Source organism: Candidatus Cardinium hertigii, assembly GCF_003788695.1.
In genome coordinates this window covers 80,471-168,173 of the sequence record NZ_RARA01000027.1, presented here as the reverse complement: position 1 = coordinate 168,173, position 87,703 = coordinate 80,471, and the positions used below count along the sequence as shown (strand labels likewise).

At 36.0% G+C, this 87,703-nt stretch carries 64 protein-coding genes, 1 other RNA gene and 3 pseudogenes; 37 read left to right on the top strand and 31 right to left on the bottom strand.

Annotated features, from left to right (window positions below):
• Nucleotides 1–2: 2 nt before the first annotated feature.
• Both EDM02_RS05235 and EDM02_RS05230 read right to left on the bottom strand, forming a co-directional pair.
• Nucleotides 3–281: pseudogene (locus EDM02_RS05235) on the bottom strand (transposase); the annotation flags it as partial.
• Nucleotides 282–769: 488 nt separating this feature from the next.
• Nucleotides 770–2,170 carry a leucine-rich repeat domain-containing protein gene (locus tag EDM02_RS05230; RefSeq protein WP_123663662.1) on the bottom strand — a complete coding sequence of 467 codons (1,401 nt, stop codon included), beginning with the start codon at nucleotides 2,168–2,170 and terminating at the stop codon, nucleotides 770–772.
• Between the two features lie 629 nt (nucleotides 2,171–2,799).
• On the opposite strand from EDM02_RS05230, the gene EDM02_RS05225 reads away from it, so the two are divergent.
• From EDM02_RS05225 to rbfA, 10 genes and pseudogenes are all read left to right on the top strand, one after another.
• Entirely contained in the window at nucleotides 2,800–3,558 is a 759-nt protein-coding gene (locus tag EDM02_RS05225; RefSeq protein WP_123663660.1) for a hypothetical protein, read from the top strand.
• Between the two features lie 67 nt (nucleotides 3,559–3,625).
• Entirely contained in the window at nucleotides 3,626–5,143 is a 1,518-nt protein-coding gene (locus EDM02_RS05220; RefSeq protein WP_123663658.1) for an Npt1/Npt2 family nucleotide transporter, read from the top strand.
• 616 nt (nucleotides 5,144–5,759) lie between these two features.
• Entirely contained in the window at nucleotides 5,760–6,941 is a 1,182-nt protein-coding gene (locus EDM02_RS05215) for an FtsW/RodA/SpoVE family cell cycle protein (protein WP_123662381.1), read from the top strand.
• 680 nt (nucleotides 6,942–7,621) lie between these two features.
• Nucleotides 7,622–7,942 (top strand): MATE family efflux transporter, encoded by a 321-nt coding sequence (locus EDM02_RS05210; protein ID WP_123663656.1) that lies wholly within the window; start codon nucleotides 7,622–7,624, stop codon nucleotides 7,940–7,942.
• A 742-nt stretch (nucleotides 7,943–8,684) separates the two neighbouring features.
• On the top strand, nucleotides 8,685–9,926 hold the full coding sequence (gene nusA, locus EDM02_RS05205) for a transcription termination factor NusA (protein WP_123663654.1): 1,242 nt from the start codon (nucleotides 8,685–8,687) through the stop codon (nucleotides 9,924–9,926).
• A 34-nt stretch (nucleotides 9,927–9,960) separates the two neighbouring features.
• Nucleotides 9,961–12,602: pseudogene (infB, locus tag EDM02_RS05200) on the top strand (translation initiation factor IF-2).
• A 388-nt stretch (nucleotides 12,603–12,990) separates the two neighbouring features.
• Nucleotides 12,991–14,067 carry an RluA family pseudouridine synthase gene (locus EDM02_RS05195; protein ID WP_123663652.1) on the top strand — a complete coding sequence of 359 codons (1,077 nt, stop codon included), beginning with the start codon at nucleotides 12,991–12,993 and terminating at the stop codon, nucleotides 14,065–14,067.
• On the top strand, nucleotides 14,039–14,659 hold the full coding sequence (locus EDM02_RS05190; protein ID WP_123663650.1) for a ComEA family DNA-binding protein: 621 nt from the start codon (nucleotides 14,039–14,041) through the stop codon (nucleotides 14,657–14,659). The genes EDM02_RS05195 and EDM02_RS05190 overlap by 29 nt, the downstream gene beginning before the upstream one ends.
• A 410-nt stretch (nucleotides 14,660–15,069) precedes the next feature.
• On the top strand, nucleotides 15,070–15,936 hold the full coding sequence (gene cdaA, locus EDM02_RS05185) for a diadenylate cyclase CdaA (RefSeq protein ID WP_123663648.1): 867 nt from the start codon (nucleotides 15,070–15,072) through the stop codon (nucleotides 15,934–15,936).
• Nucleotides 15,937–16,301: 365 nt separating this feature from the next.
• Nucleotides 16,302–16,706: a 30S ribosome-binding factor RbfA gene (rbfA, locus tag EDM02_RS05180; RefSeq protein ID WP_123663646.1), complete on the top strand. Its 405-nt coding sequence runs from the start codon at nucleotides 16,302–16,304 to the stop codon at nucleotides 16,704–16,706.
• Nucleotides 16,707–17,490: 784 nt separating this feature from the next.
• Here the strand turns inward: rbfA and EDM02_RS05175 are convergent.
• The 4 genes from EDM02_RS05175 to tgt all read right to left on the bottom strand — a co-directional run bounded on the left by EDM02_RS05175 (nucleotide 17,491) and on the right by tgt (nucleotide 24,417).
• Nucleotides 17,491–21,024, bottom strand: coding sequence for a sodium:solute symporter family transporter (locus tag EDM02_RS05175; RefSeq protein WP_123663644.1), 3,534 nt, complete (start codon nucleotides 21,022–21,024; stop codon nucleotides 17,491–17,493).
• A 275-nt stretch (nucleotides 21,025–21,299) separates the two neighbouring features.
• Nucleotides 21,300–21,839, bottom strand: a complete 540-nt coding sequence (locus EDM02_RS05170) for a hypothetical protein (protein ID WP_123663642.1) — start codon at nucleotides 21,837–21,839, stop codon at nucleotides 21,300–21,302.
• A gap of 365 nt (nucleotides 21,840–22,204) precedes the next feature.
• On the bottom strand, nucleotides 22,205–23,284 hold the full coding sequence (locus EDM02_RS05165; protein ID WP_184891158.1) for an LptF/LptG family permease: 1,080 nt from the start codon (nucleotides 23,282–23,284) through the stop codon (nucleotides 22,205–22,207).
• A 5-nt stretch (nucleotides 23,285–23,289) separates the two neighbouring features.
• Nucleotides 23,290–24,417: a tRNA guanosine(34) transglycosylase Tgt gene (gene tgt, locus EDM02_RS05160; protein ID WP_123663638.1), complete on the bottom strand. Its 1,128-nt coding sequence runs from the start codon at nucleotides 24,415–24,417 to the stop codon at nucleotides 23,290–23,292.
• A 231-nt stretch (nucleotides 24,418–24,648) separates the two neighbouring features.
• Between tgt and lptB the strand changes: the two genes are divergently transcribed.
• The 3 genes from lptB to argS all read left to right on the top strand — a co-directional run bounded on the left by lptB (nucleotide 24,649) and on the right by argS (nucleotide 28,773).
• The gene (lptB, locus tag EDM02_RS05155; protein ID WP_123663636.1) at nucleotides 24,649–25,380 is read left to right on the top strand and encodes an LPS export ABC transporter ATP-binding protein; all 732 of its coding nucleotides are present in this window, start codon (nucleotides 24,649–24,651) and stop codon (nucleotides 25,378–25,380) included.
• On the top strand, nucleotides 25,373–26,839 hold the full coding sequence (gene gatB, locus EDM02_RS05150) for an Asp-tRNA(Asn)/Glu-tRNA(Gln) amidotransferase subunit GatB (protein WP_123663634.1): 1,467 nt from the start codon (nucleotides 25,373–25,375) through the stop codon (nucleotides 26,837–26,839). Before lptB ends, gatB begins: the two co-directional genes overlap by 8 nt.
• A 158-nt stretch (nucleotides 26,840–26,997) precedes the next feature.
• Nucleotides 26,998–28,773 carry an arginine--tRNA ligase gene (gene argS, locus EDM02_RS05145; protein ID WP_123663632.1) on the top strand — a complete coding sequence of 592 codons (1,776 nt, stop codon included), beginning with the start codon at nucleotides 26,998–27,000 and terminating at the stop codon, nucleotides 28,771–28,773.
• Nucleotides 28,774–29,172: 399 nt separating this feature from the next.
• Here the strand turns inward: argS and EDM02_RS05140 are convergent, their stop codons facing one another.
• The 4 genes and pseudogenes from EDM02_RS05140 to EDM02_RS05130 all read right to left on the bottom strand — a co-directional run bounded on the left by EDM02_RS05140 (nucleotide 29,173) and on the right by EDM02_RS05130 (nucleotide 33,452).
• Nucleotides 29,173–30,192 carry a hypothetical protein gene (locus EDM02_RS05140; protein ID WP_123663630.1) on the bottom strand — a complete coding sequence of 340 codons (1,020 nt, stop codon included), beginning with the start codon at nucleotides 30,190–30,192 and terminating at the stop codon, nucleotides 29,173–29,175.
• Between the two features lie 310 nt (nucleotides 30,193–30,502).
• Nucleotides 30,503–31,135: a hypothetical protein gene (locus EDM02_RS05720; protein WP_184891157.1), complete on the bottom strand. Its 633-nt coding sequence runs from the start codon at nucleotides 31,133–31,135 to the stop codon at nucleotides 30,503–30,505.
• A gap of 98 nt (nucleotides 31,136–31,233) precedes the next feature.
• Nucleotides 31,234–32,237, bottom strand: a pseudogene (locus EDM02_RS05135) (transposase).
• 165 nt (nucleotides 32,238–32,402) lie between these two features.
• Nucleotides 32,403–33,452, bottom strand: coding sequence for an Rpn family recombination-promoting nuclease/putative transposase (locus EDM02_RS05130; protein WP_123663628.1), 1,050 nt, complete (start codon nucleotides 33,450–33,452; stop codon nucleotides 32,403–32,405).
• Nucleotides 33,453–34,058: 606 nt separating this feature from the next.
• Between EDM02_RS05130 and EDM02_RS05125 the strand changes: the two genes are divergently transcribed.
• The gene (locus EDM02_RS05125) at nucleotides 34,059–35,624 is read left to right on the top strand and encodes a hypothetical protein (protein WP_148053571.1); all 1,566 of its coding nucleotides are present in this window, start codon (nucleotides 34,059–34,061) and stop codon (nucleotides 35,622–35,624) included.
• Nucleotides 35,625–36,422: 798 nt separating this feature from the next.
• Here EDM02_RS05125 and EDM02_RS05840 read toward each other — a convergent pair.
• The 6 genes from EDM02_RS05840 to EDM02_RS05105 all read right to left on the bottom strand — a co-directional run bounded on the left by EDM02_RS05840 (nucleotide 36,423) and on the right by EDM02_RS05105 (nucleotide 42,006).
• A complete protein-coding gene (locus EDM02_RS05840; protein WP_221179616.1) occupies nucleotides 36,423–36,821 on the bottom strand; it encodes an RpnC/YadD family protein in 399 nt (132 codons plus the stop codon).
• A gap of 17 nt (nucleotides 36,822–36,838) precedes the next feature.
• Nucleotides 36,839–37,204, bottom strand: a complete 366-nt coding sequence (locus tag EDM02_RS05835) for an Rpn family recombination-promoting nuclease/putative transposase (RefSeq protein ID WP_221179615.1) — start codon at nucleotides 37,202–37,204, stop codon at nucleotides 36,839–36,841.
• A 576-nt stretch (nucleotides 37,205–37,780) separates the two neighbouring features.
• Complete coding sequence (murA, locus tag EDM02_RS05115) at nucleotides 37,781–39,085, bottom strand: UDP-N-acetylglucosamine 1-carboxyvinyltransferase (protein ID WP_123662130.1); 1,305 nt, start codon at nucleotides 39,083–39,085, stop codon at nucleotides 37,781–37,783.
• 55 nt (nucleotides 39,086–39,140) lie between these two features.
• On the bottom strand, nucleotides 39,141–39,287 hold the full coding sequence (locus EDM02_RS05715) for a hypothetical protein (RefSeq protein ID WP_184891156.1): 147 nt from the start codon (nucleotides 39,285–39,287) through the stop codon (nucleotides 39,141–39,143).
• 10 nt (nucleotides 39,288–39,297) lie between these two features.
• Nucleotides 39,298–39,717, bottom strand: a complete 420-nt coding sequence (locus tag EDM02_RS05110; protein WP_123663624.1) for a DUF4290 domain-containing protein — start codon at nucleotides 39,715–39,717, stop codon at nucleotides 39,298–39,300.
• Between the two features lie 33 nt (nucleotides 39,718–39,750).
• A complete protein-coding gene (locus EDM02_RS05105) occupies nucleotides 39,751–42,006 on the bottom strand; it encodes an ATP-dependent helicase (protein WP_123663622.1) in 2,256 nt (751 codons plus the stop codon).
• Between the two features lie 392 nt (nucleotides 42,007–42,398).
• On the opposite strand from EDM02_RS05105, the gene EDM02_RS05100 reads away from it, so the two are divergent.
• Entirely contained in the window at nucleotides 42,399–43,709 is a 1,311-nt protein-coding gene (locus EDM02_RS05100) for an esterase/lipase family protein (protein ID WP_123663620.1), read from the top strand.
• A gap of 121 nt (nucleotides 43,710–43,830) precedes the next feature.
• The gene (locus EDM02_RS05095) at nucleotides 43,831–45,264 is read left to right on the top strand and encodes a CCA tRNA nucleotidyltransferase (RefSeq protein ID WP_123662126.1); all 1,434 of its coding nucleotides are present in this window, start codon (nucleotides 43,831–43,833) and stop codon (nucleotides 45,262–45,264) included.
• 34 nt (nucleotides 45,265–45,298) lie between these two features.
• Here EDM02_RS05095 and EDM02_RS05090 read toward each other — a convergent pair whose 3' ends face one another.
• The 8 genes from EDM02_RS05090 to cysS form a co-directional block, all read right to left on the bottom strand.
• Nucleotides 45,299–46,009, bottom strand: a complete 711-nt coding sequence (locus EDM02_RS05090; protein WP_123663617.1) for a glycoside hydrolase family 25 protein — start codon at nucleotides 46,007–46,009, stop codon at nucleotides 45,299–45,301.
• 441 nt (nucleotides 46,010–46,450) lie between these two features.
• A complete protein-coding gene (locus EDM02_RS05085; protein ID WP_123663615.1) occupies nucleotides 46,451–46,834 on the bottom strand; it encodes a hypothetical protein in 384 nt (127 codons plus the stop codon).
• A gap of 57 nt (nucleotides 46,835–46,891) precedes the next feature.
• Complete coding sequence (locus tag EDM02_RS05080; RefSeq protein WP_123663613.1) at nucleotides 46,892–47,530, bottom strand: hypothetical protein; 639 nt, start codon at nucleotides 47,528–47,530, stop codon at nucleotides 46,892–46,894.
• 590 nt (nucleotides 47,531–48,120) lie between these two features.
• Nucleotides 48,121–48,852, bottom strand: a complete 732-nt coding sequence (locus EDM02_RS05075) for a hypothetical protein (protein WP_123663611.1) — start codon at nucleotides 48,850–48,852, stop codon at nucleotides 48,121–48,123.
• Nucleotides 48,849–49,241: an ExbD/TolR family protein gene (locus EDM02_RS05070; protein WP_123663609.1), complete on the bottom strand. Its 393-nt coding sequence runs from the start codon at nucleotides 49,239–49,241 to the stop codon at nucleotides 48,849–48,851. Before EDM02_RS05070 ends, EDM02_RS05075 begins: the two co-directional genes overlap by 4 nt.
• Nucleotides 49,242–49,297: 56 nt before the next feature.
• Nucleotides 49,298–49,915 (bottom strand): MotA/TolQ/ExbB proton channel family protein, encoded by a 618-nt coding sequence (locus tag EDM02_RS05065; protein WP_184891155.1) that lies wholly within the window; start codon nucleotides 49,913–49,915, stop codon nucleotides 49,298–49,300.
• A gap of 69 nt (nucleotides 49,916–49,984) precedes the next feature.
• Nucleotides 49,985–50,674, bottom strand: coding sequence for an SPOR domain-containing protein (locus tag EDM02_RS05060; protein ID WP_123663604.1), 690 nt, complete (start codon nucleotides 50,672–50,674; stop codon nucleotides 49,985–49,987).
• Nucleotides 50,675–50,849: 175 nt separating this feature from the next.
• The gene (cysS, locus tag EDM02_RS05055; protein WP_123663602.1) at nucleotides 50,850–52,337 is read right to left on the bottom strand and encodes a cysteine--tRNA ligase; all 1,488 of its coding nucleotides are present in this window, start codon (nucleotides 52,335–52,337) and stop codon (nucleotides 50,850–50,852) included.
• Nucleotides 52,338–52,512: 175 nt separating this feature from the next.
• Between cysS and EDM02_RS05050 the strand changes: the two genes are divergently transcribed.
• From EDM02_RS05050 to EDM02_RS05025, 6 genes are all read left to right on the top strand, one after another.
• A complete protein-coding gene (locus tag EDM02_RS05050) occupies nucleotides 52,513–54,129 on the top strand; it encodes a Do family serine endopeptidase (protein WP_123663600.1) in 1,617 nt (538 codons plus the stop codon).
• Between the two features lie 23 nt (nucleotides 54,130–54,152).
• Nucleotides 54,153–54,713, top strand: coding sequence for an LPS export ABC transporter periplasmic protein LptC (gene lptC / locus EDM02_RS05045; protein WP_123663598.1), 561 nt, complete (start codon nucleotides 54,153–54,155; stop codon nucleotides 54,711–54,713).
• 9 nt (nucleotides 54,714–54,722) lie between these two features.
• Entirely contained in the window at nucleotides 54,723–55,865 is a 1,143-nt protein-coding gene (murG, locus tag EDM02_RS05040) for an undecaprenyldiphospho-muramoylpentapeptide beta-N-acetylglucosaminyltransferase (protein WP_123663596.1), read from the top strand.
• A gap of 429 nt (nucleotides 55,866–56,294) precedes the next feature.
• Nucleotides 56,295–56,765 carry an SsrA-binding protein SmpB gene (gene smpB / locus EDM02_RS05035; RefSeq protein ID WP_123663594.1) on the top strand — a complete coding sequence of 157 codons (471 nt, stop codon included), beginning with the start codon at nucleotides 56,295–56,297 and terminating at the stop codon, nucleotides 56,763–56,765.
• A gap of 545 nt (nucleotides 56,766–57,310) precedes the next feature.
• Nucleotides 57,311–57,738: a transfer-messenger RNA gene (gene ssrA / locus EDM02_RS05030) on the top strand.
• A gap of 9 nt (nucleotides 57,739–57,747) precedes the next feature.
• Nucleotides 57,748–58,320 (top strand): ribosome maturation factor RimM, encoded by a 573-nt coding sequence (locus EDM02_RS05025; protein ID WP_184891154.1) that lies wholly within the window; start codon nucleotides 57,748–57,750, stop codon nucleotides 58,318–58,320.
• A 146-nt stretch (nucleotides 58,321–58,466) separates the two neighbouring features.
• Here the strand turns inward: EDM02_RS05025 and EDM02_RS05020 are convergent, their stop codons facing one another.
• The 6 genes from EDM02_RS05020 to der form a co-directional block, all read right to left on the bottom strand.
• Nucleotides 58,467–58,991 (bottom strand): hypothetical protein, encoded by a 525-nt coding sequence (locus EDM02_RS05020; protein WP_123663590.1) that lies wholly within the window; start codon nucleotides 58,989–58,991, stop codon nucleotides 58,467–58,469.
• Between the two features lie 714 nt (nucleotides 58,992–59,705).
• On the bottom strand, nucleotides 59,706–61,118 hold the full coding sequence (locus EDM02_RS05015) for a hypothetical protein (RefSeq protein WP_123663588.1): 1,413 nt from the start codon (nucleotides 61,116–61,118) through the stop codon (nucleotides 59,706–59,708).
• Nucleotides 61,119–61,465: 347 nt separating this feature from the next.
• Nucleotides 61,466–62,860 (bottom strand): chromosomal replication initiator protein DnaA, encoded by a 1,395-nt coding sequence (gene dnaA, locus EDM02_RS05010; protein WP_123663586.1) that lies wholly within the window; start codon nucleotides 62,858–62,860, stop codon nucleotides 61,466–61,468.
• Between the two features lie 409 nt (nucleotides 62,861–63,269).
• Nucleotides 63,270–64,007 carry a Bax inhibitor-1/YccA family protein gene (locus EDM02_RS05005; protein WP_123663584.1) on the bottom strand — a complete coding sequence of 246 codons (738 nt, stop codon included), beginning with the start codon at nucleotides 64,005–64,007 and terminating at the stop codon, nucleotides 63,270–63,272.
• A 110-nt stretch (nucleotides 64,008–64,117) separates the two neighbouring features.
• On the bottom strand, nucleotides 64,118–65,062 hold the full coding sequence (locus EDM02_RS05000) for an MlaD family protein (protein WP_123663582.1): 945 nt from the start codon (nucleotides 65,060–65,062) through the stop codon (nucleotides 64,118–64,120).
• Between the two features lie 316 nt (nucleotides 65,063–65,378).
• Nucleotides 65,379–66,695, bottom strand: a complete 1,317-nt coding sequence (gene der / locus EDM02_RS04995) for a ribosome biogenesis GTPase Der (protein ID WP_123663580.1) — start codon at nucleotides 66,693–66,695, stop codon at nucleotides 65,379–65,381.
• Nucleotides 66,696–67,157: 462 nt separating this feature from the next.
• On the opposite strand from der, the gene EDM02_RS04990 reads away from it, so the two are divergent.
• From EDM02_RS04990 to EDM02_RS04925, 13 genes are all read left to right on the top strand, one after another.
• On the top strand, nucleotides 67,158–68,420 hold the full coding sequence (locus EDM02_RS04990; protein ID WP_123663578.1) for an MFS transporter: 1,263 nt from the start codon (nucleotides 67,158–67,160) through the stop codon (nucleotides 68,418–68,420).
• Nucleotides 68,421–69,144: 724 nt separating this feature from the next.
• On the top strand, nucleotides 69,145–71,232 hold the full coding sequence (locus EDM02_RS04980) for an ankyrin repeat domain-containing protein (protein ID WP_184891153.1): 2,088 nt from the start codon (nucleotides 69,145–69,147) through the stop codon (nucleotides 71,230–71,232).
• Between the two features lie 21 nt (nucleotides 71,233–71,253).
• Complete coding sequence (locus EDM02_RS04975; protein WP_123663574.1) at nucleotides 71,254–73,464, top strand: hypothetical protein; 2,211 nt, start codon at nucleotides 71,254–71,256, stop codon at nucleotides 73,462–73,464.
• A 268-nt stretch (nucleotides 73,465–73,732) separates the two neighbouring features.
• On the top strand, nucleotides 73,733–76,438 hold the full coding sequence (locus EDM02_RS04970) for a UvrD-helicase domain-containing protein (RefSeq protein ID WP_148053570.1): 2,706 nt from the start codon (nucleotides 73,733–73,735) through the stop codon (nucleotides 76,436–76,438).
• 186 nt (nucleotides 76,439–76,624) lie between these two features.
• Nucleotides 76,625–78,706 (top strand): ankyrin repeat domain-containing protein, encoded by a 2,082-nt coding sequence (locus EDM02_RS04965; RefSeq protein ID WP_123663570.1) that lies wholly within the window; start codon nucleotides 76,625–76,627, stop codon nucleotides 78,704–78,706.
• A 273-nt stretch (nucleotides 78,707–78,979) separates the two neighbouring features.
• Nucleotides 78,980–79,222: a FoF1 ATP synthase subunit delta/epsilon gene (locus EDM02_RS04960; RefSeq protein ID WP_123663568.1), complete on the top strand. Its 243-nt coding sequence runs from the start codon at nucleotides 78,980–78,982 to the stop codon at nucleotides 79,220–79,222.
• 123 nt (nucleotides 79,223–79,345) lie between these two features.
• Nucleotides 79,346–79,909: a Pvc16 family protein gene (locus tag EDM02_RS04955; protein ID WP_123663566.1), complete on the top strand. Its 564-nt coding sequence runs from the start codon at nucleotides 79,346–79,348 to the stop codon at nucleotides 79,907–79,909.
• A gap of 15 nt (nucleotides 79,910–79,924) precedes the next feature.
• A complete protein-coding gene (locus tag EDM02_RS04950) occupies nucleotides 79,925–80,794 on the top strand; it encodes a hypothetical protein (RefSeq protein WP_123663564.1) in 870 nt (289 codons plus the stop codon).
• A gap of 105 nt (nucleotides 80,795–80,899) precedes the next feature.
• Nucleotides 80,900–82,324, top strand: coding sequence for a phage tail sheath family protein (locus EDM02_RS04945; RefSeq protein ID WP_260215058.1), 1,425 nt, complete (start codon nucleotides 80,900–80,902; stop codon nucleotides 82,322–82,324).
• Nucleotides 82,325–82,442: 118 nt separating this feature from the next.
• Nucleotides 82,443–82,907 carry a hypothetical protein gene (locus tag EDM02_RS04940; protein WP_123663560.1) on the top strand — a complete coding sequence of 155 codons (465 nt, stop codon included), beginning with the start codon at nucleotides 82,443–82,445 and terminating at the stop codon, nucleotides 82,905–82,907.
• Between the two features lie 78 nt (nucleotides 82,908–82,985).
• On the top strand, nucleotides 82,986–83,441 hold the full coding sequence (locus tag EDM02_RS04935; RefSeq protein WP_123663556.1) for a hypothetical protein: 456 nt from the start codon (nucleotides 82,986–82,988) through the stop codon (nucleotides 83,439–83,441).
• Between the two features lie 27 nt (nucleotides 83,442–83,468).
• Nucleotides 83,469–83,918, top strand: coding sequence for a phage tail protein (locus EDM02_RS04930; RefSeq protein ID WP_123663555.1), 450 nt, complete (start codon nucleotides 83,469–83,471; stop codon nucleotides 83,916–83,918).
• A 175-nt stretch (nucleotides 83,919–84,093) separates the two neighbouring features.
• On the top strand, nucleotides 84,094–85,302 hold the full coding sequence (locus EDM02_RS04925) for a CIS tube protein (RefSeq protein WP_123663550.1): 1,209 nt from the start codon (nucleotides 84,094–84,096) through the stop codon (nucleotides 85,300–85,302).
• 78 nt (nucleotides 85,303–85,380) lie between these two features.
• Here EDM02_RS04925 and EDM02_RS04920 read toward each other — a convergent pair whose 3' ends face one another.
• Entirely contained in the window at nucleotides 85,381–86,694 is a 1,314-nt protein-coding gene (locus tag EDM02_RS04920; RefSeq protein WP_123663558.1) for an HD domain-containing protein, read from the bottom strand.
• 49 nt (nucleotides 86,695–86,743) lie between these two features.
• Between EDM02_RS04920 and EDM02_RS04915 the strand changes: the two genes are divergently transcribed.
• Both EDM02_RS04915 and EDM02_RS04910 read left to right on the top strand, forming a co-directional pair.
• Nucleotides 86,744–87,199 carry a hypothetical protein gene (locus EDM02_RS04915; protein ID WP_123663556.1) on the top strand — a complete coding sequence of 152 codons (456 nt, stop codon included), beginning with the start codon at nucleotides 86,744–86,746 and terminating at the stop codon, nucleotides 87,197–87,199.
• 27 nt (nucleotides 87,200–87,226) lie between these two features.
• Complete coding sequence (locus EDM02_RS04910) at nucleotides 87,227–87,676, top strand: phage tail protein (RefSeq protein ID WP_123663555.1); 450 nt, start codon at nucleotides 87,227–87,229, stop codon at nucleotides 87,674–87,676.
• Nucleotides 87,677–87,703 lie beyond the last annotated feature (27 nt).

Genomic DNA, 87,703 nt, shown 5'->3' with positions numbered 1-87,703 from the left:
CAAAATAGGCTAAAAGTTATACGGTCGTTTACTTCTTCTTCTACTTGATAGTCACTCAGTCCATACCATGTCTGAAGTAAAAGCATTTTAAATAAAAGTAGGGGACTATAGGCAGGTTTGCCAGATAAGCGTAGGCCTTTAGCATAATAAATGCGAAGTTCTTTTTCAATTGTTGACCAATCAATTATTTTAGTGATTTGATCAAAAAAGGTATGTTTACATTTACGTTTACTTGCTGAAATATCTGCTAAACTTAATTGACCACTTGATTGGATTGCCATAACTATACACTAATAATAATGCTAATAAAAAATAAACTAAAAACTCATCTTAAGTTAACCATTTTCTCAATGATGGGAAAGTGGACTATTGATGAATATGTTTAATTGTCTATTGCAACGGCCTCAAAGCTGTTGAAAAGTTCAGGCTGCAAGCTGAAAATCAAAACTCGCCCTTCTTACGGTTACTCAATGGATTTGGGAAGCTGGCAAGGCGCGCGAGGGTGAAGCGCACGCAGCATAGTACCCACTATGCGAGTACGCTGAATCCCGAAGCGGAACATAGCCAGCTTTTCAAAGACGAAGAGTAAGCTCAAACAGGCTGATTTTCTATTACCTTTCAGCCTGAAATTTTCTAGTCACAGCTTTGTTCAAGGCGCATTTTTTACGATCTAGTATTATTGCGCTATTTCTAATTGGTGTGAACGCAGATATGTGTAGGCCATACCGCTGAACGGATACATGACACAGACATAACACAAACCCCAATATCATTTATCGTAATACGTAAGCATCCGTTTAGGACGGTAGTAGTGGTAAAAAATTTCATAATCATCTTCCTCAGATAAATCATCAGGGTCATAATCATGGTCATGCTCCGTATCAACGATTTCTGTATTCGGAAGTGCAGTCCTTAAAGATTGCATTGTATTAGAGTCCAAATAATTACATGAGTCATCTAACCACAAATATTCCAGATTTCTAAGTTTCGCTAACTTCATAAGTGGAAGTTTATCGTCATAATTAACCATGTCATCAACACATAGTCTAAGCTTCTTAAGATTGGTTAATGTAACTAAATCATCTAAAGCAGAATTACTTACCTGATATCCTGGAGGATTACACGTTATATATAGCGACTGTAAATTAGGCAGCTGAGCTAATATTTTTATAGTAGAATCATCTATTTGACCTTGATCTCCAATTTCTATTCTCCGATCATGCTCATCAAAATAATAAGCCATAGGCGTATCACTATCTTCAGAAAATACACGATACGCACTATAATCATGTACTTGACTATTTATTTTGAGCCTTTTAAGCTTATACAGTTGAGCCAATGCTGCTTTTGCTTCTTCTGAAGCTGAAAAGCGAAATCCATTATCAGCTAGATTAAGCATTTCAAGGCCTTGATACTTTTTTAACAACTCGGCTATTACGTTCGCATCTCTAATACCATTATCTTCGATATTAAGTTGACGCAAGTCATTAAAATTACTTTTTATTAATTTGTTTACGCCATACCGTCCAATCCCGCAACCAGATAGATTTAATCCCTGTAAATGAGCAACCTTAGACAACAAGGACATTTCACCATAGTACTCTCTTTTACCAGCCAGATCTATTTTCGTAATATACCCCCCATCTTTATTAACTAATTCAATTTGTTCCAATAAAGGAAGTAGATGCTTAGCTAGGGTATGCAATAGGTCATATATCTTTTCTTTATCTTCAAGCCCTATATAACGAATATGCGTTATACCAACCTTTTTTATCAAATCCATATCTTCTTTTGAAATCGTTTCCTGGATTAGGTAAGGCTGTTTCTTGTAATAGGCTTTTTGGATAACAGCAGCAAATCTAGGCAGTAGTTTTTCTAATAAAACTTTTGCAGGCAGTTTTCTGATTATTTGTTGTTGTGTAGGCTCTGGGAATGCTGCAAATTTATTTAAGTCAAAACCTTTCTCTGTATTTAAGTCAAAACCTTCCTCTTGTTCCTGCATTTTACTTGTTGATGCATCCGAATCCAAATTAAGCTTGGGCTTTTTAGACAAAGCGGCTTCAGAGCTACTTGTACTAGGCCCGACCTGCTGTTTGTTGGACTGACAAGAGGCCAGTAAAATGGCTACTAGTAACCATTTCGTTAAATGGGTATATGTATAATTATTCATGATAGCATCACTTTAAAAAATGTTTTATAAAAAATTGTAAAAAAATTGTACGAGTTCCATTTGCTGTAACATTACCGTACCCCAATGATCCCAATTATTGGCAAATATTAGGAAGCAAATATAAGGAATTAATCACATCCATACTATTTTTCCAAAACCTTACCCACCCAACCAATACGCAAAACTTTGGATAGCATGTGTGTTCAACCCCTATTTAGAGGGAAACCATATAGCTGTAATTACTGCTGAGTATCCATTGATAACTGCACAATAAAGCCGTTTTTTATCCTTGTAAAGGGAACATGATTTGAAAAATAACTTTAAAAATTGTATCTTAATCTTTTGTTGGGGCTGTTGCGGAGCCATCGTCAAATGAAAATCAGAATCCCCCAGCGCAGACGATTTGACATAAAAGAGAAGCGTCAAAAGAGCTAAAAGCACTATTAGATAATATAACAACTAACGATTAGGTTAAGCTATTAGATCTGGATCTATAGTATATACTTAACATAACATGAATCGAACCGGAATAGGTTAATTGCCTATTGTAACGCTTATATGTTATTACTTATCACATGTAATGTGAGATGCGCTTACGTAATTTACTTTTAAACGTACTTATTCATACTATGCAGCATAGCAGTCTTCTCTATCGCTTATTGCTTGATCCATTTACACATGGCATAGCTTGTACTATAGTAGCCTATTTGGTAGCACCTACCCAATTTGTAAAAGTAGTGTATCAAGAAACAGGAGCATCCTACACCTCTATTATTACAAAGTATGTGCGCGCTCGAAATTTTAGAAGTTTTTATGCTGGAGCACATGTTTATGCCCTTCGGCAGTTTATAGCTGCTTTTGCATTTGGTATTTCTCAATGGCTTTTCCTTTTTTCTATTAGATATCTTGTATTTATCAATAATACGCTATCGATTATCTGGCAGTGCTTCTTAGCTGGAATAGTAGAAACGGTTATAACGGCATATAGTGAAACAAAAGAAATTGCTGCTAATAAGGGGAATTTAATGAAGTGCAAGGAAACGGTTAGCGATATTTTTATGCCCATTCTTTTAAGGAATATACTGGCTGCCTCAGCAGCTATATTAGCTTATGAACTTACCAAAAATATGGATGGCCTTTTTATGAATATGGTCGTTAGTACTTTTTTGGGTATAGTAGCATCTGTTTTAACTATGCCATTTGATCTAATAGCTACTCAAAATTGTGGATCAGAGGTACGTATGACTTGGATAGGTAGATTAAAGCAGAATATTTTAGTAGAAAAGAAATTTCATCGTGTAATCTTCAGTGGCTTAACCATGCGTATACTCCAGATTGTTCCCTATTCTATTGCCCATAGCCTTGTAATGCTTTTTTTAGTGAAGTAATAAATAGACTTTCTATAGACCAATTGTATAGCAATTGTGGTCTGTCAAGTGCTCTTGAATGAAACATATGAAGCAAAAAATTGATAGGCAACAAACTGGAAGCCTCCTACAAAAATGTTATGCCATCCTCTGGCCAATTAAGAGAAATGAGTTGCGAAAATTTTTCTCTATGGCCGCTCTCATGTTTCTTATTTTGCTTAATCAAAATTTAATTCGAAGCATAAAAGATAGCCTAGTGGTTAACCTCATAGGGGTAGAAGTCTTAAGCTTTATTAAGCCATTTATTGAAATGCCAGCGGGCATATTGTTTGTGGTTATCTATACCATTTTATGTAATAAGATGTCAACAGAAAATATTTTTAGGATTATTGTTCTTTTTTTTCTCTTTTTTTTTATCCTATTCGGTTTTTTTTTATTTCCTAACCAAGAGCTATTACATCCCAATCCATCTATTGTACATAATTATATTAGGATTTATCCCTATTTAAAATGGTTTTTTGTTATGTGGGGCAAGTGGACATTAATACTTTTCTACATGATGGGGGAACTTTGGCCTATGATTATTTTTACCCTGTTATATTGGCAGTTGGCAAATAAAATAACTAAAACAGAGGACGCTGGTCGGTTTTACTTCTTTTCCAATCTATTTGGACAAACCAATCTACTTATTTCTGGTAGTATAATGATCTATTTTTCCCGTAGTGCACATTTTCTATTACCTTGGCTGGGTATACATAAAAGGGGGGTAGAGCTGACAATAGCTGCTTTTACGATAGTAGTGGTAGGGCTTGGCCTTTTAATCCTATTCTTACATAGATATATTGAAAAATATATTATGCATCGTCAAATGATACAAACAGAGACAGTTGGGCGAGCAAAATTGTCATTAGGCCTGCAGGAAAGTTTTAAGATGATCGTTCGGTCCAAATACTTAGGATTAATTTGCTTATTGATGATTTCTTACTCCATGGTCATTAACTTAACAGAAGCACTTTGGTTTCACTATACAAGCCTTTTTTATCAGCAAGACCTTTCTTGCTTTATTACTTTTCAAGGAAAAATCTTATTTTGGATAGGTATTTTTACCCTTATCTGCTCATTTTTGGGTACTACCGTTATGCGTAAATTGGGCTGGCTAGGCGCAGCACTTGTAACACCTATTATGACATTTGTAATAGGGGTAAGCTTCTTTATTTTTGTAGTAGCCAAACATTTCAATTTTTTATTAGAGACTATATATGGAATGCCTACTATAGGAATTATTGTAGCCGTCGGCGGCTTGCAAAATATATTGGCTAAAGGAGCCAAATACTGTTTTTTTGATGCAACCAAAGAGATGGTTTATATACCGTTAGATAACGAAAGGCAAACAAAAGGAAAAGCAGCGGTTGATATAGTAGGTGGAAAAATAGGAAAATTTTCTGGCTCTATTTTGCAAGTTATTTGTTATACTATTTTTTCTGGTTATACACCCGATCAGCTTTCTCCATTTTTAATGGGTATGTTTTTTTTAATTTGTATAATTTGGATTACCGCAACTTGTATGCTCTCAAAAGAATATCATAAGCTATTAATAAAATCGTAACCAGAACCATCCGCACAAAAAATAATTTTTTGTAAAATAATTTGTAACTTCAGGCGTATATAAATATATTGGTTACAACTGCTAATAAAAAGATTTCTAAAAGATAAAGATATAGTATCCGTTCAATGGAGTAGCCTATGTGTATCCGTGTTCGTACCAATTAAAAATAGTACAATAGCAAGATTATAAAAAACGTGCCTTGAACAAAGGGTATCCGTTCAGTGATGTGGCCTATGCGTATCCGTGTTCGTACCAGTTAAAAATAGTACAATAATACAAGATCATAAAAAACGCGCCTTAAAAACGCGCCTTGAACAAAGCTGTGAATAGAAAATTTCAGTCTGAAAGATAATAGAAAATCAGCCTGTTTGAGCCCAAGGCTGCAAGCCTGGGCGAGTTCTGATTTTCAGCTTTTAGACTGAAATTTTAACAGCTTTGTTCACCAGCGCTTGATTTTTTTTGGCTACTTTTTTTGATCAAGCAAAAAAAGTAGCTTTAAAAGAAATAGTTTTTTAAAAAATGGATAAAATCATCAATTATTAAATAGCCATTTACTGTAATCTATAAAATATGGCTGCCACGCAGGTAAACGGATACAAAAATATTATCTGTTTGTATGAAGCATTTGATTAAAGAAAAGCTAAAAGGAGATCCCATTATATGGGGAGTCGTTTTTGTATTATCTAGTCTAAGTATTCTAAGCGTTTATAGTGCTTCAAGTTCTTTAGCTTATAGGCAAATGCAGCATAATACCGAATATTATTTGCTTAGGCAGGTTATCCTGATAGGGGCAGGTTTATTTGCTATGTGGCTGGCACACCGTATTGATTACCGCTACTATGCCGTTATGGCTAATGCAGCGCTCTGGATGTCCATTCCATTGTTACTGATAACTTGGAAATATGGTCTAAAGTTAAATGCAGCTTCTCGTTGGCTTACCATTCCTTTCATCAACAAATCTTTTCAACCATCTGATTTAGCACAACTTGCTTTAATTATACGGCTTGCCCATATGCTCGCTAAACAACAAAAAAAAATTACTTGCTTTACTTTTGCCTGCTTGCCTATGCTGGCTTGGTCTGGCGTTATTAGTGGTTTAATTGCTTTAAGTAATTTTTCCGGCGCTATTCTATTATTTGGTACTTGTTTGGTATTAATGTACATCGGCAGAATCCCTATTAAATATTTGCTCTTTATCGTATGTTCTGGTACCCTAGTGGTAGGAAGCGCATTGATCTGGGGTCAACGGGGTGGGACAGCAGCTAAACGAATGGAAAGCTTTTTAAAAGGTAATCTCTCCTTCCAAGCGGAACAGTCCTATATTGCTATAGCAACGGGCGGGCTTATGGGTAAAGGACCTGGTAATAGTACCCAACGCAATTTCTTGCCCCATCCTTACTCTGACTTTATTTATGCCATCTTAATCGAAGAATATGGCCTTATAGGGGGTATATTGGTCCTAGCGCTTTATTTGATTTTGTTATATAGGGCTATGGCTTTACTGCCTACTGCCACTAACTACTATGAGGGGCTTTTAGCTATAGGAGTAAGTCTTTTGCTTGTATTTCAGTCTTTAATGAACATGGCTGTCGCGGTAGGGCTTGGTCCAGTTACAGGATTGCCACTGCCATTTGTAAGTATGGGTGGCACGTCGATTGTGTTTACAGGGATTGCCTTAGGTATACTATTAAGCATTAGTCAGGGCATAATCGACAAAGAGCTACTGGCTTTAAAGAAGGAAATTGCTGGTATTCGCTATAATAAGTATAAGAAAAATGCTACAAACAGTCAACTATAAGCATTACACTTAAAAGGTTACTTATCTTTTGAAGGTAAACTGTATCCGTTCAGTGGAGTGGCCTATCCGTATTCGTATTCGTAAACCATTAGCAATAGGTACGTATCCGTTCAGTGGTGTGACCTATACGTATCTGTGTTCACACCCATTAGAAATAGCGCAATAATACTAAATCGTAAAAAAGTATCCGTTCAGTGGAATGGCCTATGCCTATTTAGAAATAGCGCAATAATGTAAGTTTATAAAAAATGCGCCTTGAAAAAACTGTGGAAAGAAAAGAAAGGAAAAAATAAAAGAAAATCAGCTTGTCTGAGCCTACTCTTCGTCTTTGAAAAGCTGGCTGTGTTCCGCTTCGGGATTCAGCGTACTCACATAGTGAGTACTATGCTGCGTGCGCTTCACCCTCGCGCGCCTTGCCAGCTTTCCAAATCCATTGAGTAACCGTAGGAGCGAGATTTGATTTTCGGTTTTTTTCCTTTCTTTTCAGCAGTTTTTTCACCAGCGCTTGATTTTTTTTGGCTACTTTTTTTGATCAAGCAAAAAAAAGTAGCGTTAATTTCTGTAATCTATAAAATATGGTTGCCATGCAAGTGAACGGATACCCTGAGTTGCTTGGTTGTTTAGTATATAAATTGTATAAGAATTTATATAGGGTCAACATTTTTAAGTAAATTTTTAATATGTCACCGCGTTTTCCATCTATTGATAGAACTCTGGTTGTAGAGTATATTATGCGTAGCTATCCCATCGTCTTTAGTACATTAAATGTCCTTGCACTTGAAGCGGTTAATACGATTATGATAAGTAGAATGGGTATGCCTCATGTTGCTTCTGCTGTGTTTGCAAACACATTATTTAACATTTTTAAAAAAATTAATTCAGGCATTTCCGTTAGCGTCTCTCTATTGGTTGCCCGTGCAGATCGTGAAAAAAACTATAGACGGGTTACANGTGTGACCTATACGTATCTGTGTTCACACCCATTAGAAATAGCGCAATAATACTAAATCGTAAAAAAGTATCCGTTCAGTGGAATGGCCTATGCCTATTTAGAAATAGCGCAATAATGTAAGTTTATAAAAAATGCGCCTTGAAAAAACTGTGGAAAGAAAAGAAAGGAAAAAATAAAAGAAAATCAGCTTGTCTGAGCCTACTCTTCGTCTTTGAAAAGCTGGCTGTGTTCCGCTTCGGGATTCAGCGTACTCACATAGTGAGTACTATGCTGCGTGCGCTTCACCCTCGCGCGCCTTGCCAGCTTTCCAAATCCATTGAGTAACCGTAGGAGCGAGATTTGATTTTCGGTTTTTTTCCTTTCTTTTCAGCAGTTTTTTCACCAGCGCTTGATTTTTTTTGGCTACTTTTTTTGATCAAGCAAAAAAAGTAGTTTTAATTGTTATAATCTATAAAATATGGCTGTCACGCAAGTGAATGGATACACGTCTATTTCTTTACCACTATTATTATAAGCTAAATGGTGTAGAAATATTTTGTATATTGCAGAGATTCCAATGCTTGCGTTGTAAATAATTAAACAGCTCTAAACAAGTTTGAGCTGTGCGCTAAGGTGTTATGGTATAGCTTCAATTAAAATAGGTAAATAGTTGATACTGTTCAAAATAAATCTACTATTTCCCATTTGGGTAAATGAAGTAATGTATCTTCAGCAGTAGGCCCTGTGCGTTTTACCTTAGCAGAAGGAATAGGTATTTGCCTTTATAATTAGCACTTGTCTTTTAGTAATCAATGGATGATAATAAGTTAGTAGAGTCATTTTCGGAATTTGCAAAATCTAAAAATATCGATAGACCTACGGTCATACGTATTTTAGAAGATGTGTTTCGTGCTGTTATTCTCAATAAATTTGGACATAGTGATAATGTTGATATCATTATCAATCTCGATAAAGGAGATTTACAGATATGGCGTTTTCGAGAAATTGTAGATGATCATGCGCCAGAGGTAAATGCGCCTACAAAGGTGTCCCTTACAGAAGCAAGAAAAATAGAGGCTGATTTTGAAGTAGGAGAAGAACTCTCTGAGGAAATTAAAGTACCTGATTTTGGCAGAAGAGCAATCCTTTCTGCCAAGCAAATCTTTATGCAAAAGGTACGAGAACTGGAGAAAGCAGCGCTTTATAATAAATATGAACAGTTGGTAGGTGGTTTGATAGTAGCTGAAGTGGGTCAGATTTTAAGTAGGGAAATTATTGTATTGGATGATGAAAACAATGAGCTTTTTTTGCCAAAATCGGAACAAATATTTAAGGATCATTTCAAAAAAGGGGAACGTATTGGCGCGGTAATCCATAAAGTAGAATTTAACAATGCGATTCCTCGCGTAATACTTTCTAGAACGTCACCTCTTTTCTTAGAAAGATTATTGGAAAATGAAATTCCTGAAATCCAGGATGGGCTTATTGCCATAAGGAAAATTGTAAGGGAGCCAGGGGCACGTGCTAAAGTAGCAGTTGAGTCTTTCGATGATAGAATTGACCCAGTTGGGACTTGTATAGGTATTAAAGGATCTCGTATACACGGAATTACCAAAGAGCTGCAATATGAAAATATCGATATTATTAATTATACCGATAATTTAGAATTGTATATTGCACGTGCCTTAAGTCCTGCATGTATTAATCGAGTTGAGCAGAGAACTGAAAGAGTATGTGTCTATTTGGATGCTGATCAGGTAGCATTGGCTATTGGTAAAGGAGGTCAGAATATTAAATTAGCAGGTAGGCTCATTGGTAAAGAAATAGACGTTTATAGAGATATACCCAACCATTTGGAGGGAAATGACATCCCTCTATCTGAGTTTAGTGGTACAATTGAGCCTTGGATTTTAGAAGAATTGTATAAAATTGGGTTAGAAACAGCCAGAAGTGTTTTGGCTTTGTCTAAAGAAATGCTCGATCAACGTGTTGATTTAGAGCAGGAAACTATTGACGAAATTTATGCCATATTAAACCACGCACTTAATGGTTAAGGTAAATCCAAACTAGGTAGGGATAAAGTAACCTATGAACGAAGAAAAAAACATGCGACTCAGCCAAGTGGCTAGAAAATTAAATGTAGGGACTGATACGATTGCCTCTTTTTTAGCTAAAAAAGGGTTTGTTATTGACAATAAGCCTAATTCCAAAATAACTGCTGAACAATTCGATGTGCTCGCTGTTGAATTTGTATCAGCTGGTATGGATAAAAAAGAGGCTGCTCAGGTAAGCATTGGTCAAACATATGTGAGCCTTGTTGCACCGGTTAGTGGACATGATATTATAAAGGGTAGCCTTGGGAAGAGAAAGGATCAACTGCCTACTAAAGAGAAACCAATCAAAAAAGAGCAAGGGGTAGGATCGCCTTATTATGAGGCTGATGTTCCTATTTTGCCTGGTTTAAAGACTATTGGGAAAGTTCATTTGACTTCTAAAAAAAATAAGTATCAAAATATTCCTGAGCGTGTTGCACCCATTACCCATAATACAGAGGAGCCAGCTTCTACCACATTACAAAATGCATGGTCTGCCCCTGGGTTACCTTTAGATACGTTAGCGCCTAATTTGCATCAAGCGCATAAACAAGGAGCGATATCAAACGATAAAATAACTTTTGCTAATTCAGATGATTTTAAAAGACCTACTGTAGTAGGTAAAATGCATTTACCTGAACGTATTTCTAGAAAATATCAGAAAAGTGAAGCGACGGAGGTACAGGTCAAACCTAGTATTTTATTTAGCTCTTCCAAGTCGACGGTTCCTTCCACAACATCGGTCCAGCATCCTCGTCGCCCTATAGGTAAACCCCTTAAAAAGGGAAGCACGTTTAAATCAGCAACTTCTCCTTTACGTAAAGAAAAAGGTAATAAATTACTATTAGGTACAAAAGAGAAAGAAGGCGTTTCTTCCCAAGAAATAGAAAGCCAGATCAAAAAAACCTTAGCAAAGTTGCACCAGGGTTCTGGAGATAGTACCCGTTCTAAGTATAGAAAAGATAGGCGAACTGCCCATGTAGAAGCGGAAGATAAGCGTCATCGTCAGGAAAAAGAAGAAGCAAAAGTTTTAAAAATTACAGAATTTATTTCTGCTAATGAATTGGCTTCTTTCATGGGCGTTTCAGTTAATGAAGTGCTTTCTACTTGTATGTCTTTGGGTATGATTATATCTATTAACCAGCGTTTAGATGCAGAAACTATTACGGTTGTAGCCGATGAGTTTGGCTATGATGTAGAATTTACTGATGTCCATGAAGAGGTTAGTAAATATTTGGAAGAGGTAGAAGGTGAACGTATAGAACGTCCCCCTATTGTAACCATTATGGGACATGTGGATCACGGAAAAACTTCATTATTGGATTATATTCGTACTGCCAAGGTAACGGCTAATGAAGTAGGCGGTATTACGCAGCACATTGGGGCCTATGATATTATTACGGATAATAATAAAAGAATTGTGTTTTTAGATACACCTGGTCATGAGGCTTTCACAGCTATGCGCACCAGAGGTGCTAAGATAACCGATATTATTGTAATTGTAGTAGCAGCAGATGATAGCATTATGACACAAACCAAGGAGTCTATTAGCCACGCCCAAGTAGCGGGGTGTCCTATTATTATTGCTATCAATAAAATTGATAAACCGCAGGCCAATCCAGAAAAGGTTAAAGAGGATCTTGCTAATCTTAATATCTTGGTTGAAGATTGGGGTGGTAAATACCAATGCCAGGAGATTTCAGCAAAAACAGGCCAAGGGGTTAATGCACTTTTGGAAAAAATACTTTTAGAAGCGTCTCTACTAGCATTACAAGCAACGCCCTCTAGAAAAGCAAAAGGTACGATTATTGAATCATTCTTAGATCCTGGTAGGGGGTATGTATCCACTGGAATAGTGCAAGATGGTACGCTACATATAGGCGATATTGTGCTGGCCGGTGTCCACTATGGTAAGGTCAAGGCTATGGTAAACTGCCAAGGTCTTTCATGTAAAGAAGCTCCTCCCGTAAGCCCTGTACAGATATTGGGATTAAATGGTGCTCCCAAGGCTGGTGATACTTTTCGTGTGATGGATAGTATGAAAGAGGTAGGAGAAGTGGCTCAAAAGAAACAGCAATTATTGCGTGAGCAGACATTGCGTACCAAAGCACACCTTACACTCGATGAAATTGGTCNNTAGGTGCTGTTTCCGAATCTGATGTGCTCCTTGCTGCTGCTACTGGCGCTATTATTATTGCTTTCCATATTAAACCTTCTGCACAAGTAAAAAAATTAGCTGAAAAGGAAGGAGTAGAAATCAAACAACACGCTATTATTTATAGTGCCATAGATAATATTCGCAATAGTATACAGGACCTTTTGGCCCCTATAATAGAAGAAACACCTACTGGACGAGCAGAAGTTAAAAAGATTTTTATTATTTCAAAAATTGGAAATATTGCAGGATGTCAAGTACAAACAGGCTTTATTAAACAATCGAATCCCATACGTGTCATCAGGAAAAATGAGGTTATATTCACAGGTTCTATTCATACTATAAAGCATGGATTAGAAGAGATTAAACTTGCAAAATCTGTTTCTGAATGTGGTATAGATATTAAAAATTTTAATGAGATTGAAGTGGGTGATATACTAGAAGGTTTTGAACGAAAGGAAATAAAACGTTACTTAGAATAGTAGGCTTATTGCTTTGTACTTGTACTTGTATCCGTTTACCTGCGTAGCAGCCATATTTTATAGATTACAGCAAATGGCTAAATATTTAATAATTAAAGCTACTTTTTTTGCTTGATCAAAAAAAGTAGCCAAAAAAAATCAAGCGCTGGTGAACAAAGCTGTTAAAAGTTCAATCTGAAAGCTGAAAATCAGAACTCGCCCAGGCCTACAGCCTTGGGCTCAAACAGGCTGATTTTCTACTACCTCTCAGACTGAACTTTTTTAGTCACAGCTTTGTTCAAGGCGCGTTTTTTATAATCTTGCATTATTATGCTATTTCTAATGGGTACGAACACGGATATGTATAAGCCATATGACTGAACGGATACACTAAACTAGGATTAGAAAAATGAACCACTACAAGCGATCTATAGCGCCACCTGATCATTCTCTTAACGAAATTCTTCCATCTAACAAATATAGTATTTCCGTTTCAGAAACATTTTGTAATCTTCGCATAGACAAGTTTTTATCAGATTTTTTGCACATTAGTCGAAATAAAATTCAAGAAGCCATTGCTAGCCAATTGGTTTTCGTAAATGGCCATATCATAAAATCCAATTATATTGTTGATTTTCAGGACAAAATAATAGCTCATCTACCAGTACCCATTGATTTAGAAACATTAATTCCAGAAAATATATTATTAGATATAGTATATGAAGATGATCAGGTAGCTGTTATCAATAAACCCGCCCAGATGGTTGTACATCCTGATGCAACGTATCGGCACGGAACATTGGCCAATGCATTGTGTTATCGCTATAAAGATTTACCATTAAAAGATAATATGCCCACTAGGCCAGGATTGGTTCATCGTATTGATAAAGATACCTCAGGGCTCTTGGTAATCGCTAAAACAGCGGAAAGTTTGGCATCTTTAGCAAGTCAGTTTTATAACCATACTGTAGAACGAACCTATTCCGTATTGGTTTGGGGCAATCCCCAACATAACACAGGTGTTATTGAGGTTAATGTAGGAAAAGATAGCCATAACCGTCAACGCATTGCAGCTTTTCCTGATCATAAACAGGGTAAACCAGCCATTACCCATTATCAGGTTATCAAACGATTACAGCACGTTGCGCTGTTAGCTTGTAAGCTAGAAACGGGACGTACCCATCAAATTCGTGTTCATATGAAACATATAGGGCATACGGTATTTGGCGATATGCTATATGGAGGCCAGACCATTGCAAGTGGTCAACGCTATGCTGCTTATAAAGCCTTTGTGCATAATTGCTTTAAACTTATGCCTTATCAGGCATTACATGCCACTTCTCTTGGATTTAAACATCCTAGCACACAAGAATTTATACGGTTTGAATCCCCTATGCCAGAAAAATTTGTTAAACTCGTAGAGAAATGGGAAAAATATGTAGCACAACGTATGCAGCATGTTCAACAAGATAAAATATCGGATTAAGGAACTTTTTTATTTTTCTAATTCTGAAAGTAATGGCCTATTAGCCATTATAGTGTTAATATTTCTTTTAATAATTGCACCTAAGGCATGTATGTTATACTATAGCTATTCTAATAAACCATTAGATCACAGCTCTGATATGGTGCTGTTGGAAAAAAAATGGCTTTTATTGCAAGAAAATGTCAGTAAGACAGCGCTAATAAATATTAACACTACGACTGTTCAACAGTTAGCAAATATGGATGGCATAACGCAAAAACTTGCTACTAGAATTATAAAATATAGGGATAAGTTGGGTGGATTTATTTCCTTGGATCAATATAAAGAAGTATATGGTCTATCTAACCGCCTTCAGGAAAGGTTAATGAACCAGACCACTATATTAGCAAAATATAGGCCTAAACAGCTGTCTCTTAACCATACAACCTTCCAGGAACTAGTGGCCCATCCCTATATTTCACCTTCTATCGCAAAAGCCATTATAGATTATAGAAAAAAGAAAGGGAAATTTACAACCTTATATACTATTCAAGAATTACCTGGTTATCATACAGATTGGGCTAATAAAATAAGACCGTATCTCTCTCTTTAGCTCAATCATTTATCTTACGCATAGAACCCGATTGATTTTCTCGTACGTTTTGATCAAACGAAAAATGTACATGCAAAAAATCAAGCATTAATGCAAAAAGCTATACAAATTTGTATATTTAAAGCTGGGAAGCAGAAATCGCTTTTAAGTTCAAACAAAATATATCCCTTGATAGCTACATATCCATCTTTTTTAGTATCACTTTTTACAAGGACGCATTGTTCCGTATCATCAATCCAATTTAACCATTTAGATAGCTATTTGGAAAAAATGTAATAGTTACATACGTAAAATCAATTCATAAAATCAAAGAGCCACTATGCTTTGCAATTTGTTTGGCTGATAACAAAATTATTTGCCTGCCAGGAAATTAGGCAAAATGTTTTGTATGGCATATTACTCTGTAGATTATGCTATTTCTTTTTTATAATAAAAATTATTCTGATTATAAACAAAAAAACTATACGATGTTATTTAATTTGCTATATTTCGATAATCAGGGGCTTAATTTTATTCGTGTGGTTGATATGGTGCTCGTTGGTTGTTTGATCTATTGGGTTTATAGATTAATTAAGGGTAGCACAACTGTAAAAATGGCTTCAGGTTTTTTTATTATATATCTTTTTTATTTGACATTTAAAGCATTTAAACTCAAGCTGCTTGAAACTATTTTGGGGAAATTTATAGATATAGGCCCTATTATTACCATTGTTATCTTTCAACGAGAAATTCGCTACTTTTTGTCTAGTATGGGTAAAGGACTTGTTTTTGGCAAGGGAATCATTACGAAAATGATTCCCGGGTTGGCTCGTCAAAAAGTTGAAATTGATGTAACGCCAGTGGTGAAAGCTGTTCAGGCATTAGGGGGAAGTAATACGGGTGCGCTTATTGTTTTTACAAAAGATGTCGATTTGAGGCATTATGAAAAATCTGGTGATGTGATCAATGCCCAAGTTTCCGCTCGATTACTTATTGCCATATTCAATAAATATAGCCCATTGCATGATGGTGCCGTTATTATTCATAGCAATAAGATTGTGGCTGCAAGGTGTATTTTACCTGTTACGGAAAATCCAAATATTGCTGCGCATTTTGGATTGCGTCACAAAGCTGCGGTTGGCCTTACGGAAATAACAGATACTTTAGTGGTAATTGTTTCAGAAGAATCTGGTCAAATATCGATAGCTAGAAATGGAAGCATGGAAAATAATCTATCTGCACAAGAAATTAGAAGTGCTATAAAGGAATATCTTAGCAATGATTGGCATGCAGCATAAACGTATCTGTTCACTCAATGGCGTCAACTTAAGGCAATTCATGATTAGCCTACCCTCCTATTCTACTTGGTTATCAATAACAGCTAAACCTTAAGTTGACGCCATTGTCTGTTCACTTGCGTGGTAGCCAATGATTTTATCCATTTTTTTAAAAACTACTTATTTTAAAGCTAGTATTATTGCGCTATTGCTAATTGGTACGAACACGAACACGAATACGCATAGGCTACATGACTGAACAGATACCTTTATTTGCCTTACTTTTCTTTGCACAGTTTTGCAAGCCACGTTCCTGTTTGGAATAATATCCTTGTCAAGGGTGTAAAAGAACACGTTTATTTATTTTTATTTATTTATTTTTATTTATGCATAAAAAATTTAATGCATTATGTAAGCAAAAGATGGCACAAAACATATATACGTTTAGACAAGAACAAATGGCTAAGATGATACAAAAAGAGTTAGGTGCACTCTTTTTAACAGAAAAAGCCATCTTATTTAGTAATGCTTTTATTTCTGTTACAGCTGTTTATTTAGGCAGGGATTTGAGTATGGCCAAGGTTTATTTGAGCCTTTCCTTAAATAGGGATAAAGAAAAAATTTTAAAAATTATTAATTATCAGAAAAATACTATCAAGAGATTACTAGGCCAAAGAATAGCTAATAAAATACGTAAGGTACCAGATTTAAAATTTTGTATGGATGAGACGGTTATGCAAGGAGCCCGTGTTACTGCTCTAATTGATCAATTAAACATTATTGAATCATAATTGCATCCGTTCACAAATATGACTAATCTATTGATTATTTGTATCCGTTCACTTTGCGTGGCAGAAATATGTATATTTTAAATTGTCTATGGCAACGGTCTCTAAGTATCCGTTCAGTCATGTGGCTTATATATATATCCATGTTCGTACCCATTAGGAATAGCATAATAATGCAAGATTATAAAAAACGCGCCTTGAACAAAGCTGTGATTAGAAAATTTTAGTCTGAAAGCTGGTAGAAAATCAGCCTGTTTGAGCTTACTCTTCGTCTTTGAAAAGCTGGCTGCGTTCCGTTTCGGGATTCAGCGTACTCGCATAGTTCGTACTATGCTGCGTGCGCTTCACCCTTGCGCGCCTTGCCAGCTTCCCAAATCCATTGAGTAACCGTAGAGGGCGAGTTTTGATTTTTAGATTTTAGGCTGAAATTTTAAACAGCTTTGTTCACCAGCGCTTGATTTTTTTTGGCTACTTTTTTTGATCAAGCAAAAAAAGTAGCTTTAAAAGAAGTAGTTTTTTTAAAATGGATAAAATCATTAATTATTAATAATTTTAAAACATGGCTGCCACGCAAGTGAACGGACAATGGCGTCAACTTAAGGCAATTCATGATTAGCCTACCCTCCTATTCTACTTGGTTATCAATAACAGCTAAACCTTAAGTTGACGCCATTGAGTGAACGGATACTACGAATGACTTATGTACATTTCGTACATAGCTACTATTATCTATTTTCTATAAATGCCCTGTGCAAAAAATATGTAATGATATAGTATATGGATAGAACTATATTTGCCCTTTACAGATCTCCAATGCATGTTGTGCAGCCGTTTCCAATGCGGTTGCTATTTCAGGTTCTAAATAATTCCTTGCTAATTCAATATCTACTGTAAGGGTCTCTTTGACCATATACTTAACCTCTTCTAATTTGGTATAGCCTTCAGCATGGCGTAGATCATAAAGGCGTTCTGCCAATTTGATATAAAGTACAGAAAGGTGATCTTGGTTGATGGCTTCTTTAAAGCGATTGCTTATGTAGAACAAAGATTCGGCTAGCTCTTGGTGTTTATCTATGCTGAGCACATTTTCTACAAAACAAAAAATACCTATATTATAATTGCTCTTAATATAAGAAAGCGGCAAGCGGGTGTATCGTATTAAGTCATAGAGTAAGGCAGCGTAAATGGGCTTAGGAGAATGAAAAATCCATGTAGCTACTAATTGGGCAATACCTACCGCGCGAACATAGAATAACTGGCCTGATGCGTGTCGCTTAACACCATAACAACGCCTTAGTAATAAAAGTATCTCAGCAATTACGCCTGGATCCACCTCAGATATTTGACAAACATAATCATGGAAATGCATTAGCACCATCATAGCATCTCCCTGTTCCTTTTCGGTTATAGGTGCTTCTGATGTTAACGATTCCATAGGTAATTTAGAGATCATCTCCTCTCGAATATTGGTAACATTCCAAGGCAATACCAGTAACATGACCTTTTGAGTAGACATTTCTAGGTAACCATAGTGTGCATGGATAATGCGTTCTATGGTTTTCTTTCCGAGGTCCATACATGCTGGCGTTAGTGTTCTGGTATGCTTTTTATCTTCCGGCGTATCGGTAATATATTCATAAGAATTTTGAATTTTTGGGAATTCCGTTGGAAGAACAGTAGCGTTACTAATCACTAGGGCTATAGCCGAAAAGTCCATCAAGGGATGGTATTCGTTTTCGATTGGATCACTTATCTTATATTTTAATTGGGTAGTATGTAGTTGTATTTTTACAAATGGTTTATCTAAATGGTCTGGGTCAATAGTACGTACAACAGCTGTAACCAGTAAATGGATGATCTGGTTGACATCACATGTGATCTTAACTGGAAGCATGTGATCTTTGTGCTCTATAAGTAGTCTAGGTGCATACTGTATCTCTCGTTCTAAAGCATTTTCCACCCTGTTAATCAGGTCATCCAAGGTAATTTCAGTTGGTAGTAAGAGTATATGATCTTTAGATTTGGCTTGTTTTTTTAAAAACAGCGCCCATTCGGAAAACTTATTTATAATACTCTGGAAATCTTGTTTATATAACGGATTCCCATCTAAAAATGTAATAGATTGCGTAACATCTTTCACTACTTTTTCTAAAATCAGGCCATCTTCCTCCAGCTCATTATGAGCAGCTGGAGAAGTGATATGCAAATTGTAGGCAATGTTTTTGAGTTTTTGCTCTTCTCTTAGTTTTTGCTTATTTCTTAGGTAACGATTTTGATTTTCCTGAGCAGTTACTTGCAATTTAGTGTAAATAATCAGAGAAAATATCAATAACCTTTCCCCTAATAGATATAATGGTAGATTTCCTGATGGCCAACATGGAAGCCCCGAAGTAAAACAAATAAAGTAAATAACGGTTAATGGTATCGTTACCAGCAATCCCAGATCCAAAGGCAATATCCATAAAGCTACAGCCAAGTGCGTTAACACCAATGTTTCGGTAAATAACGGATCGGTTATATACCACCAGTGCCAAAACGTATTTATAGGAAAGCAAAATATTAAACCTATTAACCAATATTTTCCAATTATCCAGCTTGGAATTTCCCTTTTTAAGGAACCTATATATTGAAAAAAAACTGCATAACCTACAAAACAGCTACCTACAACGATTTGCAATATAAGCCAAGCGGTTAAGTATTTTTTGGTGCCTATTATGCCAAGTGTTAGCAACGTAGTAATGGTAATATAGATCCCTACCCCTATTAGGATAGTAGATGTTGGCTTTAGCTTAGCCAAATTATCTCTTAAAAAGAGCGCTTTAAATGATGCTTTTCTGCGCGCTTTTTTTCGTGCATTAGCTTGCCTAATCTGCTTGAGTTCATCATCTGGCTCTACCCAGCCAGTACCGGATGGTTGGGGCAGCAAATAGTGTGCAGCCAACATGGCTAACCCATTGGCCAGCATGGCAACAAATGCACCATCTATGTCCATGGTCGATTCCAATGATCTCACCCACTTATTCCAAACCAGAATAGTTACTACACCGGTAGCCATACCGATTAAAGCAGTACGCCCAGTACCTCGAAATCCAAAAATAGCTAAGAAAAAAGAGGCCGTTACTATAGGAACATACACATCTAAAATTAAAAACATTAATTTTAATAAATCATTATAAAAAAGAGCCAAAACCATAGCAGATAGACCTACAAATAAAGTAGTTAATCTAGCCAATTGGAGTTGATAGGCATAGGAATTTGATTTTTTCCCTCGTATACTTTCGACAATATCATGGCTAACCATAACAGCGCATATGTTTAAACAAGAATCAGCTGTAGACATGGTCATGGCTAGTAAACTGATAGAAACCAGCCCTGTGAAAAAAGGAGAAATATGTTCCATTATATAAGGCCAAATGTCTGTTTTCAACAGTGCAGGTTCTGCTACATAAACAAATAGACCAAGTAAGAATATAATACACTTTATAATAAGGTCAAAAAGTCCAGAATAAACAAGAACCTTTTTAGCCTGGATAGGGCCAGAAGACATGTATATTCTCTGCATAGTGGTAGGTTCTATAAAAGCTGCCACCGCTCCCAAAATTAGCAAAATGGTACCTATTAGTTTAGTATCAAAATGGAATACAGTGCTAAACTGAAATTTGTCTTGAGTACATAAAAAAGAAATAACTTCTGTAGCTGGTTTGTGGATGTTTTCGAACATAAACCAAGTTAGGAGAGGAATAATGATGGAGAATGTTAAAAACTGTAATACATCTGTAAAGGTAACCGCACGAATACCTCCAAAAGCAGAATATACAATAAGGATTAAGGTAGCTAATATGGTAATATATTTAGGATTATTAGGATTAACTGAATTTATGCATATGCCGATGGTTTGGGACATTACAGTGATTTGGACAGCAATGGTAGCAATATAGGAGCAAATACTAGCTAGAGAGGTAATAATTCTTGGATATTTACCATATATACTGCCTATAGATTCTGGCATAGAAAGGTGGTGCATAAATGGAGCCATACGCAATGCCAACGGACTGATAAGCCATCTAGCTAAGCTAACGCCAAGCGAAAGAATTATCCAATAAAGGCCAATATTATGGACCTGTTGTATAGTACGTACTAAAATTGCCCCTCCAAAATTAGTAGCCAATACCGTAGCTACCAAAGTAGCTGTAGCAAATTTTTTATTACCTACCGCATACTCCCGCAGGGTAGTGGTTTTTCTACTAAAAAAAAGGCCTACCAATAAGGTTAATGTCAGAAAAAAACCCATCATCAGGAGTGGCATAGTCAATTGTATCATACAATAATTAAATAAGGTATTAGAAAACAGTAATTATCCATCCCTTCATTATAGGTTATTTTTACTACAAAGCCAAGGATATGGTTGTTTTTTATATAAAAAATTTGCACTATTTCTAATTGGTTTGGTACGAACGTGAACGAATACACATAGGCCATGCGCCTGAACGGATACCATGATTTAGCCTGTTTTTTGATATGCCCATACTATTTAGATCCCCTGTATACCTTTTATAAGGTTCCAATGGTTCATCTCTTACATTACACCTTTATTTATTAATCTATAATTTGCTGAATAAGTGTGCAAAGATCGTTATAGCATTCTGAAAAAAGATTACACATATCTCCACTTGGGCTATTTTTAATTTGTGTACGATTGACACGCAAAGTTTTACCAAAGAATAGGTCCAATTTATCTAGTGGATAACCAAACAGTGTATGATTTTGGTCATCACCATCCTTATTTGTAGAAGGATCCATGACAATAGCTATCAACTTACATGTTTTATATTGCTTTCTTACAGCAAGTAGTTGCATCAAGCTATCTATACCACTGGGTAGCATATTATTGCATTCTGGAAGGATTAAAACCAGTTTTTCTATTGATTTCAAATTTATTTGCAAACTATTTAACTTTTCTTTTTCTAGTTCTAATAGCTGAATAGGTTCGGGATCTGTAAGTTGCGCTAATTTTATTATTTCTACTTCTGTATTACATCCTTTTGCTTCTAAAGCACCCGCACACCAACAACTAAAATTTTCTGGAAACTTATTACCAGCCTCAGTTGTGGTGAGAATAAGGATGTTTTTCTGCATGGTGAAGCGTTTCTTTAAATTTTGATAGACGTGCTACCCAGGTATAGACTATCCAAAATGGATGGCCTATGACCTGTAATCATGATTTTGCTTGGAGTCCTATACTTTGGATATAATACATTAAAAAATTTATCATTTTTCATTTGATAATAAAACCTTTTGCTACTAATACCCAAATACAAAAGGAAAAAATACATATAATACTTATGCAACCAAACAGTGTGCTTTCTAATGCAGCCAGCTTCTTTATGCAACCGGCCTTCTCCATGTAGCGTATCTTTTTAAACAATGGGCCCACTACCCTTGCTATTTTTTGAACAAAAGCAAATATACGACGCTCCTTGATTACGACCAATAAAGGTTGATTATTTAGGTACCAATCGATAAAATATAATACATAAAATTGAAAAGATGATATTGGGCATCCATATGTTCAGCAGTGGATGCGCACTTTGTGCCTCTACCACAATCTTGGAAGATAAAAAGAGCGAGATATAGAAGCAAGCTAGTATAAAACCCAAAGTAATTTGTCCTCCCACACCACTTCTAGGCTTATGAACAGCGACTAAGAAACCCAATGCAATAAGAATGATAATGGCAAAGGGAGTCATATATCGGATATATTTTTCTGCTTTAAAAAAACGTACATTATCATTTCCTTTAGCCATAAGTTTTTGAATATGTATATCTAATTCGGGAAGCGTTAACCCCTCTTTTAGATTAGGGTTAATCTCAAAATCTTCTGGATGTATCTCTAAGGGAAGTGTAAGGCTATGTCCTTCTGTAATCTCTTCATGTTTTGGAAAAAAAGTACGTTTTTTCCAAGATTGTAATATCCATACTTGATCGGTTGCATTCCATGTAATCACTGCAGCATGCAATCGTTCTAAGAGCTCAGTATTTTTGTAGCTGTCTAAGCTTATATCATATCCAGTATTTATGTGGGCATAGTAGGTATGGATATGGAGGTATTGGTCAGGTCCTGTTTTGAGGTGTAGGTAAGGCGGTGGCGTATTATTAGTGAATCCCATGTTGAGATATTTTGTTTCAAACTTAATCCGTTCCTTGCTTGCACCTGCTAGCAACCAGCCTGTTAAGTAAAAATTGGCTCCAGTCAGCATCCATGCAATCATTAGATAGGGTTTTGCCACACGATTAAAACGTACCCCGCCGCTTAATAGGGCAATAATCTCAGATCGTTGGGCTAACCTAGTGGTAACCCAAATGGTGGTAGCAAAAACAATAATAGGGGCCAAAAGGTTAACCATGTAGGGTAACAATACGCAGTAATAATGAAAGATTTCTTTAAAAGGAACCTTATACTTTTTAAAATTACTTACGTTTTCTGTTACGTGAATGAGCATAATAAGTATGATGATGACACCCAGCATAACCAAAAAAGTGCCAAAAAACTTTTTGAAAATATATTTATCTAGTAGCTTCATTATGCTTATGAGATTTTTTTCATGATGGTTTGAAGGACATGGTTTTTCCATGCAACAAAATTATTCTGCTGAATCTGTTTTCTAGCCTGTCGAACGAGCCATAGATAAAAAGTTAAATTATGTACGCTAGCCAATTGAAGGCCTAAGGGCTCCTTAGAAATAATCAAGTGGCGCAAATAGGCTTTTGAGTAATGTCCACTAAGCGCATTACTGAGCTGGGCATCTATAGGACTACAATCCGTTTTCCATTTGCTGTTTTTAATGTTTATAATACCTGCTGTTGTAAATAATGTTCCATTGCGCCCATTGCGAGTGGGCATCACACAATCAAACATATCGACACCTAATGCAATGCATTCTAACAGATCTAACGGTGTTCCAACGCCCATTAAATAGCGCGGTTTGTGCTTAGGCAAGATATCGCAAACGAGTTCTGTGATTTCATACAATTGACCTGTAGGGTGGCATACCCCACCAATGGCGTTACCAAATCTGTCGGCTGCAGCTATAGCTTCCGCAGATTGTATACGTAAATCTTTATAGACACTTCCTTGTACAATTGCAAAAAGCGCTTGGTATGCATTTTGCTCAGTTAGCGTAGCATCAAAATGGTCACTCCCCCTTTTTAGCCAGCGATGGGTACGTTCCATGGAATCTTTAGCATAGCTGTAACTGCAGGGATAAGGGGTACATTCATCTAATACCATCATAATGTCAGAACCAATACTGCGCTGTATGTCAATCACAGATTCTGGTGTAAATAGCTGTTTTGATCCATCTATGTGAGAGCGAAATGTAACGCCTTCTTCTGTAAGGCTGCGATTTTTAGCTAAGGAATACACCTGGTACCCCCCACTATCTGTTAAGATCGGCCGATGCCATTCCATAAAAGAATGGAGCCCACCTGCTGCATCTAGCACTTGCATTCCGGGTCGAAGATACAGATGATAGGTGTTTCCTAAAATAATATCAGCGTTAATATGATCCTGTAAGACATTTTGTGGAATGGACTTTACTGATCCAAGCGTACCTACTGGCATAAAGATGGGGGTCTGAATGGTTCCTTTACCAGTAGTGATAAGCCCCGCTCTAGCCTTGGAACACTGATCTTCATGTTCTACTAAAAATTGCAAGGAAGTTTTCTATTAAAATTAAAAAAATGCATAATAAATTTTCTACAGAAAGATTTTTACCTATCTGCTATTTTTTAGCTATCTTTTAGCTTTTGAATCAAAGATATGCTTTTTTATAACTTTATCCTGCATAGAGACTTCCAAATGGCTAGCTGAAAGTAGCTGTAAAGTCTACAAATTCCCTTAATTTTAATACGTAAACCGATACATATATCTCAATAAAAAATTTTTATGCAACTTCATGCTGATTCATTAATCAAAGAATACAAAGGTCGTAAGGTAGTAAAGGGGGTATCTCTTACGGTTTCCTCCGGTGAAATTGTGGGATTACTAGGCCCCAATGGAGCTGGAAAGACTACAACCTTTTATATGACGGTTGGCCTTGTAAAACCAAATAGCGGGGATATTTATTTGGATGAAACATGTATTACCCCATTGCCTTTATACAAACGTGCCCAAAAAGGAATCAGTTATTTACCACAGGAGGCTTCTGTCTTCAGGCAATTAACGGTAGAGGAAAATATTATGGCTATATTGGAAATGCGTGACCTCTCCAAACAGGAACGCAAAGAAAAATTAGATAGGTTACTAGAAGAATTTAGTATTACGCATATAAGAAAAAGTAAAGGCAATGTGCTCTCTGGGGGGGAGCGTCGCCGTACAGAAATAGCTAGGGCATTGGCTATGGACCCAAAATTTGTTTTGCTAGATGAGCCTTTTGCAGGTGTAGATCCTATTGCTGTAGAAGAAATCCAACTGCTTATATCTAAGCTTAAGCACAATAACATTGGCGTGCTGATTACAGATCATAACGTAGATGAAACACTTTCTATTACCGATAGAGCCTATTTGATATTTGCTGGTACGTTACTTAAAACAGGTACTGCAGAGGAGTTGGCAGAAGATGAGCAGGTACGCAGACTCTATCTTGGAGAAAAATTTCAATTAAAACGTTATGAATAGTACGTTAAGGGAGCCATATCAAGCAGTTATTGGATTAGAGATCCATATTCAGTTGCTTACTTATAGCAAAATGTTTTCCTCAGATGCGACTGCATATGGTGCTTTACCCAATACCAACCTTAGCCCCGTTAGTTTAGCCTACCCTGGTACATTACCTAAGGTTAATAAAAAAGCTTTTGATTATGCTATAAAGTTAGGACTGGCCTGTGAATCAGATATAACAGAGTTAAACTATTTTGCTAGAAAAAGCTATTTCTATCCAGATTTACCGAAAGGATTCCAAATTACACAAGATACGACGCCTATTTGCCGCGGTGGTTTTATAACCATTTATGCGACAGAGGGAAAGGAGAAAAGGATACCGCTTATCCGCATGCACTTAGAAGAAGATACAGGTAAATCTGTACATGGCATAGTGGAAGATACTACCTTATTGGATTATAATCGGGCAGGGATACCTTTATTAGAGTTGGTAACTGCTCCAGCACTAACAACAGGGAAAGAGGCCTATCAGTGTTTAGCTGAAGTACGTAAATTGGTCCGATATTTAGATATCTGTGATGGGAATATGGAAGAGGCTTCTTTACGTTGCGATGCCAATATTTCGATAGCATCCGAAGGAACTACTATATTTGGGACAAGGGTTGAAGTTAAAAATATGAATTCTATGCGAAACGTTCAACTTGCCATAGAGCATGAAATAGAGCGACAAATAGCACTAATACAAGCAGGTAAGCCCATTATAGCAGAAACCAGAAGTTTTCAAGCCGCTTCTGGAGAAACCGTTAGCCTACGGGCCAAAGAAACAGCCAGTGAATATCGTTATCTACCAGAACCAGATATACCCCCGGTATGGGTTTCAAAAGAATGGATAGAAAGCATTAAAGAAACCATGCCCTTATTGCCCAGTGCCTGTTTTAAAAAGTTTACTGAGGTCTATGGTCTTTCTCATTATGCAGCCGATGTGCTTACTGAAAACAAAGCCTTCGTTTTGTTATTTGAAGAGCTGTGTCAACATACTAATTACTATACTGCTGCAGCAAACTGGTTACTGGGCCCTGTTAAAGGTTACCTCAATGAGATGTCCCTTTCCTTAACGGAGCTCCCGCTTACGGTTGAAAATTTCATTGCGCTAATAGCGTTAGTAGAAAGTGGTGCGGTTGGCTTTTCTGCTGCAGCCCATCAGATTTTTCCTTTATTATTACAACCAAATGCATCTCCTAATGTATCTCCTATGGAACTTGCCGTAAAATTAAACCTTATACAAGATAGTGATGAGGAAAACCTGCAATTACTTATTGAAGAAGTATTAACGGCTTATCCAGATAAAGTAGCGGCTTATAAAAATGGTAAGCAAGGAATTTTGGCTATGTTCATGGGAGAAATTATGAAAAATAGTAAAGGGAAAGCCCATGCTCAACTGGTGAGCAAACTGCTACAAGAAGCATTAAATAGCTAACGCTGATGGGTTACATAGCTTAACATAAAAAGCCTATATGCATAATGTTTTTAACTCCAAGGATTTTGGAGGAAATATATAAGCTTTTATAACATCAGTAATAACAGGCACTTTATAATCAAATTTTAATCTCTTTGTTTTATCACATTTTAATCCCTATGCAGCTTGAATCCAAACTTACCTTAGCGCTTCAGAAGGCATTTTTAGTTATCTATCAATTACCCTTATCAAAAGAATCATGTGCTTTACAATATACCAGAAAAGAGTTCCAAGGTACTTTTTCATTTCCTATATTTCCCCATTGTAAAAGCTGCCATGAACAGCCCAACCAATTAGCAGAAAAAATAGGGAAATGGGTACAAACGCATGTAGATATAGTGGCTTCTTATAATGTCATAGATGGCTTTTTAAATTTTGTTATCTATGACGCAGTTTGGCTCTCTATCTTAAAAACGATTGACCAAAATCCATTGTATGGTCGTTTAGCTGGTCAAAAGAGCAGTATAGTGATCGAATTTTCATGTCCCAATACGAATAAGCCTCAACATTTAGGCCATCTGCGTAATAATTTTTTGGGAGATGCATTGGCTAAAATTTTGGATGCCGCTGGCCATATGGTACATAAAGTAAACCTTATCAATGATCGTGGCATCCATATTTGTAAATCTATGGTTGCGTATCAACAATTTGGAGCAGGGGAAACCCCAACCAGCAGTGGTATAAAGGGAGACCATTTAGTAGGCAAATATTATGTAAAATTTGAGCAAGTGTATAAAGCACAATTGGCTCTTATAGAAACGCATAAGGGGGACCTGCCTACAGCCATTCCGCCTATTTTGCAAGAAGCACAAGAAATGTTGGTAGATTGGGAAAAGGGTGATCCTGCTGTTATGGATTTGTGGCAAAAGATGAATGAATGGGTCTATGATGGATTCAATATGACCTATAACCAATTAGGCATTGTGTTCGACAAAACCTACTATGAGTCTGATACGTATCTATTAGGCAAAGAAATAGTAAAGGAGGGGCTCCGTAAAAAAATATTTTACCCAAAAGAGGATGGAGCTATTGCAGTCGATTTATCTATGCATGGGTTAGGAGAAAAAATTTTATTACGTAGTAATGGAACAGCTGTCTATATCACGCAAGATTTGGGAACTGCCGATTTGCGTTATGCCGATTACCATTTCGATAATATGATATATGTTGTAGGCAATGAGCAAGCTTATCATTTTAAAGTTTTATTTGCTACTATGGCCCACTTGGGTAGGTCATATGCGCATTTTATGCACCATTTACCCTATGGTATGGTAGACCTGCCCAGCGGTAAAATGAAGTCCAGAGAGGGAAATGTAGTAGATGCAGACCAGCTTATAGAAGAAATGATTGATACGGTTATGCTGTATACAGAAAATTCCCATAAAATAGAAAGCTTGAACCAGCAAGAGCTGAAAAAATTGCATCATATCTTGGCCATAGGTGCCTTAAAGTTTTTTTTACTCCGGGTGGCACCACAAAAAAAAATACTGTTTAATCCTAGCGAATCAGTTGATTTCCAGGGAGATACTGGCACATTTATTCAGTATACTTATGCCAGAATTTGTTCAGTACAACGTAAGGCTAAGGATATACAAATGGTCTCATGCAATATACAGCAAGGATCGCTCAGCGCGTTAGAACAACATTTGATTTTTCAATTATATAGGTTACCAGCAGCAATAGAAGAGGCTGCCAAAACCTATATGCCCTCTGTAATAGCCAATTACGCTTTAACATTAGCAAAAACTTATAATAAGTTTTATGCAAGTTATCCCATATATAGGGAACCTAATGCCTGCATGAGAAGTTTTAGATTATTACTTTCTTCCTGTGTGGGCAACGTGCTAAAAAAAAGCATGACGCTTTTAGCTATTGAGTTACCAGAAAAAATGTAAAGATATAAGGCCGTATTATCTGATGCCAATGGGGAAAGTTTGTATCCGTTCACTCAATGGCGTCAACTTAAGGTTTAGCTGTTATTGATAACCAAGTAGAATAGGAGGGTAGGCTAATCATGAATTGCCTTAAGTTGACGCCATTGTCCGTTCACTTGCGTGGCAGTAATGTTTTTAATTTAACGCTATTTTTAAGTATCTGTTTACTTGCACGGTAGTTATATTTATGTTTTTAATTTATTTACTAAATTACTTGTCATTTTTTTCTTATTGTGCTATTTCTAATTGGTACGAAAACAAATACGCATAGGTCACATGACTGAAGGGGCACCTATTTTTAATTGGTACGAATACGGATACGCATAGGTCACACCACTGAATGGATAGATACATCAGGTGTTAGAAATCAAACAGAGGCCGTTGCAAATCGAACTCCTCTCGATACAGCTCCTGCTGGATATCCTTCCGCTTTAGCCACTTCTTCAGCAACTCCCTATTATTCGTTATTCTTCTATTGAACTCCTCATCAGCGTAATTGTCGTTCCACTTACTAGGATTAAAGGAATCATACAGCTCCCTCTCCACAAACCGCCACGCACCCATCTCATTATCCACGAGGTCATCCCAGACCCCTACGGAGGGCGAAAACGTGGGATTTTTATATATATAATACAGGACATTGTACATTTCCTGGGATTCAATCTCTAGCCTTTTCAGTAGGTCCAACCCTTGTTCGATTCTTTCTCCACTCCTACTGCTGCTGTTTGGTGTGCTTGTTCTGTAGAAAAATCCCTCTTGTTCAATATAATCTACATTAAAATCCATTTTGCCTATTTCATTTTCTTCTCCGATCACACTACTGCTGCTGTTTGGTCTAAAAGATCTGTCAAAAGGGTTTGCGTGCTGGTTTCCTCCTCCTGCACCTCCTCCCGCACCTTCTCCGAGAATTTCCTCTTGATAAGAAAACGAGAGAAATCCGGGTGAGGCTCTTCCGAAAGAGATTCTTTCTTCTAGTTCTTCTGGCTGTTGTTGCTGTGTTACTACTACGTTACTGCTGCTGTGTTGCTGCTGGTTTCCTCCATCTATTCCTCCTCCTATTTCTACTGTCTGTTGTCCTGTTTGCGTCTGCTGTCCTCCTCCTGGTACTGCTCCTGTTGCTGATCCACTTCCTCCACCTCCTCCTATCGCTGACCCACCTCCTCCTGAAGCTGATCCACTTCCTCCTGAAGCAGGACTTATAATCATTGCGTCATTACTGTCTTTCTTTTCATCCTTATTATCTTTCTTTTCAGATTGACCCTTTGCAATATGATTATTCCTGCTATTGCCGATTTTACTACCTCCACAGTTACTTGCTAATAGCAGTAGAGAAAGAAACCATAACGGTGCAACTTCTTTTTTTAGATTTTTATTTTGCATTTTATATTTTTATTCTGCATATAGATATGGTGTGTTTAAATTAATAACTATTACATATACACTAATAACTATTACATATACACATAGTGCAGCTTTTCCTATTATTTATAGCTTATAGCACAGGTTTTCCTATTGAACTCTTTAACCGTTACAACTGCCAACAAGATATCAAGATACACTTAACTTGCAGATTGAATTGAACTTTTCAAATTTAGTTTTATTTTCAATAAAATACAACCTGCTTAAGCTGAAATAGCCCAATTTCCTAAAAAAAATGTAAGTAAAGAGAGCGGCTGTCTGTGGCGCAGCCTTACACCTCTCTCTCCTCCCGCAGCAGTTCCAGCTGAATCTCTTCCTGCTGCTGTAACCACTCCCACAGGACCAGTCTATCTTTTCGCATGGCCTTCCAGCTCTCCGGGCTACCCTGCCACCACTGCTGGGGCTCCTCCTGCAACGGTCCCTCCTTACGTAGCCGCTCCTGTAAGAAGCACCACGCCTGCAGGTTATTCTGCTGCAGCCCCTCCCACAAGGTTTTCCAGTACTCCTGGCAATGCTCCTGTAGCCAATTCAGGAGCCTCCACGCCTGCGGGCATTCCTTTTTTAGCCTCTCCAGCAGATTACTCTGCCTTGCCTCTCTTTCTTCTATGCTCCTTTCTTCTTTTTCTTTTACTACTGCTTCTGGCTGCTGGTTGATGCTCCTGTCTGTTGTTGCTGCATCTCCTCCTGTCGCTGCTGCTACTGTTCCTCCTGTTGCTGTTGCTGCCTCTTCTTCTGCCGCAAGATGTATAATCATTGCGTCCTTATTACCTTTCTTTCCAGATTGACCCTTTGTAATATTATTATTGCTTCTATTACCGATTTTGCTACCTCCACAATTACTTGCTAATAGCAGTGCAGAAAGAAACCATAATGAAATAGTTTTTAAAAAAATGGATAAAATCATTATATATTAAATATTTATTTAGCCATTTGCTATAATCTATAAAATAGGGCTGCCACGCAAGTGAACGGACAATGGCGTCAACTTAAGGGAATTCATGATTAGCACACCCTCCTAAAGACATGATGGCGTTTAGGTTTATCCACCTTGTCACGACTATATAATCGCCCGGGTCGGATTTTTACTTTAGCTCGTATGCACACTCTATCAAAGAGTTTCTGAAAGCTTTTAGTTGAGCACTTCCCAATCAGCACTTGATGCATTTTTTGACGCATCACACCAAACAAAACTGAAAAATTCAAACGATACTCATTTATTTGCTCTGGTTTCCAGGGACCTTGAGCATCACACATATNTAACACGCTTCTATATGCCACCTCAAAGCATAAACTTTACTAATGCCTTCCAGGGTAAATTGTGCTCTGTCAAAAAGTGAAGTAACCAAAACTTCTCTTTTGCCATTGGATAACATAAACGCTACGACTCTTACTTTCTGGCTGATAGTTTTATCCTTATTTTCTAGAACTAGATCAAAATCTGATTCGCCCGATGCAACCCGCTCCCATAGCTTAGTATAATTTTTTCCTTGTACACGAAAAATAAAATCTGTTTGACATTCATAATGTTGTTTGATAAACTTTACTGAAGTATAACCACGATCATAGATACATAATAATTTATCTTGTTTTAATGCACGCATTTGCTGAACAATTTCAGGGAGTTGTTCTTCTGCTAATGTGCGTTCTCCTATATTCCAAGGTACAAGCCGAGCATTACAAATCAGAGATGTAGATAAATCAACAAATAGTGAAACCCTGGCTAAAGGGGGCACAATGCCGTTTGTGCCATTTGGTTTAAAAAGACCAAACTCCGATATGATTTCGGGTGAAACAGGTAAACGAAGGGAAGAACCATCTGCTGCAATAAGTCNTATGCCTAAACTTCGCTTAACTAGCTTTAAAATAGTGGAAAATACTATTGGAAAAGTAAGTTTCCTTCTGGGCGTGAACATATGGCCGCCTTTGGAATGGATAGTCTGAAATATTGCTGAATACAATTTATCTTTAATTTCCGAAATAAAATTTTCCCCTAAAAACTCTTGCATAAAAAAATGTATCATACACTTTTTTATGAAATAATAAAAAAAGAATTTATTCGCTAAATAAGAAGCAATGTAGCAAATGTAAAAAAAATATCCTATTCTACTTGGTTATCAATAATAGTTAAACCTTAAGTTGACGCCATTGAGTGAACGGATACGAATGAGTAGCTATAAAGGCTGTTTAAGCGTACGAATAAAAGAGATATCAAGTCCAGTAATGTGCGCAATAAGGGTAGCATCCATATTATTAGCTAACATCTTTTTTGCTATTTCAAAATTTCTTTTAGTTTTACCCTTTTCCATACCTTCCTCCATACCTTTCTCTATACCTTTCTCCATACCTTGTTCCATACCTTTCTCCATACCTTGTTCCATACCTTTCTTCATACCTTTCTCTATACCTTTCTCCATACCTTGTTCCATACCTTGTATGATCCCTTGTTGCATCCCTTCATCAATATATTTTTGCGCAATGGTTCGCATAATCGTAACGGTTTCTTCTTTAGATAAATGACTGGCGATAATTCGTTCTAATTCTTGTTGTTGCGCTTCTGGTAACTTCGCATCAGTATACCATAACAACGTCTTTATACAAAGATAATTTTTTTCTTTATCTACTAAAACGGCATATGGGCATTTTGACAAAAGTTCTGCCCATACTTTTAATAAATCCCGTTTATGAATGTATTTGAGCATATATTCAAACATACCCAACTGTTTTTTCTTTAGGATCTCATCCTCTGGCATGCTTTGTAAATCAATCAGCTCATAATCTTCTGTCATGAGTTTTTTAGCGTGTTCAGGATGACTAAACAATTGCCATAAATTTCTGGGTGCATTATATGTTTTAGCGCCATGATAGATTAAAAGAGGACAAATTAAGGGTAAACCATCTTTGCTTTGCTTATGTCGTTCGCATAATAAAAGTATGTACTTCCATAATCGCAAGGCTATCCAATGGTCTGGTGTAGCTTGCGCCTCAATCAATACATAAACAAAAGCCGTATCGTGGTTTTTGGTTTGTACAGAAAATACAAGATCACTCAATTTTCTCCTTAAATCCTCTTCTACAAAAGATTCTTTTTCTATAGTAATTTTTGTTAAATCTACTATAGCTTTAAAATCAGCTGGCAAATAGTATTCTAAAAACTCCTGCGCAGCTACTGGGTTGGTTAAAATTTTTTTGATTAACGCATCATGTTTTAGTCTACTGGTCATAGCGGCTTACTATATTGAAGCATAATAGTGTAGGAATATATAAATTTGGTTGCTAATAAAAAATAAAAGATAAAAAGTAGTTGCTGATGTTTTTCTAGTGTGTATCTGTTCACATTTGTTACAACATAACACTGTTAACAAAGAGTAAAAATTATGACTTACCTAAACAGACAAGTTAACAAAATTGCAGCCAAATAACCATGGATAATTCTATCACCATATTCTACTACAAATAGCTGTTCGCCTAAAATAATTAATAACACTTTAATAAAATTCCTATAATCAGATCTATTATATCATTTCTATTTAAAACAGTTATACCATGGTGCAATGCCAAGCTACTATGTGGCCGAACTTGTGCTTTATAACCTGAGACCGTTGCAATTTTTATATTGTAACGGCCTCTATTTGGATAAAAATTAGGATTTTTAGGGTTTATGTTTTAAACTTGTTGTGCCCTAAAGCAGGGCAATGCTTACATAAAGACATGTAGGCAAATGTATAGCTTACTTATCCAACAATTTTACACGTAAAAAACATATGTTCCGGTTAATATTTATATTTAGTCTAATATTTATGATTAGTTGTCAAAAACATAATCACCATATGGATTCGTTAAAGGATACGCCTACTAGTACTAGTGCCCTATCCAATCCAGATACTGAACCAGATAATAAACCAAATAATAAAAATGAAATAGAGGAAATCATAAAAGATTTTAAACAGCTTAGCTTAACAGATTGTAAAAATTTATTTAACCAAATAGGAAGTTTTACTTTAGAAGATCGTAATAATTTAGAAGAAATGTATAAGGAGATACAACTATCCGGTTATCTGCTGCAGCATCTTAACGATGGAGGTTTGTTAAATCCAGGAAACTTTAGGAAAGTAGTAAATTTAATGGAGGGTTTTCCTAATGAGCGTTATGATCGTTATACTTTTAGCTTAATATTTGCAAGAATTTGTCAAGCTGGTCTTCTTACACAACAAAATTTGGATCAATTAGTGGATACTATAAGTTATGTATCTCAACAAAATAATTTAGAAGGTTTATTGGCAGCTGCACTGGCTTTTAAGAAGCTTTATGCAAAAAAACTTTTAACCCACGACAATTTTAATAAAGCTATCAGTTATAAGACAGTTTTCTCTGATTTAATGAATCTATTAAATCAACTTGATGCTATTAACTATCTAAATCAGGAATTGTTAACATCGTTATTAGCAGATGAAAAGAGCTGGGATTTTCTATGCATTACGGAGCAAAGATACTACTATAAATTGGCTAGGGTTGTTGAGAATTTTCATGTTAAAAATCCAGATCTATTGGCAACACCTCAGGTTAATGGAAGGGAGGGATTGTTTTTTTGTAAGGACTTAGTGGTAGGTCTATTTCCTATACTAGGAAAATCAGCAATAGTAAATGTACTTACGTTGGATAGTTTAGAGCTGTTAATAAAGCATGCGCGTTGGTTGGATAACGGTGGTCGTGCATATGACATATACAAACAGTGGGCTGATTCAGCATTAAAAGAACTGGAAGTAGCACTGAATTTGGATCTGCTTACAGCATATACGTTCCCATTACTAATGAAATTTACCATGCGAAGTTTTACAAGCGGTAGTCTATCTTCAAGAAGTAACTTTTTGAAGCAGCTAAAAGATCAAAACCTTCTTACACAGGATAATTTTCAGTTGTTACTAACTCCTAAAAGGACATCCTTTTTTGCAACTAAATATCGTTTAGAGAGCATGGAACTACTGTTCGAAGCAGGTTTGCTTACACAAAATAACTTGCAGGTATTACTATCCCATAAAGAAGCAGAGGAGGTGAAGATCACTTTACAAGTACTTACTGAGCTAGATTTACTGACGCAGGGTATGTTTCAAGTAATAATGGAATCAAAACTAGGAGAGGTAATTCAAAACCCTCAAGTCGAAATGTTGCAGTTAAATTTAAATGTATTAGATTTAAATGATGCAATGGAGCAATCTTCAAAAGTCCTTTTTAAGGATATTATTACCCAGCTAAATACCGCCAACTTATTTACAGCTGCCAACTTTAAGCTTCTTTTCGCTTCTAAGCTTAGTATGAGGGCAATAATAAATGGTATACAAGAATTAAAAAGTGCGAACATGTTTACGGAAAATCATCTGCAATCGCTACTAAAATAATCTGTTTATTCTTGTTTTACAGATATATTACGTGTACTATACAGATCCAATCTATTGACATAGGCTAACTTTAAGAGGTTATTGACTTGCAGTAAGGGGAGGGATAGAGAATGGAAACGCCTAGAGTATCCGTTCAGTGGTGTGGCCTATGCGTATTTTTTCACGTTCGTATTTAGAAATAGCGCAATAATGCAAGTTTATAAAAAATGCGCCTTGAACAAAGCTGTGACTAGAAAAGTTCAGTCTGAAAGGTAGTAGAAAATCAGCCTGTTTGAGCCTGCTCTTCGTCTTTGAAAAGCTAGCTGCGTTCCGTTTCGGAATTCAGCGTACTTGGGGTCCCCATGATGTATGTACATACATCATGGGGCGAACTCACATAGTGCGTACTATGCTGCGTGCGCTTCACCCTCACGCGCCTTGCCAGCTTCCCAAATCCATTGAGTAACCGTAGAGGGTGAGTTCTGATTTTTAGCTTTTAGGCTGGAATTTTCAACAGTTTTGTTCACCAGCGCTTGATTTTTTTTGGCTACTCGTATCTTTTTTGATCAAGCAAAAAAAGTAGTTTTGAAAGAAGTAGTTTTTAACAAAATGGATAAAATCATCAATTATTAAATAAATATTAGCCATTTGCTGTAATCTATAATATCGCTGCCACGCAGGTGAACGGACAATGGCGTCAACTTAAGGTTTAGATGTTATTGATAACCAAGTATAATAGGAGGGTAGGCTAATCATGAATTGCCTTAAGTTGACGCCATTGGGTGAACGGATACAATTTTTTTTGCTATTGCAACGGTCTCACTGCTTAAGTGTACGAATAAAAGAGATATCAAGCCCAGTAATATGCGCAATAAGGGTAGCATCCATATTATTAGCTAACATCTTTTTTGCTATTTCAAGATTTCTTTTAGTTTTACCCTTTTCCATACCTTCCTCTATACCTTTCTCTATACCTTTCTCTATACCTTTCTCCATACCTTGTATGATTCCTTGTTGCATCCCTTCATCAATATATTTTTGTGCAATGGTTCGCATAATCGTAACGGTTTCTTCTTTAGATAAATGACTAGCAATGATCCGTTCTAATTCTTGTTGTTGCCCTTCTGGTAACTTCGTATCAGTATACCATAACAACGTCTTTATACAAAGATAATTTTTTTCTTTATCTACTAAAACGGCATATGGGCATTTTGACAAAAGTTCTGCCCATACTTTTAATNNNNGATTAAAAGAGGACAGATTAAGGGTAAACCATCTTTTTTTTGCTTATGCCGTTCGCATAATAAAAGTATGTACTTCCATAATCGCAAAGCTATCCAATGGTCTGGTGTAGCTTGCGCCTCAATTAATACATAAACAAATGCAGTATCCTGATTTTTGGTTTGCACAGAAAATACAAGATCACTTAATTTTCTCCTTAGATCCTCTTCTACAAAAGATTCTTTTTCTATAGTAATTTTTGTTAAATCTACTATAGCTTTAAAATCAGCTGGTAAATAGTATTCTAAAAACTCCTGTGCAGCTACTGGGTTGGTTAAAATTTTTTTGATTAACGCATCATGTTTTAGGTTACTGGTCATAGCGGCTTACTATATTGAAGCATGATAGTGTCGGAATATATAAATTTGGTTGCTGCTACTAAAATATAAAAAGTAATTGCTGATGTTTTTCTAGTGTGTATCTGTTCACATTTGTTACAACATAACACTGTTAACAAAGAGTAAAAATTATGACTTACTTAAACAGATAAGTTAACAAAATTGCAGCCAAATAACCATGGACAATTCTATCACCATATTCTACTACAAATAGCTGTTCGCCTAAATTAATTAATAACACTTTAATAAAATTCCTATAATCAGATCTATTATATCAGCTCTATTTAAAACAGTTATACCATGGTGCAATGCCAAGCTACTATGTGGCCGAACTTGTGCTTTATAACCTGAAGCTGTTGCAAATTTTCTATTGTAACGGCCTCTATTTGGATAAAAATTAGGATTTTTAGGGTTTATGTTTTAAACTTGTTGTGCCCTAAAGCAGGGCAATGCTTACATAAAGACATGTAATTCGCAGTAAACTTTTAGGAGATGGTATGCTTAGGGTCATATATAAGCTAGTAGGGTAACCCGCAGCATGAACTAGCTGTGCTATTATTAGGCTCTTTCAATGGATGCGCCTAAGGCGTTTAGGCGTTGATCGATCTGTTCATATCCTCTATCAATTTGATGAATATTTGCAATGGTGCTGGTTCCCTCTGCCGCTAGCGCCGCAATTAACAAGGTTATACCCGCTCGGATATCATTAGAACTCATACGGGTACCGCGTAGCCTATAGGCATTCCCTAAACCTACAACGTGTACCCTATGGGGATCACATAGTATCAAACGTGCGCCCATTTCAATTAAATGGTCCACAAAAAAGAGTCTGCTTTCAAACATTTTCTGATGGATTAAAATATGGCCATGTGCATGCACAGCGGTGATAATAGCAATACTGATTAAATCAGCAGGAATACCTGGCCAAACAGCATCAGATAGACTTAACAAATTTCCATCTATTTCTTTTTGTATATGATAAGATGGTTGAAATGGAATATGTAATGAATTATCATCTTCTTCTAGCCTAATCCCTAACTTTCTAAAACAACTCCAGACAGGGGTAAACAGGTTAATAGGAACATCTGTAATGGTTAGCGTTGATTTGGTGGCTGCAGCCAACCCGATAAAACTGCCAATTTCTAGCATATCTGGCAAAATGGTGTGCACGGTACCACTCAGATGTGCTACGCCCTCTATGGTTAATATATTTGAACCAATGCCTGTAATGGTAGCGCCCATAGCTACCAACATATGGCAAAGTTGCTGTACATGCGGTTCACACGCTGCAGGATAAATAATAGTTTTACCTTTGGCCATGCTGGCAGCCATCACTATATTAGCTGTCCCGGTTACAGATGGCTCTGGCATAAGTATATATGATCCTGATAATGTGGTGCATTTTGCTTTCCATGCCTCCTCATCGACATTATAACAAAAAGTGACACCTAACCGCTCTAGCCCTTCAAAGTGTGCATGTACCCCCCTACGGCCAATCCTATCTCCGCCAGGTTTAGGTACCGAAACCGATTTAAAACGAACCAAAAGGGGAGCTAATAACATGATCGATCCCCTAACTTTAGCATATTCCTGCCGAAATATTTCTGTAAGGGTAACATCTGTGTGAAGATGGGCGGCACAAAATTGATAACTTCCCTTACCCAATGGGACAATTTGAACACCCAGCAGCGTGAGTAATTGCATTACACTGTGTACATCTGTAATATCAGGTATATTGTTTATGGTAACAATTGCCTCTGTTAATAAGGTGGCACACATTACCTGCAATGCTTCATTTTTTGAACCCTTTGGCTTTATAGTACCAGATAATGGACGGCCTCCATGTACGATAAACTTATGCATTTACTGCTTAATTTTTATTTTTGTACGATCAACGTGCTATACGTTGCGTAACGTTTTATTTTGTAGAAGTAGTACAAATGGATTTTGATGGATATCTAGCTTTAGATCGCTGGCCATTATTTGCGCCATCATCTGGTAGGGTGCGAATTACTTCTAGATCCAATACCGTATCATTTGGAAGCATTCGTTTGATATCCTCCATAATTCTTTCATTACTTATATNGCATAAGTTTTCCAGCTGCTATAAGCATTTGCTCTTGTTCTTTGGGAGAAGATAGGGTACTAATTTTTTTTATAAGTAATTCCATATGCCGCCCATAATATTTGTATTTGATCTGCTCCATAGGTAGCCTATGCATATAGTGCTGCTGGCTATTTATGCTCTTAACAGGCTTAGGAATAGGGCTGTCAATATCCAATTGATAATTCGATAGTATAAAAAGATCATCCCAGCGTTTTTGGAGCAATTCAGCGTTAGGATTAACGATTTCCATTAACTTTACCATAATATGGGCTTTTTGGGTACGAACATTTTTGTCATCAATATTCTCAAGCTGTTCCATAATTTTCTGTATATTTCTGCCATACTCCTTAAGTATCAAAGGTGATCGAGCTGTATTATAATCGTACATATGGTATCGTAATAAATAGTTTGCACATAGCTTTTATACTGTTTTAAGTATCTCCAGTTTTGCATAGTTTAATAAAAGTGTCTTTTCTCCAAAGTTATGAAAAAGAATGACCGCTTTACGCCCGCCTGTAGATTCTACCAGCTGAACCACTTTCCCTTCACCAAAATGGGCATGGTTCACTTCATTTCCGATTTGTAAGATCGTCAAATCACTGGAAACTGTATGCTTAGATGATAAAGAGGAGTAAAGCTGTGTCGGTATTTTCCCCGAAGGGGTTTCAACTGTATGGGTTGTCTTTTTAGCCATAGTCGTAGGAATAAATTTAGCAGTAAATAAGTTGGATTTGGATTGGAGACTCATTTCTTTTAAAAAACGACTTGGCTGGGTGTGCGTTGATTTGCCAAATCGATATCTGCTTAAAGCATAGGATAGGGTTAGTTTTAGTTGTGCACGGGTAACGGCCACATAGAAAAGACGTCGTTCCTCTTCTAAGTCTGCTTTACTTCCTATCATCATAGCAGAAGGAAAAAGATCTTCTTCCATGCCTACCAGGTATATGTATTTAAATTCTAGTCCTTTAGAAGCGTGAATGGTCATGAGTGTAATCGTATCCTGATCTGTATTTTCTTTATATTCATTGGTAATTAAAGCTATTTCTTGTAGAAAACTGCCTAGGCTAGGATCATTATTTTCGGCATTATCTACAAATTGTTTAATGCTATTCAACAGTTCTTGCATATGCCCATAGCGGGTTAATCCTTCTACCGTTTTATCCTCATAAAGTGCCTTTAAGAGGCCGGATTCTTTTGCAACGTAGTCGGCTATGGTATAAGCATTTTCTCCTTCCTTTTCTAATTTGAGAGAAATCGTACAAATGAATGTTACAAAATGCGAGATAGCCACTGCAGTAAGCCTGCTAAAAGAGTTGCTTAGATTACGCAATAGGGTCCAAAGCGTAAGATTCTTTTCGGATAAGGCCGTAAATATTTTATGTATGGTAGTAGGCCCAATACCACGTTTAGGGAAATTAATAATTCTTTTAAAAGCTTCTGCATCATTATGATTCACTACAAAACGCAAATAGGCTAAAAGGTCTTTTACCTCTTTTCGCTGATAAAAAGAAAGTCCCCCTACGATACGGTAGGGAATATTTTTTTTACGCAATGCCTCTTCAAAATTTCTAGATTGATTATTAGTACGATATAAAATAGCAAAATCCCGATACAACAACTGGTTCTTTATTTTTTGCTCTATAAGCGTATCTGCTATCAATTGACTTTCTTCTATATCAGATATGCACCTTAGGACTTCAATGGGTTCCCCCAGGCTGTTGGCTGTCCAAACCTTTTTCTTTAGTTGGGCGTCGTTGTAGCTAATAATGCTATTGGCTGCATCAACAATATGTTGGGTAGAACGATAATTTTGCTCTAATTTTGTTACTTGGTGATGAGGATAGTCACTAGCAAAATGTAAAATATTTTGGATATCTGCACCTCTAAATGCATAGATACTTTGTGCATCATCTCCTACTACACAGATATTGTGGTGGTGGGCTGCTAATTTTTTGGCAATACTATATTGAACCAAGTTGGTATCTTGAAATTCATCAATAAATAGATAACGAAATTGCTGCTGATATTTTGCGCTTAATTCAGGATTGGTATATAACAATGTATGGGTTTGTAAGAGCAAATCATCAAAATCCATGGCACCAGCTTGTAAGCAATAGTTTGTATATCTCATAAAAATCTCACTGAATCTAGGCATACGCATACGAGTATCTTCAGCTTGGTAGGTGGCATCTGAACCATATGCCTGTGGTGTAATAAGTCTATTTTTAGCATGGGACATACGGCCCAATATAACATTTGGTTTATATACTTGCTCATCGAGGGCTAACTCTTTGATAATTTGTTTGATCAAAGATTTGCTGTCGTCCGAATCGTAAATACTAAAATGGGAAGGATAACCTAAACTACCCGCTTCACGACGCAATAGCTTAACAAAAACACTATGAAAGGTTCCTAGCCATATGGCTTTGGCTTTGCTACCCATTATGGCCTCTATACGGTGACGCATTTCAGCAGCCGCTTTATTTGTAAACGTTAAAGCAAGAATCTGATGCGGCTCTGCTTTTTTTGTTTTAAGCACGTGGACTATTCTAGAGGTTAATACCTTGGTTTTACCTGAACCAGCAGCTGCAATAACCATGAATGGACCTTCTGTATCCATTACAGCTATTTTTTGCATTTCATTCAGGTCTGCAAGATAACTTTCAGTTATATGCATAACAGTTGGCTGTTCTGATTCTGATTCTGATTCTGATTGTATATGCCATGATTGGTTTTTAATATTCTTATTTAGTAATAGAAAATATTACGCATTTTACAAGTATACTTGGCACCATACAGAACCATTTTTTAAACTGATGCTACATAAGCAGCTTGTAATAGTACTTAATTCTTTCCATGCTGGGAAGGATCACAAAAAAGCAATTTAGTAAATAATTAAATTAAATAGCAAAGCAAAAAAGTATTGGTAAAACAAAATGAAAAATAGTATATTAATTAAATATGAGTAGAGTAAAGTTTTAAGGAATAAGCTAATGTATTAACTGATGTTGCGCATAGCAGAGGTTTTTTCTGCATAATAAAATTTTTACAAATGTATAACAGATTGGCATGCGGTATAGCATAGGTTCTCGTACTTTACTATTTATTTACAAATATAGCTTTATTTTTGCTTTCTTTATAAGCGTAGGTTGTCGCGGTCTTCGTTCTTGTAAAAATCCTATCATGGAACGATCCTTACAGCGACCTCCACAGCGACCCCGACAGCGACTCCTACAACGACCCTTACCAAAAGAAAAAAATAAACAGAGGGAGGGGTATAAGCGAAAAATAAATTCGTTAAACGATTTCGAGTCATTTCGGGAAAAAAATACGAAAATAATACAAACCGCTAAAGTAAAAGAGGATACGCAAGCAATTGTATTGTTACATGGATTAAGTAGGATTTCCTATGATTTTGAGACGATGAAAGCAGTTTTGCGACAAAAATTTCCACATGCTACCATAGTAGCACTAAAAAGTGTCAATAAAGATCTTAATAAAAAGGGTAATGTTTGGTACTCACCTCCCAGTGTAATGCTATCGATAAAAAAACAAGCGGAACTAGCTTATGAAGAAATTAAAACACTAATTGGCCGTGACAAGCATGTAGTTCTAGTAGGTCATAGCCAAGGGGGATTACGTGCTTTTACCCTTATTAAAGAATATGGAGCTGTGTTAAAAAGAGAAGTTGGCATTACTATCGACCAATTGATAACTATAGGTACGCCCTGGAAAGGAGCGCCAGTAATGGACCATTTCAAAAATCCTAAGTGGGTTACAGAAAAATTAGATCAGGAAAAAAATATCTTAGAGAAAATACAGAAAGGCTACCGCCGGGATTTATTCAAACATATTTTTAAAAATTATGCTGGGATAGCAGAAAAAATGCCTAGCTTAGCCAAATATTTATATAATCATACCAACGGGTTCAAAAGGCGCAAAAAACACATGAGTGGTGCTGATGATTTAAGCCCAAGTAGCGATTTTATAAGGTATGTTGCCTCAGGTATTAAAGAACTTGGCGTTCCTGTTACAGCCATTGCGGGCGTTTTGAATTTCTCTGAATTTTTTCCATTGTCCTCCTCTGTTACAGCAGAGGACCTACTAAAACTTAATCATACTTATGCAGAACTTATTGGAGGTACTGAACATGATATGTTATTACCTGTTGATACACAACTGGCAGAAGGGTTAGATAAAAAAGATTTTGAATGTATAAAAATATATGAATCCTGTCATGGTAATAAGGTAGGTATTCCAGTAAAAAAGGATATCCCCGAATGCAATAATGAGCAAGTTATACAAAAAGTAGTAGCATGTATAGAAAAAACTTTTTACTCAACAACAGAAATAGAAAAAGATATAACAGAAAGGGAGTAGAATCTGAATCTGATAGATACTGGTGTAAAATTTGTATAAAGTTCTCTGAGTTGGTAAGAACCAAGTATGGCCTTCTGTATGGTGTCAAATAAGATGCGTAACATCAGTTAAAAATAGAAAATTGGAACATATAAAAAATAATTATCCTGTAATTCAAATAGATAAAATAGATCATTCTAAAATTTTGCGTAATATTGGGGCAGTGTCCGATGCGCTTCAATTAGAGACCTATGTAGTAGGAGGGTTTGTACGTGATCTATTTTTAAAACGTACTTGCAAAGATATTGATATTGTTTGCGTAGGGGATGGCATGCTGCTTGCGCAAGCTGTAGCAACCCATTTAGATAAAGGATTATCCGTCACCTTATTTAAAAATTTTGGTACGGCTATGTTACAGTGGAACGGATGGATTATTGAATTTGTAGGTACCAGGAAAGAATCCTATGCATCTTCTTCTCGTAATCCAACTGTATCAAATGGTACGCTTGCTGATGACCAAATGCGTCGAGATTTTACCATTAATACAATGGCTATCTGTTTAAATAAGGAACATTACGGGTTATTATTAGATCCATTTAATGGCCAACATGATTTAGCGGATGCGCTTATTAGAACGCCTTGTGCTCCTGAGCAAACTTTTTCTGATGATCCATTACGTATAATACGTGCTATACGATTTGCTACACAGTTAAATTTTAGGATAGCAGTAGAAACATGGACTGCGTTAACTACGGTTCGTAACCGGTTAACAATTGTTTCTCAGGAACGAATTGCTGAAGAGTTGCATAAGATTATAGCTGCTAATAAGCCTTCTTATGGTTTTCAACTTTTGTTTGAAACCAAAATATTGGCGATAATATTGCCAGAGCTAGAAAAGCTATCAGGCAAAGAACAATGTGGTGTGCATACACATAAAGATAATTTATTGCATACGTTTGAAGTTTTAGATAATGTTGCTCAAAATTCGTCTAAATTATGGCTCCGTTGGGCAGCTGTTTTTCATGATATTGCAAAACCATTAACCAAAAAATTTGATCCTATCCATGGTTTTTCTTTTCATGGTCACGAGGATTTAGGTGCCAAAATGCTTCCTAGAATATTTAGGAGGTTGCGTTTTCCTATCAGCAAAGAAGTATTGGGCTATGTACAAAAACTGGTTAGATTACATTTGCGGCCCATAGCATTGGCTAAAGCGGTTACTGATACGGCTATACGGCGACTTTTATATGAAGCTCAAGGTGATTTAGAGGATCTTTTTCTGTTATGTAGAGCTGATATTACTTCTAAAAATACAGCAAGGGTAGAGCAATATTTGGCTAATTTCGATAAAGTAGAAAAAAAGGTACTGGACGTAGAAGCACGCGATAAAATTAGAAATTTTCAACCCGTTATTACGGGCCAGGTCATTATGCAAGCATTTGCTCTTAAGCCCTCCCCAGCAGTGGGTTCTATTAAGGAGGCTATTAAAGAGGCTATATTAGAAGGTAAAATTAAGAATGAATATAAAGAGGCCTTTCAGTATATGTTAAGCATTGGCAAAGATTACCTATCTTAATGCCTCCATTGAACGCATTATAGCTGGATGAGCATTAAGGAGTAAATCCTGTTGCATTATCTATTTCTGAATAAACAGGAGATTCCCCAAGAAAAGCTCTATCTTTCACTATATCCAGATCTACATTTCCAGTGATTCCTGGGATTTGCCCTTTATTAGAAAACTGCCAAATTTTCCAACCCACATTTATCCATGTTTCCGGCACTAAGGGAGCCTGTACCCTCCAATGTGCTATCCATAGAAGATACTGAGAAAAATCATACTTTCTCCAGTTAACATCATTGGTCCAATAGTTAGGAGAAGCATAAATACCTAAATGCTCATACGAGGTATTTTGTAAAATTTTTAGGAGCTCGTAAGTACCATCTGCCATTTGATCAGGAGTTGCTTCCTCATTAAATTTTTTTTCAACATCAATCACTAAAACATCTGTATACGGATTAAAGCTAATTTTGCTTAATCTCTCTATAAGATTTTCCGCCTGCTCTTGTGCGGTATAGTTTGCTCTAAAATAATGATATGCACCAGGCCTAATTCCTACTGCTTTTGCACCCTCCCAATTAGCTACAAATCTTTCATCTTTTACTATCCCAGATGTGGCCCTGATCATAGCATACTCAATATTTGCTTTTTGAACCTCCACCCAATTAATATCTCCCTGATACTTAGAGACATCAATTGCATTTGCCTTAAGAGAGAAACCTGTTTCCAATTTCACATTAGAAACACTTTGGTTGTGCTTCATAAATTCTTACTCTAAAAGTTAAAAGACATTTTGTGAAATATTGCTAATACCTATTATCTAATGACGAATTAGCAGAGCATTTAATAAAATTAAATAAAGATATTATAACTGATTTAGAAAAATATATATTTATATATATGTTAAAAATAAAAAAGTAGCTAAAAAAAATCAAGCGCTGGTGAATAAGGCGCATTTTCTATAATCTTGCATTATTATACTATTTCTAATTGGTACGCATACGCATACGCATACGCATACGCATACGCATACGCATACGCATACACCCCTTCATTAAATGGATACCAAATTTTCTAATCACAGCTTTGTTCAAGGCGCGTTTTTTTATAATCTTGCATTATTGTGCTATTTTTAATTGGTACGAACACGAATACGCAATAGGTCACACCACTGAACGGATACATAAATCCTTTGCATTACTAACTACTTTTTCTTGTTCTTTTTCTTGCCCTTTCCTTCTTTCTCATCCTCTTCCTCATTCTCATCATCCTCTTCTTCTTTTGTATATGCTTTCGTTTTAGGTTTTTGCTTGATAGGTTCGTCGAGTTGGGCTTTGCTTTCTTCAATCTCTATAGAAGGAGATGGTGCAGGTGGCGCAGATGGCTCAACGGGCTTAGATTCAGTTGAATGGGCTACAGGAACATGCTCCAAATGTTTAGCGTTTTCTTCTGATTTTTCATCGATTTTATCGGGTATGGCCGTAATAGCTTTTGGATTGCTTGATGGGTTATGACCTCCAGAACACTGCTGTGCTGTAGTCCTTTGTACAAGCATTAATAATATAAGTTTTTGTGTAGATGTGGACATACATTTAGATGGGTTAAGGTTTAAATAATGAAATGATAGACCGTACAGTAATTGGTTTTATTTGTTTTTTGTATTCTTATGATTTTTAAACCACCTACGAGGGTTAAACAAACTTGCTTTATTTTTATTTTCTTTTGAAGGTATTGCCTGGGCTTGGCCATCAGGAGCATTGTTTTTTTCTTCGTTTCTCCTTTCGCTTTTTCCTTCATTTTTATTTTCGTTTTCTCTTCCCTCCTTTTCTATTTTATTATATATCTCGTTTTTAGTCTCATGGATATTAGTATTACCATTTATTGGCTCACCAAATACCAGTTGGCTATCTGTTACAGCTTGAGCTTCTTTCTTATCTTGCGTAATGTTTGGTACCTGAATTTCGTGCACGATAGCTGTTTGCAATACTGTTTCTTTTTTTTTATCTTTAAGCTCTGAAGACGATTTAAACTCCGAAGAGGAGGATAAAACGGGGCCTGCAGCAGCATGGTGCTGATCTTTTTTATTTTTATTTTCAGTATGCGTTAAGAGCTTATGCTCTGCTTCTGATTTTTCGTCATTTTTATTGAGTGGTCCGTCATTTTTATTGAGTGGTCCGCTTTTAATTACCGTTGGATTGCTTACTTTTGATTTATTGCAACCCCTCTCTGCGGTTAACGCAGCTATAAGCAATAAAAAAGCTGATCTTTGTATAGGTTTTAACATAAATTTAGGTCGGTTAAATTTAACATAATGAAATAATGGTAGTGTAATGGGCTGTTATGGGTTCATATTTAGTAGCTATAATTTTATTTTATTTTATTTTTAATTTTATTTGTCATGTGTATCAGGACTTGACCTAGGCTAAGTAAAATTTCCTAATTATTTAATTTAAATGGATAATAACGGAAATACTGTAAAGTCTATCTTAACTGACCTATATAAAATACATGTCATGGTTATGAACCACTTACATATAAGCCATTATAATTAGCCATTAGCTGTTGATGCTTACAAATATATATATGTATTATATTTATATATTTGCTTATATATCTGCTTGGAAAGAGAAGTATATGTCATATGTTTTTTTGTTTTTATTTATTAGGTGTTATCTCCTTTCCTAGCCTCGTGGTTGCATGCACTTAAATAAGCGGCTAGGAATTACTACTATTACGCTAAACTTTTTGTTGCTTTTAAGTTTATCATTTTCAGCTCTTTACGCCCCACATAATTAATGGTAATAAAAAAAATATATTATTGCAATAGTTTTTAAATTTTTAGGGGTTAACAGCAAAGAAAGGCGTCTGATTGCACTATTTTGACACCAATATAAAGCTTACTTTTCCTGTAGATACGCTAGAATAAGATTGTATTTCAGAGGTTTTATTAAAAGTAAGTCCCCGAAGTGCATCTGAGTAAATCTTTTCTACTATAGGACTAACTGTTTTCTCAATAGTTTGAATAGAAATAATTTCTCCATTTTCATCTACCTTAATTTCAAAAACTATTTTGCCACATTCTTCTGTATGATCCTTTGGATCGGGAACTGTATCCCACTCCCATCCAGTTAATTCAAGGGTAGCACCTGTTTGCTTAACATTACCTTTACCTATGTTATACAGTCCCCGTTTATCTATTTTGGACACTTCATTTTTCTGTACCTGTACAGATTTTTGGGTTGCTTTTTTTCCAGATGAAATGGTTTGTGCATGCTTTTGTTGCCGTGGAGAGAACTGTTTTTTTTGGGTATTGTCTACTATTGTAGACGGCTTATTAGGTTTTGCCTCTTGTATAGTAGATGCTTGCACTGGTTCCTTGTCTTGAAATGCATTTTGCGTCTGATGTGTTTTTTCTACTGAATCAATAGTTTCAGGAACTGTATATGTTTTTGCTGGTTTTATAGCAATGGTATAGGATGGTCCGTTAGATGTGTCCGAAGCTGAGCCAAACTGTATGTAATACATTAGCCCTATAAAAAATAGATGTATACCTGTTGAGGCGGCTATGCCTTTTCTGGTTGTAGAGCATAGCCAAATATCTTTCATGATTTCTGCTCTGTCGCTATGGAAACGGCAGCTCCTAATGTATTGGCTATATCAGCTATCTTAACCATTTGAGCAATAGAAAGCTGATTATCCATATTTAATACAACAATTTTACTAGACGTTTTGGCTAATTTATCCTGTAGCACCATTGGTAATTGGTCAAAGGTAACCCGTTGTTTCTCTACATAGTACTGCAACTTGTCTGTAACGGTTACATTGATTTGCCCTGATGTTGTTTTTTCGTTTGTGCTTAATGGCAAATCAACAGGAATAGCTTTAGGGCTATTATTTGCTGTAATAAGCATAAAAATCAACAGCAAAAATATAATATCGGTCATAGAAGCCATACTAAAAGAGGCATCTATTTTATTTTGTGTGCTAATTTTCATATTGCTATTTATTTTAAAATAAAATAATAAGGCATTACCATAATAAGGTATGGTAACTATCTGAGGTTAGCTAAAAAAAGATTAGCTAGGCATGTCAACTTTTTTGCAGTGTTATTAACCTGTGCAATACAATAATTATACCCTAGATAAGCGGTAATACCGACCATCAGACCTGCCACGGTTGTAACCATCGCTTCATAAATTCCACTCGAAAAAATCTGAGCGGAAACATGATTTTTTTCCTGGGCAATAGCCATAAATGTTTGAATCATACCCGTTACCGTACCCAAAAAGCCAATCATAGGAGCCGCCCCAGAGATCGTAGCTAAAAAAGAAAGATTCTTTTCCAAGAATGATATCATCTTATTTGATTCACTTTCTAAAATCAGTTCGACGCCTTTAGCAGAGACCTGTCGTTGCTGTAGCCCTTTGCTGATCACTTTTTGTATAACATTTTCTTGTGGAAGACATAGCTGATAAATGCGTTCTATATTGCCATTGTTTAATTGTTCTTCTAGCTCCTTTAAAAAATTATCAGAAAAACGTAAATATTTATGATAACGTAACAACCGTTCGACTATTATATAAACGCCTATTAACGATAGTAAAGCAAGTGGGAACATTAACCATCCACCTTTTAGTAGTAGGCTTAATAGTGTTTGCGAGTTATGCATAGTGATAAAATAAAAAATAGTAAAAAGGTGCATAAAAACAGAACCTGCTTATACGCTAAATATAGGAGATTAATATTTCAAAATAAAGCTATTTTTGTATTCTGTTTTGAATTGCTTTAGTCGTTCATCCGCTTCATATTGGGTTTTGCTATGTGCTATGGTAACACGATAGTATTTTTCTCCTTTTCTAGGTAGAATAAGACAAACGCCCATATTTTTTTTCATTAGCTGTTGAACAGCTTTCATGGCCGATCGTTTGTCTAAATGGCTCATGACCACCAGGTGGTATATCCCTTGCGGTTCACGTAACTCTTGATAGGTTCCTGGTTTAACCAATGTCTTAGGATTTTTGCTTCCTTTGTCTAATTGATTTGCCACAGCTCCAATATTCTCTTTTGTTTGAGCATTTTTTTTATTTTCAAATGATCCTTTGCCACTAAGCGCTTCATTTACTTCTACATTAACATTTGTACCAACTTCTATTTCCTTAGTTTCTTCCGCGGTAAAGGAAGAGGATGTATGCTTTTGTGTTTTTTGGTCAACTATAGGATCGTCATCTGCTGTTATAGGAGGAACAAATGTAATATGGGGTTGATTCGAAATTTCAAAGAATATGTGATAAAATATTTTTACTGTCGCAACAAGGGTCATTAGCATTACCGGTATGATAATGGGCCAGATAGATCTTTTTTTAGATACGCATTGGAAATCTGGCTTTGGTAACCCAAACTTACTATTATTGGGAGATTCTGTATTCATAAGCAAAAGATTTTAGATACATTGGCTGGTGCTGCGTTTTAGGGTATCCATGTATAGCCCCCCCTTTTTCATTATGCTGCTATTAATATAGCAGCGATACCAATATAATACATTTCTAGGGAAACTAATATATAGCGCAATAAGGTCATGGATTAAGCCAAATGTGTGGGAAAGATTACTGGTATTCCCAACTTACTTCATTTCGATGATCCTTTATAGCAATGCCCATTTTATGTAGTGTGGACCGAATAAAATCAACTTGATGATACCGTTTTGCTTCTTTAGCCTGTTGATAAAGGGTTAGTAATATTTCTAGCATGGCTGCAGTAGAAGATTGATTATCCTCTTTTAGTCCCAATATGTCCCTAATAAAAGTAGTATACGTAATGCGTAATTGGTTGAATGCATCTGTTGAGATTGCCATATGACTAAGTTGCCCATTGTGCAACCCATTGATTTTTTTTAGCAAACTGAATAGGCTCCCTAAAGTTTTTGCGGTATTAAAGTCATCGTTCATAGCACTATAGCAAGCTGTGCACTCAGCATAAATTTCCGCATCTAACTTACCGCTTTGGGTGGATGCTGGTATTGATGCATGAGGGAGCGTTTGCAGTAGGTGCAAACCATTCATTACTTTTCGATATCCTTGATGCGCTGCCTGCAAGGCAGCGGTTGAAACAGAAAGGATGCTTCTGTAATGGGCTTGCAACATACAGAAACGCAAAGCCATCGGGCTATAGGACCGATCTAAGGAAGCGTGATGTCCTGTAAAAAGTTCATCCAATGTAATGGCATTACCCAAGGATTTACCCATTTTAACTCCATCAATTGTAACCAAGTTATTGTGCATCCAATAGGTGGCCAAATCAGTTTGGGATGCAGCTTGTGATTGTGCTATTTCGCATTCATGGTGCGGAAAGCGTAAATCCATTCCGCCGCCGTGGATATCAAACTGGTTGCCTAAATATTTCGTGGCAATGGCAGCGCATTCAATATGCCATCCAGGAAAACCTACCCCCCAAGGAGAAGGCCAACGCATAATATGTGCTGGGGTTGCTTTTTTCCATAAAGCAAAGTCTACTGATGCCCTTTTTTCTGCTTGTTGTGCCAATGGACGAGTACCTGGGCGCATAGCCTTTACGGTTCGTCCAGAAAGTTTTCCATAGGTATGCATTTGATTGTATTTGGCTACATCGAAATAAACTGATCCCTCTATTATGTAGGCCAATCCATGCTGGATAATCGTTTCGATCATGGCAATTTGTTCTGGGATATGCCCGCTTGCACAAGGCTCAATGCTAGGTGGCAATACATTAAGCTGTTCCATATTTTTTCGATAACTATTGGTGTATCGCTGGGCTATCTCCATAGGACTTACCGCTTCTATCTTTGCTTGTTGTTGTATTTTATCATTGCCCTCATCCAAATCTCTTTCAAGATGGCCTACGTCGGTAATATTGCGTACATAGCGCACTTTATAATTCAGCTGTTGTAGATAGCGCAATATCAGGTCAAAAGTAATGGCTGCACGTGCATGACCTAAATGCGCTTTTCCATAAACAGTGGGGCCGCACAGATATATGCCCACAAAAGGAGGAATAAGTGGTTTAAACACTTCTTTTTGTCTAGTTAAGCTATTGTAGATCAATAATGGTGGTTGCATCTTGTACAGTTGAAAAAAATTTTAGACTTTTGTTAATGCACGTGGGCTGTATACGTTTTTATTAGCCCCTGCATTTTCAATTAATGTATTAAATTTAATTATAATAACTATAGTAATATTTTCCTTTTTTTAGTAGGAATTGTTTGATTATAAAACTATAAAAAATAACATAACTATGTACAAACATAATCGATTTAGTAAAGAATCCATTGTAAAAACAGTGTTTTGCAGCGCTATTGCTGTTATATTGGGTTTATCTCTATGGTTGGGTAAACTCTACACCGCTAGAAATTTTTTGGCAACGGTTGGTAATGCTAAGCAAGTTAGTACTGCTTTAGGAGAACAGAGAAAAGATCATACCAACGTGGTATTGGCCGATCATAGGACATCCCTAACTACGCCAGAAATACCATCAAAAACATTAATAAACCCTTCTACAGAGGGTCATAATGTGCTGGCAAATGTACCTGATTTGACCTATGCGGCTAAGTTAGCTACTCCAGCGGTGGTGCATATCCAGGCACGTCAGAATGCTAAAAAGCAACGCTGGACTAATCCTTTAGATCAGATCTTAAAAGACTTTTTTGGAGAAGGGTTTCCGATTAACCCTCGAGAACGAGAATATGAAAAACCAGCCCAATTCGTTTCCGGTTCTGGCGTGATTTATACAAATAATGGATATATTATTACCAATAATCATGTGATTGAAGGGGCGGACCTTATAGAGGTAACATTAAATGATAATAGGTATTATGTGGCCAAATTGATTGGTGGTGATCCTCTTACTGACTTAGCGCTTTTAAAGATTGAAGAAAAAAATCTGCCTGTTTTAAAGATAGGTAGTTCTGATAATTTAGAAGTCGGAGAGTGGGTTTTAGCTGTGGGAAATCCATTTAACTTGAACTCTACGGTAACCAAAGGGATTGTAAGTGCAAAATCTAGAGGAGACTTAGCAATAGGTGGTGCTAATAAGAAATTAGGTATTCAATCTTTTATTCAAACCGATGCAGTGATTAACCAAGGAAATAGTGGTGGCGCATTGGTTAATTTATATGGGGAATTAGTAGGAATCAATACAGCTATATTGTTTTCTATAACACCTACTTTTATAGGATATGGTTTTGCCATCCCTTCATCTTTGGTAAAAAAAGTAGCCAATGATCTTATTCAATATGGTGTGGTACAACGGGCATTACTGGGTGTAAGTATTGATGCTGTAACCCCTGAATTGGTTAAAAAACTTGGTTTAAAAAGAATAGGAGGTGTTTATATTGTTGATATTCAAGAAAATAGTCCTTGTGTGCATTTATTTCAAAAAGAAGACGTTATTACGCATATTAATGGCCGTAAGGTTGATAAAGTTGGAGAGTTACAGGAAATAATAGCCTGTTCTAAACCTGGTGATAGGGTAAATATTACCCTATATCGTAAGGGCAAGGAAAAAACCATAGAAGTAGTGTTAGAAAAAGAACCTGATGCCATTAAGATAGTACAAAAGGATAATAGTTTGCAGGTAGAGGGTGCTACTTTCCAGGATATTGATCCAAAAACAAAAGCAAAATTCAATATTACTTACGGAGTTCTGATTAAAGAGGTAGCCAAAGGTAAATTCCAATCCATTGGGCTTAAAAAAGATTGTATTTTATTAACCTTTGATAGACAACCTGTTAATAGCATATTGGAGCTGTCAAAGATGATTAGACATACGAAAGGACCTGTTCTGCTGGGGATAATGGAATCAAATAAAGGGCCTGTGCGTTATTTTGGGATTGACCTTTATGAAAAGCAATAAGGCGAAGGAGGGTATATAGACCTATGTGGATTATAGTTATTTTATACTTTATATCAGCTAGTTGGGTTGTTTCTGTGCATGCTATAAAAGAAGGGCTTGATGAGGTTCCGGTATTAGAAACTACTCAATTTGAGATACTAAGTACAGATAATGGTGTATTAAAATATGCCATTAAGGCCAATGAAATGCGTCAATATCAAAATGGCAATGCAGCATTAGCAGGTAATATAGAGATCACTGTATTAGAAAATACAACTGATCAAGATGAAAGCCAAGGTATTACCTATATTCGAGCTAATACATTATCCTATAACAAAGAACAAAAAATTTGCATAATAGAAGGAGATGTGGTGATCACAAAACCGGATGAAGCATTTACATTAACTACGGAGCAGCTTTCGTATGATACCGAAAAAGAAATAATATTTACAGAGGCATCCATTGTAATAAAACATAAGAAAATTTTGTTACAAGGGAAGGGGTTACATACTACAAAGGATTTTAAAAAATATAAGATTCATAACCCTCATGGAACAGCAAATATAGACCAAGCCTTCCCATCTTCAGGGAAAGATCTATTATAGGTATAGGCTATGCGATTGTTAATAGGCTGTGGAGGCACTGGGGGGCATATTTATCCTGCTATCTCTATTGCGCATGCGCTGAAGGAACAGTTTGCTGATGTAGAACTATTGTTTGTGGGTGCTAAAGGGGGTATGGAAATGGATATAGTGCCTGCTGCTGGTTATCCGATTGCGATGATCGATATAAAAGGATTGCAAAGGAAGAAAAATATTCAGAATATATGGTTGCCTTTTCTGGTTTTAAAAAGTTTCTATCAGGCAAGAAAGATTATTAAATTATTTAAACCCGATGTAGTCATTGGCACAGGGGGATATGCTTGCTTTCCTACTCTTTTTGCAGCTTATAGTCAAAAAATCCCTACGCTTATCCATGAGCAAAATGGATCTGCTGGATTGGCCAATAGGCTGCTTTCTAGGTTAGTAACTAAAATTTGTACAGGTTATCCAGCAGTTGTTTTTCCTTGTGCACAGGAAAAAATCATCTTCACAGGCAATCCTGTACGGCCATCTATGTATATGTATATGCCTAAAAAAGAGCAAGCGGAAGCGCTTCGATATTTTAATCTTTCTCCCAGTAAAAAATGCCTACTTGTAGTAGGTGGAAGTGGCGGTGCAAGTCAATTGAATACAACGATTTTATCTGGGATAGACAAGTTACATGCCTTACATATACAACTTTTATGGATAACGGGGGATCGATATTTTGCGTCTATGGATGGTGCGATATCCTCCCATAATAGGGATAACTTTATACGATGTTATCCCTTTTTAACCCATATGGAAATGGCTTATGCCGCAGCGGATGTGGTAATTGCTAGAGCTGGAGCGATATCCATTGCAGAACTGTGTGTAACACAAAAGCCAACCATTTTGGTACCATCTCCTAATGTAGTAGGGGACCATCAAACTAAAAATAGCTTACCACTGGCCAATCAAGGTGCTGCCATACTTCTTACGGATCAAGACTGTCCGCGGTTATTGTTGCCTACAGCAATAGCATTATTAAATAATATAGAGCAACAATTAGCATTAGTGAAACAGATGCACACTTTTGCTTTATTACATGCCAATGCCTTAAATAGGATAATAGAAGAAATTTTTACATTAGCAAAATGTAACCGGAATGATTGCATTTCACAAAAAAACCTATAAAATCGTATCTGTTTAGTGGTGTGGCAGCCATATTTCATAGATTATTGAAGATTTTATCCATTTTTTTTAAAAACTACTTGTTTTAAAGCTACTTTTTTTGCTTGATCAAAAAAAGTAGCCAAAAAAAATCAAGCGCTGGTGAACAAAGCTGTTGAAAATTTCAGCCTGAAAGCTGAAAATCAGAACTCGCCCAGGCCTACGGCCTTGGGCTCAAACAGGCTGATTTTCTACTAGCTCTCAGACTGAACTTTTCTAGTCACAGCTTTGTTCAAGGCGCGTTTTTTTATAATATTGTATTATTGCGCCAATTGCTAATTGGCTACACGACTGAACGGATATCTATAAAATCGCTTTTATTACAAATATATATAATACGTTTTGCTACATTTTTGTACTTTTGAGTTAAACATAAAAATATTTTTTTAACCTATGGCAGGCAAAAAAATAGCATTTCCTACAAAGGTTTGCATTAAAAATAGGCAAGCTTATTTTGAATATACCTTACTAGATAAGTATACTGCTGGTATTATTTTACAAGGAACGGAAATAAAATCCATTCGAATGGGGAAAGCTTCCTTACAGGAATCGTATTGTTATTTCCATCGCACCTCATTTTGGATAAAAGGGATGCATATTGGTTCTTATACCTATGGTAATATTTATAATCATGACGAAAAGCGGGACCGTCAGTTGTTATTACAGAAAAAAGAATTGCAAAAATTACTAAAAAGTCAAGCCAAAGGGCTTACTATTATTCCTGTTCAATTGTTTATAAATCAGCGTGGATTTGCTAAAGTAGAAATAGCCCTGGCACGTGGTAAAAAACTATACGACAAACGTCAAGCTATAAAAGAAAGAGATTTAGAGCGGTTTGCTAGCAGACAGCTGCGGCTCATATGACTATTATTTGAAGTTCTGTATGGATTTTTTTAATCCAATATAAAATACTAAATTGAATTGGGGTATCCGTTTAGCGGTGTGGCTTATACGTATCCGTATTCGTACCCATTAGACATAGCGCAATAATGAAAGTTTATAGAAAATGCGCCTTGAAAAAACTGTGGAAAGAAAAGAAAGGAAAAAAATCAAAAGAAAATCATTTTGTCTGAGCTCCGTAGGAGCGAGATTTGATTTTCGGTTTTTTTTCTTTCTTTTCAGCAGTTTTTTCACCAGCGCTTGATTTTTTTTGGCTACTTTTTTTGATCAAGCAAAAAAAGTAGCTTTAAAAGAAAAGAAGTAGTTTTAAAAAAAATGGATAAAATTATCAATTATGAAATATTAGCCATTTGCTATAATCTATAAAATAAAATATAGTTACCACGTAAGTGAACGGACAATGGCGTCAACTTAAGGTTTAGCTGTTATTGATAACCAAGTAGAATAGGAGGGTAGGCTAATCATGAATTGCCTTAAGTTGACGCCATTGAGTGAACGGATACGAAATGGGGGTTGACTGGAATTGACGGGAAGATTAAATCCAATGTAAGCATGCGAGGTGTTGTAAGTATTACCTCTAAATAAAACTTTCATAGTGAATAAACGGCAACTTAGCCTTTATTAACGCTCGCCGTCGCAAGTATTCTTTTGCTCTTTTAGAAGATGAAGAAGAAGGAATGCGTTTGGCTGCTTAATCGATAGATTAAGGGGCGTTTGTCCCTCTGGCTTTTGTTCTATGGGGTCAGAATAGGGACATCGATGCATAGGACTGGTGTGACCAGATGCGTGATGGTTGCATAAGATTAACTGCGTATAAGCATAACATAGAGGTATGTTGCTGACCTTGGTTATGTCGAAAAGAAACAGTAACTAAGCATGTAGAAAGCGTTGTGGTTTTCTTGTTCGGACGAGGGTTCGATTCCCTCCAACTCCACTTGTAATATACATGTCGCATAGTATGCCTTTATATCCAATGGAATTATTTTATGAAGCCATTCAGAAGGAACAATATTTCCCAGTTGGTACATTTAAAAAGCCAAATGGAATAAATGGTGGCATTACCGCTTTATTTTTATATAAAATAGATGAGGCTGAATTGGTAAAACTACCTGCTCTTTTTGTAGAGATAGATAACATAAAAGTACCCTATTCCATTAAAAATATTACCCTTACGGAACACAAAACGATTATACAATTAGATCTTATTCAATCTAAAAATCAAGCGTATGCACTCCGTAATCTGCCCCTATTGCTTCCAATATCCCTTCGATCTACATTGATAAAATCTGTTACACCTTATAGCTTTTTAGTAGATTTTTTAGTAAATGACCTTATACTAGGTAAAATTGGCAAAATAGAAACCATCTATTGTATACGAGACCAGTATATAGTGGGCGTACGTTATCAAGATAAGGAATTGCTTATTCCTTATGGTAAGCCCTTTGTGATAAGCATGGATAAAAAAGCGAGAGCGGTTACGATACAACTTCCGGAAGGCTACTTAGCAGCTATGCTATAGCCCCTGCAGCGTATCCGTTCACGATCCTGCAAGGATATCATTACAAACAGGAATGCACCTTGAAAAAACGTATCCGTTCGTAATTGCGCTATTTCTTAAATACGAACGTGAACAAATGCATAGGCCACACGACTGAGCATATACGCTTAAAACAAATCAATAGCTACGTCAAACATATGAAAACCATAGATACTTCCACCCATATAATAACCAAAGCTTAATCTTTTATAACCTATATGTAATCCGCATGAGCAAAATCTAGAAGCAGCAGAAATATCCCAACCTGGTTTTAGGGTTACAGAATAAAACCATGACTGCTTGGGCTGCCCAAAATACATAGCATATCCAATGGGGAGACAGACCATCCAGCCTCCTGTATAAATACGCTCGAAACCTGTACCTATAATTAGATTTAGGTAGTAGCTGCTACATATGGGAATAAGTTTCCCTATATATCCTCGTACGCTTCCATATACATGAGCATCACTCTTGTGTTTTGTATGTCTCCATCCTTGTCCGCCCTCTACGACCAGTCCAAAAATGGGATTATTGTATTGATTAGTACTTTTATCGATTTTGGATACATCTGTTGCAATGCCCTTGGCAGTAGCGTGTCCTGTGTAAAAAGCGCATAAAATGACAAGCCCGTATATTTTTATAAACTTGCGCATTTTTATTTTTTTATAAAATTATGATGTGTTTAGTCCCAGACTGCCATGCAGGCAGACGGATACATAAAAAGCTTTGATAAAACAGCATTAACAATAGGATCCTTGTAAGGAGCGCCCTATGCTGCTCATAGGGTAACGAATTTAAAGCAAAAATATTGTATCCGTTCACTTGTATGGTAGCCATATTTTATAGATTATAGCAAATGGCTAATAAAACTACTTCATTTTAAAGCTACTTTTTTTGCTTGATCAAAAAAAGTAGCCAAAAAAAATCAAGCGCTGGTGAACAAAGCTGTTGAAAATTTCAGCCTGAAAGCTGAAAATCAAAACTCGCCCAGGCTTGCAGCCTAGGGCTCAAACAAGTTGATTTTCTAATAGCTTTCAGACTAAAATTTTCTAATCACAGCTTTGTTCAAGGCGCGTTTTTTATAACTTGCATTATTGTACCTATTGCTAGGTACGAATGTGAATAAATACACATAGGTTACATAATTGAACTTGTACCTATTTCTAACTGTTTACGAATACGGATACGCATAGGCCACATGACTGAACGGATACTGCTATGATTCTAAAGCTATTTAACACCAGCAAGCTATCAAGCAATATGCCGAAGCGGTAGTAAAGCACTTTTTTTCTTATAGCCGTTAAACCTCTGTAGGAACTGAAAGCTATATACTCTTTTACTTTCAAAAGTTTCCAGTTAGGAAATTTTTATTTGTTACTGTTCTTTTGTATTGCCATTTGGCAAACGTGTCCATTTGCTAAACGTACCCAACATGTTTCTGATGTATTAGAAGATGCTATGGAAGTTGAAACTCCCAACGATTTTGTTGGAAGATGAAGTGGTGCAGACTGATTTTGTGGACTCTGGTTATAGTTAGTGGACCTTACTACTGCTAATTGAGCAGGAAAAAATTGTCTATTGTTTTCCGCTGGTCTATGGTTATGTATCATATTCTGCGATATTAAACTGTTCCCAACAGTAAGTTGTGTTTGTATAGGTGTCTTTCTAAATGTTTGATTTATAAACAAATTTGATTCTGAACTATTAAATATTTCTTGTCGTTTTTCAGGCGGATTTGCTTCAAATACCGAAATTACTGCTTTTGTACGTAAAGCTTGCGCTGCCGCATGGTGAGCAGCTCCCTGGTAAGTATAGCCTAGTGCTTCCGCTGTCGCATAGTAAGCAGCTCTCTGGCAAGTATAGCCTAGTGCTTCCTCATTTTTACTTCTTGTTAGCAAACCTAAAGTATTTATTAAAGATGCATTAGAGGATGCGTTTTGAACATGTGGAATATTTGTATTGCATATACTTGTACTTGACGATGATACCTCTGCAAGATAGCCGCCAGGCGTAAACGATTGTGCAAGCGTACCAGGTAACCCAACGTGAGCAGATTCTATATTATTGACAGCTTTGGCTGTTAACAAGTTCAAAATTGACCTAGCATTATACAATACGGATGCTTGGCACTTAGCAGCGTCTGTATAGTACTTGTTTACCTTCTCTTTAATGCCTTGTGGTAGATTACGGGATCTAGATGGAATACTAACTCTTTCTACTTTTTTAATAGAAATTTCTATTTTTTTAATAGAAGCATTAATATCACTAATATAATCTGTACTTAGATCATTTAACTGAGATGACACTAATATTATTTCATACAAGCCGATAACTGCCATATTAAGATGATTTAGTCTGTTTTTACATAGACCCCATGGATATGGATCAAACCCGCTTGTAAACCATGGATATGAACGCGGTTTCGTTTCCTCTTCTTTGTCTTTCTTGTCTTGAGTTTTCTCTTCTTTGTCTTTGATAATATTTTCTAATAGCTGTTTGTCTTTGATAATATTTTGTAATATCTGTTCTATTTGTGCCTTATCATTATTTATGATATTTAGATATTGCCTAATGTATTGCTTATAATACACTCCTCCTACATTATTATAGGATCCATTCGGTAATGTTGTTGAAGTGTTACAAGTACTTGTGCTGGCCCTATTCATTCCCATCATTCCTAGGTTATTTCCTGCTTTACTACAACCTATTGAAACTGCAGTAGAGAGATAAAATAAAAGGCTTATTAATGTTTTTTTTAAATTACTAGAATTATTGTTCATGACTTATCAATTTAAAATATGTTATTCATTTTTCTACTGTAAATACTATTTTACTTTGTTCACCGGCGCTTGATTTTTTTGGCTACTTTTTTGATTAAGCAAAAAAAGTAGCTTTAAAATAAGTAATTTTTAAAAAAAATGGATAAAATCATCAATAATCTATAAAATATGGCTACCACGCAAGTGAACGGATACAAGACATAAGGTGAAACTAAGTAATAACTATCTTTATATCTCTTTCCCATCTTTTTCCAAAAATAGCCTATTAAAAATAACTTTGCAAGTTTACATAAACTTGCAATAAAACTTAAATGTTGAGGCCATTGCACCTAACACCTAGATAGCAATTAATAACTATTGGTTATAGATGATTTAATCTTTTGCTCAATTAGTTCATATAAATGGGCATATTGCGGATCTGTATGTAATAGCTCTTCTACTACCTGTATAGCGTGTATAACAGTGGTATGATCCCTGCCTCCAAAATAGGCACCTATAGATTTTAAAGAATGCGTAGTATATTTTTTGATAAGATGCATAGCAGCTTGTCGAGCTACTACCATCTCTTTTTTACGTGATTTACCTTTAAGATCATCTACAGAGATATTATAGTGGGCCGCTACTTGTTGTTGCAATACTTCAATAGTAGTTTCAAGTGTAGGGTTTTGTTGTACAATATGTTTTAAAACTTGTTGCGCAAGCTCTATATTAATGTCTCGTCTAGCTAAAGAAGCATGCGCAATAAGTGAAATAAGCACCCCCTCTAGCTCTCGTACATTTGTATCGACATGAGTAGCAACATAGTTAATCAACTCTGAGGAAAGGTTTATGCCATCAGCAGCAACTTTGCTGTGTATAATAGCAACGCGGGTTTCAAAATCAGGACGTTGCAAGTCTGCCGTTAATCCCCACTTAAACCTTGAAAGAAGTCTTTCTTGTAGTCCTTTTAAATTACGTGGGGCACAGTCACCCGTAATGACAATTTGTTTTTTTAATTGGTGTAGATGGTTAAAGATATGAAAAAATATTTCTTGCGTTCTTTCTTTACCAGACAAAAACTGTATATCATCTAAAATAAGAACATCTACCGTTAGATATTGTTCTGTAAAAGACTGAACATGGTTGTTACGCAAGGCTTCTATAAATTGTGTCGTAAATTTTTCTGAAGCAATATAGGCTATTTTCTTATCTGGGAAAGTGGTTCTAACTTCATTTCCAACAGCTTGTGAAATATGGGTTTTACCTAACCCTACGCCTCCGTAAAGCATAAGTGGGTTAAAAGCCGTTCCACCTGGATTCTTAGCTACAGCCTGTGCTGCAGATTTTGCCAATTGGTTACAACTGCCCTCTATTAAGTTATCAAAAAGGTAATTAGGATTTAATTGAAAAATTGCATTAGAAGAAGCCGTTTTTTCTCCACTATCTCTTGGAACAGGACCTGGATAAGTGGGTAGATTTACCATCAAAGGCTTCTGTTTTTTATTCCCTTTATCGATAACAATAGCATACTCCAACTTTCCATGTGGACCTATTTCTTGTAATACCGCTTGTTTGAGCAAAGGTAAATGATGTTCCTCTAACCATTCATAAAAAAACTGGCTAGGGACTTGAATGGTTAAGACACCGTCTTTAAAATGTTTGGCTACAATAGGGGAGAACCAGGTCTTATAGATTTGCTCACTTAGCTGACCTTGAATATACAGAAGGCATTTTTCCCAAATAATCTTACTATCGGTATGCATGAATAATCACTTTTTCAGCTCGTTTGAGATCCTATTTTTAGATTCTATTGTTGCAAATAATTACAGCGTTGATTTGCTTCGAATCTTTGAACACTACACCAGCTCTGTGATCCGATGTACCCTTTCATTACGAATGTGGCATAATATCAAGTAATATACATAGAGCTGACGCTACTGCTGTGCCATCGATTATCGTACAAATTTATGTTGTAAAAAAGAGCAATCTGGAGTTTATAGAAAATTATGACTAAAGTAGCTACTATTATTAATATGTAGACAGGGATTAAGATAGCGAATCTTACGCGAGGTCATGCCATACAAACCAGCATAGCAGCAATACCTCTGCTTTTCGCGAATAGAAAAACTTATCCTGAAATGGTTATAGGGAAGGTCCTAGTTGGCTATCCCACTAATCTCTTCTTTTGCGTTCTCCAAAAAAGCGTAATAAGTGGAGAAAAAGGTTCAAAAAATTAAGATAAATCGAAAATGCGCCCATAAGTGCTGCTTTTTCTGCTAAAGCAGAATCTTGAATCTCATAATAGATTCTTTTTAAATTTTGTGTGTTATATGCTATAAAAGCAATAAAAATCACTACCCCTATAAAACTCGTTATAAAATCAATAGCTTCACTTTTGAAGAAATAATTGACCACAGAACTAATAATAAGCCCCCAAATGGCCATCCTACAAAAGGAACCAACCGCACTCAAATCACGATTGGTAGTATAACCATAGATACTCATAGCGCCAAAGGTAATAGCTGTTATTAAAAAGGTTTTATGCAATGAATCAATGGTATAGCAAAATCCTAATGCAGCAAAAGACATCCCAGTAAGCGCAGCATATATTGCCAAAAGGAAACGAGAGCGTGCAAATGCCATATTATAGGCATTACCCGCTACGTACATGGCAATAATAAATGGAGCAAATACGGTTACATACCAGCACCCAGTGGGATGGATATTGCCCCAAGTATCAAATGTAAAAAGTAAATCTGTCAAAGGCGCATAGGTAAAGGTTGCAGTAGCTGCAATAGCTGTAATCAGCAATGCACAAGCAACGTGGGCATATACCTTAACCATATAACGCTGTAACCCATTGTCAATGGCTCGTCTAGAGCGCTCATAAGTTTTTACGTAATCGTGCATAGTTCTTCTATTTTTATGTAAGCTAATAATTTTTAGAACGATTGAATTTAACAACTCAATTTAGAGAATAGTAACATATAATGCAATAGTACTCCTTAACGACGAAGTATTTATTTTTTTTGTTTATCGATATTATTGCCATTGTGAACATTAGCAGGACGCCCTCCCCACAATGAAAAATGTACATTACAATAATATGATGGCCGTTTTCTAATATCAAAAAGTAAACTATTCAAGTGTGCTGCACTATTATTAAGGTTATCATAGAGTGCTGTATCATGTATTAACAGTCCCAACGTTCCCTTACCTCTATTTGTATGATTTACCCATCCTTCCATATTGTTAATGATACGAATAAGCTTTAAAGAGGTATCCTTAAAAGGGACGGTCTCTATTGCCGTAAGAATTCTATGCACAACAGGCATCATGGCAGGAATACCGTTTTCCAGATCAGCTAATGGCTTAGAAATAGTAGCAATATCTTGTGTAACAGTGGTTATATGATGTTGAATGGTATCGATAGCGCTGTTTAAGGCATAACTTGTTTTTTCAAGATTACCCAGGATGGCATTTACACCTTCAGAAGTTTTTATGAGATTAGCCGTAACCGTTGCCACCTGCGCAGATAGTGCATTAAGGTCTATCTCACTAAATTCTGGATGATACTGGCCAACAATAATATCGTTCTTAGTTAGGGGCTTCCCGCCATGAAGCTCCAGTTCTAAACTATTGCCCTCCATTATACCAGCATTCGTAAGCATAACCTTACTTTTATCGGTCAAAGGAAATCGCTTATCCACGGCAATAGTAACAAGTGTACTGTAATTCTGTTCAGGCAGAATCTCTATGTTTGTAATATTCCCTATTATATGACCTTTAAGCTTTACGGGAGAAGAAACGATCAATTTTTGATTCGTAGGATAGGAAACCCGGTAATCGTTATGCTTAGAGAATATATTATACCCTTTTAAGAATAAAAAACCATAATATAAAATAATAAAGGAGCATAGGGCTAATAATCCTATTTTATAGCTCTTATTTTCCTGTAAATTCATATGTTTTTATATTTAATTATATTTAAACCCTTTTGTATGTATAGTTTTTATGAAAATTTCATAATGCGCGATATACGGAATAATATGCATTGTAGCAAATAATGGGTATCCGTTCACCTGCGTGGCAGAAATGTTTTGAATGTATTTGTTCACATGCTTGGTAGCCATATTCTATTTGCTAATATTTAATAATTGATAATTTTATCCATTTTTTAAAAACTACTTCTTTTTTAGTTTTTTCAAGGCGCGTTTTTTATAAACTTACATTATTGCGCTATTTCTAATTAACCAAACGACTGAACGGATACCTATTTTACTATTTTTTCTTAAAAACCACTTGAACTGGTACACCTTCAAAATCAAAATGAGACCTAAGTTTATTTTCTAAATAACTTTTGTAATTGGGCTGAATATACTGCGGATGATTACAAAAAAAGGCAAAAGTAGGCGTATGGCTAGTAACCTGTGTACAATATTTGATTTTGATATATTTGCCCTTTACTGCAGCCGGATGCATTTTTTCAATAATGGGTAGCATGATCTTATTTAATACAGAAGTGGAAATCTTTTTTATTTTGTTTTGATAAACAGCAAGTGCTTTTTCAATTGTTTGATAAACGCGTTGCTTTTTGATAGTTGAAACAAATACAATAGGCAGATAGTTTAAGGGGGCCAGTTTTTTCCATAGGTGTGCTCTATAGGTATGCGCAGCCATTGTTTCTTTATCTACCAGATCCCATTTATTCACTACTAAAACCATGCCTTTTTTATAACGGTGGGCCAATGCAATAAGCGCAATATCTTGTGCTTCTATGCCATATTGGGCATCTATCATAACCAAACAAATATCGGAATCTTGCATGGCTTTTATAGCACGTAATACGGAATAAAATTCAATGGAATCCCGTATTTTTGATTTTCTTCGGATACCGGCTGTGTCGGTAAGTATAAACCTTTTATTATAGCGATTGTATTCCGTATCTATAGCATCCCTGGTGGTACCTGCAACGGGACTTACGATGCTTCTTTTTTCATCCAATAGTACATTTAAAAAAGAAGATTTACCTACATTTGGGCGGCCTAAGATGGTTAGCTTAGGGAGCATAGCTATAGGCGGATCTGTTTCTGCAGCTGGCTGTTCCTTTAAATAAGGTAATAAAGCATCTAGTAGCTCTCCTGTTCCAGAACCACTTATTGCAGCTATAGGGAAAGGCTTGCCCAGACCTAACGCATAAAAACTAGGGGCAACCATTGCCGCCGTTAAACTTTCTGCTTTATTGGCTACCAAAAAAACGGGTTTGTGAACTTTTCTTAAAACATTAGCAAATTCTTTATCTAAATCAATGAGACCATCCTTACAGTCTACCATAAAAAGTATTACATTGGCTTCATTGAGGGCGAGTTGAATCTGTTCTCGAATACCCTTCTCAAAAACATCATATATGCCATGCATATACCCTCCGGTATCAATAACCGTAAAATATCTATTACCCCATTGCGCATAACCGTAATGTCGGTCACGTGTAGTGCTGATAGACCCATCCATAATAGCTTTTCGTGCTTCGATTAATCTATTAAAGAGGGTAGATTTGCCTACATTAGACCTTCCTACTATTGCGACGACATTTGCCATAAGCTAAATTAAGCTATAAATAAATAAGCCACTAGATAACTAGATATAAAAATAAAAATTTAAAATAGCGTATAAAAAAGAGATGGACATATCCACTCCTGGTACCTATTAAAATGTATCTTTTTGCTACAAGTCCTACGTGTTACAAGAAAGAATTGGGGAAATTTAAAAAAAACAATTCAAAAAATCAACAATATGCATAAAGTAACGGAAGATCTGAGCAACATAATCCACATAGGTTATCTTAAAATGGTACGCATTAGTGTTATGAGAATTTTTAATGTATTTTGTACACGTGACTACATTAAGTTGTAAGGAGAGCACACCAAAGTGTCTTTCCATAACTTCAAAAGTTTGGCAAGTTTGAGCATTTAGAGATGTTATTACGTAACATCAACGTATAAGTTACTATTACTAACGGTTATTGTTCATCCTATCGCACTTGCGTTAATTACAAAAACCATGCATAAATCTAAATCTATTTTTTTTTCGGCCATTGCAGGTAACATACTAGAATACTATGATTTTACAGTATATTTAGTTTTTTCTCGGGTTATAGGTCCTACATTCTTCCCCAGTCAATCAGAATTCTTGCAAATTACATCAAGTCTTGTAGTATTTGCAGTAGGCTTTATTACTAGGCCCATTGGTGGTATATTTTTTGGTTATATCGGAGATAGATATGGTAGGCGTATCTCTTTAATCATTTCCATGCTGGGTATGGTCATTTCTACTTTTGCCATTGGGCTGATTCCCTCTTATCAGGATATAGGCATATATGCTCCTCTTATCTTGGTTATTATGCGACTTTTACAAGGCCTTTGTATTAGTGGTGAAGGGACTGGAGCAGCCATTTTTATTTTAGAACATCATCAACATTTGTGGCCTGGTTTTACGGCTGCTTTAGTAAACGCTTCAAATATTGCCGGAACATTAATGGCTTTTCTTATAGGGATCCTTATTGAACAATATTTTCAACATATTGCGTTTGCATGGCGTTTCCCATTTTTACTGGGCGGGTTAATGGGTCTTTTAGGTTTTTATTTGCGTTTGCGCGTAGGAGAAACACCTGTTTTTAAAATGCTAGCTAAACAGAAAAAAACGCTAAAAGCTCCTTTTTGGAATGTAGTTAATACTTCCTGGAAATCAATGTTTTTAACATTTTGTACCGCATCACTTGCCAGTAGTATAATGTATTTAGTTAAAACGGTAAATGTTTATTGTAGTAATATTTTACACTTTGATAATAAGATTGCGCTGATGTACGCATTATATACTTCTTTAATAGCTATGATTATGATACCCTTATTTGGTGGTTTGACTGATATTATTGGTAAATTTAAGGTGGTTATCCTAACCAGTGTAGTTACATGCATCCTAATTTTACCTACTTTATTTGCTATATCGTTCGTAGATAGATGGTGCCAAATAGTTGCCTTAACCCTTTTAGGTGTGCTTGCTGGAGCAGTAGTTGGATCAGCCTATATATTTGTCATATCTTTATTTACGCCTGAACAGAAATTTTTTGGTGTTTCTTTTAGTTATAATTTAGGTGTGGCTATGTTCGGGGGTACTGCGCCTATTATTTCTCGTTGGTTTGTGAAACAAACGGGGTTGTTTTATGCTCCAGCTTTTTATATTATGTCTCTTGCTAGTACCTTTTTGGTGATTATGTATATAATGAGAAATGAGATAAAAAAGCTTTTGCTTAATAATAATAAATAGATATATCTTTAATTTCTCTGTAATGGTTTTTGTGTCTGTTCACGACTCTAGCCAAGATATTATTGCAAATAGGAACGACGCGCCTTGAAAAAACTGTGCAAAGAAAAGAAGTATCCGTTCAGTGGAGTGGCTTAAATCGTTTAGTAGCTTAGCTCTATTGTAAAATATAATTATTAGGGGGTATGAACAAAAGGCATTTAATAGAAAATTTTTTCGCTAAACTCAAACAATTAGAGTAATTGCTACCCGTTATGATAAAACAGCAAAAATTTTCTTAGGCGTTATCCATTTAATGGCTTCTTTAAGTTGGATTGTTTGTTGAAACGCCCTAAATTAGTATTTCAGGATATCATATGAATAATAATGTCCCATATATGTATGTAGCATGCCTAGTCTTATATTGCTTGTTTCTTGAGTAATCAAAAATCCAACAATACTGCTATGGTTTTGTTCATGCGTGTATTTTGTTTAAGAACTTAAAGCTCTTTATAGAATAATGCTCTATAAATTCATTACAAATAAACGGGCTGAGAAGCAGTTAAATTACTAAGCCAATCCAATACAATTGGGGCCCAAATGCCATGCATATAGCATATACACCAGACAAGAAGTAGATAACCTAAAATCATAATACCTAACGATTTAATTTAATTATATGATCTATTACCAATATCTGTTGCTTTTTTATATAAGTATTTCATTAATCAGCTGTGCTAAGTATAGTATGCATGTAAAAGAAAAAGAAAGGATAAACTTAAAAGAAACAATAAATGGCTTAAGCTTATTATCTATTGAAGAACGTATTGCAAAATTTAAGCAGCCTGATGGTTCAACATTATTGCACTTAGCTATTCGAGAGCAGGATCTACAAGCCGTAGAAGACCTTATTAAAGCGAAAGTAGAACTTAATCAATGTGCAAACGATGGCGATACCCCACTACATCTGGCTATTCGACTAAATGCTGAAGATATATTTGATAAATTGATAAGCGTGCCTGAAGTAGACCCAAACAAGGGTAATAGTCAAAATGGATGGACACCGCTTATGCTAGCTGTAAAATACAATCGTGAAAATATAGTTCAAAAATTAGTAGAAAAAAATGTAGATATCAACAAATGTGATACCATATACCGTAATACACCATTACATATAGCAAGTGAATATAAATTGATTGACATGATAGACATACTATTAGGCAATCATGCAGATATTTATAAAGTTAACATTAGGAATGAAACACCTTTATATACAGCTTATTGGAATAATTATGATGACGTAATAAAAGCATTAGAAACTGCGCTTAACGGAAAGCTATCCCAATTCGAGATGGATAAGATAAAGTTTTTTATTGCAGTAACAAAAGGAGACAAAGACAAGGCATTGGAGTTATACAGCAAGCATAGACAACTACGTATCGAAAGAGATGCTAATAATAATACTTGGCTGAATATTGTTATAAATTATTATGATAATAGTCAAAAACATGTGGAATTGTTCAAGGCTTTTGCAGAAAAAAGGATTGATATAGAAAAGCTTATAGAGTCGGAAAATAACAATCCTTTCACAGCACTTTTCAAGACATGTAAGGAAAAAAGTATAATAGAAGTTATGGATATTATTAATAACAACTATCATTCTGATCGTCTACCATCAATATGTAATGAATGTAAAGATGCAATGCAATATACCGTATTACATTGGGCTGTTAAACGGGAGTTTATTAACGTTATACGCTATATAATCAAAATAAGCCCAGATCTTTGTTTCCAAAAATCTCATAATAGTGGCAATATGCCATTGGATTTAGCACTCCAGCATAGCAATGGAAGTATATTACAGGCGCTTCTTGAGGGCTATGCTAATAATGCTATTATTTCAAAGGAACCCCTTAAACAAGAAATAGCCACACGTCTAGGATGCATCAGTAATGAATTTGCTATAGGGGATATATATAGATATATGGTAGACAATCTGATCATGAATAGGTCGAGTGAAAGTATGCTGAATCAGGAAAATTGTGGACGTATTGTAAATTATATAAATGAAAATGATAAGATATCAATTGATTATGTATCATATAAAAATAATTTATTCTTAAAAGCCATAGTATCTGGTAAAATGGAAATAGCAAGAAGTTTCATACAAGCAGCGAAAAAATGTGCGCAACATGAAACAATACTTAATTGTCAAGATTGGGAACCTAAGGTTGAGAAAATAAAGGGATTCGATGACTCCGGCAAGGAAGCATTCGTTAACCAAGAAATCCCTATTGAAAAAGGAGATACGTTACTGCATTATGCAGTTAAAGAATATAATGCTGATCTAATCCACTTTTTAATAGAAATGGGAGCAGATGCTAATAAACAAGATAATGCAAAAAATACACCTCTGCATATAGCAATTGCAAAAGGCGATATTACACTATCGAATAGCTTAGTAAGTCACACTAGGAGGTTTTGGGTGAATAAAGAAAATAAAACTACAAGAGAATTAGCACAAGACCTACGAGAGAAAAATCCACAAGCATCTGATCGAATATTGTATATTTTAGATAAAAATGCACAAAAAGCATCTTGGGAAGCAGATAAGTCACCAAGAAAAGCCAGTCTTTCAAGGAGTCCTAGAATATCAAAGGAGGATAAACAATTTATTTCATCAGCTAAAAAAATAAAAGCGATGGAAGCTAGTAGCTTGCCAACTAGTCCCTCACATGCTGTTTCTACTGGGCCACGCAAACGAAAGCAAAGTGAACAAGAGCAAGCAAGCAGTAACCTGCCTACAGTTAAGCGTCAACTTTTTAATAAAGATTAGCATTCATTTATTTTTATTATTATGAGTATCCAAAATATATTTTATAGTGTATATATTTTATTTTTAGTGAGTTGTTCCCATCAATCTTTAAAAATGGACAACAATGGAAATAATAATCAGATAGGGGAAGTGGAACAAGGTCATTTACCTAATGATTATAGTCTATGGACGGCTTTAACTGAAACTGATGATAATATCGATAGACAGGCAAAACTTCGCATAATCCAGAATGCAACTGATAAACAATTACATACCTGTTTATTTGAGGCAATTGATAAAAATAAATCAGAGATACTATCCCTAATTAAGGATAGTAAAAAGCAGATAAGTGGCCTAGTCCCATTACATTATATGCTGAGATATATAGATGATGAAAATAACCGACTATATAATGTAAACTTACTACTATTACTAAAAGTTGATCATGTTATAGCTTTAATGGACGAAAACGGACAAGAAGTATTGGATTTAAATACAAAAGAAGGTAGTATATTACATACAGCTGTTTGCTATTGTAATGTGGATCAGTTAACTGTAGTATACAATGCTATTGTACAAAAGTTTAACAACCCGGGCAAGAGAGAATTAAAATATAAATTGTTCAATCGGGTTGATAAAACCAGTTCAAATTTTTTACATTGTTTATTATATAGGTATAATCAAAACTATTGTAATAACAATACAAACAAAATTATTTTAATATATAAATTGCTGAACAAAATTGTTATCGACATAATCCAGAACGAGAATCAACCTTCCTCCTTGTTCTTGCGCACTAATCTAAAACAAGAAACACCATTGATGCTACTCTTACAAAATATACACTTTATGTATATTGCGATACCTCTCCTAGAGAATAATAAGGACTATATACATCCAACAAATTGTAGAGGCGAAACTTTATTCCATATGTTGTTTAATACTCTAGCAGAACATAATAATCAAGTTTATAGTCCAGACATACAACACCTCTATGATATTCTAAAAAAAAATATGCTAGATTACGTTTATAACCAACCAGAAAACTATAGATGTGACATACCAATAACCTATTTAATAGAAGTCATATGTAAATCTGAAAATTTAATAATGTGGAAGGATTTATTAAAAAATATTATCATCCGTGATAAAAACTGTATTCTTATAAGGAATAAGAACCGCCTATGTCCATTGGCCATTTTCTTGCAAAATATTAACTATAATACTATAAATCAGACTATAAATTTAAACAGATCTATATTATCCGAACTGCTTAATACATTATACGATACATCCTTCCCTAACACCATATTGATAATGAGTATAATAGCAAACGAAAATCTAAACAATAGGGAGAAAAATATATTATTTACAGAAATGGATAAGATTTTCGTTCAAAAAGAGAAAAAAACACTCACTCAGAAAGATATAGATCAGAGCGGTACTCTATTTACAAAAATTATTGAAAAACACACAGAAGGAGATGATATAGATGATCTTTTTTCTTGCATGCGTTACTTAGTAAATAGTAGGTATGATATTAATGATCTATGTGGGGATTTTAATTACAAGACTGTCTTATCGGTTATACTAAAAAATGAAAATGTAGATTTTCTTGAGCGTTTTCTTGGTGAGTTTAAAGATGATTTATTTATAACGCGAGACATTGATGGCTTTTCTGAAATAGAAATAAAAGATTATTCATATAAAAAAAACATCCTAGGAGAAAAATTAGCCGATCAGGACATACAGGAAAAGCTGGATGAGTATGTAAACAATCCTAGTGAGCTAAAGAAATTTCTCCAAAGAATTCTAAATTCTACACAAGATAATAGTAAGAAGTTCCTACATAATGTTTTTATATATAAAATAAAAGAAGAGAGTCTATGGGAGAATTCAATCAATCATAATAGCACTAATGGTAACGATAGTAACGATAGTAACGATAGTAACGATAGTAACGATAGTAACGATAGTAAAGATAGTAAAGATAGTAAAGATAGTAAAGACAAGCCAGATAACTGTTTAGTTTGTCAGCAACAGGTAATTCCAAAAATAAAATTAAGTCATGATACATGTAGAATATCCAATATACATCCATCGTGTTTAATAAAATATATTTTCGGTTACAAATATAATGAAAATAAAGATCCTTGTTGTTTAACATGTTCAAATTTTCATTATAAACCCGGAAACTTCCAGATATCCGAGTATTCACATGATGAGGCGCGTTGCAATAGACAAGACAAATAGACAAGAAGTAGTTTAAAAAAATGGATAAAATCATCAATTATTAAATATTAGCCATTTGCTTTAATCTATAAAATATGGCTGCCATGCAGGTGAACGGATACTGATTTTCAGCTTGCATAATAAAATTTTCAATAGCTTTGTTCACCAGTGCTTGATTTTTTTGCTGCTTTTTTATCAAGCAAAAAAGTGACAAACCATTTAGCAATTTAGTAATTAAATTAAAAACATTCCTGTTCCTGCCACGTCCGTGAACGGATACACCCGCTCTATGGCTCAACTGCTTATTTATCGTGCGTCTGCTGGTTCTGGTAAAACCCATACACTGGTAACCCGTTACATTAAATGGGCCTTGCGTTATCCTTCTGCTTTTAAACATATCTTAGCCATAACCTTTACCCATCGTGCTACCCAAGAAATGCAACAACGGATCATAGCATACCTCTATAGTCTATCTATTGGAGAAGAAACGGTTCTGCTAATAGAATTATGCCAAACAGGATGGGCAAAACCTCAACTACAAGAGCGAAGTAAAGAGGTATTATCCATGATTGTACATCGATATGGTGACTTTTCAGTCACTACGATTGATAGTTTTTTTCATAAAATCATCCAGTCATTTACGAAAGAATTGGGATTAAAAGAGCATTTTTCTATTGAGATGGATCAAGCATTGGCTTTACAGGAAACAGTAGAAGAATTGGTTGCCTCCCCTTGCCCCCTATTACAAAAATGGTTAGTGGATTTTGCCCTAGCCAAACTAGTGGCTGGTAAAACATGGCATGTTAAAAATGATATCCAACAACTAGGCAAGGCACTTTTTGAGGAATCTTTTAAGCTGCATGAAAAGGCATTACTCGCCACTTTTCAACAAAAAGCGTTACTCCCCCAATTTATAAAATCGATCCAGACATTCCTCTTATCTTTTGAACAAAAAATGCAAAAAATAGGCCAAGTTGCCTTAAACATACTGCAAAAAGAGGGGCTTGAGCCGGCAGATTTTGCCTATGGTACTAAAGGAATTATCGGCTATTTTTTTAAAATAGCCCATACAAAAGATTTTAAGCCCACCAAACGAGCCATTATAGGAAGCGCGCATTTGGAGGGCTGGTATAATAGAAAAAAAAACCATCAAAGTACAAAGATTACTCGGGTGGTTACCACATTATTGTACCCGCTACTCATGGAAGCGATAACTCTATATGAGCAGGAAGGATTACGCTATAGGACAGCGGCAGTAATGGCGCGCTTTACCTACGCTTTTGGCATGATAGGTGCACTTCTTCTAGGATTAGAAGCGTATAGATCTAAACACAATGTATTGTTTATATCAGATATTGCAGCGCTGCTTTATCAAATTATTCAGGAAAACGATACCCCCTTTCTATACGAGAAAATAGGTAACCAATTTCATCATTTTTTGATAGATGAGTTTCAAGATCTTTCACTTTTTCAATGGATAAACATAAAGCCCCTATTACATAATAGTCTAGCCCAGGGCTATACGAATATATTGGTAGGAGATGTCAAACAATCTATTTACCGTTGGCGGGGGAGCAATTGGAAACTGTTAAATCATTATGTAGAAGAGGAATTTAAGGAAAGCAGTAGGCATGCTTTAACCATAAACAGACGCAGCCAAGAAACGATTGTACTATTTAACAATCTTTTTTTTAGTACTGCTTCCAATCAGTTGACCCATTATCTTGAAATAACGCTTACCTCAGCCATCCCATCCCTACCTATTGCACCATTGCAATATGAATTAGCCCAAATGAGGCGAGCCTATGGTGACGTAGCACAACAAGCGGTTATGGATATGCCAAGGCCTAACAGAGGATATGTAGAATGCTTATTTCTTCGATCTAACCCAATAGATCAAGAAGAAGATACTTTTGATTGGAAAGCGTGTGCACAAAAAGAGGTCATAAAATTGCTAGCTCAAATGCAGCAAGAGGGCATTCAAGCAAAGGATATCGTTTTATTGGTTCGAAATAATAGTGAAGCAGCTTTAATAACCCATGTATTTAACAATCCGTCAAAAGATAACCAGACCTCTTGCCCGTATGCCTTACTATCGGATTATTCCCATTCCTTATGGAGCCATATAGCCATAAAAGTATTGATTCGTAGCTTATATTATCTAAATAATACAGACGATCTTATTAATAAAGTGGCCTGGATAGAGGCCTATTATAGTTGTATAGAAAAGGGTCCTGTAGCTTGGCATCATTATGCTTTAGAGGATGTAACCGCAGTAAATCCTATTGAAGATCTAATACATTCATCATTTTGGGCTCAAAAGGACTTTTTGAAAAACCTTTCTATTTATACCTGTGTAAATCTACTTATAGAAATTTTATTTACAAAAAGTCATGCTTATAGCGATATTTTATCCTTTTTTCAAAGCATTGTCTTAGATTTTTCTTATAAAGAAACAGCTTCTATAGAAGCATTTTTAATCTGGTGGGAAAAAAGAGGTAAAAATATACAGCTACCCGCAAATAATCATGCAAATGCCATACGGGTAATGACCATTCACCAAGCGAAGGGGCTGGAATGTAAGGTAGTAATTATGCCTTTTTGTAGTTGGCATTTGGACCATGGACCACAACATGGCCCTACGCTATGGAGTACAAGCCATCAACCATCGCCTGGCTTTCCTGTATGGCCATTGGGTTATGGGGCAGATTTAAAAGAAACCTATTATGCCAACGACTACCACCTAGAACGCATGCAAATTCATCTAGATAATCTGAATTTGCTCTATGTGGCTTTTACCAGAGCGCAAGAACGGTTGTATGTTATGGCACCGTTTCCAGAAACAACAGAAACGATGACTACCACTGCTGATTTGGTATACCAATCACTTTTAAAACATACAAGTCATAATGCTCAGGCGACACAAAATCTAGTAACTGATATGCAAGAAATCCCAACAGGAACCAAGTTTTGTTTTGGAAAAGTGACTAAGTAAGATATCCGTTTATTTGCGTGGCAGCCGTATTTTATAGATTATAGCAAATGGCTAATATTTAATGATTGATGATTTTATCCATTTAAAAAAACTGCTTCTTTTAAAGCTACTTTTTTTGCTTGATCAAAAAAAGTAATAAAAATTAAATAGTGTCTAAAGCCTTGAAATAGCAAACTTGACAAAAATATGCGCATACTACGACTGTTGCTTTGCTTGTATAGCTGGATGATTGGAAACAGCAATGTACAAGCAGCTTCTGATAGCGCCTTTTTTCAGGCTATATTACAGAATAATCTCGGACAAGTGCAAGCAGCTGTTGCTGCAGGAGCTGCCCTAGATCAATTAGATCCATATGGCGGGACGCCACTACATTTAGCAGTTTATAGGGGAAATATAGCCTTGGCAAGGCTTTTTCTTGAAAAGGGGGCTGATGTAAACGCTAAAATAAATGATACTTTCTTTAAAGGAAAACGAGACCCTAGCTTTCATAATTATCAAGGCACTCCTTTACATTTAGCTGCTTATCATGGTAATATTCAAATGGCTAAATTACTGGTAGCCTATGGCGCTATATTGAATCTACCAGATCAGGCGCATGATACTCCCTTAATAGTTGCTGTACAACAAAAACAGATGGCATTCGTAAAATGGCTTTTAAAACAAGGAGCTACTGTTAATGATAGTTGTTCAGAAGGCTTGACCGTACTGAATAGTGCGCTTAGATCTGGCTTCAAGATGGTCAAGCTTTTAATAGATCATGGAGCACGTGCCCATACCTCACCGTCATATGGTCACAGCATTTTAGATTTTGCTAGGTACACTACAGCTAAAAAGGAAAGAAAGCAAATCATGCAGCTACTTATCAAGAAAGGTGCCCGTTTCCATTATGCTACGGGCAACGTTAAGGATGGTCATAGCGTCCGCTGTTTGCATACTGTAAGCTATTTGCTTGATCAAGGGGCATTGCTACATAGCAGAGACAATGAAGGAAATACGCTTTTACATGCTGCTGTAAAAGATGGAGCAGATTGTAAGCATAAACAGGATGATTTACTTGAAACTGATTGGAAGCGTCCAACTATATACGCTACTGAGCAGAACAATAGAGCACTTTTTCAAGCTATTCTCAAAGGGGAACTCAAGAAAGTAAAAACAGCTATATCAGGAGGTACGTCTGTTGATCAACTAGCCGAGAGGGGTAATGTTCCTTTACATATAGAGATTTATATGGGATACGCAAAAAATCCTTATAAGAAAGTGCGCATTACAGCTGGCTATACACCTTTACATTTAGCAGCTTATAGAGGGAATATAGCTTTAATCAAGCTACTTCTTAAAAAAGGTGCTAATATTAATGCTATAGATGCGCAACATGGTTACACGCCATTACAGCTAGCTGCCTGCCAGGGTCATGAGAAAGTTGTACAGCTGCTTATAGCAGCTAAAGCTTTGATCGATACAAGGGAAAAACGTCTTGGACGAACAGCCTTACATTTAGCTGCTGCTACAGGCAATAGCGCCACTGTGCGCTATTTAATCAACCATGGAAGCAGCTGTAATAGTAGGGATAAAACCAATTGGACTCCTTTACAGGTGGCTATATTGTCTCGCAATGCAGCTGAGGTGATTCAGTTGCTTATTGAGCACGAAAGCATACTGAATAAAACAGCAGATACGCCCCTGCATCTTGCAACTAAGGAGAAGGATATAGCTAGTGTGCGTTATCTTATTCAAAAAGGTGCTACTGTAAATGCTACTGATGCAGCAGGCAAAACAGCGTTGCATTTTGCAGCTAAAAGACATTGGCTTGAAGGATGCAAGCTATTGATAGAAGCAGGTGCCGCAATTAACCATGCTAGTAACAAGGGTAAAACTCCCTTGTACATGGCTTGCGGTGATAATTATATAGATGGGGCATTAGTTGAATTTTTAATTCAAAGAGGGATACCAGTATCTGTACAAAATAAACAGGGCCGAACGCCTTTGCATGTAGCAATTTGTAATGTATTAACGGAATCAATACGTGTATTGATTACATACGGTGCCGATGTTAATGCTGAAGACTATGAAAAGAATACGCCATTACATTTACTTGATAGGCAATGGTGTATAACTGATATAATGGATATTATTCATTTGTTAATGGCAAATGGGGTAGAGGTAAACCGCAAAAACAAAAATGGAAAAACAGCTTTGCAGCTGGCTATACAAAATAATTTACATAGTGAGATTATTACACTATTAGAGAGTAATGTTCCAAAGCAGTAAGGCCATAACGGTTATAATTGGAATATACCATACCCTGTTTCCATATAGTTAATTATATAGTATCCGTTCAGTATGTGTAATATAAATTTGTTTTATCGATAAGCTTCGTGGTTTATATAAACTATATCTTTACTTATAAGGATAAAAACATTTGTTTTTAAAAAACCTTTTGTTTACATTAAAAATGAGGGGGTAAGGTAGCAGTTAACGGTGAAGTAAACGTTAGATTTGTATGAGAGCGTATGTAAAAAGAGGTTATTTTTGATAATAAAGATGCACTTATCTATTATGGCGTTTAGTCATGGACTTTTTAAGGGAAAGGTGAATCGTGTAACCTTACCAGGTGAACTTGGGCCATTTCAAGTACTGGCCAATCATGCACCTACGATAAGCAGTTTGGCAGCAGGAAAAATTACCTATGCTGTAGAAAGTGCATTGTCGTCTATTGAAATAAAAAGTGGTTTTGCTTCAATAGTGCATAACCAAATTACTGTAGTGTGCGAGCCACTCGTATAGCAAACCATAGCAATTATAAGCGGTCAGTAACATATAGGCAGATATGGACGGTTGCCTTTCTGCCTTATTTTTTTATAGTTACACAAAGGATACAGTAAAGAATATCAACAAAAAAAAACAAAAATGTTACACAACTGTGCTAGTGCTATATTATCTGAGGTGAACGGCTATATCCAGTCTAAGGTAAATCTAGCAAAGCCACCCGTCTCCTTTGTAATTTTAGGAAATACCCCACTGGATAGCAAGTCCCCGAAGGGAGGAGTTATGATGAGATTGGTGGACATTACTTCGATGGAATTGTGTAGCAATCGTAGTGAATATGTTCCACAAGGAGATGGTTTTATAGTACGTAAAATACCAGAGGCCTTTAGTCTTTATTTTTTGTTTTCTATTGATTATAAGGAGTCTGATTTGTTGAGAAATTTAGAATTACTTGCATATGTTGCAGCATTTTTTCAACATAAATCACACTTTGACACCTCTAATACACCGGTTTTACACCAAATGGGCATGGAGAACTTTTCTGCCGAGCTGGTTAAAACGACTGCATCAGAGAAATCTATGCTCTGGACAAGTTTACATATCCCTTATAGCCCTTCTTTGCTTTATAGGGTAGGGCTTGTATTTGTAGGAGATGCTACAATGGGTACAAAAAGGGTACCAGCATTTTCATCGTTTGAAACGTAATCTTACGTAATGGCTATGGCATTGTATACAAAATTATTTAGGATCGTTATTGCAAACAGCTACTACAAGTCTGCTAATATCGGAAATGATTTCGACATTGAGCCAACACCATCGACAGGCTCCTGGATGGTACAGCGTAAAGTACGTATGTTGCGCCATTCAGATGGTATAGAACTCATATGGTTTTCTGAGAATTATGACAATCCCCTAGCATTGTTTAAAAAAAAGGTAGAAGGCGTAACCATTTCATTTATAATGTCATTAAAAAATAGCCAAGCATTGAATCGTCTGGAGTTAGAAACAGGATATCCAACTGGGCAAGTGTATTATCTGCATAATCGGCATGATAACAATAGCAATCATTTATTGCATAGCAAGGCTTTTATGGGCGCAGCAGATTTGGTAAAGATTTCTGCAGTGGATCATTATCCCACTCATCCAGGTTGGGATGTATTTGCCATGATTGATATTAATCTGGACCTTTGGCTTGCCAAATTATCGAATCCCGCCAATAATCAATTGGCTGCGTATAGTACTTATAAAATTAGAATTCAAAACCGTTCTACTTTTTGGAGATATTATTTAATAGATACCGCCAAACGGCTCCAGGGAACATTAAGCATTTTATCTAAAGGGGATCCCTCTTACTTTGGTGAGGTAAAAGCTTCTACTGAATTCCCCAATACCTATTGTGCAGAATCTACCATGCCTATGGCACTCTGTGATCAATATGATCATTATTTTTCTCTTAGTGAGATTGATAAAAGTGGAGAAAAAAATACAAAGATCTTATTAGAAATGCTTCCCTATCCTACCCATGATTCGCTTAAAAAGGATAAAAGCAATAAAAAGAAACTCTATAGTGATATAGTGGTATATGTTTAGTTCAATTTATATAATCAGTAAACTCAAAATAAAAAAAATAAAATGGCTGAAATTTTAAAAACTCCCGGCGTGTACATCGTCGAGAAGGATACGGGTGCCAACGCTGTGGTTCAAGTATCAACCGCAGTTCCTGCTTTTATAGGATTCACTGCAAGGGCTGAAATTAATGGGAAATCTTTTCATATGAAACCTGTTCAGATTTCTTCACTTTCTGAATATGAGTTATTTTTTGGAGGCCCAGCAGTTCCTGAATATACCATTACGGAAGTAACCAGTGGAAATAAAGATTTGGTTATGAATGGCAAGTCTTATATATTGGAACAGAGCCATAACTCTACATTCTACCTCTATAATAGTTTAAGACTATTTTTTGATAATGGTGGGGCGGATTGTTTTATTGTTTCGATTGGACAGTATGGTGATCCAAATATCCAGTTAGAGATTACGCCAGATCTGTTTAAGCAGGGCATAGATACATTGGCCGGAGAGGAGACCCCCACTATGTTATTAATGCCAGATTCGCTTTTATTAGATGAGGAGGATGCCTCTTACTATGCAGTGCAGACCTATGCATTGGCACATTGCGGAAAATATCTTAATAAAGTGGCATTAATTGATATATGGGGTGGTAATCATGAATTGTCTATCGAATCGAAAGATAAATATGTGAAAAGATTTCGTGAATATATTGGATTAGATAATTTAAGTTATGGAGCTGCCTATTACCCATGGCTTAAAACCAATATTATTCCATTGAATAGCATTGATTATCGCAATTTTGACTTAGAATCGCTCAAGCATGTATTGAAAGATGAGCATAAAGTTATGCTTTCTAATCTGGTTAGCGCAGCTACAGAAAAAGAGAAAAATTACTGGGATTCTGGTCTAAAAAATACGAGTAAAGAGTATAAGCTGCTTCGTAAAACGATCGCAGATCGTTTAAATATTCTCCCAGCAGCTTCAGCTATGGCAGGACTTTATACTAGAACTGATAAAGCAAGAGGCGTGTGGATTGCGCCGGCTAATCAAAACTTGAATGCTGTGGTTGCGCCAATGGTTAAAATTACCCATGAAGAACAAGAAGCGCTTAACGTAGATGGAATTAGTGGTAAGTCTATCAATGCCATTCGTACCTTTAAAGGAGCTGGTGCTGCTGTTGTTTGGGGAGCTAGAACATTGGCGGGAAATAGTCCCGAATGGAGGTATATTAACGTCAGAAGGTTGTTTATTCTTATTGAGCAGTCCATCAAAAATGCAGCCTTCTCCGTTGTGTTTAGACCCAATGTGCCGGTTACTTGGGCTGTTGTACAGGGTATGATTTCCAATTTCTTAACTAGCCTGTGGAGGCAAGGTGCTTTGGTGGGTGCGAGCCCTGCAGAAGCTTTTACAGTGCTTTGTGGGTTAGGTGAGACGATGTCTCAAGATGATGTTAATGAGGGTATTATGCGTATTTCAGTAAAGGTATCAGCTCCTAGACCAGCTGAATTTATCGTTATTACCTTTGAACAAAAAATGGGTGCAGACGGATAATCTACGTTACGTTTATCAAGCATATCTATTTAATATGTAATATGGGGGGAAAGTTGTTTCTCCCCACCTATAAGCAATTTGTTATATAATTTCTAAAATATTTAAAACGTAAATAATCATGGCTGATAATTTGTTAGTGCCTGCTATAGTGCATTTTAATTTGGGTTCTTCAGCATTACCTATAACTGATTACCATATAGCAATTACCCTAGAAAATGGATGCAAATATGTTGAATCTATTAACTCCAAAGGTAAAACAGCCTATGCTATACGCAAAGGAGGAGAGATTGTACAAACGAGTGATATTAAAGTTTCTGTACTTAAAACTCCGGATAAAAAATTTGATGACGAGATCAAAAAATTAGAAAAAGCTTTAGAAGCCACGAAAGAAAATGACCCTAAAAAATATGTAGAAAATATACTTTTTAGCATTGCAACAAATGATGATAAACCATTTGCCCATATACAATTTCAAGGATATGTTAGTGACATGAGCAGTGAAGTAGATCCTGAAACTGCATTACAAGAAATAACAGCTGAGCTTGAAATTTACGATCCCGTCAGCTTTGTTATTAAAAAATAGTTTTTAGGTTACTGGAGGGGGATATCGAATTTTCCAGTTGGTAGGTACATTTAATTTAGAATTTTATAGAGAGATATTATGCAAAGTATAACTATTGATTACAAGCATTTTAATAAAGCAGGTTTTGACAGTAAAACGTGTAGTATTGCCGATGTAGGTATGCCAAATCGTAGAATGGCTACCAAAACATTGGTATATGATACGGCGACACGTGCGCCTTTATTTCAAAATCAGCAAAATATTAAAGAAGCTGTAAATTTTACAGTAGAATTTTTACCATTTATAACTGGAAAGCAGTTATTGGTAAAATCATATGATCTAGTGCAAGATGTCCTTACAGATAAATATAATGCAGAACCATTTACACTTTGTGTACATAAAAAGGATGGCTCAATAGATACGAAATTAACTGTAAATGATGTTATTATACAACAAGTAGAATTGTTTTTACACCGAAGGAACGAAGCTAAAGGTGAAATGGGGTATATCCGTATACGATTTACTTTACAAGGCTTACACCCAGGTAACAAGTAAACGGATTTTTAATATTTTACCATCTGTATGACTGATTTTAATTTAGTTTATTCGCATTCTTTTCAAGTAGAAATATTGGGCGTAACAGATGGTAGTTCCCCTGAATATTTTTACAAAGTAGAGGGGTTACATAACACGTTGAAGGTAGAGGCCTATTTACCTGGAGGAGCTACTAGGCCCTATTATAGATCCTATGCATGTGAAACTACTGATTTAATATTAACTAGGCCTTTAGTGGAAGGTAAAACTAAAATTACCGTTTGGTGTGAAGATGCGATTGATAGACTTGTTTTTAAACTTACCCAAGCCCATATCTTAGTCCTCAACCAAGAGGCTAGTATTTTGGCCCAGTGGACGATAGAGGATATCTATCCAAAGGGCATAGCCATTACACCATTACAGCTTAATAGTCAGTCAGATTTTGGAATAGGAGAATCGATTACCATTGGATATTCCAGATTGGTACGTACCAAGTAATATGTATAACATTTTAGTGTANCGAAACCAATAAGAAAGTAGAAAACCCGAACCCTACTTCTTTGAATTTTTTATTGCATACGGAACAGCAAAAATTAGCCTTAACAAAAGATGTATTGAACTTATTAGAAGATCGGGAAACGAGGTAAAATGATCAAATGATCTATTTGTAACTATGAGTAATGTTAGTAAACTGGCTATTAAAGCATGTAGAGACAATAAATTCTCTTCGTTTACAGGTGAGTTTGTTACTTCTATTAATCCAGAAAATTTAATTATTAAAAGTGGTGTAGCGTATCATATTCCGCAAGGAATGGCTGGATCTAGTTTACTTAAATATTGTGGAACGCCTCCCAAATTACTCTCTTTTAGCCTTCTCTTTGATAATACGGGAATTATTCCCGGTAGTAATACCATTCATGTCATAGAACAAGTAAAGCAGCTTCAAGCTATTACTTATAATGTTGCTGGAACGCATAGTGCGCCCAGCTACATTCGAGTAATATGGGGGCAGATTGATTTTAAGGGCAGGCTCGTGGAGTTAGATATAGTTTATTCCATGTTTCAAGTGGATGGTACACTGGTTAGAGCAGAGGCGAATATAGCCGTATTGGAAGAAATAGTTCCTTCAGGCCAAGGTAAATCCAATGCTGGTATAGATAGCAAGTATACAAAAGCAGCTGGTGTAAGTGCCACATCCAATAAAAGAGTGGGTAAACACTCCATGTCTAGTGAAAATGCTTTTACTGAAACCCCTAATGGTATGCATGGTGCCTATAGTGGAGCGCCGCCTGGTGCTTATGATGGAGCACCTGATAACATTTATAAAGGATCAGACGATGCGGGGAGGGGCATGTATGATTCCGGAGTTGGTGCTGGTACCAATGGCGATGTGCCTGTTTCGAATAATGTTAATACTTACGATGCTGGTGATGGTTTAACAGGAACAGGAGAAATTGCAGGTACAGGTACAGGTGCAGGAGAAATTGCGGGGATAGGAACAGGAGAAATTGCGGGTGCAGGAACAGGAGGAGTGGTAGGAGCAGGCGGCGTTGCTGGCAACGGACCTGGAGGTAGTGGCGGTGGAGTAGGAGGGGGGGGGTATGGAACTGGTGGTCGTTCAGGTAAAGCTGGGAAAACGAAGGGAGGGAAGCATGGAGCTAGTAACCGTTCAAGTAAAATTGGAAAAACCAGTGGTGACCATACGGTTGGTAGTGGTTCCGGTCGTTTGGATAGTTTACGCAAAATAAACGTGGATGTCAATGGTATATCTGGTGTAGCCAATAAGGTAAAAGATCAATTCAGTTGGTATACAAGGCTTAAAATGATTGCCAAAAAAGTAGCACCTAAAGCATATAATGCCGCTAAAAATTTAGTAAAGTAGAGTGACATTCTATCCGCATACGTATATAATTTGCTATACCTCGTGCATCTAGCTAACACTTGTAATGAATGTATGAGGCTATTGTTTTTTTTGTAAGATTTGCGTGCAAATCCTTTGCATCTCTAACAGCCATTGTGTAGGTCCCTTATTTTTTTCTCCCCAAGGGATGTAAAAAGTTACAGTTTCTTGCGCTATGCGTTGTTGATCTACTGGTTTTCTAGCATATAATGTGCGCAGGTTATGTAACCTATCGGCTAATTTTACTTGTACTACTCGGCTATCATCACATTGATTTAGTTTATTTTTATTTTCTTCATTGCGTAATTTCCAAGGATATCCATTGGTATTGTATGCAGTAACATGTGCTACAATGCTAGCAACTTCGGTTCCATACATTACGTCTATTTGGTGCAGCGTAATAGGCGTATCTTCTATTACATCATGCAATAAACCAGCTAAGATGGTAGTTGGATCTTTTGTAACTTCTAACAAAATTTCAACCACAGTCATAGGATGGGTATAGTAAGGAACACCTGATTGACGTATAACCAATCCATGTGCTTTTTTTATAAGATCAATGGTTTGTACTATGACCTCTTCTGATAAGGTAGTTTCTTGGATCAGCAACTTGGTTAATGCTTGCTCTTGCATTACACTATCTGCTGTTTCAGCTAGTTTATTGGCAACTAGATCAACAGGATCATAATTTTTAAGCTGCATAACTTGTTGTCCATTTACAGGTAGCACATAGAGGCAAGTTAATATTGTATCGTTTTCTGTAATAGCTGTATATCCACCATGAGCTTCTACTATTTGTCTGCTTTCTAATTGGTAGAATTGTTCTTTACTAGTAGGTAATATAAGCGGCATTTCTATTTCGGAAACAGTATAAAACGCCTTTGTGTTTTGCGTAACACTATCTGTACTAAACCAAAAAGCCAAAGCAGGTAAACTAAGTGGTATCTGCCCAATAGGCGGTGTTACTGTATAATTATATTGTAATACAGTGTCTGTAATGGTTAAAGTAACCATATGCTCTCCGTTTTGTTTGCTTTTGTTTACTTCCCATAGATTCAGCATTAAAAAACATTCAAACAATTCCGGATCTACTAAAATTTCATTCATGGTGGTTTGTTTGCGTAAAAGCAAAGAAAATGGTTCTCCTAATGCAAGAATATGTTGATTGGCCCGTAAAATATTTTCTTCAATAGAAGTATATTGTATGGAATTTCGATTGAGTTTGATGCTACGTTTTTCTTTAGCACTCCATAATAATACATTACTTAGTTTATATATTTTTTTGATAAATAAATCTATTTCTTTTTTGAATGGATCTTTTGTAGTAGCATACAGTAAGGTTGTCTGTAACTTATTACCTATTTCTCGCAACAAATTACTGTTATGTACAGCATCTTAATTTAGAATTTTATAGAGAGATATTATGCAAAGTATAACTATTGATTACAAGCATTTTAATAAAGCAGGTTTTGACAGTAAAACGTGTAGTATTGCCGATGTAGGTATGCCAAATCGTAGAATGGCTACCAAAACATTGGTATATGATACGGCGACACGTGCGCCTTTATTTCAAAATCAGCAAAATATTAAAGAAGCTGTAAATTTTACAGTAGAATTTTTACCATTTATAACTGGAAAGCAGTTATTGGTAAAATCATATGATCTAGTGCAAGATGTCCTTACAGATAAATATAATGCAGAACCATTTACACTTTGTGTACATAAAAAGGATGGCTCAATAGATACGAAATTAACTGTAAATGATGTTATTATACAACAAGTAGAATTGTTTTTACACCGAAGGAACGAAGCTAAAGGTGAAATGGGGTATATCCGTATACGATTTACTTTACAAGGCTTACACCCAGGTAACAAGTAAACGGATTTTTAATATTTTACCATCTGTATGACTGATTTTAATTTAGTTTATTCGCATTCTTTTCAAGTAGAAATATTGGGCGTAACAGATGGTAGTTCCCCTGAATATTTTTACAAAGTAGAGGGGTTACATAACACGTTGAAGGTAGAGGCCTATTTACCTGGAGGAGCTACTAGGCCCTATTATAGATCCTATGCATGTGAAACTACTGATTTAATATTAACTAGGCCTTTAGTGGAAGGTAAAACTAAAATTACCGTTTGGTGTGAAGATGCGATTGATAGACTTGTTTTTAAACTTACCCAAGCCCATATCTTAGTCCTCAACCAAGAGGCTAGTATTTTGGCCCAGTGGACGATAGAGGATATCTATCCAAAGGGCATAGCCATTACACCATTACAGCTTAATAGTCAGTCAGATTTTGGAATAGGAGAATCGATTACCATTGGATATTCCAGATTGGTACGTACCAAGTAATATGTATAACATTTTAGTGTAATGCTT

Coding starts and splice junctions, on each gene's coding strand:
- EDM02_RS05230 (WP_123663662.1), bottom strand. CDS start 2,170: ATGAATAATTATACATATACCCATTTAACGAAATGGTTACTAGTAGCC.
- EDM02_RS05225 (WP_123663660.1), top strand. CDS start 2,800: ATGCAGCATAGCAGTCTTCTCTATCGCTTATTGCTTGATCCATTTACA.
- EDM02_RS05220 (WP_123663658.1), top strand. CDS start 3,626: ATGAAGCAAAAAATTGATAGGCAACAAACTGGAAGCCTCCTACAAAAA.
- EDM02_RS05215 (WP_123662381.1), top strand. CDS start 5,760: ATGAAGCATTTGATTAAAGAAAAGCTAAAAGGAGATCCCATTATATGG.
- nusA (WP_123663654.1), top strand. CDS start 8,685: ATGGATGATAATAAGTTAGTAGAGTCATTTTCGGAATTTGCAAAATCT.
- EDM02_RS05195 (WP_123663652.1), top strand. CDS start 12,991: ATGAACCACTACAAGCGATCTATAGCGCCACCTGATCATTCTCTTAAC.
- EDM02_RS05190 (WP_123663650.1), top strand. CDS start 14,039: ATGTTCAACAAGATAAAATATCGGATTAAGGAACTTTTTTATTTTTCT.
- cdaA (WP_123663648.1), top strand. CDS start 15,070: ATGCTATTTCTTTTTTATAATAAAAATTATTCTGATTATAAACAAAAA.
- rbfA (WP_123663646.1), top strand. CDS start 16,302: ATGCATAAAAAATTTAATGCATTATGTAAGCAAAAGATGGCACAAAAC.
- EDM02_RS05175 (WP_123663644.1), bottom strand. CDS start 21,024: ATGATACAATTGACTATGCCACTCCTGATGATGGGTTTTTTTCTGACA.
- EDM02_RS05170 (WP_123663642.1), bottom strand. CDS start 21,839: ATGCAGAAAAACATCCTTATTCTCACCACAACTGAGGCTGGTAATAAG.
- EDM02_RS05165 (WP_184891158.1), bottom strand. CDS start 23,284: ATGAAGCTACTAGATAAATATATTTTCAAAAAGTTTTTTGGCACTTTT.
- lptB (WP_123663636.1), top strand. CDS start 24,649: ATGCAACTTCATGCTGATTCATTAATCAAAGAATACAAAGGTCGTAAG.
- gatB (WP_123663634.1), top strand. CDS start 25,373: ATGAATAGTACGTTAAGGGAGCCATATCAAGCAGTTATTGGATTAGAG.
- argS (WP_123663632.1), top strand. CDS start 26,998: ATGCAGCTTGAATCCAAACTTACCTTAGCGCTTCAGAAGGCATTTTTA.
- EDM02_RS05140 (WP_123663630.1), bottom strand. CDS start 30,192: ATGCAAAATAAAAATCTAAAAAAAGAAGTTGCACCGTTATGGTTTCTT.
- EDM02_RS05720 (WP_184891157.1), bottom strand. CDS start 31,135: ATGATTTTATCCATTTTTTTAAAAACTATTTCATTATGGTTTCTTTCT.
- EDM02_RS05130 (WP_123663628.1), bottom strand. CDS start 33,452: ATGACCAGTAGACTAAAACATGATGCGTTAATCAAAAAAATTTTAACC.
- EDM02_RS05125 (WP_148053571.1), top strand. CDS start 34,059: ATGGATTCGTTAAAGGATACGCCTACTAGTACTAGTGCCCTATCCAAT.
- murA (WP_123662130.1), bottom strand. CDS start 39,085: ATGCATAAGTTTATCGTACATGGAGGCCGTCCATTATCTGGTACTATA.
- EDM02_RS05715 (WP_184891156.1), bottom strand. CDS start 39,287: ATGGAGGATATCAAACGAATGCTTCCAAATGATACGGTATTGGATCTA.
- EDM02_RS05105 (WP_123663622.1), bottom strand. CDS start 42,006: ATGCATATAACTGAAAGTTATCTTGCAGACCTGAATGAAATGCAAAAA.
- EDM02_RS05100 (WP_123663620.1), top strand. CDS start 42,399: ATGCGGTATAGCATAGGTTCTCGTACTTTACTATTTATTTACAAATAT.
- EDM02_RS05090 (WP_123663617.1), bottom strand. CDS start 46,009: ATGAAGCACAACCAAAGTGTTTCTAATGTGAAATTGGAAACAGGTTTC.
- EDM02_RS05085 (WP_123663615.1), bottom strand. CDS start 46,834: ATGTCCACATCTACACAAAAACTTATATTATTAATGCTTGTACAAAGG.
- EDM02_RS05080 (WP_123663613.1), bottom strand. CDS start 47,530: ATGTTAAAACCTATACAAAGATCAGCTTTTTTATTGCTTATAGCTGCG.
- EDM02_RS05075 (WP_123663611.1), bottom strand. CDS start 48,852: ATGAAAGATATTTGGCTATGCTCTACAACCAGAAAAGGCATAGCCGCC.
- EDM02_RS05070 (WP_123663609.1), bottom strand. CDS start 49,241: ATGAAAATTAGCACACAAAATAAAATAGATGCCTCTTTTAGTATGGCT.
- EDM02_RS05065 (WP_184891155.1), bottom strand. CDS start 49,915: ATGCATAACTCGCAAACACTATTAAGCCTACTACTAAAAGGTGGATGG.
- EDM02_RS05060 (WP_123663604.1), bottom strand. CDS start 50,674: ATGAATACAGAATCTCCCAATAATAGTAAGTTTGGGTTACCAAAGCCA.
- cysS (WP_123663602.1), bottom strand. CDS start 52,337: ATGCAACCACCATTATTGATCTACAATAGCTTAACTAGACAAAAAGAA.
- EDM02_RS05050 (WP_123663600.1), top strand. CDS start 52,513: ATGTACAAACATAATCGATTTAGTAAAGAATCCATTGTAAAAACAGTG.
- lptC (WP_123663598.1), top strand. CDS start 54,153: ATGTGGATTATAGTTATTTTATACTTTATATCAGCTAGTTGGGTTGTT.
- murG (WP_123663596.1), top strand. CDS start 54,723: ATGCGATTGTTAATAGGCTGTGGAGGCACTGGGGGGCATATTTATCCT.
- smpB (WP_123663594.1), top strand. CDS start 56,295: ATGGCAGGCAAAAAAATAGCATTTCCTACAAAGGTTTGCATTAAAAAT.
- EDM02_RS05025 (WP_184891154.1), top strand. CDS start 57,748: ATGTCGCATAGTATGCCTTTATATCCAATGGAATTATTTTATGAAGCC.
- EDM02_RS05020 (WP_123663590.1), bottom strand. CDS start 58,991: ATGCGCAAGTTTATAAAAATATACGGGCTTGTCATTTTATGCGCTTTT.
- EDM02_RS05015 (WP_123663588.1), bottom strand. CDS start 61,118: ATGAACAATAATTCTAGTAATTTAAAAAAAACATTAATAAGCCTTTTA.
- dnaA (WP_123663586.1), bottom strand. CDS start 62,860: ATGCATACCGATAGTAAGATTATTTGGGAAAAATGCCTTCTGTATATT.
- EDM02_RS05005 (WP_123663584.1), bottom strand. CDS start 64,007: ATGCACGATTACGTAAAAACTTATGAGCGCTCTAGACGAGCCATTGAC.
- EDM02_RS05000 (WP_123663582.1), bottom strand. CDS start 65,062: ATGAATTTACAGGAAAATAAGAGCTATAAAATAGGATTATTAGCCCTA.
- der (WP_123663580.1), bottom strand. CDS start 66,695: ATGGCAAATGTCGTCGCAATAGTAGGAAGGTCTAATGTAGGCAAATCT.
- EDM02_RS04990 (WP_123663578.1), top strand. CDS start 67,158: ATGCATAAATCTAAATCTATTTTTTTTTCGGCCATTGCAGGTAACATA.
- EDM02_RS04980 (WP_184891153.1), top strand. CDS start 69,145: ATGCATGTAAAAGAAAAAGAAAGGATAAACTTAAAAGAAACAATAAAT.
- EDM02_RS04975 (WP_123663574.1), top strand. CDS start 71,254: ATGAGTATCCAAAATATATTTTATAGTGTATATATTTTATTTTTAGTG.
- EDM02_RS04970 (WP_148053570.1), top strand. CDS start 73,733: ATGGCTCAACTGCTTATTTATCGTGCGTCTGCTGGTTCTGGTAAAACC.
- EDM02_RS04965 (WP_123663570.1), top strand. CDS start 76,625: ATGCGCATACTACGACTGTTGCTTTGCTTGTATAGCTGGATGATTGGA.
- EDM02_RS04960 (WP_123663568.1), top strand. CDS start 78,980: ATGCACTTATCTATTATGGCGTTTAGTCATGGACTTTTTAAGGGAAAG.
- EDM02_RS04955 (WP_123663566.1), top strand. CDS start 79,346: ATGTTACACAACTGTGCTAGTGCTATATTATCTGAGGTGAACGGCTAT.
- EDM02_RS04950 (WP_123663564.1), top strand. CDS start 79,925: ATGGCATTGTATACAAAATTATTTAGGATCGTTATTGCAAACAGCTAC.
- EDM02_RS04940 (WP_123663560.1), top strand. CDS start 82,443: ATGGCTGATAATTTGTTAGTGCCTGCTATAGTGCATTTTAATTTGGGT.
- EDM02_RS04935 (WP_123663556.1), top strand. CDS start 82,986: ATGCAAAGTATAACTATTGATTACAAGCATTTTAATAAAGCAGGTTTT.
- EDM02_RS04930 (WP_123663555.1), top strand. CDS start 83,469: ATGACTGATTTTAATTTAGTTTATTCGCATTCTTTTCAAGTAGAAATA.
- EDM02_RS04925 (WP_123663550.1), top strand. CDS start 84,094: ATGAGTAATGTTAGTAAACTGGCTATTAAAGCATGTAGAGACAATAAA.
- EDM02_RS04915 (WP_123663556.1), top strand. CDS start 86,744: ATGCAAAGTATAACTATTGATTACAAGCATTTTAATAAAGCAGGTTTT.
- EDM02_RS04910 (WP_123663555.1), top strand. CDS start 87,227: ATGACTGATTTTAATTTAGTTTATTCGCATTCTTTTCAAGTAGAAATA.